Origin of the sequence: Amycolatopsis speibonae, assembly GCF_042647925.1 — a bacterium.
Taxonomy (GTDB): Bacteria; Actinomycetota; Actinomycetes; order Mycobacteriales; family Pseudonocardiaceae; genus Amycolatopsis; species Amycolatopsis speibonae.
On sequence record NZ_JBHRWK010000017.1, the window covers coordinates 113,066 to 228,408 of the forward strand.

Below are 115,343 nucleotides of genomic sequence, written 5' to 3' on the forward strand. Positions count from 1 at the left end.
AGATCGTCGCGATGATCGCGGCCGCCGCGGTGACGTTCGGCGGTTCGACGGCCGGGATCGCGCCGGCGCAGATCGCCACCCGCATGACCGTCCAGATGATCTTCCGGCAGCTGATGCAAAAGCTCGCGCAGGAAGGCTTCAAGAAGGTCGCGAAGGAACTCCTCGAGAAACTCCTCAAGGAGGGCCTGAAGAAGATCGGCAAGGAGGTCCTGCAGAACACGGCGATGAACCTCGCCATGGACGCGGGCATCCAGGGCCTCCAGATGGCCAAGGGCGACCGCGACAGCTGGGACCTCGGCAAGACCAAGGATTCCGCGATCAGCGGCGCCGTCGACGGGGTCGTCGGCGCGGGCAGCAGCAGTATCGGCAAGGGCGCCACCAAGGGACTTTCCGACAGCGTGGGCGGCCAGATCGCCGACAGCGCGGCGCGGGGTGCCGTGCGCGGCGCGGCCGAAGGTGTCGCCAGCACCGTCGGACAGGCCGCCGTCACCGGTGACCTGGACAAGCTTTCGGCCAAGGACGTCCTGATGGGCGCTTCCGGCGGGGCCGTCGGCGGTGGGGTCGACGGGGCGAAGAGCCAGATCGGCGACATCCGCACCGCGAACACGCCGGACGTCGATGGCCCTCCGACGCCGGATGGGGACTCCGGGGATTCCGGGACGCCTTCGGGTTCTTCGGACTCGGGTTCTTCTTCGGATTCCGGTTCTTCTTCCAGCCGCGATTCGTCCTCTGATGGCGATTCCTCGGCGCGGGGTTCGTCCGGGTCACAGCCGCGTTCGGAGGGTGGGGGCCAGGCTCCTCAACAGGCTTCCCAGCAGCACACACCGAGCTCTGACGACGGGCCGCCGCAGCGGGCGGCGGACAGCGACCGGGTCAGTCAGTCCTCGGCGCAGGCTCCGGAACGTCCGGCGGACGCCCCGGCGAACACCGGCGACGGTCAGCGCGCGGCGCAGACCCACCACAACGCTCCGGCGGCGGCCGCGGACAACGGCGCCGGTTCCGGCCAGCAACAGCAGGCCAGTCAGCAGGCACCCGCGGCGGCCAATCAGCAGCAGGCACCCGCCGCGGCGGCACCGGCACCGGCGGCGAGCTCCGCCCAGGCACCCGCGGCGAGCCCTGCCCAGACACCGGCGGCGAGTCCGGCGCAAGGGCCCGTGTCGAGCCCGTCGCAGGGACCCTCGTCGAGCCCTTCGCCTGGTCCGTCGCAGTCCAGCGGGATGCCGCCCGCCGCCTCCTCCGGCGCGCCTTCCTCGTCGGGTGGCGCGCCCGCCTCGACCGGCTCGGGCGGGTACGGCATGGCGCCGAACTCGGGTTCGGGCACGCCCGGCTCGTCGGGCGGCTATGGCATGGGGCCCGGCGGCAACCCGCCCGCACCTGGTGGTTTTCCCCCGGGCGGGCACGATCCGTCGCGGCCGGGACGGCCGAACGACAGCGTCCAGGCCGCCGGGCTGTCCGGCAACGGCGGACCACAGCAGCCGCGTTTCGACCAGCAGCCCGCCCAGATGCCGTTCCAGGGCCAGCCGATGCAGCAGGGCCCGCAGGGTGGTTTCGCGCCTCCTCCGCCGCCTCCCGGTGGTGGCGGTGGCCCGATGCCGCCCCGGGGACCGCAGGGTCCGATGGGCCCGCGTCCCGCCGGACCGCAGCCGCCCCCGCCCCAGCACCCGGGTCAGGGCGGATATCCGCAGGATCGCGGGCCGCGTCAGCGTCCCCAGCAGCCGCCGCCGGGCCCGCCGCCCCAAGGCCCGCCGCCGCATGGCCAGCCGCGGCCTCAGCAGGGACCGCCCCAGGGTTATCAGGGAAGGCCGCCGCAGGGTCCCGGTCCGCACGGCGGTGTCCCGCCGCGTCCGCAGACGCCTCCGCCGCCCGGGCAGCACCCTGGCCAGCAGCGCGGCCCGGCGGGCTATCCGCCGCCTCCGCCGCGTCCTCAGCATCCGGGCAACGGCCCGTTCCCCGGCAACCGCGGTCCCGTGCCGCCGCCTCCGCCCGGCCACCACCCCGGGCAGCCGGGTCAGCCTCGGCACCCGGGTCAGCAGCCCGGCCGTCCGATGCCGCCCGGTGCCGAGCCGCCGCGTTTCGGTGGCCCGCAGCCGCAACGTCCGCCGCAGGTCCCGGCTCCGCGCCCTGGCCAGGACGGGCACGCGGGCCCGCCGGACCGCACGCCTCAGGACCGGACGCAGCAGCCTGCCCCGACGCGGCCTGCGGAGCAGGCACCGCAGCAGGCACCCCAGGACCACGGCGGCAGCCTGCCCAAGGACACCGAGCTCCCCAAGGACACCGACGCTCCGCACGACACCGAGGCGCCCCAGGACGTCACGCCCGACGACAAGTCCACCGACGACATCCGTTCGACGGTCGACGAGCCTTACCTGACGGATCCGGACTTCCACACGGACGATCCCGCGGCCTACCGCGCGCTCGCCGAAACGCAGATCGACAAGCGCGGTTTCGACGCCTCGACCGGGGAGTCCCGGAGCGAACAGGTCCGTCGCGAAGGTCTGGCCAAGCGTGACGCGCACGAAGACCAGCGCGTCAAGGACATGTCGGATCAGGGCGCGTACGCGGTGCACAGCTACACGCGGACCGACATGGCCGAGCGGATCACGCACGCCCAGCGCCACGGTGGCCCGGAGCTGGAGGCGCTCCGGCCGCATATCGAGGCGATCACCTCCGGCCTCAACGAGATCCCCGCGTACGAGGGTGTCGTCTCGCGTCGGGTGGACTTCCACGGCAACGAGAGCGCGCTCCAGGGCTTCCTCGCGGCGCACGCCGAGGGGCGGATCATCGTCGACCCGCAGATGCTGAGCGCGTCGCGGGTCACCGCCGAGCATCCGCGCAGCACCTTCGCCGGTGAAGTCGAGATGCGCATCCAGTCGAAGACCGGACGCCACATCGAGGACCTCGCTTCCCGGAAAGACGAGCGCGAAGTGCTGATGAAGTCGGCGACGCAGCTGCGCGTCACCGGCGTCGACAAGGGGCCTGGACATCCCGATCACCCCGATTACGCGGCGCGGGTCGCGGACGGCTCGGCGAGCAGGCTGCCGAAGTGGGTCGTCGAATGCGAAGAGGTCGTCGCCGGCGACGATGGCCACCTGACCTCGGAGCAGGTCCAGGAGAAGGTCGCCGAACGGCGCGAACACAACAACGCCGAGCGGGACAGGCTGGCCCAAGAAGAGGCCGACCGCGACGCCCAGCTGCGCCGCGATCACCCGGAACTGTTCCAGAACAAGGGCCTCGACGGCTTCGGCACCAAGATCTCCGACGGCAAGGGCGGCTGGATCGACGCCGCCGACGCTCCGGTCCGGGAGGTCGTCAAGCCGAGGGAACACACTCCCGACGGCGGCTGGTCCGAGCTGGCGAAGCCGCTCGACGAAGGCGGGCCGCCGGTCATCCACGCCGGTTCGGCCGAGACGCCGCATCAGCAGGTCCGGCTGGTCATGGACGAGCTTCCCGCGATCGGCGAGGCCAACACCCGCAACTACTACGCGCCCGAGTCGTGGAAGGACGGCTTCCAGACCAACTCGGCCGAGGCCCTGGTCGCTTTCGAGAACCGGATGGACGGTGGCGACGCCGTCGCCGGGCCGTCGACCAGCGGCTCTCCGCTGCAGCACGTCAGCGACCAGCTCGGCGGGCAGTGGTCTGATCGGAACGGCTTCGGCGACATCGCCCGTGAGCTGGGCGAACGTCCGGTCGGCGCGCGGACCGCGGTGGCTTTCGAGCATCACGCCGCCGCCGAACCGAACGCGCCGACGGGCTCGCCAAGGTCCATGGACCGGATCGAGACCCGGATCGTCGCCGCGGTGAACACGCCGCACGGCGTGGTGTTCGCCGACCCGATGACCGGGCGGCTCGCGACGCTGCCCGACAATCCGACGTCGATCAAGGCGATGCCGATGGGCGGCGGCGACGCACCTCACGCCCACACCCCGGAAGCGCCGGAAGCACCTCAACGGGCGCACACCGAAACCCACACCGAGACCCACGCCGAGGCACCGCCCCAGCCGGCGGCCGACCGGCTGCGCGGCGACGACGAGCCGCCACCGGTGGACCGGTCCGACGAGCAGCAGGCGCCCCGGACCGAAACCGACATCAGCGAGCGGCTCAAGGGCACCGACGAGGCACCCGCGCGGCACGACGAAAGTTACGTCGACGACGAGAACTTCCGTGGTTCGCCGGAGGATCACAAGAGCCTTCGTGACCGCTACGACGACGCCGATCAGGCCGAGCAGGCCCGCGACAAGGCCCAAAGGCGGCTCGAAGCCAGCCCGCTGAAGGACTGCGTCTCGCCCGAAGCCGCGGAAGCGATCTACTCGTACTCGCGCGAACACGCCTTCGCGATCAACGAGGCGAACCGCCGGGGTGAGGCGCACCCCGACTTCGAGAACGCCCAGCGCAGCACCCGGGCGATCGTCGGCGCGCTGAACGAGCTGCCGGACTTCCACGGCGAGGCCATCCGCGGCATCGACACCAAGGGCGACATGCGCGCCGCCGGGATGATGGCCGCGCACTACGAGCCCGGCCAGACCGTCCCCGAACCGACGATGACCAGCTCCACCATCAAGACGTCGTCGGACACGAAGTCGAAGTTCGGCCAAGACGTCGAGATCCACATCGTCTCGAAGACGGGCAAGGACGTTTCGTCGCTCGCCGAGAACCCGGGCGAGAACGAAGCGATCAACAAGCCGAAGACCCAGCTTTACGTGCACAGCAAGGAGTTCAAGACTCCGCCGCTGGTCGACCGGCCGAAGTGGGTCATCCACGCCGAAGAGGTCACCCCCGGCGACCCGCGCTACCTCGACCCCGAGACCGCCAAGCAGAAGATGGACGAGCGGCGGGCCCGGCACGCCGCGGAGGCGCCCGAACTCGCCCGCCTCGCCCAGGAACGGTCGATGGCGCGCCTCGGCGGCTTCGACGAGCCGCAGACCCCGCACCTCACCACGGAGAACCCGGCCGACCACGGGGTCGCGGACGCCGACAAGGGACCCGAGTACGGCGAGCAGCCAGCTCAGGACCACTCCGCCACCGACGACACGGCGGAACTGCCGGTCCCCGAGCGGGACTACTCGTCGATGGCGGTCGCGACGAACCCGCCGAGCGAACCGGCCATCCACGCCGGTTCGGCGAGCCCCGCGCAGCAGGCCGCGTACCTCGCCGACAGGCATCCGAGGCTCGGCGAGGTCAACCCGCACTTCAACGACCCCGACGCGCTCGCGAACGGCTACCGGTCCAACTGCACCCGCACCCCGGGCGCCTACATGGACCGGATGAACGGCATCGATTCGACGGCCGACCCGCTGCTCGTGCACGAGATGGACAGCCGGGGCACGCTGGAGCACGTCGAGGAGCGGTTCGGCGGCCAGTTCTCCGACCGCGCCGACTACGACACCGTCATCCGCGAGATGCGGGACATGCCGACCGATCACCACGCGGTCGTGGCGGTGAAGTACCTCGACGAGAACGGCGTCGAACGCGGCCACGTCGCGATGGTGGCGAACACGCGGGACGGCGTCGCGTTCATCGACCCGCAGTCGGGCGCGCTGATGAACCTGCCGCATCCGCCGCTGGGGGTGAGGCTGATGCACGTCGGCGTCCCGGAGGGCCCGGCCGCGCAGCACACCGACGGGCACACGACGCGGACGGAAGCGGCCGCGACGCGGCCTGTCGACCCCCGGATCGCGTTCGCGCGGCCGGATCAGCCGGTGGACCCGCGCATCGCGTTCGCCAGGGAAGACACGCCCGAGGTGCAGCCGTCACGGATCGGCCCGGACGGCCGTCCGATCGTGACACCGCCGCGCGACGCGGGCTACGGCATGGCGCACGACGAGCCGTCTCACCACGGGGACCGGGCCGAGGCCGACCGGTTCCTGAACGATCCCGAGGTCGCGGCCGCGGTGGACGGACTGGACCCGGACCTCAAACGGGCCGTTCACGAGGACGAGAACGGGGTCAAGCACGACGTCGGGCCGATGCGGGACTTCATCCGCGAGCATCTGCCCGCGCATCCGGAACTCGTCCGGCTGATGGAGCATCCGGACAACGCGTACCTGCGAGCCTCGCTGCTGAACAACCCGATGACCATCGGCAGCCTGCTGCTGCATCCGGAAGCCATCCCGATCCTCGAAGACGCCTTGCGCGACGTCGAGGAACGCGGCTACCGGATGATCGACGACGTCCACCAGGAAGGACCCGGCGACACTCCGCTGACCCAGGAGCAGCGGGACATCGCGAACGAGGCGGCGGGCATCGCCGCCGAGGTGGAACCAGGCGATCAGTACCACGCCGGATTCGATCGCGCGGACAAGGGCGATCCCGTGAAGATCCAGGAGTTCCTGGACGCCGAGCGGCAGGCGTGGCCGCGGAACCAGGGCGACCTCAACCGGATCGCCGAACGGATCGCGGCGGAGAACAACGGTGACTCGTCAGGCCGCCCGGGCCCGAAGGACGACGACCGCGCGAAGGCGAAGATCGCGGGCTACGACGGCGACGCGTCGAAACTCACCGACCTGGCCGGGGTGAAGATCCAGTTCGACACGCTGGTCGACGTCTACAACGCGCTGAACGCGGTGATGGCCGATCCGGATCTCGAGATCGTCAGCTTCGACGACCGGTTCGCCAATCCGCAGGACAGCGGGTACCGCGATCTGCAGATGAACGTCCGGCTGCCGAACGGGCACGTCGCCGAACTGCGGCTGCACCTGAGGCACATCGACACCGTCTCCGCCTACGAACACGCCCTGTACGAGGTCCGGCGCGACTTCCCGACGTACAACCGGACACTGGACGAGAACAACAAGAAGAAGTTGTCCCCGGAACAGGCTCTGCTGGAAGCCGCCTTGATGGACCGGGTCCGGGAGAAGTTCATGGCCGGTCTCCGCAAGGGCCTGCCGCCTGAGGAGAACACGTGATCCAGACACCGTCCTTCTACACCTACTTCGCGAAGACCTACCGCATCGAGTCGACACCCGACGGAGGGTTGACCGGTTATCTCCTCAACCCGCGCACCGGCGAGTTCGACGAGAAGCCGGAACACGTGCGTGAGGTCATGTGGGCGATGGCGAGTTCGGACATCAGCAAGGTGACCGAAGAGAAGTTCGTCCAGGAGACCGAGCGTGCCCGTGCGTACGAACTCAAAGGTGCCGGGCCGATCTTCGCGCTCTACGAGACCATCGACGGCCTGTACGCGCAGGCCAAGCGCGAAGACCGCCGCCTGCAGCCGCAGGAATCCGCCTTGATCCAGTCGCTGCGCAAACGCACCTTCAAGATGTGGGAGGACGAGCTGGCCCGCCGCGCCGCCGGTGAGCCGCCGTCGTTCCGGGCGGAGCCGCGTTTCCCCGAATACGAACCGCCGGAGGAAGGGGTCTCGGAATGAGCCTGTTCAGCCGGCCGGACCGGGCGCGATGATTCACGTGGAACAACTCACTTCCGAAGAACAGCGCGGGCTGCTGGTCCGGATCGGCAGGCTCATCCTGGCGGGGATCACCGACCCCGCCCACGCCGCGGCCGCCGATTTCCGGCAGGCCGGGGAGCACTCCGAACTCGAGGGCCACAACCTCACGCCCGCCCCTGAGCTGAACGAGCTCTTCGGCAGGCTTCGCACCGGCATGTACGCCGTCGGCCGGGGGACCTGGCTGCAGTCGCGGTTCACGCTCAAATCCGACGGCACCTTCGACTTCGACTTCACCCTGGACGACGAGCCGTCGTGGACCGGGGCGCCGGCGACTTCGGCGTACCCGGACGAGCTGGCCGCTTTCCCGCGCGAGGACGAGCACATCCCGGACTGGTGGCGGCTGCGCGCGCAGCTGCCGTTGCGCGTCGAGTTCCGGCACGCCCGGATCGTCGACGCCTACACCGAGGGCAAGCCACCGGTGGTGGACAGACCGGAGCTCGACGAGTCCGAAGCGCCGCTGGTCGCGCAGTACCTGGAGCGTGAACCGGCGATCCTCTCCGGCAGCGGTCTCGGCAAGGACATCTTCACCCCGGAGGCCGACGAAGACGTCCCGGAGAGCTACCACACCGACGGCACCTGGATCTGGCACGCGTCCGTCCCGCACTACCTGCGGAAGTACGGGATCCCGCCGGAGCCGGAGCTGGTCGAGCACATCCGCGGCCAGCGGTTCCAGCCGCCGTACGTCGAGCACCTCGTGCGGCGGACGGCGGAAGCGGATCTGCTCGGCAAGCCGAGGCCGAAGCCGGGCCGCTCCGACGTCAAGAAGACCGAAGGCGACATCGCCGCGGACCTGGAGACGTCGCCGAATCCGTCGTTGACCGACGAAGAGCTCCTGGTCGTGCTGGTCAGCAGGCTCGGCGAGCACGCCGTGTGGCCGGAGGCGTACCGCATCGGCGACCGCTCGGACGGCGCCTGGTGCCTCAACTTCACCGAGAAGGGCTGGGAGGTCGCGGCCTACTCGGGCGGCTCCCCGACCTCGCCGAAGTACTTCGACAAGCTCGAAGACGCCGCGCATCAGCTCCTCGGCGCCCTCCTGCTGCATCCGGCGAGGATGACCGCCGGACACGAGACGCCGCTGGAGACCGCGAAGGAACTCGCCGACTGGCCGGTGCGGTCGGCGCCGGGTGAGCCTCCCCTCACCTTGCTCCGCAACAAGCGCGTCAGCCGGATGGTCGCCGGTACGGTCGTACTGCGGTTCGGCGAGGAAACCGGCAATCTGGTTCACCACGGAGGGGTACGGTTCGCCACGACGTCCCTGCCGCTGGAACGGGAGCGTGTCGGTGGGACCTACCGGCTGCGACGCCCGCTCCACGTGATCATCGGTGTCACCGTCCCTTGGGCGAACATGCCCGGCGGGGCGGTGGCCTACGTGCTCCCGAGGACCATCGCCGAGCACGTGTCCGACGGCAGCCTGGAGAGGATCGAGTAGGTGGAATCGGCGGAAGCGGTAGCCAAGGTCGAAGAGTGGCTGCGCGCGGTCCACGGTCCGGACGTGTCCGAACCGGGCGGCGCCGGCCTGCGCGTCGACCACGAAAAGGTCCTTCGCATCCCCGAGGGCTGGTCGGTCCCGTACAACACGATCGCCTTCCTCGACGAGGGTCATGCCGAGAAGGAGATCTTCCCGCCGCCGTCGGTGATCGTCCGCGAGCCGGACGGCGAACTGCGCCAGGCGCATCCGCAGCCCGGCGGGCTCAGCGTCCCGGTCGCGTTCCCCGGCCAGGAGGCGTGGCGCGAGGTCGTCGACCCCGAGTACGCGAAGGCCGGGCTCGGTGACCTCGGTGTCCCGCCGCCGGTCGTCGCGGGCTGGGTCAAGGTCAACGCGGAAGGCGTGCAGACCGGGGAAGAGCGGGAGAACCCCGAGTACCGGGCCGGACCGGTCCGCCGCGGCTATCCGAAGCCGGAGAACAAGCTCGAAACGCTGCTGTCGTTCGCCAGCGTCGGCTGGCTGACCAGGGAGCAGCTGCTCATCGGACTGCTGCGCTGCGAGGTCTACGTCCCGCTCGACCTGGCGTCGGGCAAGACGGAGCGGTTCTACTTCAACGAGGAACGCGCCGAGCTGCGGGTGTTCAGCTCGACCAGGAACCTCCCGTCCCGCGAGCACGGGTACTGGAAGGTCGACATCGCCACCCTGGCCGGGTACGAGAGCCCGCCGAACCTCGTGATCAACGGCGGGCCCGCGACGTTCGAGGACGTCAGCGGCGCCGAACTCGCCAGGACCGCGGCGAAGTTCCCGCGCCGGGACGCCTCCGTCGACGTCAACGAACGCTGCCCCGAGGCGGATCCGGAACTGGAGACCCTCGCCGCCGACACCGCCGCGAAGATGGGCCTGTCCGATCCGGTGAAGGCGCCGCTGGCCGCCGCCGAACGGGCCCGCCGCCGCGGCTTCGAACTGACGGCCGAGGAATGCCAGAAGACAGTCCTCGGTCAGTCGTGGCTGGCCCGGCTCAAGCGGCCGGAGCCGCATCGAAGCCGCCCGAACGACCTGCGGGCGAACGGGCTGGCGCCGGGCTACGACGACGACGGACAGATCGAGCCGCGCTTGGACACCTTCGGCAAGTACTTCGACCGGGATCGCTCCAGCTCGCGCTACGGCTGGCAGCGCGTCACGGGCGCCTTCGTGGGCTTCGCGCTCGGAGAGGCGCTCGGGGCGGCCGTCGACCGGATGCGGCTCGACGAGATCCACAACACCTACGGCCCCGACGGGGTCACCGACCTGCCTGTCGCGTTCGACCTGCCCGGCCGGATCGGGCCGCTCACCCAGCGGCTGCTGTTCTACACCGAGGCCGTGATCCGCAGCCCGCATCGCGAGCAGCCGGAGAACCGCGACGCCGAAAAGGCGCTCGGCACGGTCGCCCGCAACTCGCTGATGCGCTGGCTGCACACCCAGGGCGCACCGCTGGACAACGCCGACGGCTGGCTCGTGAAGGTGCCGGAACTCCGCGTCCGCCGCACCCCCGACGACGCCGAACTGAACGCCTTCCACGCGCTGGCCACAGTCTCGCCGACGGCGATGCCGATGAGTGGGCCCGACGCGCTGGTCGCGGCGCTGCCGGCGGCGATGACCGCGGCGGGGCCGGGGACCGCGATGAGCGGCGGCGTCCGCCAGGCGGTGCGCGACCTCGTCTCGGTCACCCATCCCGGGGAGATCGACGTCGAAGCGGCGACGTATCTGACCTGGCTGTTCGAACCCGCGCTGACCTCGGAAGCGTTCAGCTACCCGGTCTGGAACATCTCCCGGGAGATCTTCAGCGAGCAGAACCCGCACCAGCGGGGACCGGTCTGGGCCGATCTCAAGGCGATGGTCGCGGAATCGGTGCCGTTCTTCGGCAAGCACGGCCTGCCGGATCTGCGGGTGCCGGAGCTGATCGGCGACGGCAAGGGCACGCTTTCGGTGCTGGGCCGCGCGTTCGCGGCGCTGTCCGGCTTCGAGAACTACCCGGAGCAGGCACTGCTGCGGGCGGTCAACCACTCGGGCCGCAGCGCGATCACCGGCGCCGTCGCCGGTGCCCTGCTCGGCGCCCGCACCGGCATCCCCGGTCTGCCGCAGAAGTGGGTCGACCAGCTGGAACTGCGCTACCTGGTGGAGAACATCGCCACCGACGCCTTCTGGCACTTCGACCGCCATTCGGCGCTGCACGAGGTCGACGGCTGGGACCGGCGGTATCCCCGCTGGTGACTGAAATGGGGACGATGAACGAAGAGGAAGCCGTCAGCCGCGTCGAGGAATGGCTGGCGGACAAGGGCGGGGAGGGGACCGGCGCGCTGCGGGTCCGCCGCGAGTACGTCGCGCGCGCGACCGACGGCTGGAACGTCACCTACAACACCGTCGGCTGGCTCGACGGGACCGATCCCGGCGCGGGCCTGTTCCCCAGCCCGGTCGCCTTCGTCCCGGACGACGGCGGTGAGATCCGGCTCGACCTGGAGCTGATGGCGGTCTCGGCGGCAGGCGGGGACAGCGACGACGCGTTCACCCGGTGGACCGAGGTCGCCGATCCCGAATTCGATCCGGCCGCGGTCCCCGGACTGCCCGTGCCGAAGGCGGCGATCCTGCGCTGGGAGCAGCACACGCTCTACGGCGAGCCGACCGGCGCGGTCCGCGTGAACCCGGATCACCGGCCGGGGCCGCGGTTCTCCGGCCGCCCGGCGCCGGAAAGCGCGGTCGAGACGCTTCTGGGCTACCTCCGCGTCGAGTGGATCACGCCGGAGGAGTTCGTCCACTGGATGCTGGACCTCGATGTCCTGGCCCCGGCGAAGGACGGCCACCTGCAGGTGCGTCTGCTCGGCGACGCGGGCGCGCGGTTCGTCGTCTACACGTCCGAAGCGCAGATCCCGTCCGAGTACACGTTGTGGCAGCGGATCCAGCCCCGGGTGCTCCTGCGACGGCCCGAAGACAACCGCGGCGTCGGCCTGCTGGTCAACCCCGGCCGTCCGGAGACCTTCAACGTCTACCCGGAGACGCTGCGGCAGGTCGCCGACCTCGACCTCCCCGCGGGTACCGAACGCCCCGAGTCCGTCGGGCGGCCCGCGTACTTCGACGAGGGCTACGCGGAAGCGTTCAAAGCCCTTCAGGAGGAGTACGGCCCGGATCTCGGCTCGGCCATCGCGAACCTGTCGGATCTCGTCGGCCAGGCCAGGGACAACGGCTACCCCCTGAGCACCGACGAGCTCGTCCGCTACACCCGGAGCGCGACGCTGGCGTTCAAACGCTCCCGGGCGAAGTACAGCGGCCGTCCGCTGCCGGAACTGCCCGAAGACCTCTTCGCCACCGGCCTGGTGACGCACTTCTACGACGACGGCGAACCGCGCCCGGCCGCCTGGACGTTCGGAAAGTTCTACAACCCGACGATCCCTGTCGGCAGCTTCGCGTATCCGCGGCTTCTCGGCGCGTACGTCGGCTTCGCGCTCGGAGACGCGCTCGGCTCGGGCGCGGATCCCGCCGACGGCCTGCCGATGGGCGGGCTGACCCGGCAACTGCTGTTCCACACCGAGTCGGTGATCCGCGGGCTGGACGCGGCCCCGGACAAGGTCGAGATCCCCGCGTCGCTGCCCGCGGGCGGACGGCCGGACGGCTGGGTCGCCAAGGCCACCGCGTCCGCCGGACCGGCGCCCGCGGAGTTCTCGGCCATGCTGGCGACGGCGCTCGCCGCGACGGTGACCGGCGGGGCGCAGGCTTTCGGCGACAGCACCTTCTACGCGATGAAGGTGGTCCGTGAACTGGTCGGTTCCGCGGCGGGCCACGAGGTCGTCCACGGTGCCGAACTGCTGGTGAACCTGTTCCGCGCGCAACTCGCCGCCCGGAACGGCGAACCGGCGGTCGCGAACTTCCTCGAAGGCTTCGACGAGTACAGCGGCGAAGTCGGCGACCTGGTCAAGACCGTGCTCGACCTCAGGAACGGCATCGACGGCGACAGTGCCGCCGACGTCGAACAGTTCGACAGCATCGGGGACGGCCGGACGCCGCTTTCGGTACTGGGCAGGGCGCTGTTCGCCGCCGCCAAACGGGGCCACGACGCCGAGGCCGCGCTGGCGCTGGCCGCTCGCGGCGGCTCGGTGACAGCGGCGCTGACCGGGGCGATGGTGGGCGCCAGGCTCACCGTGCCCGGTCTGCCGGAGTCCTGGCTCGCCGCGTACCCCGGCCTCGGTGCCGTCGACGCCATGGCGGGCGACGCCTATTACTACTTCAACCGGTTCGGCCTGACCCGTGAGCCCGAGGAGCGGCGGCGCTGGGACGCGGAACGGTACCCACGAGGAGATCAGTAGAGAAATGCGCGAATGGCTTCAGGAACCGGCGACCAGGTCGCGGCTGCGCGGCAGCCTGTTCGCCGGGGCGATCGGTGACGCGCTCGGCGCGAAGACCGAGTTCGATTCGATCGCCCGCATCCGAGAGATCGCCGGACCCGACGGGATCACCGACCTCATCCCCGCGTACGGCGGGGTCGGGCGGATCACCGACGACACCCAGATGACGCTGTTCACCCTGGAAGGCCTGATCAGGGCTCATGCCAGCGGCCGGAGGCAGCAGGGGACCTTTGCTACCGCGCACGGAACCGGACCGGTCGAGCAGTCGCTCCAGCTGGCCTACCAGCGCTGGCTGCACACCCAGGGCGTCTCGTGGGAGCGGGCACGCGGCCCGGAGAACACGAGCGTGGAGCCGGACGGCTGGCTGATCACGAACCGCGAGCTGTTCAGCCGTCGCGCGCCCGGTCTCACCTGCTTCGGCGAGCTGGAGGCGTACGGCAAGACCGGCGTACGCGCCGGCATGGACAAGCCGGTGAACAACTCGAAGGGCTGCGGCGGGGTCATGCGCGCCGCGCCGGTCGCGCTGTGGTCGGACGACCTCGCCGAGGTGTTCCGGCTCGGCGCCGAGAGCGCGGCGCTGACGCACGGTCACCCGAGCGGGTATCTCTCGTCGGGTGCTTTCGCGGTGATCGTGCGCGAACTGCTGACCGGGAAACCGCTGCTCGACGCCGTCGCGACCGCCCGTGCCGAACTGGAGAAGTACCAGGGGCACGAGGAGCAGAGCGTCGCGCTGGACCAGGCGCTCGCGCTCGCCCGCGAAGGTGCCCCGACGCCGGAGAAGCTCGAAACGCTCGGCCAGGGGAACGTCGGCGAAACCGCGCTCTCCATGTCGGTTTACGTCGCCCTGACCACCACGGACGTGAACGCCGCGCTGCTCGCGTCGGTGAACCACAGCGGCGACAGCGACTCGACGGGCTCGGTGTGCGGGAACCTCGTCGGCGCGATGTACGGCGAGGAAGAGCTCAACACGGACTGGCTCGTGAAGCTGGAGCTGACCGAGGTCATCGGAGAACTGGCGGACGACGCGCTCGCGGAGTTCGGCGGGAACGCCCCGGGTGACGACCGGTGGTACGTCCGGTATCCGGCCCACTAGATTGACCCCCGGCTTGGGGAACTTGGGGAGGGGACACAAAGTGCGTTACCGGGTTCAAGCGGCGGAGCGGCCGGATGGCCTGTACGCCGTATGGGGGGAAACCGTCTTCGCGGCCCAGCGGTCGACCGAAGACGGCACGCTGCTGCTCATCGCGCCGCCGGGGGAAGCGGCGCCCGAGGGGTTCGACCGCGACTGGAACGGGCGGCCTGCCCGAGTGGTGCTGAACGGCGAGGTCGGCGCGACCTTCAGCCTGCAGTCACACGGCCGGTTCGACGACGAGCACTTCCAGATCGCGCCGCACACCGGCGGCGGCGAACTGACCTTGCGCTGGGCGGGCGAGGACGCGGCCCGCGCGGCCGAGCTGGGTCTGACGGACTTCTCGACCACGGCCTCGCCGTCGCGGCTGACGGCGTTGTGGCAGACCAGGCACGACTTCGTCGAGACGCCGGAAGCCCGGCCGGAGATCGGCACGGGCGATCAGCCCCCGCTGCTGCGCGCCATCGGCCGGACGCTGCTGCGCGTGCTGCCGGCGGGCTGGCAGCGGGTCGGCGCGCAGTTCCGGCAGGTCGGCGACTACGCCGAGCTCGAAGTCCGCTCGGTCGGCGACGAGGGCAACGGCCCGGTGTCGGTGTCCATCGCGGCCCCGCCGGAGCTCGGGTCGCTCTTCGCGCGGCTGCGCGCGGCGATGCACCAGCCCGAGACGGGCACCTGGTTCCAGGGCACCTTCACGCTGGACGCGGAATCGCATTTCGACTTCGACTTCGACGCCGATCAGGAACCGACCTGGCGGATCGCGCCGAACGAGGGCGGCAAGCCGTCGCCGCGCGCGTACGCGACCGAACTCGCGATCTTCCCGCGCGACCAGAAGCACGTCCCGGCCTGGCTCTCGGCCAAGGCGGGCCTGCCGCTGGACGTGGCGTTCCGGCACGCGAAGGTCGCCGACGCGCACAACGAGGGCGAACGACCGGTCGTCAACCGGCCGCCGGTGCCCCCGGACCAGGTCCGCGGCGTGCTGGACTACCTCTTCCGCTCGCCGGTGGCGCTGTCCCGGCCGGGTCCGCAGCCCGACATCTTCACCCCGAACGGCCCGCCGGACGTGCCGAACGCCTTCCACACCGACGGTGTCTGGATCTGGCCCGCGGCCGTCCCGCACTACCTGCGGAAGTACGGGGTGCCGCCGGAGCCGGAACTGGTCGAGCACATCCGGGCGGCCGGATTCCGCCCGCCGCTGGTCGGCGAGCTGGTGCGGGCGACCGCCGAGGCGGAGATCACCGGCAAACCCCGGCCGCCGCAGACCGCCGCGGACCTGCCGGACGAAAGCGCCCGCACCCGCGTCGAACGCGACGGCGAGCCGGCCCGCGACATCCGCGCCGCCGAGGTGCTGGAGGTCCTGTACCAGCGGCTGGCCGAGCACGGGGTGGCGCCGTCGGCGTACCGGATCGGCGCGACCGCGGTGCCCGAGCCGGGACTCTGGACGTTGCGCCGCGCCGAGAACGGCTGGGAAGTGTCGCGTCCGCCGACGGACGAGCCGGTGGCGTTCGCCAAACTCGAAGAAGCGGCGCGGTTCTTCCTCGGCACCCTGCTGCTGTACCCGGCACGGGCCGCGGTGGGCGCGAGCGAGGAGGCCGACAACCCGGCCGACTGGCCGATCCTGCCGTTGCGCGGCGAGCCGCCGCTGAACTTCTTCCGCCGCAAACGGATCGTCGTGCTGCCGGCGGGCACCACGGTGCAGCGGTTCGGGAACGAGACCGGCAACCTCGTGCACGCCGAACCGGCGCGGTTCGTCGAGACGTCGCTGGCCGCGGACCGCGAACGGGAACGCCGCCTGTACCGCGTCCTGCGGCCGCTGCGCGTGGTCACCGGCGTCACCACGCCGTGGAACGGGACGCCGGGCGGGGCCGTGGCCTACGTGCTGCCCCGGCCGATCGCTCAGCATCTCGAATCCGGCGCGCTTTCCCGCGTCCAGTAACCCGCGTTTCGTCCTCTGGACGCGGTGTCCCTACCGCATCCAGGGGACGAAACGCCGGGCGCAGGAACTCAGGACGCCGTGATGAGCACGGCCGGAGACCACCAGTAGTCCGCCAGCGGCTCGATCCGGATGCCGGTGAAACCCGCCTCCTTCAGCTGCGAAGCCCAGTCGGTGGCGGGTTGTTCCCAGTTCGTCCGATCCGCCCCCGGTTTGACCAGGCCCAGCAGGATCGGCAGCAGGAACCCCTGCGCCACCAGCGACGCCTCCTTGCCGTACTCCGAGATCCCGCGTTCGTAGCGCGTGACCAGGGAGAGCAGGTACTCGTCGGAGCTTTCGTCGTACTCGGGCACGTCGAATTCGGCCAGCACCAGGCACGACGTGCGCGGCCGGAGCGCCCGCAGGACCTCGGTGCGCTCGGCGGTCGGGATGGACTGGAGCGCGAAGGTCGACTGCGTCAGCTGCCACTGCCTGTCGTCTTCGCGGGCGAGGAACTCCTGCGCGGTGGCGTCCCAGGTGTGCAGGCCGTGGGTGCCGTCGAGGTGCTTGCGCGTTTCGGCGAGCAGCGCGCTCGACGGCTCGACCAGGTCGATCCGGCCGGGCTGCCGGTCCGCCTGTTCGAGTGCGGGGACGACGGCGAGCCCGTCGCCGCAGCCGAGGTCGAGCAGGGAACCGACGGTGCCGTAGCGCCGGGCGAGCATGACGCTGAGCTGCCGGTAGAGCTTGACGTTCCCGCCGCCGCGGATGAACGCGGTGAACGCGGCGGGCTGGTCGTAGACATCACCGCCACCGCCTTCGGTCAGGTATCGGTGAAGTTCGAGGCCGAGCGTGGATCCGGCACGCTCGGCGAGGTCCGCTGCCTTGGCCTGGTCACCGTCGCGGTACGCGATGAGCGCTTTGGCCAGGACGTCCGTTTTCTTCATGTTCTCCTGTTTACCGTCAGAAGGGCACCCAGAGGGTGACCCTGGTGCCATTGCCCGGAGCCGACTCCACCCTGGCCGTCCCGCCGACCTCGTTCAGCCGGGCGGTGATGGATTCGCTGATCCCGAAACCGGCGGGCCGGGTGTCGAGGCTGAACCCGGCGCCGTGATCGCGGGTGATCACCGCGACGCCGCCTTCCTGCTCCTCGACGCGCACGACGACCTTGTCCGTCCCGGCGTGTTTGAGGGTGTTGCGCAGGGACTCGCGGACGGCGTCGCGGATGGCGATCTGCCGGACTTCCGAGAGGGTGTCGTCGTCGAGTTCGGCGATCACGAGCTGGGCGCGTAGGCCGTCGCGCGCCATCTCGGCCGCCAGCGACGCGAGCTTCTCACCCAGCGGCCGCGACCCGGCTTCGGACCGTTCCGACGCCTCGTTCTCGATCGTCTGCCGCAGTTCCATCGATTGCGCCCGCGCCAGCCGCTGCACCTCGGCCAGCCGCGTGGCCGGATCGCCCTTGTTGGCCAGCGCGATCGCTTCGAGGGTCTGCAGCACGGAGTCGTGCAGCATCCGGTGCTGGCGGGCGCGTTCGGCGATCCGGCCGTTGCGGATGCCGTACGCGAGGGCCAGCCGGGTGCCGAGCCCGATCAGGACGAGGGCGCCGCTCGCGGTGAAGAGGACGCCGAGGATCGAGGGGAAGGTGGCCATCGCGTCGCCGGGCGCGGCGTGGCCGGTGCCGAACAGGGACGCGAGCATCCGCACCGGGAAGCTGCCGACAGCCAGCGCCGCGGCGGCGGGCATGCCCAGCGCCAGCGCCAGCAGCGCGACCTCGCCGAGCAGGTGTTTGCCGGGCACCGCCATCGCCTCGGTGAACACCGAAGCCGGCACGAGCGCGCCGATGGCCAGCGGCGCGAGCAGGGTGAACGCGAGGTCGAGGGCCAGCAGCCGGGCGGCATGCTGCGGGCGGAACGGCGCCGAGCGCAGCATCCACCGGATCCCGTACAGCGAGAGCGAGACGGACCCGAGGGCCACCAGCCCGACCGGCCCGATCCCGACCATGCCGTGTGTGGACACGTAGACGCCGAACACGCCGGGCACCGCGAAGAGCCGGTAGACCAACGGGACGAGCGCGACATAGCGGGCGGCTCTGAGCAGCAGATTGTCGCGATGGGCCGTGTCGATCGGACCTGACATCTGCTGGATCCGCCGCAACGCCCGCATCGGGGTCGGGTCGCCGACCTCGTCGGACAACTCGCTCGTCGCCGTCGCCAGCGCGGGCGCGCCACGACGCAGCAACGTCACCAGAAAACTGGGCGGCCGCTTCGCCATGGAATTTCCCCCTGCCCGGAGCACCGGCAGGAGTATCTCCGGTTACGCCACATGGATCCAGAGACCAACGGTGTTTATCTCAGCTGACGACGTGAAAATCCGTGACGAAACGGGCGACTTGACCGTTCGCCGCGTAGCCGATCCAGGTCGGATAGCTGCCGTCACCCCAGCCGGAGCCGAAGGCTGCCACGTTCAGGCCGCTGACCGGATCGCGCACGAGCGCCGCCTCCGGGCCGTCGAGTGCCTTGATCAGCGGGCCCTCCAGATCCTCGCCGACGAGACGGCACAGCGCCGGGACGGCGTCCGCGTCGACGAACGCGCCGAGCCCGGCGTCGACGCCGTACCCGTAGAACTCGTCCGGCCCCAGTTTCGCGGGATCTTCGTCTTTGACCAGCGCGAGTTCCCAGCGGAGCACCGGCTCCGGCCGGATCGTCAGCCGGGCCGCGGCGACCCGTCGATGCTCGGCACCCGCGAACCGGACCTTCGCCACGGAGACCGGGTACTCGCCCGGCGGCACCCGGACGAGGAAAGGCACCGGCGGCCGGGTGAGGTCGTTGATGGTGGTCGGATCGCCGCCGAGCAGCCGCCCGGTCGGCAGGTCGAGATCGCCGAGTTCGACGACCTCCACGACGGCGGGTTCGCTGCCCGCCCGGACCTCACGGCCGGTCCGGAAGAGTTCGTCGAACCCGTCGCGCCGCAGCGGCGGCGCGGGTTCGGACGGCTGCGCGAAGGCGACCTGCCGGATCGGCGGCGCGTCGCACGAGGCCTTCTCGGGCGCCGGTGCCGCGACCGGGCGACCGGAGAACACGGCGATCCCGGCGCAGGTCGCGACCAGGGCCGCCACCACCAGCGCGATGGCGATTTTCGCTCTTGCCCCCATGAGCGGAACGCTAGCCGCCGATGCCGTTCTCGGCGGCCCATTTCTTCAACTCGGCCACCGCGTCGTCGTGCTCCAGCGGACCGCGGTCGAGCCGCAGTTCCTTCAGGTGCTTCCACGCCTTGCCGACGTCCGGCCCCGGCTTGAGCCCGAGGATCCGCATGATCTCTTCGCCGTTGAGGTCCGGCCGGACCCGGTCGAGGTCCTCCTGCGCCTGGAGCGCTTCGATCCGCCGCTCCAGGTCGTCGTAGGTCGCCTGCAGCGCGGCCGCCTTCTTGCGGTTGCGCGTGGTGCAGTCGGCGCGCACCAGCTTGTGCAGCCGGGGCAGCAGGTCACCGGCGTCGGTGATGTAGCGCCGCACCGCCGAATCCGTCCACTCGCCCTTGCCGTACCCGTGGAACCGCAGGTGCAGGAACACGAGCTGGCTGACGTCTTCGATGATCTCCTTCGAGAACTTCAGGGCGCGCAAACGCTTGCGGGCCATCTTCGCGCCGACGACCTCGTGGTGGTGGAAGCTCACGCCGCCACCGGACTGGAACTCGCGCGTCGCGGGCTTGCCGACGTCGTGCAGGAGCGCCGCGAGCCGCAGGATCAGATCCGGCTCGGAGGTCGGTTCGTGTGACTTCTCCAGGTCGATCGCCTGCGCGAGCACGGTCAGCGAGTGCTGGTAGACGTCCTTGTGCTGGTGGTGCTCGTCGATCGCCAGCCGCATGCCGGGCACTTCGGGCAGCACGCGGTCGGCGAGGCGGGTGTCGACCAGCAGCTCGACACCGGGCCGGGGGTCGTCCGCCAGCAGCAGCTTCGACAGCTCGGCCTGGACGCGCTCGGCGGTGATCCGGTCGATCTCCTCGGCCATCGACGTCATCGCGTCGATCACCCGCGGCGCCGCGGTGAACCCGAGCTGCGCGGAGAACCGCGCGGCCCGCAGCATGCGCAGCGGGTCGTCGGCGAAGGACTCCTGCGGGGTCGCGGGCGTGTCGAGCACCTGGTCCCGCAGTGCCTGGAGCCCGTCGTACGGGTCGACGAAGGCCTGGTTCGCCAGGTCGATCGCCATCGCGTTGACCGTGAAGTCGCGACGGAGCAGATCGCCCTCGATGCTGTCGCCGAAGGTGACCTCGGGATTGCGGCCGACGCGGTCGTAGCTGTCGGCGCGGAACGTGGTGATCTCCAGGGTCATGCCCTGCTTCGTCACGCCGACCGTGCCGAACGCGATGCCGACGTCCCACACCGCGTCGCCCCAGGCGCTGACGATCTTGAGCACCTGGTCCGGCCGCGCGTCCGTGGTGAAGTCGAGATCGCTCGACAACCTGTCGAGCATCATGTCGCGGACGCTTCCGCCGACCAGGTACAGGCTGTACCCCGCCTTCGCGAACAGCTTCGCGAGCTCGTCCGCCAGCGGGGAGATGCGCATCAGCTCCGTCACAGCGTTCTGCATCGCAGTGCTCTTCCCCGCAATCGCCTGCCCGGCGACCACCTTGTTCACGACAATCCCACCACGATTTGGATGTACTTACCGAGACACTTACTACGACCCGGCCCAACACGGGCACGGAGAGCCAGCGTACCCGTACCGCCGTTTGCTCTAGCATCGCAGCATGTCTGGATCAGCCGGCGCCTCGAAGCCGGGCCGCCGGCGCAGGCGAAGGCGGGGAAGGCGGCTGACCACGGTCGACGAAACCTCGGCCGGTGGTCTCGTCGTCGACGCGGAACGGGCGAACGCCGCGCTGATCGGGCGGCTCGACCGGCACGGCAGACTGTTGTGGTCGCTGCCCAAGGGCCACATCGAGGACGGTGAGACGGTGGAGCAGACCGCGATGCGCGAGGTGAAAGAGGAGACAGGCATCTCCGCGCGCGTCCTCGAGCCCCTCGGCACCATCGACTACTGGTTCGTGGCCGAACGACGGCGAGTGCACAAGACGGTGCACCATTTCATCCTGGAAGCCACCGGTGGCGAGCTCTCGGACGAAGATGTCGAGGTGACCGAAGTCGCCTGGGTGCCGCTCGCCGATCTGGAGACCACCCTCGCCTACTCCGACGAGCGCAAGCTGGTCCGGAAGGCCAAAGAACTCTTCGCGCAACAGCACACCGCCGAGGGAGCACCTGAGTGAAGCGGCTTGCCGCCACTGTCCTGTCGATCCTGTTCCTGGCCCTGCCCGCGTTGTTCGGCGCGGTCGCGCAAGCGCAGGAACAGCCCCGGCTGCGCGTGGACCTCGACCAGCTGAACCCCCGCGTGGTCACCACGACCTCGACTTCGCTCACCGTCACCGGCCGCGTCACCAACATCGGTGACCGGCCGATCCGCAAGCTGAGCGTCCGGCTGCAACAGGGCACCCGGTTGCAGAACGAGCAGCAGATCGGCGACGTGCTCGCCGGCGGCAAGTTCAAGGACCAGTCGGCGACCGAGTTCGTCGATCTCGAACCGGACGCCCTGGAAGCGGGCCAGAGCGCGACGCTGAACCTTCTCGTCCCGCTCGGCCAGCCCTCGAAGCTCCAGTTCTCGAAGCCCGGCGTGTACCCGCTGCTGGTCAACGTCAACGGCACCCCGGAGTTCGGCGGCCCGGAACGGCTCGCGGCGGTCAGCCTGCTGATGCCGGTGCTCGGCATCCCCGGCAAGGCGCCCGCGTCGCGTCCGCCGTCGCCGCCGTCGGCGAGCCTGCTGTGGCCGATCTCGAACAGCACCGTGCACGTCGTGTCGTCACCGCTCGGCGGCCCGCTGACCCTGGCGGACGAGCGGCTGGCTGGTGAGCTGGCCGCGGGCGGGCGGCTGGACTCGCTGGTCGCGGCGGCCCGCGCGGCCGAGGCCGACACGAAGGTCTCGTCGTCGTTGTGCCTGGCCATCGACCCCGACCTGATCGCGACCGTGGACGGGATGACCCGCGGCTACCAGGTCGCCACCGGCGGCGGACCGGTGCCCGGCACGGGCGTCGAGACCGCGAAGAGCTGGCTCGGCCAGCTGAAGGCGCTGGTCGCGGGCCGGTGCGTGGTCACCCTCCCGTTCGCCGACGCCGACCTCTCCGCGCTGACGAAGGTCCGCGCGGGCGACGCCACCGACACCGCGCTCCTGGCGAGCGCGCTCGGCGGCGCGTCGACGATCAAGAACCTGCTCGGCATCCAGCCCCAGGACGGCGTGCTCTGGCCCGGCGGCATCCTCGACTCGCAGACCCTCGAAGCGATCGGCAAGGCGGGCGTCAAGACCGTGCTGACCGATTCGGGCGGGCTCCAGTCCGAAACCCCGGTCTCGGGCGGGGTCTCGCTCGACGGGACGGGCATCCGCGCGCAGCCGATCGACACGCTGATCTCGTCCGCGCTGAACGGCTCGGGGTCCACCCAGAACGGGCTCGGCGCGATCGCCTTCCGGGCCGGCCTCGGGCAGACCGAGGGGCAGGGGCGCCCACGGCTGCTGATCGCGCCGCCGCGGCACTGGACCGCGACAGGCCCCGAACTCACCACCTTCCTGGAGCGGATCGGCGACTTCTACGCCGCCGGTCTCGCCAAGTCGGCACCGCTGCCCGACCTGCTCGGCGAAAGCCCGTCCGGGACGGCGTCCATCGGCTACGACCCGCAGGACCTGACGGCCGCGACCAGCGGCGACGTCACCGCGAAGATGTCCCAGATCGACAACGAGACGCTGGGCCTGTCGTCGGCGATGACGATGGACTCCACCAAACGAGTGAACCCGGCCGACGTGATCGCCCCCGTCCGGCTCGCCCTCATCCGGGCCGCCTCGACCTCGTGGCGCGGCGCGGACGCCTCGATCGCCACCGGCAACGCCCGCGGCGACCTCGAAGCGATCCGCGGCCAGGTCACCGTGGAGCGGCCGAAGCAGACGATCGCGCTGGCGTCCGGTGCGTCGCCGCTGCCCGCGTACATCACCAACGGCCTGCCGGTCGGCATCAACGTCCGCACCGTGCTGAAGAACAACGTTGGCCTGCGCGCCACCCAAGCGGTCCCCGAGCGGACCGTCCCGGCCAACGGCGCCGTCAACCAGCTGCTCCCGGTCGAGGCGCTCCGAGCGGGCCGGTTCAGCGTCGACGTGGCCCTGACCACGCCCGACGGGACGAAACTCGGCACCGACGCGCGGTTCGAGCTGACCTCCACGGAGTACGGCGCGATCACCATCATCATCACCGTGACCGCGGCGGGCGCGCTGCTCCTGCTGTCGTCCCGCCGGATCTACCGGAGAATCAAGGATTCACGGGCCGATCGGGGATGCGAAACCACCCCGCGTGTGACCGAGGACGCACAGGTTTAAGTGTTTCCGGCCTTCGCCGATTACCCTGGGTCGAACGATGCCGCCGGGCATCACGTAGTCGAGCACCGAGGATTGGGCGCACGTTGGAAAGAGAGCCGGGTGTACCGCCCGAGCGTGCAGGCCGTCCCCGGCGCGAAGGTACTCCTCCGCCGCCCCGTCGCACCGACGGCCCGGCGCGCCGTCCGGAGCGTTCGGGACGCCCTGAGCGCCCGGAACGCCGTCAGCCGCCCCCGCAGCAGCCCCCGCCCGAACGCGGTGAGCGCCCGCGGCGGGCGGCGCCACCGCCGCCACCGCCTCCCCAGCAGCCTGCCGACGGCCGTCGGCAGCGGGCCGCGGGCCGTCCCGACGACGAGACACGGCGGCTGAGGGCGCCCCAGAAACCGCCGCCCGGCCAGGCGCCGCCGCGGCAGGGTCCGTCTCCGACGCCACCTCCGCCGACCCGGCGTCAGCCGGTTCCGCCGCCGCCGGGCCAGCAGCTGCCGCAGCCGTCGCAGAATCCGCCGCCGAACGCGCCGCCACGCCGTCCGACGGCGCCGCAGGCGCTCAACCAGACGCCGCCTCCACCGCATCGCGGGCGCCGCCAGCCGCCACCGGTCCGCCCGTGGCAGGTCGACCGGCGCGACGAACCCGACGCGACGCGGTTCATCCCGCGCACCCCCGGCGTCCCGATGGGCTCCCGCTGGCCGGTCGCCGACCCCGATGTCCTCCGCCCGTACGACCAGCTCGCCACGCAGGTCATGCCTGCGATCAAGGACGCGCCGCTGGTCAAACCGCGGCCGGGGGAGACCGGCGAACAAGAGGTCGCCGCCCCGGCACAGGCGCCGTCCATCGCGAAGTCCAGCGGCCGGATGGCGATCGCCTCGCTGATCAGCCGCATCACCGGCTTCGCCTGGAAGCTGCTGCTGGTCGCGGCCATCGGCGCCAAAGTCGAAAACGACTCGTTCAACGTCGCCAACACGATGCCGAACATCATCTTCGAACTGCTGATGGGCGGCGTGCTGTCCAGTCTCGTGGTCCCGCTGCTCGTGCGGTCGCAGGACGACAAGGACGGCGGCGAGGCCTACACCCAGCGGCTGGTGACGGTGGCGGGCACGCTGCTCATCGCCGGGACGGCGCTCGCGGTCTTCGCCGCGCCGCTGATCACCAAGCTCTACGTCGACGACAAGGGGCAGGCGAACCCCGACCTGGTCACCGCGTTCGCGTACCTGCTGCTGCCGCAGATCTTCTTCTACGGCGTGTTCGCCCTGCTCTCGGCGATCCTGAACGCGAAGCACATCTTCGGCCCGACTGCCTGGGCGCCGGTGATCAACAACCTGGTCGTCATCTTCACGATCCTCGTCGTGTGGATCATGCCGGGGGACATCGCCACGAACCCCGTGTCGATCACCGACCCGAAGGTGCTGACGCTGGGCCTCGGCGTGACAGCGGGCATCGTGGCGCAGTCGATCCTGCTGATCCCGCCGCTGCTGCGATCGGGGTTCAAGTTCAAGTGGCGCTGGGGCATCGACAAGCGCATGAAGGAGTTCGGCGGGCTCGCGCTGTGGACAGTCGGCTACGTCGCGGTCAGCCAGGTGGGCTACACGATCACGACCCGCGTCCTGACCAGCGGTTCGGAAGGCGGCGTGACCGCGTACAGCAACGCGTGGCTGCTCTTCCAGCTGCCGTACGGCGTCATCGGCGTGTCGCTGCTGACCGCGATCATGCCGAGGATGAGCCGCGCGGCCGCGGACGGCGACCACAAGAAGCTGATCGGCGACCTCTCGTACGCCTCCCGGATCTCGACGGTGACGCTCCTGCCGATCTCCGCGGTGATGACCGTGGTGGGCAGTTCGGTCGGTATCGCCCTGTTCACCCTGGGCAAGGGCAAGCCCGAGGACGCGGCCCGGCTGGGCGAGGCGCTGGCCATCTCCGCGTTCGCGCTGCTGCCGTACGCGCTGGTCATGCTGCAGATGCGGGTGTTCTACGCGATGAAGGACGCGCGGACGCCGGTGCTGATCATGATCGTGATGACCGTGGTCAAGGTGCCGCTGCTGTACCTGTGCCCCGCGCTGCTGTCGCCGGACAACATCGTGCTCGGCGTGATGATGGTCAACGGCCTCACCTTCGTCGTCGGCGCGATCCTCGGGCAGGTCTGGCTGTGGGTGACCCTCGGCAACCTCCGGAGCAAGCGGATTCTCGGAGTGATCCTCTTCACGGTCGTCGCGAGCGTGCTCGGGGTCGGCGCGGCGTGGCTCGCCGGGCAGATCGTCCCTGACTCGTTCGGGCCTACTTTCCATGCCTGGGTGAAACTTCTGCTGCAGACGATGGTCGGGATCGTGGTCTCGTTCGGCGTGCTCATGGCCCTGAAGGTCGAGGAATTGAAGCCCGCCACGACGAGGATCACCCGGTTGATCAAGCGCCGATAACGATTCACGCACGGATGGCCCGCGTTCACGCGTCGTATTCTGGGTACCCTCGGGGCGGGAGCTACGCGGGAGAGTGCGGTGGATACGAGACGGAGCGAACAGGCAGGGGAGGCGAGCCAGGTGGGCGTTCGTGCCCAAGGCGGGTCGCTGGCCCCTGGCCGGGTCGTCGGTGACGGCCGGTATCGCCTGCTCGCACAGTTCGGGGTGGACGAACGGGCGGCGGCGCATCTTTGGCGCGCCCGCGACGGGCAGCTGAAGCGGGATGTGGCGCTGACGCTGCTGGTCGGCGACCCGGCGGACGCGGAAGCCGCGAGGCTCGCGCGCCGGACGCTGGAGCGTGCCGCGCACGCCTCGAAGTTCGGCCACGGCGGGGTCGCGCGCGTCCTCGACGTGCTGAGCCTCGGCAGCGGCGTCACCTCGAGCGAAGGTCTGCTCGGTGTCGTCGTGGCGGAATGGACCAAGGGCAGCGACCTGGTCGACCTGGTGGCGCAGCGCCCGGTGGCGCCCGCCGCGGCGGCCCGGATGGTGCAGGCGCTGGCGGAAGCCGTCGACCACGCGCACCAGAACGGCCTCGTCCTCGGCCTCGACCATCCGCAGCGCCTGCGGCTCACTCCGGACGGCGCGCTGAAGCTCGCCTTCCCTGGCCCACTGCCCGAAGCGACCCTTCGCGACGATGTCAAGGCTCTCGGCGCGGTCCTGTATTTGCTGCTGACCGGCCGCTGGGCCCTTCCCGGCGGTCCGGCCGCGATCCCGGCGGCGCCGCACGCGCCGACCGGCCGTGTCATCCCGCCGCGCTCGCTGGTCCCGACCGTCCCGGTCGAGCTTTCGTCGCTCGCCGTCCGCACCATCGAGGACGGTGGTCACGGCGGCATCCGCACCAGTGCGGCCATCCTGCGCGTGCTGGACCAGGCCGCCGAAGCCGAGGAACGCACCCAGCTGATCAAGGCCGTCGGCGAGGAAGAAGCGCCCGCCGAGGCCGACGGCACCGTCTGGACGACGAAGAAGCCGGTCAAGGACGTCGCGCGGCGCAAGAAGCTGGCGTTCGGCGTGACCGTGCTGGTCGTCGCGACCGTGGTCATCCTCGCCTGGGGCGGGATGATGATGATCAACCTGTTCCAGGGCGAATCGAAGTCCAGCGGGCCGAACATGAACGTCGCCGCGTCGCCGTCTTCGCAGGCTCCGCAGCCGCCGGGCCAGCAGCCCCCGCCCTCGCAGCAGCCGCCGCCGGGTCCCACCGTGGGCGCCGCGGTGAAGCCGTCGGCCGTCGCCGTGTTCAACCCGGGCAGCAAGGGCGACAGCCCCGGCCGCGCCAAGAACGCGACGGACGGCGACGCGGGTACGGCCTGGAAGACCGACGAGTACGACAAGCAGTTCCCCGTGCTCAAGGACGGTGTCGGGCTGGTCGTGACCTTCAAGGACCCGATCAACCTCAGCCAGATCAAGATCGACGCCGGAAGCGCCGGCTCGAAGGTCGAGATCCGCTCCGCCGACAAGAAGAACCCGAAGCTCGACGAGACGAAGGTCGTCGGCGCCGGGGACCTCGCGGCGGGCGAATCGACCATCGCGTTGCAGCAGCCTCAGCAGGGTCAGTACTTCATCATCTGGATCACTCAGCTGGGTGAAGACGACGAAGGCAAGTTCATCACCGAACTCAAGGAGCTGACCTTCCTGCCTGCGGGGTGACGCCGAACACCGGGTTAGTAGGCTCACCCGGGTGACAGCTGCAGCTCCAACGGACGCGGATCTCATAGCGGCGCATGCCGCCGGTGACCCGCACGCGTTCAGTGAACTGGTCCAGCGACATCGAGACCGCATGTGGGCGGTAGCCCTGCGCACCTTGCGGGATCCGGAAGAAGCCGCGGACGCCCTGCAAGACGCCTTCATCTCCGCGTTCCGAGCAGCGGGCAATTTCAGAGCCGAATCGCAGGTCACGACGTGGTTGCACCGCATCGTCGTGAACGCGTGCCTCGACCGCATCCGGCGGGGCAAGGCCAGGCCGACCGTCCCGCTGCCCGAGACCGGGCAGTTCAACGAGCCCGCCTCACCGCGCGACTCGATGTCCGAACGCGAGACGAGCCTTGTGGTCAAGGAAGCCCTCGACCACCTTCCCGAAGATCAGCGTGCCCCGATCGTGTTGGTCGACGTCGAGGGATACTCCGTCGCCGAGACGGCGAAAATGCTCGGCATCGCCGAGGGCACGGTCAAGAGCAGGTGCGCTCGAGGTCGCGGAAAGCTCGCGAAGGTTCTCGGACATCTGCGGAACCCCGATGCGATTGCGAACGTCCCAACTCACGAAAGCAAACGCGCCACCCCGGAACGGGGTGCCAGGCGTCCTCAGGGCACGCCGGGTGACGGGGAGGGAAGATGACAGACGAGAGCAGGGGGATCGGCGGGACCGTCGGTCCGCCGTGGTCTGTCGATGTGCTCGCCGACCTGCACGCAGGTGTACTGGACGAGCGGGAGGCGGCCGAACTGTGGCCGCTGGTGAACGCCGACCCCGAAGCACTGGCGATCATCGAGGCGCTCGAAGCGACCACGGCAGACCTCGCGGGACTCGCGAACGAGCCTGTCGCACCGATGCCGGCGGAGTTCGCCGCACGGATCGACACGGCACTGGCCGCCGAGATGCGGGCGTCGCCTGCCTTTCAGGGCGCATCTGAAGGGCAGCAGGCGCAGGTCGCCCCGGTGGTGGACCTCGCGGCCGCACGGCGGAAGCGGAACCAGCGGATCGGCTGGGGCGCCGGGATAGCGACCGTGGCCGCGGCGGCCATCGCCGCCATCGCGATCGTCGTGCCCGCCACGCGGCAGCCGAGCACGGGCGACGTCGCACAGCCTCCACCCGCCCCTGTCGGACCTTCGGTCGGCGGAGACGGCCACGGCGCCGAAGCCCTTGTCGGCAAGGCGATCGGAGTACGGGACTTCGGCTCGCTGAAGACCGAGGAGAAGCTGGACGCCTGCGTCGAGGCCGCCGGACTCGACCCGGACGTGCGACCGGAAGGCATCCGGCCGGTGAACGTCGCGGGCAAGGACGGCGTGATGGTGATCTACACCACAGGCAAACTCGCCCAGTTCCGCATCGTCGCCTTCGGCGCCGACTGCGGCCCGGGCAACCCGGCGATCCTCTTCGACAAGATCATCGGCCAGAAGTAGGCGGTAGAAGCGATAGCAAAGGTCCCTTGCTCCTCTCGGCGGGAGCAAGGGACCTTTGCTATCGCCGGGGACGCAAGCCAGGAGAAGTAGCGCCGGTCACCCCGGGAACACCGGCCCTTACGATCGTGTTGAGCCTGGTGAACAGGTCACTACCGAGCGGAGGTCACGGGTGGCTGCCGAGGAGATCAGGAACCTGATCATTGTGGGATCGGGTCCTGCGGGATACACCGCCGCTGTCTACGCGGCACGAGCGCAGCTCGAACCACTGGTGTTCGAGGGCACTACGTTCGGCGGTGCGCTGATGACGACGACGGAGGTCGAGAACTTCCCCGGCTTCCGCGAAGGCATCCAGGGTCCCGACCTCATGGAAGAGATGCGCGAGCAGGCCAAGCGTTTCGGCGCCGACCTGCGCCAGGAAGACGTCGAGTCCGTCGAGCTGACCGGTGACGTGAAGTACGTCGTCGCGCACGGCAAGCGCTACGCGGCCCGCGCGGTCGTGCTCGCGATGGGTGCCGCGGCGCGCTACCTGAACGTCCCGGGTGAGCAGGAACTGCTCGGCCGCGGTGTTTCGGCCTGCGCCACTTGCGACGGCTTCTTCTTCCGCGACCACGACATCGTGGTCGCCGGCGGCGGCGACTCCGCGATGGAGGAGGCGACCTTCCTGACGAAGTTCGCCAAGTCCGTCACGATCGTCCACCGTCGCGAGGAGTTCCGCGCCTCCAGGATCATGCTGGAGCGGGCCCGCGAGAACGAGAAGATCAAGTGGGCGCTCAACAAGCAGATCACCGGCGTCGAGGGCGAGGGCAAGGTCGAAGGCCTGAAGCTCAAGGACACGGTAACCGGCGAGGAATCGCAGCTGGACGTGACCGGGTTCTTCGTCGCGATCGGTCACGACCCGCGCAGCGAACTGGTGCGCGGTCAGGTGGACCTCGACGAGGACGGCTACGTGCTCACGCAGGGCCGCACCTCATACACCAACCTTCCCGGTGTCTTCGCGGCGGGCGACCTGGTCGACCGCACCTACCGGCAGGCGATCACCGCCGCGGGTTCGGGCTGCGCCGCGGCGATCGACGCGGAACGATGGCTGGCGGAGCACGCCGGTGTCGAGACCGCCCACGAGGCACCCGAGCTGGTCGGCGGCGGCTACGGCGCCACCACCAACTGACTTCCCAGCACCCGTTCACCACCCAGGAGGAGACACCATGGCCAACACCGTGACGGTGACCGACAAGACCTTCGTCGACGACGTGCTGACGAGCGAGAAGCCCGTCCTGGTCGACTTCTGGGCGACCTGGTGCGGTCCGTGCAAGATGGTCGCCCCGGTGCTCGAGGAGATCGCGGCGGAGAACGGCGAGAAGCTGACCATCGCGAAGCTCGACATCGACGCCAACCCGAACACTGCGCGTGACTACCAGGTGATGTCGATTCCGACGCTGATCCTGTTCCAGGGTGGCAAGCCGGTGAAGCAGATCGTCGGCGCCAAGCCGAAGGCCGCGCTGCTGTCGGACCTCGCCGACGTCCTCTGATCTCGCGTTTCACCTGCCGAAACCCGGGGCCTGCCCAGGCTCCGGGTTTCGTCGTTCCGCGGAACGGGTAGATCTCACCGTTACCGGAACGCCTGGACGAGTTCCACGAACGGGGACTTGACGCACCGACCGGGCCTCCGCGCTCACCGAGAGTTCACAGGGCACAATAGGGCACCGGGGTTCGCCCCGCAGGGTTTTCAAAGTCGTGCATCGAACTCGATCGGTGCCCCAAAGGAAGAGCGAGGAGTGCATGCGGGTACTCCGCCGCGGTGACGCCGGACCGGACGTCGCCGAGATCAGGTCCACGCTGACGGCGATGGAGCTGCTCCCGCCGGTGACCGAATCCGGGGAGTACGAGGTCTACGACACGGCGATGGAACACGCCGTGCGCGCGTTCCAGCAGGGCCGTGGGCTCATCACCGACGGTCTGGTGGGTCCGGCGACCTACCAGGCGCTTCGTGGCGCGGGCTTCCACCTGGGCAGTCGCCCGCTGACCTACATGTTCTCCGCGCCCATGCAGGGTGACGACGTCTTCGCGCTCCAAGAGCGGCTGACCGAGCTCGGTTTCGACGCCGGCCGTCCGGACGGGCACTTCGGCGCCCAGACCGAACGCGCGCTCAAGACCTTCCAGCGCGACATGCGCCTGGTCGCCGACGGTATGTGCGGTCCGGCCACGATCCGCGAGCTGCACCGGCTCTCCTCGCCGCGTACCCGCGGCGGCCGCCCTGTCTTCCTGCGTGAGCAGGAGCAGGTGCGCCAGGCGGGCCCGCGGTTGCGCGGCAAGCGCATCGTGATCGACCCTGGCCACGGCGGCGAGGACCTCGGTGTCGTCGCGGGTGAACTGCGGGAAGCGGACATCGCCTGGGACCTGGCTCGTCGACTCGAAGGCCGGATGCAGGCCACGGGCATGGAAGCGCTGATCTCGCGCGGCCCGAACCAGAGCCCGAGCGAGGGCGACCGGGCGAAGTTCGCGAACGAGGCAGGCGCCGACCTGTTCCTTTCGCTGCACAACGACAAGAACCCCTCACCCAAGGCCCAAGGTGTCGCGAGCTTCCACTTCGGCACCGGCAACGGCACCACGTCGACCGTCGGTGAGCTGCTGGCGGGCTTCATCCAGCGTGAGCTGGCCGCCCGCACCGGCATGCTCGACTGCCGCACGCACTACAAGACCTGGGAGATCTTCACCCGCACCCGCTGCCCGGCGGTGCGGATCGAGATCGGGTACCTGACCAACCCGGAAGACAGCCGCAAACTGGCCGACCCGGCTTTCCGCGACGTCGTCGCCGAAGGCATCCTCGTCGCCGTGAAGCGCCTGTACCTCCTCGGCGAAGGGGACCAGCCGACCGGCACGTTCACCTTCGCGGACGTCCTGGCCCACGAACTCGCCAAAGCGGAGTAGCCAGTCCTCCATACCCGCACGCGGGCGCACATCCCTCCGCCGAGCCCCTCGGCACAACCGGTTGTGTGCCCCCTCGCCCGATCACGCCACACCTAGCTCCACGCGACGCGCAGCCCCCACCCTTCCCGGGGGGCGTCCCCAGGTCCAGCCTACCCATCCACAGTTTTTCCACCGCTCCTATCAGCGATCTGTGGATAACTCGGCGGGTTACCCACAGCTGTCCCCAGGCCGGGGGATGGCCGCTGCGCGCACCCGAAAACTCTGCTACGACGCCTCACCCAAACGCTATGAAAGGTCCTTTCCTTGCGAAATTTGCAAGGAAAGGACCTTTCATAGCAACCGGAAGGTGGTCGTCCGGAAAAGCTCAGGCGCGGCCCAGGCTCGGTTCGGCGGTCGTGATGGAGACCTGGCCGAGCAGCCGCTCGAGGGCCGCCTCCACGTCTTCCTTCCACGAGATCGCCGACCGCAGTTCCAGTCGCAGCCGCGGCCACCGCGGATGCGGCCGCACGGTCTTGAACCCGACGCTCTGCAGGAACGCGGCGGGCAGCACACAGCTGTGCCCGCCGTCCGGATCGGTCTCGTCGGGCTTGGCGTCCCCGAAGGCCTCGATCGCGCGGACCCCGCGTTTGGTCAGATCCTTCGCGACGGCCTGCACCAGCATCCGGCCGAGCCCGCCGCCCTGGAACTCGGGAAGGATCTGGAAGGCGGTCAGCAGCACCGCGTCCGGGCCGGGCGGCGAAGTCGGGAAGGCGAGCGAGCGCGGCACGGCGTTCGGCGGCGCGTAGAGCACGAAGCCGACAGGCAGGGTGTCGCTGTAGACGATCCGGCCACAGGAACCCCATTCCAGCAGCACGCTGGAGACCCAGGCTTCCTTTTCGACCTCTGTCGCGCCGTACTCCTCGGCCTGCGCCTTCATATGCGGCGCCAGCTCCCAGTACACGCAGCGGCGGCAGCTCTTGGGCAGATGCTCGAGGTTGTCCAGGGTTACGCCCACGACGCGACGCGACACAGACAAACCTCCCTGAACGACGACACCCGACGCAGCCTTGTCCCGAGCAGGGCTCGCTGAAGGGGTCCTATCCGAGGATAGGCGGATGTGATGAACACCGGAAGGCCAGGGCCCCTCAAGGGAGGGTGGTTACACTCGATGGAACTACCAGTCGGTAGCGACTATGTCCACTTCGAAGCACGGGTGAAGCGCCTGATGACCGAGAATCGCCCTGTCCGGCCGGAGCCCGGCCGCCACAACCTCGACCCTCATCTCGACCGCTACGCCGCGCGTACGGCCGGAATGACTGCTTCCGAGATCAGGGCATTGTTCGCGGTGGCCAGTCGCCCCGAGGTGGTCTCGCTCGCCGGCGGGATGCCGAACCTCGCCGCGCTCCCGCTGGACACGTTGTCCGCGCAGGTCGGCGAGCTCATCGCCGAAGAAGGCCTGGTCGCGCTCCAGTACGGCTCCGCGCACGGCGTCCCGGCGCTGCGCGAGCAGATCTGCGAGATCATGGCCCTCGAGGGCATCAAGGCCCACCCGGACGACGTCGTCGTGACGGTCGGCTCGCAGATGGGCCTCGACATGGTCACCCGGCTGTTCTGCGACCCGGGCGACGTCATCATCGCCGAAGGGCCGTCGTACGTCGGCGCGCTCGGCTCTTTCGCCGCGTACCAGGCGAACGTCGTGCACGTCGCGATGGACGACCACGGCCTGGTCCCCGAAGGGCTGCGCGCCGCGCTCGCGGAGACGCGGAAAATGGGCCGCCGGGTCAAGTTCCTCTACACGATCCCCAACTTCCACAACCCCGGCGGCGTCACGATGGCCGTCGAGCGGCGCGCGGAGATCGTGGAGATCTGCCGGGAGAACGACATCCTCATCGTCGAGGACAACCCGTACGGCCTGCTCGGCTTCAGCGGGCAGACGTACCCGGCACTCCGCTCGATCGACCCCGACAACGTCGTTTACCTGGGCTCTTTCTCGAAAACCTTCGCTTCCGGACTGCGGGTCGGCTGGGTGCTCGCGCCGCACGCCGTCCGGGAGAAACTCGTGCTCGCGGCCGAGTCCGCGACGCTGTGTCCGCCAACGCTTAACCAGTTGATCGTGTCGCGATACCTCTCGACTCATGACTGGATGGGTCAGATCAAGACCTTCCGCGAGAACTACCGGGAGCGCCGGGACGCGATCCTGTCCTCGCTCGAACAACATATGCCCACCGGCTGCAGCTGGACCAAACCCGACGGCGGTTTCTACGTCTGGATGACCGTCCCCGAAGGCGTGGACACGAAGGCGATGTTGCCGAGGGCCGTCACGGCCCGGGTCGCGTACGCCTCCGGAACCGGTTTCTACGCCGACGGTTTCGGGAGCAGACAGCTGCGTCTTTCCTACTGCTACCCGACGCCCGAACGGATCCGCGAAGGCGTCCGGCGGCTCGCCGCGGTGCTCGAGTCCGAAATGGACCTGGCGCGTACCTTCGGTAACGTGAGCCCACGCTCGATCTCGGGGCCGCAGAACCCCTCTCCGGACACGGTCTGATCGGCCGGACGTCCCCAAAGAACAAAAGGAGTCCTCGGTGGTCGACCGCACCGTCGCCGTACTCGCAGGCGGACTTTCCCACGAACGCGATGTCTCCCTCCGCTCCGGGCGCCGGCTTTCGGTGGCATTGCGGGCGGAAGGCCTGATCGTCGAGGAGTGGGACACCGACGCCGGTCTGCTCGAACGCCTTCGCACCCAGCGCCCCGACGCGGCCATCGTCGCCCTTCACGGTGGCGAAGGGGAGAACGGTGCCGTGCAGACGGTGCTGGAGATGCTCGACGTGCCCTACGTCGGCACCAGTTCGCAGGGCTGCCGCCGCGCGTGGGACAAGCCGACGGCCAAAGCGCTCGTCGCCGACGCGGGCTTCACGACGCCGGACTGGGTCGTGCTGCCGCACAGCACCTTCCGCGAACTCGGCGCGCAGGCCGTACTGGACGCGATGGTCGAGACACTGGGCCTGCCCCTGATCCTCAAGCCCGACCAGGGCGGTTCGGCGCTGGGCGCGCAGGTCGTCAAGGAGGCGTCGGAGATGCCCGGCGCGATGGTCGGCTGCTTCGCTTACGGCGACACCGTTCTCGCCGAGAAGTTCGTCTCCGGCGTTGAGGTGGCCGTGACGGTCGTCGAAGGCGAAGAAGGTCCCGAAGCCCTGCCCGCGGTCGAGATCGTGCCGGAGAGCGGCGTGTACGACTACAAGGCCCGCTACACCGCCGGCCTGACCGACTTCTTCACGCCCGCGCGGATCAGCGACGACGCCGCCAAGTCTGTCGGCGAGCTGGCCGTCGCCGTGCACCGGCAACTCGGGCTTCGCGACATCTCGCGCACCGATGCCGTGGTCGCCGAAGACGGCACGGTCTACTTCCTCGCGGTGAACCTGTCGCCTGGCCTCACCGAGACGTCGATCGTGCCCATGGCGATGGAAGCCGCCGGCGCCACCCTTGGCTCGGTCTTCGCCGACCTCGTCGGGCGGGCGATTTCCCGCAAGAGCTGAGCCGAACCCGGCGAAGGGGACTTGCCCGTCAAGGGCGAGTCCCCTTTTTCATGCCTTGGCCACGACGACGACCTGGTACTCGTCCTCGTAGATGATCCGCCCTGGGTTCGTCGACCAGACGGTCTCGCAGGGAACTTCGAGCGTCTCCAGGATCGCCAGGTAGCCGTCGACCCGGTCGATGAAGAGCCGGGCGGTCGCCTTGAACCACGCAGCGGCCCCGGGATTCACCGCGGCGTCGTAGACGCTCGGATCGGTGTGCGCCGGGTTGATGAAGTTCGCGTCGTACCAGTCGTTGTTCGCCCGGCGGAAGGCCTCCTGCTCGACGGTGAGGCGACCGGCTCGCGCGAGGTTGTTGACGAGCCCGAAGACCCCCGTGAAGTTTCCTCGCTCGTCGCGGGTCGGGCTCTGGAAGCGAACGAAGGTCATCGCCGGGACCATCCCCGCACCCACGCCAGCAGCTCCTCATCGAGCAGGGAATCGAGCACTGCGTCTGCGGGGAAGTCCTGATACTTCAGCGTGGGCACCCCGATGACGGGGACCCCTGCCGCCCGCGCCGACCGGAGCCCGGTCATCGAGTCCTCGAACGCCAGCGAGTCGGCAGGCTCGACCTTCAAGAGGCGACAGGCGGTCGAGTACATCTCCGGATCCGGCTTCGGCGCGGCCACCTCGTCGGCGGCCAGTTTCACGGGAAACATTGCCGAAAGCCCGCCGCGAGCGAGTGCGGCGTCCAGGAGAGCTCGGGGCGAGTTGCTCGCGACGGCGACCGGAACGGCGGCGGCGGCCAGTTCGACCAACTCACGCGCACCGGGCATCGCCTCCGCTTTCGCGGTGACGACCTCGGTCACCAACCTCAGCAACTCGTCCGCGATCCCGGCGCCGCCGCCGGGCTCTCCGAACGCTTCCGCCATCGCGTCGGCGGCGGCCGGAAGCGACTTGCCGATCACCAGCGCCTTCTCGTCCGGACCGAACGGCAGACCTCGCCGCGCGAACAGTTCGGTCTCGGCGACCGACCAACACGGCTCGGTGTCCATGAGCAATCCGTCGCAGTCGAAGATCACCGCGCGCGGATTTCGACCGTCGAAGAACTCCTTCACACTTGCCCCCAGTTCAAGCACCCAGCGTTACTTCGTCATCATCACGCAGCTATCGTCACCGTGACAAAACGACCCGGTGTGATCCCTAATCGGTTTCAGGTGTCAGTTTTGCCCGATTTTCGTCCATCAGTGCCACGATGCGTTCAAGATCGTCCACCGAGCCGAATTCGAGGGTGATCCGGCCCTTTCGGCGACCGAGGTCGACCTTCACGCGAGTATCGAAGCGGTCCGAAAGCCGGTTCGCCAGTTCCTGGAGACCGGGAGCCTGGATCGGCTTGCGGGGAGCGGGCTTCGGCTTGGCCGGCTTTTCGCTCTTCTTGAGCGTGACGGCTTCCTCGGTCGCACGGACCGACATGCCCTCCGCGACGATCCGCGCGGCCAGCTCTTCCTGACTGTCGGCGTCCTCGAGAGAGAGCAGCGCCCGCGCGTGGCCCGCCGAAAGCACCCCGGCGGCGACCCGTCGCTGGACCGCGAGGGGGAGTTTGAGCAAGCGGATCGTGTTCGTGATGACCGGGCGGCTGCGCCCGATCCGGCCCGCCAGCTCCTCGTGCGTGACCGCGAATTCGTCGAGCAGCTGCTGATACGCGGCCGCCTCTTCGAGCGGGTTGAGCTGAACGCGGTGGATGTTCTCGAGCAGCGCGTCGCGCAACATCGCCTCGTCGGCGGTCTGACGGACGATCGCCGGAATCGCCTTCAGCTCCGCCAGCTGAGACGCGCGCAGCCGCCGCTCACCCATGACGAGTTCGTATTCGTCATCGCCGAGTTCCCGGACCACGATGGGCTGCATGAGCCCGAACTCGCGGATCGAGTGCTCCAGCTCGTTGAGCGCGTCCTCGTCGAAGACCTGCCGTGGCTGCTTCGGGTTCGGCTTGATCTGGCCGACCGGCACCTCGCGATAGACCGCGCCGGCCACCGTGCCGCCCTGCGAACCGGCCGCGCCGTTGGCCGCGAACCAGCCCTTGTCGTCCGGTCCCGCCGGACCGGCCGGGGGAGCGGGGACCGCGGTCGAACCGTTCTCGACCGGTGCCGCGGAGCCCGGCGGCGGGCCGGTGGGGATCAGGGCGGCGAGCCCGCGCCCGAGCCCCCCTCTGCGCTCGCTCATGCCGTACCGCTCCTTTCCTTCATCTCCACCCCACGCTGGGCGATCTCCTTCGCCGCGTCCACGTAGCTCATCGCACCCCGGGAACCCGGGTCGTACGCGAGGACCGTCTGCCCGTATCCAGGCGCCTCGGAGACCTTCACACTGCGCGGGATCACCGTCTTGAGGACAGTGTCCCCGAAGTGGTTCCGCACCTCGTTCGTCACCTGGTCGGCCAGCTTCGTCCGGCCGTCGTACATGGTGAGGAGAATCGTGGAGACGCTGAGCTCGCGGTTCAGGTGCGCCTGGACGAGCTCGATATTGCTCAGCAGCTGACCCAGACCTTCGAGCGCGTAGTACTCGCACTGGATCGGGATCAGCACCTCCTGCGCGGCGACCATCGCGTTGACGGTCAGCAGACCGAGCGACGGAGGGCAGTCGATGAAGACGTAGTCGACGCCGATCTCGTCGAGGATCTCGGACGAGAGCGCCTCCTTGAGTCGCATCTCGCGGGACGCCATGGACACGAGTTCGATCTCGGCGCCGGCGAGGTCGATGGTCGCGGGCACGCAGTAGAGGTTCTCCGACTGCTCGCTCTGCGCCGCCGCCTCGGCGAGCGTGACCTCGCCGAGAAGCACCTCGTAGATCGACGGCGTGCCGGAGCGGTGGTCGATGTCGAGCGCGGTACTCGCGTTGCCTTGGGGGTCGAGGTCGATCACGAGCGTCTTGAGCCCGTGGACGGCCAGGGCCGCGGCGAGGTTCACCGTGCTCGTGGTCTTGCCGACGCCGCCCTTCTGGTTGGCGACCGTCAGCACTCGCCGACGGCTCGGCCGGGGGAGCGCCCCCTTCTTGGGGTGCAGGACGCTGGCGGCGCGGACGGCCTCTTCAGCGATCGGCGTCCAGCCGAGCTCGTGGCCGGTGCTCGCAGGGTCGGACGGTGGGGGAGTCACCGGTCTCGAGCCTCCTCTGTATTAGACGTGGGAGTCGTTCTGCGTTGTTTCACGTGGAACTGGCCTGGCTGCGCCTGCCACGCGGCGTCGGGCGCAACCGACTGATCACGACGACCGTGCTGGGGACTTCAAGTACCTTCGTGCCGCACTCGAAGACTTCCGGCTCGCCGCCGCCTGCCTTCCGGACGGCGACGCGATCGCGTTCGATTTCTTCTCCGGCGCTCGCTCCTTTGAGGGCGACCAGAGTGCCTTGCGGACGCACGAGCGGGAGGCACCAGTTCGCGAGCCGGGCCAAGGGAGCGACCGCCCGGGCGGTGACGACATCCGCGCCACCGAGCTCCTCGCGTACCTGCCGCTCTTCCGCGCGCCCGCGGACAACGGTGATGGGGAGTTCCAGCTTCTCGGCAACCTCGGCCAGCCAGTCGACCCGGCGGGCCATCGGTTCGAGCAGAACGATATCGAGGTCCGGTCGGCTGATCGCGAGCGGCACACCCGGAAGCCCCGCACCCGACCCGACATCGACCACGCGGGCGCCGTCGGGAATCCGCTCGCCGATCACGGCGGAGTTCAGGACGTGCCGTTCCCAGAGGCGGTCGACCTCACGGGGACCGATCAGCCCGCGCTCCACGCCGTGGCGCTCCAGGAGTTTGACGTAGCCGGCGGCTTGCTCGACGCGGTCTCCGAATACTTCCGACGCCGCACTCCGTACCGATGCGGCGACCCCGTCCAAGCCCACTCTCGCTCCTCAACCTCGACGCCGTTTCACGTGAAACGCGCTCCACTGATTGTCCATGACGCTGACCGCAATGCGGGGAGACAGACCGAAGTTGTGGACAACTCCACTCGCCCCGCGCGTTTCACGTGAAACGCCACGCGTGTAATTCGCCTCGGAGGCCATCCGCGGGCAACCCCCATATACAAGGAAGCGGCCCGCCGGATGACCGGCGGGCCGCTTCATTCGAGAAATCCGTCAGGCGGGGAAGATGACAACCCGGCGCTTCGGGTCCTCTCCTTCGCTCTCACTCTTGACCCCATCGACAGCGGCGACCGCGTCGTGCACGACCTTCCGCTCGAACGGGCTCATCGGCTGCAGTCGGACACGCTCGCCGGAGGAGACCACTGTCTCGGCTGTCGAGCGGCCGAGCTCGCGAAGCTCCTCGCGACGGTCCGCGCGCCAGCCCGCGATGTCCAGCATCAGCCGGCTCCGCGAACCGGTCTCCTGCTGGACCGCCAGCCGAGTCAGCTCCTGCAGCGCCTCGAGGATGGTGCCGCGGGGGCCGACGAGCTTCTCCAAGTCCTCGCCACCGTCGATGCTGACGATCGCGCGGCCCGCTTCGACATCGAGGTCGATGTCGCCGTCGTAGTCCAAAAGATCGAGCAGCCGCTCGAGGTAGTCGCCGGCGATGTCACCCTCCTTCACGAGGACGTCGTCGTCGACACCTCCCTTGCGACCGGTCTCCTCAGCGGCGCCTTCGACCTCGGCCGCGCTGTTCTCCTCGGCGTCGATCGTGTCGATCGTCTCCGCCATTGTTGGTCTCCTCTCCAGCCCGGATCGGCGTCAGCGACGCTTCCGGCCCGATTTCTTAGTCGAGTCCGAGATGAGACCGGGCGTGTCCGCGCCGTTCTCCTTCGAGCCGTTCGTCGACGACTCGGCTGATGCGTTCGTGGTGTCCGCCGTCTCCGCGGCGTCGGAAGCGGCCTGGGCGGAACCGGTCTGGGCGAAGCCGTGGGGCGAGCCCGCCTTCTTGACCTGACCACCGGAGGACGGCTTGTTCTTCTTCTGCTGGACCGGCTTCTGGCCCGGGCGCGGCGCGGTCGGCTTCTGACCCGGCTTCGGGCCGAGGTTCGCGCGCTTCTCCTTCTCGGCTTCCTTGCGGGCCTCTTCTTCCTTGTCGATCTTCGTGTAGACGAGGCGCTGCTGCATCAGGGTCCAGCCGTTGTTCGCCAGCCAGTAGAAGAGGAGGCCGAGCGGGAACAGCGCACCGAAGACGAGGACACCGAGCGGGAAGATGTACATCGTCAGCTTGTTCATCATCGCGGTCTGCGGGGTGGCCGACTCGGGGTTCTGGCGCTGGACCGAGTGACGCGCGGTGAGGTGCGTGGCGATGCTGGCGACGATCATCAGCGGGATCGCGACCGGTGCCACGTGCCAGTGGAAGCCCGACGGTGCGTTGCCACCGCTGACCACGTTGACGCCGGTGTAGATGGCCTCACCGAGGTTCGTTCCGAACAGCTTCGCGTTGACGTACGACTCGACGCCGGCCTGGTCGAAGAAGTAGTTCTCCGTCTTCGGGCCGCCGTACGGGTTGATGGTGAACATCCGCAGGACGTGGTTCAGACCGATGAAGACCGGGATCTGCAGCAGCATCGGCAGGCAGCTGCCCAGCGGGTTGACGCCGTGCTCCTTCTGGAGCTTCTGCATCTCCATCGCCTGGCGCTGCCGGTCGTTGGCGTACTTCTTCTGGACCTTCTTCATCTCCGGCGCGAAGTCCTGCATCTTCTTCATCGACCGGACCTGGTTCACGAACGGCTTGAACATGATGCCGCGGACCGTGAACGTCAAAAAGATGATCGCGAGGATCCACGAGACCGCGTTCGCCTCACCGAACACGAGCCCGAAGACCTTGTGCCAACACCACAAGATGAAGGACACGGGGTAGTAGATGAAGTCGAGCACTGAGCTACTCCTCGATCGGTGTTTCAGGTCGGCGGCGGCGCCACGAGAACGTCTCGGGTACCGGGTCGCGGCCGGGCATGGTCCACGGGCCGCAGCGCAGCAGTCGCCGAACCGCGAGATAGGTGCCGCGGCCGGCGCCGTGCCGGGTCAGTGCCTCTACGGCGTACGCGCTACAGCTCGGGTAGAACCGGCACGCCGGAGGGAGGAAAGGAGAGATCGCCTTGCGATACAGCTTGATGGGCAGGAGCAGCACCCATGCCACCGGGCCGGGGCGGGCGTCTTCGGTGGTCTCGTTCTCGGTGGCTCGCATGCCGTTACACCGCTGATCCGTTGTCGGGGGGTCGCGCCTGGCGGGACTTCCCGGTGACGGCGGTCTGCCCGGACAGCCCGAGTCGCCGCAACGACGCGTCGAGGTCCGAGCCGAGTTCCGCGCTGGACGCGTCCGCGGCCGGAGGTAGTGCCCGTACCACCAACGAGCTCCCCGGCGGCAGTGTTCCGATCCTGGCGGAAATGAGATGCCTCAACCGGCGGCTCACCCGGTGGCGCACCACCGAATTGCCGACGGCCTTGCTCACCACAAAACCCGCCCGCGCCGCTTCCGCGGCATCGGACGGGTCCGTGGTCAACGCATGGACGACGAGGCGGCGCCTGCCTGCCTTGGCCCCACGCCGCATCACGGCACGGAAATCCTCACTGCGCCGCAAACGCGCGGCGGCCGGCAGCACGACGTCCCTCGACGGCGACCGGATCAGGCGGACAGCGCGCCGCGGCCCTTGCGACGGCGAGCCGCCAGGATGGCCCGGCCGGCGCGGGTCCGCATCCGCAGCCGGAACCCGTGGACCCGGGCGCGTCGGCGGTTGTTCGGCTGGAAGGTGCGCTTACCCTTGCTCACGACTAACTTCTCCTGTTTCTCGGCCGCCGGGAACGGTTCGACCCGTTCCTGGCGTGTCGTGCTGACGCACGGCAGTCTCTGGTGTCTCCTACCAACGTGTGGCCTCGTCACGTCGAGCGACGACAACGTGGGCACGCGAAACGCCCCCGCTGTATACGGGAGACCTTACGAGGGTACGCACCCACCGCCCGGGACCGGCAGGCACCCCCTCGACCACACACCGCGACGGTACGGGGAGAGTGATCACCGGCGACGCGAGGGCATCGAATGGCCACGCGCCGGACACCGTGAAATGCTTGCGCACGAGGATGCCTTGTGGCAACGAGCGGGGCTTGTTAGCGTGCCCCTCCCAGGTTTTCGCCGAGGTGGAACGGTGCAGGCGCCAGGGTGTCCTTGGGGATGTGGAGGCGTCCTGTAGGCCTACGTCGATCCCGCAGGTGGCGTCATCGCGGGCCGCCGTACATTAGTGCACAGCTGTGGACAACTATGTGGATATTCGCTGTGCGCATGAGCCGGTCTGGCCATGATGACGCTCGACCCGGCACTTCGGCCGCTGAGTGATCTCACGCACGCACCGATGAGGGGAGGGGAGTCAGGCAGGTGTCCGATCACCAGCACAATCTTGGCGTCATCTGGGAACAGGTCGTGCGCGAGCTGTCGGATGGCACCCTCTCCCCGCAGCAGCGCGCTTGGATGCGGGTGACCCGGCCGATCGGCCTGCTCGACGGCACGGCATTGCTCGCCGCCCCCAGCGACTTCGCCAAAGAAGCGATCGAACGCGCCCTTCGCGGCGCGATCACCGAAGCCCTTTCGCGCCGGCTCGGCCGCGCGGTCTCCCTCGCGGTGAAGGTCGACAGCACCGAGACGCACACCTCGATGCCTCCCCCCGCGCCAGGCCCCCGTTATGACGCGTCACCCGGTCGGGTGGAAAACGGTTCCGGCCCGGTGCCGGGTCCCCCGCCGCTGCCCGACGGTGACGGAATGCTGTCCCCCACCAGGCCCCGGCCCGAGCCCCCGAAGCCTCGGCCGCCCAGGCAGGCGAGGCAGCAGCCGGTGGACAACAGCCTGAACGACGGCGACGACAGTGACGAAGAGGTCGACGAAGAGGGCGAGGCCCTCGCCGCCGTGACCGAGATCTGGCCGACGTTCTCCGGCCAGCCGATCGCGGGCCAGCCCTACACCGCGCCGGCGCAGCCGCAGACGTCGAAGACGAAGCTCAACGAGAAGTACACGTTCGACACCTTCGTCATCGGTGCGTCGAACCGCTTCGCGCACGCGGCCGCGGTCGCCGTCGCCGAAGCACCGGCTCGCGCGTACAACCCGTTGTTCATCTGGGGAGAGTCCGGACTCGGGAAGACCCACCTGCTGCACGCCGTCGGGCACTACGCCCAGCGGCTGTTCCCCGGCATGCGCGTGCGGTACGTGTCGACCGAAGAGTTCACCAACGACTTCATCAACTCGCTGCGAGACGACCGCAAGGTCGCGTTCCAGCGCCGCTACCGCGACATCGACATCCTGCTCGTCGACGACATCCAGTTCCTGGAAGGCAAAGAAGGTACGCAGGAAGAGTTCTTCCACACCTTCAACACCCTCCACAACGCGAACAAGCAGATCGTCGTCTCCTCCGACCGCCCGCCGAAGCGCCTCGAAACGCTGGAAGACCGGCTGCGCACGCGGTTCGAGTGGGGCCTCATCACCGACATCCAGCCGCCCGAGCTCGAAACGCGTATCGCGATCCTTCGCAAGAAGGCCGCTCAGGACAGGCTCGCGGTCCCCAACGAAGTACTGGAGTTCATCGCTTCGCGCGTCGAGGCGAACATCCGGGAACTCGAAGGCGCGCTCATCCGCGTCACCGCCTTCGCGTCGCTGAACCAGCAACCGGTCGACGTCGCTCTCGCCGAGATCGTGCTCCGGGACCTCATCCCGGATTCGCACGCGCCGGAGATCACCGCGCCGACCATCATGGGGGTCACGTCGGAGTTCTTCGACGTGACACTCGACGAGCTCTGCGGGCCCGGCAAGACGAAGGCGCTCGCGACGGCGCGCCAGATCGCGATGTACCTCTGCCGCGAGCTGACCGACATGTCGCTGCCGAAGATCGGGCAGACCTTCGGCGGCCGCGACCACACGACGGTCATGCACGCGGACAAGAAGATCCGCAAGGAGATGGCCGAACGACGGCGCATCTACGACCAGGTCCAGGAGCTCACCTCCAGGATCAAGCAGCGCGCCAGGCAGTAGTTTTTCTATCGAGCGCTGATGTAAACGTGCCGAAGGGGCGTCGTTCCGCTTACCACTCAGGTGGGCGGAGAGGCGCCCCTTCATCACGTTTACATGGGCCTTCGGCCCGAAAGAGGGCGCTCGACGGGTGAAGTCTCCGTCGGGCGCGGGGCGCCCTTGGGGAGACCCCGTGGTCAACCAAGCTCGTGTCCCGTATTCCTTGGCGTACAAGGGTTTCTGGGGCTTTCATCCGCTGGGTGGGAGCCCCTTCTTGTGTCCTAAGAGGTCTGAGGCGCGTGTAGAGCGGGTACCTCGGAGACGTCACGTATGGGTGCGGAGGGGCCGAAGTGTGCATGAGTGCATTTCAGGTTTTCCCTTGTGTACAAAGGAAATCCACATGCTGTGGGTACTTTGTGCACAACTCAGGCGGGGGCGGGACCTGCGGCGATCGGGTTTCCGTCCACATCGCACTCACAGGAAGTCCACAGCATTTCCACACCATGATCCACACGCTGTCCCCAGGTTGCCCACATCTTGTGCACAAGGGTGAACGAACCTGCTCGGGTCACTCTCCCGAGCGATTCCGGTCACGCGCCGGACCCACAGCCCCTGGGTACAAATCGCCTCACAACTGGGGATAACCGTGGGGACAACTGTGGATGACTGTGGACAGATCGAGCACCGCCCGAAACCATCCACCGACGCACCCGATTGTCCACAGTCCACGCACAGGGGGAGTCCACAGCCTCCGAGCCGTCCGGACCTGCGCGAACAAGGCTTGTCCACACAATCCACAACGCCTATTACTACTGCTGTTCTTAGTTCTTCTTAAGAAGGGAATAAAACAAAAACAGGCGAAGGACGAATCTGGGGACAGCCGGTGAACCGTGTCGTCTTGTCGACAAAAGCAAGGGGAGGCCGAGGTGACGCGGACCCCGGGGACGGCCTAACGTGGGTCCCTGCACCTGGTCTGCGTGTCGACGTGCGTTCGCGTCCTCGCTCGGACCGGACCTACCTGCGAGGCACCTGGCCATCGCGCTCTCCGGCCGCGGTGACCCGTTGAGCTTTCGAGCCGTCAGGGGCTCGGCTGTCGAAAGGAAGCGCGCATGAAGATCCGCGTCGAGCGTGACGGGCTGGCCGACGCCGTCGCGTGGGTGGCGAGAAGCCTCCCGTCGCGGCCTCCGGTCCCGGTTCTGGGCGGTGTCCTGCTCGATGCGGGATCCGACGGGACGAGTGACGCACTCACCGTCTCCGGATTCGACTACGAGGTCTCCGCCACGGTCGGCGTCCCGGCCACCATCGCCGACGGCGGCCGCCTCCTGGTCTCCGGTCGACTGCTGGCCGACATCACCAAGTCGCTGCCCGCGCAGCCGGTGGAGATCTCGGTCGACGGCGCCCGCGCGACCATCACCTGCGGCTCCGCGCGCTTCTCCCTGCCGACCATGCCGGTCGAGGACTACCCGCAGCTCCCGTCCCAGCCCGCCTTCGCCGGTGAACTCACCGGCGACGCGTTCGGCCAGGCCGTCACCCAGGTCGTCGTCGCCGCGGGCAAGGACGACACCCTCCCGATGCTGACCGGCATGCGGCTGGAGATCTCCGGCTCCGCGCTGACCCTGGTCGCCACCGACCGCTTCCGGCTCGCGATGCGCGAGTTCACCTGGGAGCCGGCCGAGGGCCTGTCCGACGCCGCCGTGCTCGTCCCGGCGCGCACGCTCGCCGAGGCCGCGAAGACGCTCGGTGCCAGCGGCGCCAAGATCCGCCTCGCGCTCGCCAGCGGTGAGGGCCTCCTCGGCCTCTCCGGCTCCGGTCGCTACACCACGACCCGCCTCCTCGACGCGGAGTTCCCGCCGTACCGGCAGCTGCTGCCCGCGCAGCACACGTCGCGCGCGGTCATCGAGGTCTCCGCGCTCGCCGAGTCGATCAAGCGTGTTTCGCTGGTCGCCGAGCGTGGCACCCAGGTGCGGCTGGAGTTCAGCGACGGTTCGCTGCGGCTTTCCGCCGGCGGCGACGACGAGGGTTCGGCCGAAGAAGAGCTTCAGGTCGACTACGAGGGTGAGCCGGTGACCATCGCGTTCAACCCGGGTTACCTCGTCGACGGGCTCGGCGCGCTGAACGCGAACCGCGCGGAACTGACGTTCACCACTCCGAACCGGCCGGCGCTGATCAAGCCCGCCGACGAAGAGGGCAACGTCGTTCCCGGCTACCTGTACCTGCTGATGCCGGTCCGCCTCCCGGGCTGACCGGTCTTTAGTTTTCTTTCGCACCAAAGGGGATCTTCATGGCTCAGCTGGGACTCATCGGGCTCGGCAAAATGGGGTTCAACATGCGTGAGCGGCTGCGCGCGGCCGGTCACGAGGTGATCGGTTACGACCGCAACCCCGACGTCACCGACTCCACCTCACTCGAGGACATGGTGTCCAAACTGGACGGTCCCCGGATCGTCTGGATCATGGTGCCGGCCGGTGAACCCACCCGGCAGACCGTCGCGGAACTCGGGAACCTGCTGTCCGAGGGCGACCTCGTGATCGACGGCGGCAACTCGAAGTACACCGACGACAAGATCAACGGCGACCTGCTCGCGGCGAAGAAGATCGGCTACCTCGACTGCGGGGTTTCCGGTGGCGTGTGGGGCAAGGACAACGGCTACGGCCTGATGGTCGGCGGAGCGGCTTCGGACGTCGAGAAGGCCATGCCGATCTTCGACGCGCTTCGCCCCGAAGGCCCGCGCGAAGAGGGCTTCTCGCACGCCGGCGCCGTGGGCTCCGGTCACTACGCGAAGATGATCCACAACGGCATCGAGTACGGCATGATGCAGGCCTTCGCCGAAGGCTTCGAGCTGCTCGAAGCCGCGAAGGTCGTCGAGAACGTGCCCGCGGTGATCAAGGGCTGGCAGCGAGGGACCGTCGTCCGCTCGTGGCTGCTCGACCTCCTCGTCCGCGCGCTCGACGAAGACCCGGAGCTGGACGACCTCGAGGGCTACGTCGAGGATTCCGGCGAAGGCCGGTGGACCCTCGAAGAGGCGATCAACAACGCCGTCCCGGCGCCGGTCATCTCGGCCGCGCTGTTCGCGCGGTTCGCCTCGCGCCAGGAGGACTCCGCCGCCATGCGGGCCGTCGCCGCGCTGCGCAACCAGTTCGGCGGCCATTCGGTCAAAAAGGTCGGCGGCTAGGTAGCGGGTTGCATCTCAGACATCTCCAGGTCACCGACTTCCGGTCCTGGCCACAAGCCGATCTCGCGCTCGAACCCGGCCCGACCGTCCTCGTCGGGCAGAACGGCCGCGGCAAGACGAACCTCCTCGAGGCGATCGGCTACATCGCGACCCTGGGTTCGCACCGCGTCGCGACCGACGCGCCGTTGGTGCGGCACGGGTGCGAACGCGCGCTGATCAGGGTCGCGGTGGTCAACGACGACCGCGAGCTGACGGTCGAACTGGAGATCACCCCCGGCAAGGCGAACCGCGCGCGGGTCAACCGCGGCGCGGTCGGCAAGCCGCGTGACGTGCTCGGGATCCTGCGCACGGTGCTGTTCTCCCCGGAGGATCTGGCACTCGTGCGCGGGGATCCCGGGGAACGCCGCCGGTTCATGGACGAGCTCCTGGTGCTGCGCGCGCCCCGGTACGCCGGGGTTCGGGCCGACTACGAGAAGGTTCTGAAGCAGCGGAACGCGCTGCTCAAGACGGCGGGCAAGCGGCGTACGGGGCGCGAAGACCCGTACGCGTTGTCGACGCTCGACGTCTGGGACGACCACTTGGCGGTGGCGGGCGCCGCGTTACTGGCGGCCCGGCTCAACCTGATCGCGGACCTCGCGCCGTACGCGGCCGCCGCGTACATGGGCGTCGCGCCGGATTCGAGACCGGCGAAGATCGCGTACAAGTCGAGCCTGGGCGAAGCGATGCCGGAGGGCTACGGCACTCCGGACGGACCTCGCGCCGACGAAGCTGTCCTCAAGGAAGTGCTGGTCGAGGCGCTGAAACGGTCGCGGAACCTGGAGCTGGAGCGCGGGGTGAGCATGGTCGGCCCGCATCGCGACGAGCTCGATCTCATCCTCGGCGAAGCGCCGGCGAAGGGCTACGCGAGCCATGGGGAGTCCTGGTCGTTCGCCCTCGCACTGCGTCTGGGAAGCTACGAGCTCCTGCGTGGCGAGGCCGGGGAACCGGTGCTTCTGCTGGATGATGTGTTCGCCGAGCTGGACCGGCGTCGCCGGGCCCGGCTGGCGGAGGTGGCGGCAGGCGCCGAGCAGGTGCTGGTGACCGCCGCCGTGGACGAGGACGTACCTGCCGAGCTCGCCGGGCATCGATTCCTCGTGGCAGATGGTGAGATCAACCGAGGATGATCCGCGCGGCGGACACCCCGGGTGATCGGCGCCACAGCAGTTGCCCACCGATCTGGGGACAAACCTGTGGACAGTGTGGATAACACCGTGAACGCGTTATCGCCCCGCGTGACCAAAGGGCCTGATAAGCGGCTTGACACCCCCCGCTCGGGCGGTAACCCGAGTGAGGGAGCCTTGTTCGACACGCAGAGTGAGCACCCCCGAGCACCAAACGGCCCAACCGATACCGAAGGCAACGGATCGACTACCGGTCGTGACCTCGCTCGTGCCGCTCTGGACGCCGCGAAGGCCAAAGCGAAGGCCCGCGGAGTTGAACCGGGCGTCCGCCGCGGCCGTATCACCGGAGGAGGGGCCGGTTCGAACGGCCAAAGCCCGAGGCGTCGCCGCTGGTCAGGGCCGGGTGCCGACACTCGCGACCCGCAACCGCTCGGCAGGCTCGCTTCCCGGATCGCGGTCGACCGCGGCTGGAACACGCGGCTGGCCAACGGTCAGGTCTTCGGCCACTGGGCCCGCCTCGTGGGTGACGAGGTCGCCGAACACGCCCAGCCGGTGGCCTTGAAGGACGGCGAACTGACAGTGCGCGCCAGCTCGACGGCGTGGGCGACGCAGCTTCGCCTGCTTCAGAGCCAGCTGCTGGCGAAGATCGCGAAAGGCGTCGGGCACGGCGTGGTCAAGAGGATGCGGATCCAGGGTCCGACGGCGCCGAGCTGGCGGAAAGGGCCGCGGCACGTCCCAGGACGTGGTCCGCGTGACACGTACGGCTGATCCGAGTTGCGCGTCGCCGCAACTGTGCTTCGAAGACCGTGCCATCAAAGCCCCGAGAAGCCGCCCAGAGTGCTTCGCGAACGTCAAGACTCTTCTTCGAACGAATTAGCGCGCCTGTGGGCAAATCAGGGGTGTCCTTGCCGCATGTCAGCGGACGCGGCCAAGTACACTGGAGACGAGCGAGCTTCCGCTCGGGGTAGACGAGGAGAATCAACGCCTGTGACCGAGAACAAGAGCGAGTACAACGCGTCGTCGATCACGGTGCTCGAAGGCCTCGAAGCAGTCCGCAAGCGTCCCGGTATGTACATCGGTTCCACCGGTGAACGCGGTCTCCACCACCTCGTCCAAGAGGTGGTCGACAACTCCGTCGACGAGGCGATGGCGGGCTACGCCACCAAGGTCGAGGTTACCCTGCTGGCCGACGGCGGGGTGCGGGTCGTCGACGACGGCCGTGGCATCCCGGTCGACATGCACCCCAAGGAGAAGAAGCCGACCCTCGAGGTCGTGCTCACCGTGCTCCACGCGGGCGGCAAGTTCGACAGCGACTCGTACGCGGTCTCCGGTGGTCTGCACGGCGTCGGCGTCTCCGTGGTGAACGCGCTCTCGACCAAGCTGCTCGCCGAGATCAAACGCGGCGGGCACAGCTGGCGCCAGGAGTACATCGACCAGGTCCCCGGTGAGCTGCAGGACCTCGGCCCGGCCGAGGACACCGGCACCGTCATCACCTTCTGGGCCGACAGCGGCATCTTCGAGACCACGACGTACAACTTCGAGACGATCTCCCGTCGTCTCCAGGAGATGGCCTTCCTCAACAAGGGCCTGACCCTTTCGCTGCGCGACGAGCGCGTCGCCGACGAAGAGACCGAAGAAGACGCTTCCGGCCAAGCGGCCAGGGTCAAGGAAAAGACCTACTGCTACCCGGGCGGCCTCGAAGACTTCGTCAAGCACATCAACGGCAGCAAGGACCCGATCCACACCAGCGTGATCTCCTTCGAGGCCAAGGGCACCGGCCTCGAGGTCGAGGTCGCCATGCAGTGGAACAACGGCTTCACGCCGTCGGTGTACACGTTCGCCAACACGATCAACACGCACGAGGGCGGCACGCACGAAGAGGGCTTCCGCGCGGCGCTCACCCGCGTCGTCAACGCGTACGCGCGCGAGAAGAAGCTGCTCAAGGAGAAGGACGCCAACCTGACCGGTGACGACGTGCGCGAGGGTCTCGCCGCGATCGTCTCGATCAAGCTGGCCGAGCCGCAGTTCGAGGGCCAGACCAAGACCAAGCTGGGCAACAGCGAGGCGAAGACGTTCGTGCAGCAGACGTCGAACGAGTGGCTGGCCGACTGGTTCGAGCGCAACCCCACCGAGGCGAAGACGGTCATCAACAAGTCGATCTCCTCGTCACAGGCGCGGATGGCCGCCCGCAAGGCGCGCGACCTGGTCCGCCGCAAGGGCGCGCTGGAGATCGGCGGGCTGCCCGGCAAGCTCAAGGACTGCCGCTCGACGAACCCGTCGGAATGCGAGCTCTACATCGTCGAGGGTGACTCGGCCGGCGGTTCGGCCAAGGAAGGCCGCGACTCGATGTACCAGGCGATCCTGCCGATCCGGGGCAAGATCATCAACGTCGAGAAGGCCCGTATCGACCGCGTCCTCAAGAACACCGAGGTCCAGTCGCTGATCACCGCGCTCGGCACCGGTATCCACGAAGAGTTCGACATCGAGAAGCTGCGCTACCACAAGGTCGTGCTGATGGCCGACGCCGACGTCGACGGCCAGCACATCACCACGCTGCTGCTCACTTTCCTGTTCCGCTTCATGACCCCGCTGATCGAGCACGGACACGTGTTCCTCTCGCGGCCGCCGCTGTACAAGATCAAGTGGCCGCGGGCCGAGGCGGAGTACGCCTACTCCGACCGGGAACGCGACGCCGTCATCCAGGCCGGTGTCGAGGGGGGCAAGCGCCTCCCCAAGGACGACGCGATCCAGCGCTACAAGGGTCTCGGCGAGATGAACGCCGAAGAGCTGTGGGAGACCACGATGGACCCGGCGAACCGGCTGCTCGGCCAGGTCACCCTGGACGACGCCGCGCAGGCCGACGACCTGTTCTCCGTCCTGATGGGCGAAGACGTCGAAGCGCGCCGCTCCTTCATCACGCGCAATGCCAAGGACGTTCGCTTCCTCGACGTTTAAGCGTCCCCGTTCTTTTGTCCCTTTAGGACTGCTCTCACGAGAAGGACCTCATGACGGAAACCTTGCCGCCCGCCCCGGGCCACGACCGGATCGAACCGGTCGACATCCAGCAGGAGATGCAGCGCTCCTACATCGACTACGCGATGAGCGTCATCGTGTCGCGGGCGCTGCCGGACGTGCGGGACGGCCTCAAGCCGGTGCACCGCCGGGTGCTGTACTCGATGTTCGACTCCGGCTTCCGCCCCGAGCGCGGGTACAACAAGTGCTCCCGCGTCGTCGGCGACGTGATGGGCAACTACCACCCGCACGGTGACTCCGCGATCTACGACGCGCTGGTGCGGCTCGCCCAGCCGTGGTCGCTGCGGTACCCGCTGATCGACGGGCAGGGCAACTTCGGCTCGCCGGGCAACGACCCCGCGGCCGCCATGCGGTACACCGAGTCCCGGCTCGCGCATCTCGCGATGCACATGCTGCAGGACATCGAAGAAGACACCGTCGACTTCTCCGACAACTACGACGGCCGCACCCAGGAACCCGACGTCCTGCCGTCGCGCTTCCCGAACCTGCTGGTCAACGGCGGTTCCGGGATCGCGGTCGGGATGGCGACGAACATCCCGCCGCACAACCTGCGCGAGGTCGCCGACGGCGTCAAGTGGGCGCTGGAGAACTTCGAGGCGACCGACGACGAACTGCTCGCCGCGCTGCTGGTCCGGATCAAGGGCCCGGACTTCCCGACCAAGGCGATGATCCTCGGCACCTCCGGTATCGAGGACGCGTACCGCACCGGCCGCGGCTCCGTGCGCATGCGCGCGGTCGTCGAGGTCGAAGAGGACGCCAAGGGCCGCACGATCCTGGTCGTCTCCGAGCTGCCGTTCCAGGTCAACCCGGACAACCTGGTCGAGAACATCGCGAACCTCGTCCGCGACGGCAAGCTCACCGGCATCTCCGACATCGCCGACGAGTCCAACAGCCGCAGCGGCATGCGGATCGTCGTCACGATCAAACGTGACGCGGTCGCGAAGGTCGTGCTGAACAACCTGTTCAAGCACACCCAGCTGCAGCAGAACTTCGGTGTCAACATGCTGGCCCTGGTCGACGGCGTGCCCCGCACGCTGCGCCTGGACCAGATGATCCGGCACTACGTGAAGCACCAGATCGAGGTCATCGTCCGCCGGACCCGCTTCCGGTTGCGGAAGGCCGAAGAGCGCGCCCACATCCTGCGCGGTCTGGTCAAGGCGCTGGACATGCTCGACGAGGTCATCGCCCTGATCCGGCGCTCGCCCTCGGCCGAAGAGGCCCGGCCCGCCCTGATGAGCCTGCTCGACGTCGACGAGATCCAGGCGACAGCGATCCTCGACATGCAGCTCCGCCGCCTCGCGGCACTGGAGCGGCAGCGGATCATCGACACCCTGGCCGAGATCGAACTCGAGATCGCCGACCTCAAGGACATCCTCGAGAAGCCCGAGCGGCAGCGCACGATCATCGCCGAGGAACTGCAGGAGATCGTCGACAAGTACGGCGACGACCGGCGCACCAAGATCATCCCGTTCGACGGCGAGGTTTCGGTCGAAGACCTCATCGCCGTCGAGGACGTCGTCGTCACCATCACCCGCACGGGTTACGCCAAGCGAACGAAAACCGACCTCTACCGCTCGCAGAAACGCGGCGGCAAGGGCGTCCAGGGCGCGACCCTCAAACAGGACGACATCGTCCAGCACTTCTTCGTCTGCTCGACCCACGACTGGATCCTGTTCTTCACGAACAAGGGCCGCGTCTATCGGGCCAAGGCCTACGACCTGCCCGAGGCCAACCGCAACGCGCGCGGCCAGCACGTCGCGAACCTGCTCGCGTTCCAGCCGGACGAGAAGATCGCCCAGGTCATCGAGATCCCGAACTACGAGGTCTCGCCGTACCTGGTGCTCGCGACCAGGCGCGGCCTGGTGAAGAAGACCAAGCTCACCGACTTCGACTCCAACCGCGCCGGCGGCCTCATCGCCGTCAACCTGCGCGAAGGCGACGAACTGGTCGGTGCGGTCCTCGCGGCCGCCGAGGACGACCTGCTCCTCGTGTCCGCGGAAGGCCAGTCGATCCGCTTCCACGCCACCGACGAAGCCCTCCGCCCCATGGGCCGCGCGACGTCCGGTGTGCTCGGCATGCGGTTCAACGACGGAGACGAACTGCTCGGCATCAACGTCGTCCAGCCGGACAGGTTCCTCCTCGTCGCCACCGGCGGCGGCTACGCCAAGCGCACCCCGACCGACGACTACCCGGTCCAGGGCCGCGGCGGCAAGGGTGTGCTCACCATTCAGTACGACCAGAAACGTGGCAGGCTGGTGGGCGCGGTCATCGTCGACGCCGAAGACGAGCTCTACGCGATCACCTCCAGCGGCGGGGTGATCCGGACTTCGGCCGGACAGGTGCGCAAGGCAGGCAGGCAGACGAAGGGGGTGCGGCTCATGAATCTCGACGAAGGAACCACTCTTCTCGCGGTCGCACGCAACGCGGACGAGCCCTCAGACGTCGCCACTGCAGATAGTTCTGAAGGAGAAGAAACCCCGGCGTCGGAGCAGTAGGCGACGCCCCAGGTATTGGGTAAGGACTGACACCTCGTGACACCATCCGAGAAGCCCGAAGCAGGCGGCGCGCAAGCGGGTTCGTCGAGCCCGCCCTGGCAGCGCGACAGCGGTGCCGGGGAACCCGAAGGCTCCAGTGAGCAGACGGTCTCGGTGTCTTCGGTCGCCACCGAAGACGTGGCCCACTCGGAACCGAAGCAGGACGCGACAACCGTGACCGACTACCACGGGGTAAGCGGCACCGCCGCGAGAAGGCTGTTCGGCGACAGCGGAGAGGGCGACCAACCCGCCCCCTCCGCCATCCCGTCCGCCTCCCGCACCCGTGCCACCCCCACCGCGCTCCGCCGCCCCGGCCGCGGACCGCGTCGCGCCAGCCTGCAGATCAAACGCTTCGACCCCTGGTCGGTGCTGAAACTGTCCCTCGTCCTCGGCGTCGCACTCTTCTTCGTGTGGCTCGTCGCCGTCGGCGTCCTCTACACCGTCCTCGACGGCATGGGCGTCTGGGACAAACTCAACGGAACCTATTCGTCGCTCGTCGGCGGAGAAGGAGCCGACGCACCGGCCGACCCGTTGATCAGCGCCGGCCGCGTCTTCGGGATCGCAGCCATCCTCGGCGCCATCAACATCGTGCTGATCTCGGCCCTCGCCACCGTCAGCGCGTTCATCTACAACGTCTCCGCCGACCTCGCCGGAGGCCTCGAAGTAACCCTTTCCGAACGAGAGTGAACCCGGTTGCGGGACGTCGAAAGACGTCCTGTAATCTTCTCCTCGTTCGGGCCCATAGCTCAGGCGGTTAGAGCGCTTCGCTGATAACGAAGAGGTCCCAGGTTCAAGTCCTGGTGGGCCCACACTACTCAGGGGCGGTTTCCCATCCAAGGGAAGCCGCCCCTGAGTGTTTGTCCGCGTGACTAAGCCGCCGACTCGGCCGCCCCAGGGTCACTTTCCCTGTTGCTCCAGCCTTCAAGCGGTGGTCAAGGTCATCTGAGCGAGGGAAGCGTCCGGGGTGCGCCGGTGTTGTGCCTGATGGGCCCTGCCGGACTTCTCTTCCCGGCGGGGCCCTTGGTTCCACGTGGAACGTCGGGCGCCAGACATCCGGGGATCGGTGTGCAGTAGCATCGGTGGGTAAGCGGAGCAACTCGGCAGGAAGAGGGGGCTTCTGATGAAGAAGCTGTTGGCACTCGCGGTCATCGCGGGCGGCGTGCTGTTCGTGATCAAGCGCAACAAGGCCGCCAAGGCCGAGGCCGACCTCTGGCGTGAGGCCACCGCGCCGACCGAGCGCCCGCTCGGTTCCGTTTCCACGAACGGAAGCGCCCCGACCAAGGCCGCGGACGCGTCCCGCAACAACTGATTTCGGCGCGGGCGGTTATCATGATCGCCTGCGACCCGGGGCTGTAGCTCAATTGGTAGAGCACCGCCTTTGCAAGGCGGGGGTCAGGGGTTCGATTCCCCTCAGCTCCACACGTGACAACGGCTTGGTCAGAGGATTCCCGCTGACCAAGCCGTTGCCATTTCAAGTGGTCTCATTCCGGAATCGGCACTCACATGGCACTACCCGAGCAGGCGAAAGCCGAACATAGGCGCGCCGCAGAGTATTTCCAGCGAAAGCTCGGTTACTGGAAAAGCGTTCAGACGGCTCCTGCCCAGATATGCGTGTTCCTGGTCGGTGTCTGAACGGCCACTGAGGACGAGAAGGACAAGCACTCGAACTCGCTGAAGGCATACGGCGTGCTGACCCGCGGCACAAGCGAAAGACTTCGACAGGATGCATGAGGTACTCGGCGAACCGCTTGCCCACGAAGAGACAGCGCCTCAGCCGACACCTCGAAAACCCGAGCAATGCCCCTATGGCGAGACGCCCCGAAACGGGAATCCATACAGCGGGGTGATCCGGCTCGGCCCACCTCGGCCACGTCGCGAACTCGAGCGGTAGAAGAGCTCCCAGTGTGGTGATGTTCGTCACTGCGCCCGGATCGCGAAGTCGTGCTCCCAGCCAAGTCAACGCTGCTTACATGGGGGTGGAATTCCGGACAGCGAGGTGAAGTGATGGTCAGTTTCGAAACCGACCTCGACGATCTCAGGATGTCGAGCAAAGAACTGGGAAAGGCCGCTGACATCGTCAGCAGCGCTCACACCGGGGTGAGAGGGCAGGACGTACCCGCTCCCGACCCGGCCATGGGCGGCCTTCTTCCCGGCATGTTCGCGCCGGACACCGCTTTCGGGAAGAGCCTGGGTATGCGCGGGGTTTCGGCGGCTTACGAGGAACACCGCGCGGCCGTCGAGAAGATGCTCGCGAAGTTGCACCAAAGCACGCAGGACGCTAGTCGGGCGCTGGCGAGCGTCGCCGACCTGTACGAGGCCGTCGAAGAAGACAACAGGCAGCGGATGAACCGCGCGGCGCACGGGGAACAGGGGTAGCGGCGACGATGGACGGATACTTCAACGCACTGGACGCGGAGACCACCGCCGAAGGTGGCGGCGACAGCGAACTTCTCGAGGGAATTTCCGACGACCTCACCAAGGGAGCCGAAAAGGCCTTCGCGGCGATCGACCTCATGTTCAAGCCGTTCTTCGGCATGGAGGACGTGGACCTCAGCGGCGGGCGGAAAGAAGAGGTCCGCGATTTCTTCCTCGAATTCTCCGAGGCGGAGCTCGTCGGGTCCGAGAACAGCCTGCAGACCATGATCGAGGCCTACGAAGGTTTCTGGAACGCCTTCCAGGACACGAAAGCGCCGCTCGACCGATCTCTGGTCCTGCTGCTCAAGTGGCGTGGTGAAGGCGCCGAGAGCGCCAAGAGTTACATCCAGGGGCTGGTGAACACCTACTCCAGGGTGGGCACCAAACTCACCGTGCTGGAAGCCGACATCGTGGCCGCGCGGGACGCCATCGCGACCGCCAGGGCCGACCTGAGCAATCTCGCCGCTTCCTTCCTGACCGCCGCGGAGAAGTACCGGGACGACCAGGAACGGCAAGACGAATCCGCCTTGATAAAGGCGTTGGCGGCGGGGTTCGCCGCCGCTGTGACGGTCATGCTCGTGGCGGCCGCCCCGCCCGCCGGCTTCGCCGCGGCGACGTTCTTCACCACCGCGAACGGGGTCCAGGTCGCCGGTGCCGCGGCCGGTGCCGGGCTCTCCACCCTGGTCGCCGAGAACGCCGCGATCGTCGGGGACAGCCCCGAAAGCATTTACAACAGCTTTCACGACGGCGTGGTCAACATCAGGGAAGGCATGTTCCGCGCGACGGAGTCGCTGATTTCGAAGATCAACGTCGAGATCAACAACCTGCCGATCGTCCCCGATCCGCCGGACGTCAGCCCGGGCGAGACCTTCGACCCCGGCAACTTCGAAACCGAAAACACCGACAAGGGAACGGAAAAGCGGGTCCGGGACAAGAACGTCGACATCTCGAACGACGGCAAGGTCGAGCAGCCGCCGATGGAGCTGTCACCGCTGCCGACCGACTGACGGAGGATCGTGGCCGACAAACCGGCGCCCAAGAAACCGCCCGCCGACCGGCAAGCGATGCTGGAGGCACTGGCCACCCTGTCGGTGGACGCCTCCTCGCCGGACGGTGCTGTCTCCGTTTCGGTCAACACCGACGGCGTGATGACGCGGCTCAGAGTGAGCGACGCCGCGTCGCGGATGTCGCCCGCCGAGATCGCGGACGCCGTCATGCGGACCTACCAGGAAGCGCAGCAGGGATCCGCGAAACGCAGTGCGGAGCTGATGGCGCCGATCGGCAACGCCGGGTACATCACCGACAGGCTCCGCTGGCGGCTCGGGTTCACCCCGTCGTTCCAGGACACGGGCGAAACGGCTTTCCCCGTGCCGCCCGTGTCACGCCGGACACCGGCGGGAACGGAGAACGTCGTGCTCAAGGACCGTTCGGAAGAACCCGCCGGGCCGGACCAGGACGAGCAGCCCGTTCAGACGGAATCCGACGACCAGTACTACGAGCAAGGCCTGCGATACAACCCTTCCTGGTAGTAGGTCCTCGCACTCGACCGCGCTTCGGTTCGCACCTTGGCCCCGGCGGCGTCAGATCGGCGCCGCCGGGACTCAGCCCGCCGATCCGCCGCCAGTGCTTTGTCGGCGCCGCAGTCGCCGTTCCCGCAGACCAGCGTACGTGCTCGCCGAGCACGTACGCCAACGTGTCTTTCAGTGCTTCTTCGACGGGAAGGATCGCCGGGTCGTACGTGCCCGGGTGATGGAAGGTCTGCGCGCGAGTGCCCGGACGGGTCGTGAAGTATCCGGCGGCCCACGGCTTCCCGGCGAACTTCGGGTCCAGCTCGGCGGGATAGAACGGTGAAGCGGCTTTGGCCTGCCCGCCGGGCCGATCGCGAGGAATGCCGCTGATGATCACGGCGTCGACGCCGCCCCGTTCGGCGGCCCGCTCCGCGACGAGCCCGCCCATCGAGTGTCCATTGAGGACGATCGTGCGGAACCGCGGCCGCAGCTGTGCGACGACCTGGTGGACGGCCTCGCCGCCGGCGGCGAAGTCGAGCGTCTCCGGGTCCGGGCGGCTGCTGCGGCCGTAGCCGAGCCTGTCGAGGTTCAACGTCGCGTAGCCCGGCCGCGTCGCACTGTCCACATAGGAGTATCGGCGCGGCTGGAACGGCCAGTCCCAGTAGGCGCGGTCGTGGAAAGGCACGCGGTGAGCAGAGCGGCTTTCGCAGTGAATTTCATGGGGAAAGCGTCGTTCGCGGGCCGGGGTCGTGCCGGCGTGGAGATCGTCGGCTACGTCAGACGCGCACCATCCCGCTCCGGTAGGCGAACACCACCAGCTGCGCGCGATCGCGGGCGTGCATCTTCGCCATCGCGCGGCTGACGTGCGTCCGGACCGTCGCCGCGCTGATCACGAACTCCCGCGCGATCTCGTCGTTCGACATCCCCTGCGCGACCCGCTGGACGACCTCGTGTTCCCGGTCGTGAACGCCGACCCGTCCGCGCGGGGCATCGGATGCGACGGCCGCGCGGTGAATTCCGCGATCAGCCGCCGTGTCACGCTCGGCGAGAGAAGCGCGTCCCCCGCGGCGACCACCCGGACGGCTTCGAGGAGATCCGCGGGCCTGGTGTGCTTGAGCAGGAATCCGCTGGCGCCCGCGCGCAAGGCGTCGAAAACGTACTCGTCGAGGTCGAACGTGGTCAGCATGAGGACACGGATGCCGGCAAGCCGTTCGTCGGCCACGATCCGGCGGGTCGCTTCGATCCCGTCGAGGACGGGCATCCGGACGTCCATCAGCACCACGTCCGGCACGGTTTCCGCGACCAGGGCCACCGCCGCCTCGCCGTCGGCCGTCGGTGGCCCTGGTGTTCACCCATTCCCCTGATCCCGGCACCGGGGACGTCCGGACCAGGTACGCGTACCTCGTTGAGCACGTCGAGCCGCAGGCCGTCCTCGGCCGCCCGCACCGTTACACCGGCGGCGGCCGCGCCGTGTTTCGCGGCGTTCGTGAGCGATTCCTGGACGATCCGGTACACCGCGCCGCCGACCGGCTGCCCGATCCCGGGAGCGTCGAGGTCCAGCGTGACGGCCAAAACCGCCTGGTTCGCCGAAGCGACCAGCGCGGGAACGTCCGCCATCCCCGGTGACGGCTGGAGCGGGGCGGCGTCTTCGCGGAGCAGCCGCACCATCGCGTTCAGCTCGTCGAGGATCGTGCCGCTGACCGCCATCGCGTGGCCGACGCTGTCGTGCAGATCCTGTGCGATGCGCAGCCGCTCGCCGAGCACTCGATCGCGTTCCGCCTGCTCCGCGGCAGAAGCCCGCTCCCGACGTCCTCGAAGCGCGTCGGCAGCGAAGACCGCTACGCCGGCCCAGCCGACGAAGACCAGATCGAGGACTCCCGCCCCGCCGGAGGTCAGGTTCGCGCCGACGACTGCCCAGCGCGAACAACGGCACGAGACCGGCGGACAACACCGGACCGTCGGGATAGCCGAACCCCAGGTAGAGCAGGAGCGCAAACGCTTCCGTCCCCGCCACCAAGGTCGGCAGGCGACCGACGACGGCGAGCGCGAGACAAGCGAGCCCGACGATGGCGAACCCGAGGACGTCGACCGGGCGTTCCCCGAGTCCGGGCTCCAGGTTCGCCGTGCCGACGATGAGCGACGCGCTCACCGTGAGCCAGGCGGCGACGGCTCCGCCGCGGATCAGCCACTTCACCGGCCCAGTCTGCCGAAACCGGCCAACGGACACGTCCGCGTTCTGTGGATCTCGCCTACGTCAGATGTGCAGCAGCCGTTCGTCGAGCTTCGCCAGGTAGTCGCGGCCGAACTCGCCGTTCTCCAGATCGCGCCACAGCACCGGCGGCAGATCCTGCGCCACCTCGGGCGACCGGGACGCGGCGGCCAGCGCGATGGTCGCCGCGGTGTCGACGTCGCCGGTGAACGCGACACAGGTGTGCAGCATCCGGGCGAGCCCGCCGCCTCCGGCGAGCACGGTCAGCGCGGCGCGGACGCTCATCCAGCCCTGGGGGCCGATCTTGCCCGTCCACGGCCGTGCCCAGCCGCCGTGCCCGACGTCCTCGGGAAGGATCCCGTCGATCCACCGCGCGACCTCGGCCACCGGGCCGAGCCGCTGGTGGCAGTAGTGGACGGCGAGTGCCGCCGCCTGCGCCGCGGCGATCCCGGCCGGGGTGTCGTGCGTGATCCTGGCCTGCAGTTTCGCGTGGTAGAGGACGTCGTCGACGGTCGGCAGGACCCCGATCGGCCCGGCGCGCATGGCCGCCCCGCTCTTGTCGCTCTGCGGTTGGAGCCGTCGCAGCAGCTCTTCACCGTCCCGGACCTCGCTGAGCAGCTGATGGAAACGCGGCGCGTAGCCGTCGTGCGGATCGCGGTGATACCCCCGGACGAACTGCTCGGCGAGCAGCGACGGTGTCCATCGTTGCCCCGACACGAGAAGTTCGGCGATCGCGATCGTCATCTGCGTGTCGTCGGTGTAGCGACCGGCCGGGACGGCGAGGTGGCCGGGATGCGGCACGTAGCCCGCCAGCGTGTTGTGCTCGGCGACGAAGCTCGGGTACGCGTGCTCGAAGGAGCCCCCGTACGCGTCGCCGATGGCCAGTTCGACCAGCATCCGGGCTCCTTCAGGCGGTGAATCGTGCCGTTTCCGAAGGGAGTCTGCCGTAGGTGTCGCGGTAAAGACCGGAAAACCGGCCGAGGTGTGTGAAGCCCCATCGCAGCGCGACGTCGGTGACGGTGCCTTCGGCGCGTCCCTGGGCGATCGCGAGCAGGTCCTGGTGCACGTGGTCGAGCCGGACGCGGCGCAGGTACTCCATCGGCGTCAGCCCGAGTTCGGTCCGGAAAGCCAGCTGCAGCGAGCGCACGCTGATCCGTGCGGCCATCGCCAGCTCGCCGATCGACACCGGTTCGGCGGCGTGCTCCTCGCAGTAGGTCATCGCGCGGCGCACCGCCGTCGACTTCGGCCTCGGCCGTTCTTCGGCCAGTTCGCCGGACAGCGAATGCGGCTGCGTGTCGAGCAGACCGTGCAGCAGCAGCTTCTCGAAATGCGAAGCGGCCAGCGGCGACCGGTCGAACAGGCCGGACGCGGCGGTCTCGCTGAAGGTGTGGAGCAGGGTGAGCCACTGGTCCATCCCCGACGTCGTGACGATCATCGGCTCGAACCGCAGGGTCGACGTCGGCAGCTCGCCGAGCCGTTCGCGCATCGTGTCCGCCACCAGCAGCTTGCCGACGCGGAGCAGCAGGATGTCGGGATGGTCGTAGGTGGTCTGGAACCGTGTGCCCGGACCGGTCACGACGTGGCGTGACGGGACGACCTCGCCGCCGATCGTGGCCTGGCTCCGGCCGGTGAGGGTCACGACCACGGTGTACGCGTCCGGAGTCTCTTCGCCCTGCAGTACGACGTCGGAGTCCAGCGTCAGCTCGTAGACCGAGAGGCCGCCGGGGTCGATCCCCGCGATTCGGAGGCCGCTGAGCTGGGATATGTCGAAGGATCCGGTGGGCGTGGCGGTGTGCAGCTTGACCGTCTCCGGCGCGAGGAACGCCTGGAAGGTGTTCTCGAGTTCGTCGAAGTCATCGCCGGTGACCACCGTCGACGCGATCGGTGACCCGTCCGAGAACCGTTTGCGCACCTGTCGATCGTGCCAGGCTGCGGGGTGTCACCGAATGCCCATACCGTGGTGACATGGCGACCGACAAGCTGCGCGCGTGGTGGGCACATCGGCAAGGTCTCGACGGATCGCTGCACGGGGCGACGGCGGCCGCCGTGCTGGAGCGGACCGGCTGGATGCGTTCGGTCGGCGGCTCGGCGCCCTACCTCGGGCTGTTCGCCAGGGCCCGGCTCGATCGGGAGACGGTCGACGCGGACGTCGCCCGGCTCGCCATCCACGAGCTGCCTTCGGCCCGCGGCTGCACCTACGTCCTGCCTTCGGCGGATTTCGAACTCGGCCTGACCGTCGGGGCCGGGGCACCGGCCGGTGAACTCGCGGCCGCGGAGAAGTACCTCGGCGTCACGCAGGCCGAAATCGAACAGTTGTGCGTCACCGTCGCCGACCTGCTCGACGCGTCCACCGAACCGCTCGCCCCGGCCGCGATCAAGGAAGCCGCCGGAGCCGCCGTGCGCAACCTCGGGGAGGCGGGCCGCAAACGCGGCACCACCACGACGTTGCCGCTCGCGCTCGGCCTGCTCCAGGTCCGCGGCGACATCCGCCGGGTCCCGGTCAACGGACGGCTCGACCAGCAGCGCTACGGCTACGTCCGCTGGACGCCGTCCCCGCGTGGCGGGCTTTCCGACATGGACACCGCGCGGACCGAACTGGCCCGGCGGTACTTCTCGTGGGCCGCCCCGGCGTCACTCAAGCATTTCCGCTGGTTCTCCGGTTTCACCGCGGCGAGTGCCAAGAAAGCCGTGGAACAGCTGGACCTCGTACCGATCGACGGCACCGACCTGCTGATGCCCAAGGAACTCGCGGACGAGTTCGCCGGGTTCACCGTCCCGTCGAAGCCGTCGTACGCGCTGCTCGCCGGGGTCGACGGCATCCACCTTCTGCACCGCGAGATGTCGCGGCTGCTCGACGACGCCGATGTCGAACGTCCGGTGCCTGGTGGCCGCGCGGGGGAGATCCTGGGCGGGCAGGCGGATCCGCCGACCCATCTGATCGTCGACCGAGGCCGCTTCGCCGGCTTGTGGGAGTTCGACACCGAGACGAACAAGATCGTCTACGAGTTCTTCGGCGACGAGGACGCCGCGTTGCGCGAGACGGTCGCGGAGACGCAGGAGTTCGTGCGTGACCGAATGGGCGACGCCCGGAGCTTCAGCTTGGATTCGCCGAAGAGCCGGGCGTCGCGAGTGGCCGATCTCAGGAACTGAGCCGGGTCAGGCCTTCGCCTCGTTGATCAGGATGTCGACGGCCTTGTCGTTGCGGGCCGTCTGCTCCGGGATCACCGAAGCGGGCGGGTAGAAGCCGTCGATCCCGCCGTCCTTCGGGTACATCTCGAAGGTGTAGCTGAGGATCTTGTGCTTGCCCCACGCCCAGTCGTTGATGTCGCCATCGGTGACGTAGAGGTCGCTGGACTGCTCGGGCGTGTAACCGTTGGTGGCGGCCATCTGCTTGCCGACGTCGGCGAAGCGCTTCGCCTCCTCCTCGCTCAGGCCCGTGTCGGTCTCGGCCTTCGTGTAGCCGTACGGCCAGAGCACCAGTTCCGAGAAGGTGTGGAAGTCGATGTGCGCCTTGATCTGCTGCGCGCCGCCGACCACCCGGGAGTTCATGAACTCCGCGACAGCCTTGGTCTCGGACTCGGAGAACGCCGAAGGACCGTGGTAGTCCTCGGCGGACGGGCTGTTGCTCGACCCGCCGCAGCAGTTCCACTTGTAGTCCCAGTTGCGGTTCGGGTCGGTGCCGACCGCGCTGCTGCCCGGCACGGGCTTCCGCGTCTTGCGCCAGCCCTGGTACTCGCCGCCGGTGATGTCGTACTCGGAGCCGTCCGGGTTGACGTTCGGGATCACGTAGATCTCGTGCTCGTCGACCATCTTCTTGATGGCCGGGTCGGTCGCGTACCCGCTGGTGAACCGGTTCACGATCCGCAGGCACATCTCGGTGGTGAGGTGCTCGCGCGCGTGCTGGTTGCAGGTGAACAGGACCTCGGGCTCGTCTTCGTCCTTGGCCGCGTTGTCGCTGATCTTCAGCACGTTGAGCTCGCGGCCCTCGTAGGACTTGCCGACGCTCGAAAGCGTGGCGATGTCGCCGTGGTCCTTCGCGGCCTTTTGCAGCTCAGCGCTCGTTTCGGCGTAGGTGTGGTACGCCTCGTCGCCCGGCGGGAAGTCACCCGCGACCGCCGAGGTGCCCGCGCGCCCGCTGCGCTGCTTGAGCATGCTGTCGAAGTCGCCGAGCGACTTCAGGCCGAACCCGTTCGCGCGCAGGTTCGCGGCCTGATCGGGCGTGGCGACGACGGTCAGCGCGCCACCGCGCGAGCCCGCGATGTCGACACCGGTGCGGGCGACGGCGGTGCGCTTGGCGGAGTCGTTCGCGCCCTCCACCGAATACAGCCCTCTCGCCGGGTCGCCGGTCTGGGCGTTCGCGACGGGCGTCGTGACGGCCAGCAGGGCGAGCCCTGTGGCGGCCAAGGCGCCCCAAATGCGACGGCGTGTGGACATTTCGCCTCCGAACGATCAGGGGACAAGGTGGCGTTCACCGTCGCCGAAGTGAATCGTCCACGACAACCCGACGATCGTCGTTCCCAGTTACCGTTTACGGCCAGAGGTGCTCTTTGAGCCAGGTCCCGCGCTCGCTCCGGTAGCGGAGCCGCCTGTGCCGCCGATCGTGGCTGGCCTGCCAAAACTCCACTTCGGACGGCGTCACCAGATAGCGGGTCCAGGTTTCCGGTGCCACGCCGGGATTCTCCTCGACCCATCGGTGCGCTTTCTCGGCCGCGCGGTCGAGATCGGCCGGATCTTCGAGCACCTGCGACTGCCTGCCGATGAACGCTTCCACCCGTGACGCCGGCGGCCGGGCGGTGAAATCGGCCGCGGACACCTCGGGGTCGGCGGGCGAGACCGGGCCGCGCAGCCGGATCTGACGGCCTCGTCCCGGCCAGAAGAACGTCAGCGCGGCGAACGGATTCTTCGCCAGCTGGACACCTTTCGGGCTTTCGGAACTCGTCGCGACCGCCCAGGTGTCCCCGTCGACGTCCTTGAGGATCACGACCCGCGCGTCCGGCATCCCCTCGGCGTCCACTGTGGACAGTGTGACGGCGTGCGGCGCCAGGACGTGTTCTCCCGCTTCTTCGAGCCATTCCAGGAAAAGCTCACGCGGGGTCGCCGGGGCGGCCTCGGTGTCGAACTCCGGCAGTTCTTCGGGGAATGACGGCCAGCCGCGCAAAGTGCGGTTCATCAGTACCCCGGCGGGCGCTGGCCGTGCTGCGGATAGCCGGGCGCCGGCGGCGGATAGTGCGGCGGATGCTGTCCCGGCGGCGGGCCCTGCGCGGGCGGCGGGCCGACCGGGTACTGCGGCGGCGGTTGCTGTGGCTGCCAGCCGGGAGGCGGCTGCTGGCCGGGCGGCGGCATCGGCGGTCCGGGCGGCATCGGCGGCTGCTGGCCCTGCGCCTGCTGCCACTGCACCTGCTGATAGACCTCGGCGGGCTGCGGGAAACAGAACGTCAGCTTCGCGTTGACGGAACCCTGAACCGCGGCGCCCCAGAGCTTCCCGCCGACGAACGCGTACATCTGCGCCGCCGAAACATCGACGGCCACCATGCGCGTCTCGCCGCCGAACTGGTTGCCGGACTTCGCCGACGCGGCCTGCGCGGCGTCCGGGTACACCCGGTCACCGATCAGACCGGCGATCACCACCGAAGCGGCCGTCCAGCCGACAGTGCCCATCACGTTCGCGCGCGCGTGCTGCGTCGCCAGCCCGGTGAAGTCGTACAACGCGGGCGCGGACACCTCCGGGATCGCCGCCGCGACCACGCAGTAGTTCATCGTCGACATCATCACGGATTCGGTGAACAGCCCCACGACGGCCGTGCTCGGACCGATCTGAACGGTGTTCAGCCTGCCGCCGCTGCGCTGGATACGCTCTGCCACCGCACCCAGGTACTGCTCCTTGGTGAGCACTGATGCCTCCTGAAGACCCGTCACGCACCGCCATCGTCGCATGAACAGGGCGGATGGTCGCACCGACGCGGTAATGATCCGCTCTGCTTCACTGGACGCCGCTCTGCTTCACTGGACCATCATGCGACGTCTTCTGATCCTGCCGCTCGTCGTGCCACTGCTGGCGGCCTGCGGGCCGGCGGAACAGCCGCCGCCCGCGGCGAGCCCCGCGCCGTCGAACACCCCGGCACCCCAGATCCCGGCCGCGCCGGAACCCACCGGCAAAGGCCCGTGCCCGTATCTGAGCACCGAGTTCATCTCGGATGCCAACGGGCAGAAGGTCTCCAAGGTCAAGACCTCGGCCGACCAGCCGCATCCGACCTGCTTCTTCTACGCGCTCAGCGGGAAACTGCAGCTCACCGTGCGCGTCTACGTCGGAGAACCCGGCGTGGCCAAAGCACTTGTCGATCAAGCGGCCCCCATCGACACCTCCAACCCGGCCGACGAACCAGCGGGCTGGAAAGGCGGCTACCAACCCTCCGGGGACGGCGCCGTCTACGCCGTCGCGAAGGGCGGGAACGCGGTAGTCGTGACCACAAACCAGAAGCAGAGCATCAAGGCACGTACGGTGGCGAAGGAGGCTATCGGTGAGCTGAAGCTCTAGGTAGTGGTATCCACACGTCAGAGTGAAGTTGATCTTGTACTACCCTGTGCCGCACGCGCGAGGTTTCGCGGGACCAGCGCGACGCCAGATCCGGCGGCGGCCGCCTTGCGGTGTGGCTCGGCGGCACACAAGATCATTTCTCCCCATAAGACAAAAGGACAGGTTTCGTGGCTGACACCCTCAAGGAAATCTTGCTCGACTCCAGCCGTCGCCCGGCGGTCGTGAGCGACTTCGAAGGTCTCGTCGACGCCGAGGTCTCCGACAAGGGCGGCGTTTCGGGTGCCGTCGTGAAGACCGGCTTCGCCGCCGTCAAGAAGATCAAGCCGGGCATCATCCCCTCCGCCGTCGACGCCCTGCTCGACGACTTCACCGGTGCCCTCGAGCCGTTCTACGGTGACTACAAGGCCAAGGGCGGCAACGACTTCGGCGCCTACCTGGTCGGCCGCGGCGACGAGGCCTCCGACGCGCTCCTGTCGGTCACCGACGCGCGCGCCGACAAGAGCAGCCGCGACAGCATCAAGAAGGTCTACGGCAAGCTGCGCCCGAACGGCAAGAAGAACGTCGAGGAGGCCCTTCCCCGCCTCGGCCAGCTGATCGACAAGCACGCTAGCTTGGTCTAATCGCGCGCTGACGTAAAAGCGCCGAAGGGGCGTCGACCCGCTTTCCACTCACGTGGGCGGGGAGGCGCCCCTTCATCGCGTTTACGTGGGCCTTCGGCCCGAAAGAGGGCGCGCGACTGGTGAAGTCTCGCCGTCGCGCTGGCGCGCTTCCGGCGAGACAGTCCGCCGGTGCTGTTGTCGGGCGCGTTGATCTTCGGCACCAAGACGTGAAAGGGCCGTCCGGTGACTTGGGGGTCACCGGACGGCCCTTCGCGACTAGCAGAAGAGAGGGTTAGGCGTAGTTCTCAGTTCTTCTTGTCGGCGGAGCTGGTCGAGGCCTGGTGCCCGTTCTTCGGGGCGCCGGGCTTCGGGGCCGCGGGCTTGGCCGCACCCGAACCCCCAGCCGGACCGGAAGCGGCGGGCTTCGCGGCAGCGGGCTTCGGAGCGGCCGCGGCCGGAGCGGCGGGCTTCGCGGGGGGAGCGGGCGGAGCCTTCGGCGGCGCGGGCGCGACCGGCGGCTCCTGCTTGGAACGCAGGGCGTAAGCGGCACCGGCACCGACGGCGGCGATACCGATGACCCACGGCCAGCGACGACGCTTGCGCGTCCCCTTGGCAGCGGTCTTCGCCTCGACGAGCGCGGCCCTGAAGTCCTTCTTCGCCGCCTTGAAGTCCTTCTTGCCCCGGCGCTTGGACTCGCCGGCCGACTTCGCGGCCAGGATGGCGGCCTTGCGTGCCTTCCTGCCCGGCTTCCGCATCTCGGAAAGCCTGGCCAGCGCCTCCTTGCGAGCCGTCTTCGAGCCGCGCTTGAGCTCCTTGCGGGTCAGTTCCGTCTTCTTCGCGAGCTTCTTGCGCGCGCGACGGCTGGACTTGACGATCTCACCGGCGCTCTCGGAGAGCTTCTGCTCGGCTACCTCGACGGCGTGGGCGGTGGCTTCCTTACCCGCCTCGACAGCACGTTTGCGCAGGCCGAGCGCGCCGGCCTTCGCCGACTCGCTCACCGAATCTGCGGCCCGGGTCATGGCCTTCACCTCATCAATCGTTTTGATTCTGCTTCGTTGCTTGTAACCTATCGTGCCCCTTTTCCCCAGATCTTGCCGCAGATGGCACGATGAAGCTCGTGACTGAAAGCAAGGGATCCCTCATTGGTGGCGGGCTGAAGGCCACTCTGCACACCAACCAGGGTGACATCAACCTGAACCTGTTCCCCGACCACGCGCCGAAGACGGTCGCGAACTTCGTCGGGCTCGCCGAGGGCAGCAAGGAGTACACCCAGCCCAACGCGAAGGGTGAGAACTCCGGACCGTTCTACGACGGGTCGGTCTTCCACCGCGTCATCGACGGGTTCATGCTCCAGGGCGGCGACCCGACCGGCACCGGCCGCGGTGGCCCCGGCTACAAGTTCGGCGACGAGTTCCACCCGGAGCTCCAGTTCTCCAAGCCGTACCTGCTGGCCATGGCCAACGCCGGACCCGGCACCAACGGCTCGCAGTTCTTCATCACCGTCGCGCCGACGACGCACCTGAACTTCAAGCACACGATCTTCGGAGAGGTCGCGGACCAGACTTCCCGCGACGTCGTCGACGCGATCGGCCGCACGGCGACCGGTCCGGCCGACCGTCCGCTGCAGGACGTCGTCATCGAGAAGGTCAGCATCAACCGCTGATCACGAAGCCGGTTACGGGGGATTTCGGTAGGTTGGTGGCATCGTGAGCCAACCACCGAATCCCCAGTACCAGCAGGCCGCCATGCCCGGCTGCTGGTGGCACCCGAACCGGCCGACAGGGCTGAGCTGTTCACGCTGCGAGCGTCCGGCCTGCCCGGATTGCCTGCGTGAAGCCTCCGTGGGCTTCCAGTGCACCGACTGCGTCCAGACGGGCCGCCAGCAGGACCGCGCCCAGCAGAAGCAGTATCGCGACGCCGGCTACGGCGCGCGCACCCTCGCCGGCGCCCAGCCGTCCCAGACGGCTGTCGTGACGCCGGTCCTCCTGGCGCTCAACGTCATCATCTTCTTCGTCACGGTCGCCCAGTCCGGCAGCATCTCGAGCAACAACTTCTCGGAGCTCTTCCAGCTCGGCGAACTGTGGAACCCGGCGACGCTGGCCGGCAACGAGTGGTGGCGGATCTTCACGTCGGGCTTCCTGCAGTTCGGCCTGCTGCACATCGCGAGCAACGCCTTCTCGCTGTGGTTCGTCGGCCGCCCGCTGGAGACCGCGCTCGGCCGCGTCCCGTTCACGGTGCTCTACTTCGTTTCGATGATCGGCGGCTCGGCCGCGAACCTGGTGTTCAGCGGCCTCGACGCCGTCCCGGTGGTCGGCGCGTCCGGCGCCATCTTCGGGCTCATCGGCGCGTACACGGTCATCGTCATCAAGCTGAGGCTCAATCCGACCTGGCTGCTGGTGATCCTGGGCCTGAACGTCTTCATCACGTTCCAGGTGCCCGGCATCTCCATCCTCGGGCACGCGGGCGGTTTCGTCGCCGGGCTCCTGGCGACCTTCGCGCTGCTGTACGCGCCGGAGAAGAACAGGCTCAAATGGCAGCTCGGCGGGATCGCGATCGTCGTCGTGGCGATGATCGGGCTCATCGTCTGGAAGGACTCACAGACGATCTCCGCGTCCTGTGAGCTCACCACCAGCCGAGGCGCGCCCAGCTACGTCTGCTACCCGGAGTAGTCCCGCTTCCCCCAAGTGGGTTAGCTGAAGGCCGGTGGGGAAGCAACATGGCTGGGTACTTTCACGTTGATCGTCGACATCGACAACGTGGGGGTTCGAGATGAAGATTCACCAGGCAATCCTGCTCACGGCCGTCGCCGCGATGACCGCGGCGCTGGCACCGTCTGTCGCGCAGGCCGGCGAAGCCGCGGAAACCTGCCAGACCTACACCAAACGCTATTTCCTCGGCTCGGGCAGCGCGATCACGCTGCGCGTCGCCTACGTCGATGCGGCGTTGAAAATCTGCTTCGGGGATCCCGGCGTCACGTCCTCGGTGGCGACGCAGACCGTCGGCACGACGGGGCCGGGCGCGGCCACCGGCTGGGAGATCACCGGCGGCCAGGCGGTGGTCCAGGACCAGCGGCCCCGGCACGTCAAGGCGAAGTTCAGCGGATCGCTGCGGACCTGCGTCGTCAAGATCAACCCGATCTGCTCGCCGGCCTCGCCGTACGAGATCTTCGGGGAGTACGCGCCGCCCGCGGTCGGCCCGGCCGTTCCGGGCTGGTCACACGGCCCGAACGGCGACGTCCACTACTACGACAACGCCTGACCCTTGAGGGCCGTGAGGACGTCCAAGACCTCCCTGGGGTCCTCGCCGAGGTCGATCCGGCCGAACACCAGCAGGAGTTCGCCGGAATCGACCTCGAGGGTCATGCTGTCCCGGCCGAGCCGGCGCGTCGTGCGCAGCCGGAGCCGGGTTTCGGTCCAGGAGCAGCGGTGCGCGCCACCGACGGTCCTGGCCAGGATTCCGTCGGGCCCGGCGGCCAGCCGGGGACGGAGCAGGGTTCCGTGCAGCGCGAGCGCGCCGACGGACAGCATCGCGACCCCGGTCAGAACGGTGCCGCCGACGTCGCCGCCGATGGCCAGCCACGTCACGCCTGCCAGCAACAACAGGGTGAGCGCCCAGGCCACTACCACAACGTTCTGCTGCGGAGCCCACGAGGTGGGGTAGTTATCCACAGGGGTTATCCACACTGGGGATGAGTCACACCGGTGTAATTAGGCGTCAAGCCGCCATCCGGGGTAATGGTCACCGCCACCGCATGGTCATGAGCAACCCGGCGATCATCAGCACGAAGCCGATCGCGAAGTTCGTGTTGCCCAGATCCGCCATGAAGGGGATCTTGTCGCCCGCGATGTAGTTGACGACCAGCCACAACAGGCCGATCAGCATGAGACCGAACATCACGATCTTGTAGAACAGGTTCGACGGGCCCGCGGCCTTGACCTTCACCGGTGTGCGGCGGTCGGTCGGCGGGGTGTACGCCGTCTTCTTACGGACCTTGGACTTCGGCATCGTGTTCCTCGCGTACTGTTCGGCTTCCCTGGTGGCGATGACCCGCTTTCGGGTGCGCAACCAGCGCCACGTGCACACGTTAACGTAAACGAGCGCCGCTGGGCACCGTCCGGGACCGGTCGATTTCCCGCACTGTGACAATGGTGTCACACACGGTTCGACACTGTGCTGGTTCGACACTGCGGCTTGGTTCGAGAATGAGGAGCTTGCGTAGTGGCTGAGCGGGAAGAGCCGGGTGGGGACCGACGGCGGTACTCCGGACGCCCACCCGGCGAGGGCCGTCCGGCCCCCCGGCGTAGGCCGGAGGAGGGAACTTCGCCGCGTCGCGCCCCGGGAGAGTCGCCGACACCTCGACGGAGGCCGCCGGAGGGCAGGTCGTACGACGGTCCGCCGCCGCGACGGCGGACCGACGCGCCCCCGCCTCGCCGTCGTCCCGCGCCGCCGGCCGGGTCGACCGAGGAGACCGTCATCTTCGAACCGGTCGGTGGTGACGTCGCCACCGAGGAACGCCCGCCGCCGCGGGAACTGGGCAAGGGTGGCGCCGCCATCCGGACCGTGGGCGAACTCCTCATCACCGCCGGTCTGGTGGTGCTGCTGTTCATGGTCTACGAGGTCTACGTGACCGACCTCTTCTCCGCGGGCAAGCAGTCCGAGGCCAGTTCGGAGCTGGACGGCGACTGGTCGAAGGACCGGCAGCTGCATCCGGAACTCGTCGACGGGAGGGCGTTCGCCAGGATCCACATCCCGGTGTTCGGCGCCGACTTCAACTTCACCATCCAGGAAGGCACGACCGAGGCCGCGCTCGAAGTCGGACCGGGCCACTACAAGGGCACCGCGCTGCCGGGTGAGCCGGGCAACTTCGCCGTCGCCGGGCACCGCGTCGGCAAGGGCGCTCCGTTCAACGACCTGGACAACCTCGGCTCCTGCGACCAGATCGTCATCGAGACGCAGACCGACTTCTACATCTACAAGGTCCTGCCGTACAAGGACGAGGTCGAGGGCTGGGCCGCCGGCAAGGGTGCCCAGCCGAAGTGCAAGAACGTCGGGACCCTGCGCGACCCGAACGCCGTCGACGGCGGCGCCTACGGTGAGACCAACGGCCGCCGCATCGTGTTCCCGACCAAGGGCGACACAGTGAACCCGGTGCCGTACAAGGACCCGGAGATCCTGCCGAAGGCCGAACAGGTCTCGCTGCTCACGCTGACCACCTGCCACCCGCAGTTCTCGGCGAAGGAACGGCTCATCATCCACTCGGTGCTCACCCAGCAGGTGCCGAAGACCCAGGTCGGCTCCTACGCCGAACTGCTGCCCAAGATCTCGGAGGCGCGCTGATGTACGGCTGGATCTGGCGCAAGCTGCCGGGCCCCTTCCCGGTGAAGCTGACGACAGCGGTCGTGCTGGCGCTCGGGATCGTGGCGCTGCTGATGTTCGTCGTCTTCCCCTGGCTGGAGCCGCGGCTTTGGTTCAACGAGGTCGCGGTCCAGTAACCGTGCGATTCGGGGTTTTTCTCGTCTCCGGGCGGTTTCCCGGACAGGAGGACGCCGACGTCCTGCGCCGGTCGGTCGACGCCGCGATCGCCGCCGAGAGGGCCGGCTTCGACGACGTCTGGTTCGCCGAGCACCACTTCATGCCCTACGGCGTCTGCCCGTCCGCGATCACCCTCGCCGCGCACGTGCTCGGCCGCACCGAGCGGATCACGGTCGGCACCGCGGTGAGCGTGCTGTCGATCGCGCATCCGGTGGCGCTCGCCGAACAGTGGTCGCTGCTCGACGCGGTTTCCGGCGGACGGTTGCGGATCGGCGTCGGCCGCGGCGGGCCGTGGCAGGACCTGGAGGTGTTCGGGACCGGGGAGTCCCGCTACGAAACGGGGTTCGAAGAGAGCCTCGATCTGCTTCTCGCGGCGATGACGTCGAAGACCGTTTCGGCCGCTGGTGACCACTTCGAGTTCCGAGAAGTGCCCATGGTGCCGCGGCCGGAGCGGGCCCCGCGCCTGGTCGTGGCCTGTGGCGACGCCCGCTCGAACGCGGTCCGGCTCGCCGCCGATCGTGGCCTGCCGATGCTGCTGGGCCTGCACACCGACGACGACGCCAAAATCGAAACCCTCACCGCGTACGGGGATTCCACCGCCGGGCACGTCTCGACGGTCATGTGCCAGGTCGGGGACGACGCGCCGGCCGTCGTGCGGTCCGCGTTGCCGGGCTCCCTCAAGGAGGGCTTCGCCGGGCACGTGTACCTCGACGGCAGGCGGGGGCTGGACAAGGATCCCGTGTCCTACACCGACCGGCTGTGCGAGATGCACCCGATCGGCGGCGTCGGACACTGCGTCGACAGGCTGGGCACGAGCATCCGGCGTACCGGGGTCTCCCACGTGATCATGATGGTGGAAGCGTCCGGTACGCCGGAGGGAACGCTCGAGAACATCGCGCGGATCGGGGAAGAGGTACTACCCGCGCTGCGCTGATGAGCCCTCAGCGGGAAAGCGTGCTTCGGGCTGCGCTGATGAGCGCCGCGGTCAGCAGTCGCGGAGTTCCGGGCTCTGGTTCAGCAGCTGCCCGCGTACCGAAACGAACGCACGGTAGCGGTCACTGTCCACTTGGGACCGTTTGAACACGGCGACGCGGTGGCAGTTCTGGAACGCCAGCTTCACGCCGAAGTGCCGTTCCAATCCGCCGCGGATGGCGTCCGAGGCCAGCGCCCGCAGCAGCTGGCCGCGTTCGGCTTCGCTCGGCGGCGGCGTCTCGTTGTCGGCGAATCCGTCGGACGCGCCCTCGGCCTCGGCGATGACACCGGTGATCACGGTCCAGGCGTAGGGCAGGGATTCCCGGACACAGGCGACGAATTCGGCGTCGGAGACCTCCCCGCGCTCGGCCTTCTCCAGCAGCGCGGGCGATACATCCAGTGACATCGGACCTCCGAGAGAGACACAGTGAACGTGGGCCGTCTTCCTGACTACCCACCCGAGGCCCGGGCCACAAGAGAAAACGATCATCATCACCACTTTGGCGGAAGCCGTCGTCACTCCCAGCGAAAGAGCTTCGCCGCCACGACACAACTGCCCACCGCGAAAGCCGCCAGCACGGCGAGTTGCAGCGGCTGGGCGCCGGCGCCGGTCCAGGCGTCCTCCATGGCCTTGACGCCCGGCGGGACGTACGCGCCGATGTCCTGGACGACTTCCGGCAGCAACGGGCGCGGCAGGTAGACGCCGCCGAGGAACATGATCGGGATATAGGCGACCATCGCGATCCCGCCCGCCGCGCGGCCGGTCTTGGCGACCGACGCGGCGATCAGCCCGAAACCGAAGATCGCCGTCGTGCCGAGCACGAACGCGAGCAGGAAGCCGAGCGGGTGCCGCGGCCCGGGGACGTCGAAGACGGCGGAGCCGAGCGCGATCAGCAGGCCGACGCCGGCGATCGTGACGGTGACGTTGATGATCAGCTGCGCCACCAGCAGTTTCGCCGGATGTACCGGCGTGGTGGCGAAGCGGCGGAGGATGCCTTGTTCGCGGTAGGCCGCGATCACGGCGGGGATCGCCTGGAGGCCCATCAACGCGATGGTGAGCACCACCAGCGACGGCACCCAGACATCGATGAACCGCATGCCCGGGGTCTTCTCGCTCTCCGTCCGGAGGGCGGGGATGGCACCGATGCCGAGCAGCAACACTGTCGGCGACAGCAGTCCCCCGAGGATCCAGGCCGGCGACCGCAGCGCGAGTTTCGTTTCGGTGAAAGTGATCTTGGCGAGCGTGTGCACTGTCGTCTCCCGTTTCAGTCGCGGCCGGTCAGGGTCACGAAGGCGTCGTCCAAAGAGGTCTTGCCGGTGCGGTCGCGAAGTTCGAGTGGGCTGCCGGTGGCGACCACGCGTCCGGCGTCGAAGACCGCGAGGCGGTCGCAGAGGCGCTCGGCCTCGTCCATGAAGTGCGTGACGAGCAGGACGGTGACGCCGGTGTCGCGCACGCCCTCGACGAGCTTCCAGGTGTCGCGGCGGGCGTGCGGGTCCAGTCCAGTGGTCAGCTCGTCGAGGACGGCGACCTCGGGGCGGCCGATCAGGGCGAGCGCGATCGAGACGCGCTGCTTCTGGCCGCCGGAAAGCTTGCCGAAGTACTTGTTCCGCTGCCCGGTGAGACCCAGCTTCGCGAGCAGGTCACCGGGGTCGGCGGGGTTGGCGTAGAAGGAGGCGTAGAGGTCGAGTGCCTCCTGGACCTTGAGCTTTTCCGGCAGGCGGCTCTCCTGGAGCTGAGAGCCGAGGCGCTGCTTCAGTGCCGCGTGGTCCGCTTTCGGGTCGAGGCCGAGGACCGAGACGCTGCCGGAGTCCGGCGTGCGCAGCCCCTGGAGGCATTCGACGGTGGTGGTCTTGCCGGCGCCGTTGGTCCCGAGGATCCCGAAGATCTCGCCTTGTTCCACGTGGAACGAAACGTCGTCGACCGCGACGTGCTCCCCGTACGTCTTGCGGAGGTTGGTGACTTCGATGAGTGGCATGCGAAAAACGTTATGGCGCAAGGTTTCGCTTTTGGATGGGGCTAGAAGCCCAACCGGGGTGGGGCTGGGCCCACCCCGGTCGTGGGGCTGCGGTCACTGCGTTCCGGCCGGTCGGTGCGCGAGACTTCTCGCATGATTCGGAAGTACCTCACCTCGGTGCGCCGCGGCCTCGTGCTCGCGGCCCTCGCCCTGGTGAGCTGGCTGGACCTGCTGCTCGAACTGGTGGGCTTCTGCATCCTGTGCGTCGGCCTGGTCTTCGCGTACACGCTGGCCCTGGAGGGGACGCGTCCGCGTGCCGCGCTTACCCGGCGGCTGGCCGGACGCTGGTGCGGCATCGAGGTCGAGTCGCCGTACCGGCCCGCTCCGCCCGCGCCGGAACGCGAGCGCGACGGCTGGTACCGCGACGGGAACAGCCTGTTCAAGCGGTCGTGGTTCCTGCGGTGGACCAAACGGTTCGAATGGATCTCCGACGACCCGGCGACCGGCCGAGACCTCGGCTGGCAGCTGTGGAACCCCTTCGCCGGTTTGGTGCTCGTGCCCGCCGTGCTGCTGACCGGACCCGTCGCGCTGCGCGTGTACGGGCGCTGGACGCGCTGGTGGCTCGGACCTCGCCCGGCTCGTTCCGGAGACGGCTGGATCAAGACGAGGTTGAAGGCGCTGGGGTTCCAACTGGGCCTGGTCGGGCTGTCGGTCGCGCAGCTCGCGATGGCGGTCCCGACACTGCTCATGCTGGTCGGCTTGGTGCCGCTGTTCCCGACGCTGGTCATCGCCGGCCGGTCGGTCACCGACACCTTGCGCCGCGAGGCCAAGAACTGGACCGGCGTCCGCATCGACCGGCCGTACCTGCCGGAGCCGCCGTTCCCCGTGCCGCGGGCGGACGGGATGTACCAGCGCAGGCGGCAGCTGTACGACACACCGTGGTGGCCGGCGCGGCTCGACCGATACCGCTGGGTGATAGGTGACCGCGCGACCTGGCGCGACATGGCGGCCGCGGTGGTCAACACGGTGGTGCTGGCGCTGTTGGCGGTGCCGACGGCGGTGCTGGTGTTCTTCGGCTTCCAGGGGCTCTTGGCGCTGTGGGTCTGGCGGCCGATCGCGCGGTGGACGGACACGGCCTGGTCGACCACGCACTGGTTCTCGATGATCGGCCTGCCCGAGGCGACCACCCACTGGCAGGCACTCTTGCTGACTCCGGTCGCCGTGGCCGCCTTCGTCGCCGGGCTGGTCGCGACGCCGCAGCTTGCCCGCCTGGGAGCTCAGTTCGCGAAGCTGCTTCTGGGGCCGACGGAGGCTTCGCGCCTGGAGCAGCGCGTCGCACGGATCAAGCAGACGCGGACGGACGCTTCGGTCGCGCAAGCCGCCGAGATGCGGCGCATCGAACGGGACCTGCACGACGGCGTCCAGTCGCGGCTGGTCGCGATGGGGATGAAGCTGGGGGCGGTCGAAGCGTTGATCGACAGCGATCCGGCCGAGGCGAAACGGCTGGCCGCCGAGCTCCGGCAGACGTCGTCCGAGACGTTGACCGAGTTGCGGCTGCTGGTGCGCGGGATTCATCCGCCGGTGTTGTCCGAGCGCGGTCTCAGTGACGCGGTGCGGGCGATGGCGCTGGACAGTCCGCTGCGGGCTTCGGTGAACGGTGTGGTGCCCCGGCTCGAACAGCCCGCGGAAGCGTGCGCGTACTTCGCGGTCAGCGAGCTGCTGGGCAACGCGGCGAAGCACGGCGAGGCGCGGCGAGTGTCGATCGAGCTGGGTTATGACGACGGTCTGCTGCGGATCGAGGTGACCGACGACGGGAAGGGCGGCGCGAACGCGGCCCGGGGGAGCGGGATTCGCGGGATCGAACGCAGACTGGGCGTCTTCGACGGTACTTTTGCTCTGACCAGCCCGCTCGGCGGGCCGACGAAGGCGATCATGGAGATCCCGTGCCAGCTCGACCCCGATGCGTCGTCGCCGAGGACCAGTACCTCCTCCGGGACGGCCTGACGCATTTGCTGACCGCGCACGGTTTCGACGTCGTCGATGCGGTCGGGACCGGGCCGGAACTGGAACGGGCGCTGCGTTCGCACCGGCCGGACGTCTCGGTCGTCGACGTCCGGATGCCGCCGACGCTCACCGACGAAGGCCTGCAGGTCTCGCTGGCGGTGCGGCGCGACATCCCCGGGCTGCCGATTTTGGTTCTCTCACAACATGTCGAGCAGCTCTACGCGCGCGAGCTGCTGGCCGATGGCACCGGCGCGATCGGATATCTGTTGAAGGACCGTGTCTTCAACGCGGACCAGTTCATCGACGCGGTGCGGCGCGTGGCGGGTGGCGGGACCGCGATGGATCCCGAGGTGATCGCGAAACTGGTGGCGGGCAACGCTTCCGACCCGCTCGCCGCGCTGACCCCGCGGGAACGCGAGGTGCTCGAACTGATGGCCGAGGGCTGTTCCAACGCGGCCATCGCCGGGCGGCTGCACTTCAGCGAGGGGGCGGTGGGGAAGCACACCGCGAACATCTTCGCGAAACTCGGCATCGTCGCTTCGGACGACACGAACCGCCGCGTCCTCGCTGTCTTGGCTTACCTGGGCTCGGGTGGGTCGTGAGTGGCGATTCGGCTTATTGGGGTGTGTTCGGTACCTACTGGATTCTGGCTGCCGTTTTGTTCGCCGGTCTGGTCCGTTCCGTGAAGGGCTCCTTCCCTACCCTGACGGTAGTAAAGGAGCCCTTCGCTACCTTCGCGATCGCCTCGGGTGCACCAGCAGTCACAGCGGTCGCGCGTGAAGGCCCCCTTCCCTCGGCTCAGCCGAGGGAACTCGACCTTCACGCCTTGCCGAGTCCCCCGTCGGCCACCGGCCAGGACATCCTCGCGACGATGCACGATTCTGGACACCGAACATCCCAATTCCTGCATCGTCGATCCCGGCACACTCCCGAATCGCCACTCGCGACCACCCCTCCCTGAACGCCAAGAAGAACCCCACACCGGTGGGGCCCTCCGTGACATTCCCGAGGTTGTCCACAACCCTTCCCGGCTGTGGACAACCCGCGCTGACCAGCCCTTTCCCCGGCCCCAGCCGGTAGACTGGGTTCGGGGCCGCCCCCTGGGACGGGTGGGGGCTGGGTAGGTGAGTTAAGAGCGGGAGATGCGGGTCATTTCGTCGCGTTCCACGACCTTGACGCGTTCCCGGCCGTGCGGGACGCCGAGGGACTTTTCGTGGGCGTCGAGTTTGCCCCAGCCGTCCCAGGTGGTGAAGGGGACGCCGCGTTCGGCGAGGAAGCCGAGGATCGCGTCGGGGTCGTCCACCGCGGGGGTCGCCAGGTTGTCGGCGTCGGCGAGCAGGCTCGCGATCGTTTCGGCCGCGTCGCCCTTGGTGTGGCCGATGAGACCGACCGGGCCGCGTTTGATCCAGCCGGTCACGTAGACGCCCGGCACCTGGTCCTCGTCGATGTCCAGCACCCGGCCCGCCTGGTTCGGCACGGTCCCCGTGGTGTGGTCGAACGGGATCTCCGGCAGGTGCGAAGACAGGTAACCGACAGCGCGGTAGACGGCCTGGACGTCCCAGTCGTGGAACTCGCCGGTGCCGCGCACGTTGCCGTCACCGGTCAGCTCGGTGCGTTCGGTCCGCAGACCGGTCACCTTGCCGTCCTCGCCGACGATCTCGCACGGCGAGTGCAGGAAGTGCAGGTGCAGCCGCTTCGGCCGGTCGCCCTGGTCGCGGATCGCCCATTCCTGCAGCGTCTTCACGACCATGTCGATCTGCTTCGACGCCCGCAGCGCGGCGATGCTGCCCTCGTCGAACTCGATGTCCTCCGGATTGACGATGACCTCGACGTTCGGCGAGTGGTCCAGCTCCCGCAGTTCCAGCGGCGTGAACTTCGCCTGAGCCGGGCCGCGGCGCCCGAACACGTGCACATCGGTGACCGGGCTGGCCTTCAAGCCCTGGTAGACGTTCTCCGGGATGTCGGTGCTGAGCAACTCGTCCGCGGTCTTCGCGAGGACACGGGCCACGTCGAGCGCCACGTTCCCGACCCCGAGGACCGCGACCGACGTAGCGTTCAGCGGCCAGGTGCGCGGCACGTCCGGGTGCCCGTCGTACCAGGAGACGAAGTCCGCGGCGCCGTAGCTGCCGTCGAGGTCGACCCCGGGGATGTCGAGCGCGCGGTCGGCCATGGCGCCGGTCGAGAAGATCACCGCGTCGTAGAACTGGCGCAGGTCGTCGAGCTTCAGGTCGGTCCCGTAGTCGACGTTGCCCAGCAGCCGGATGTTCGGCTTGTCGAGCACCTTGTGCAAGGCGGTCACGATGCCCTTGATCCGGGGGTGGTCGGGCGCGACGCCGTACCGGATCAGCCCGAACGGCGCCGGCATGCGCTCGAACAGGTCGATCGTCACGTCAGCGTCGGACTTGTCGAGGATGTCGGCGGCGTAGATGCCGGCCGGACCGGCACCCACGATGGCTACACGAAGAGAACGGCTCACCCCTACCACGGTAAGTTAGGTTGCCCTAACAATCATTGTGATCTGGCGTACGGTCCACCTGGTGGGAGCCGCTAAGCTGACTCCATGCGCGTGCTCGTCGTCGACAACTACGACAGTTTTGTCTACAACCTGGTCCAGTACCTGGCCCAGCTCGGCGCCGAGTGCACCGTCTGGCGTAACGACGTGGTGGAGATCGACAAGCTCGGCGAGTTCGACGCGGTCCTCGTCTCTCCCGGCCCCGGAACCCCGGAACGCGCTGGTCAGAGCATGGACGTCGTCCGGGCTTGCGCCGAGAAACGCATCCCGATGCTCGGCGTCTGCCTTGGCCACCAGGCCCTCGGTGTCGTCTTCGGCGCCACCGTCGACCGCGCCCCGGAACTGCTGCACGGCAAGACCAGTCAAGTCCACCATTCGGGCGAAGGGGTCCTGGCCGGACTCCCCGACGGATTCACCGCCACGCGGTACCACTCGCTGACCGTTTTGCCGGAAACCATCGACGACGCCGTGTTCGAGATCACAGGCCGCACCGAGTCCGGTGTCGTGATGGGCATGCGTCACCGCGAACTGCCGCTCGAAGGCGTCCAGTTCCACCCCGAGTCCGTGCTCACCCAGTGCGGGCACCGGATGCTGGCGAACTGGATGGCCGCGGCCGGGCACCCGGTCCCCGACGCCACGGTCAACGAGCTCGAACAGGCGACCCGCGCGCTGCAGAAGGCCGCTGCTGCGTGACCTCGCTGATCCGGCTCGAAGGAGTCGGTAAGCGCTACGGCCGAGGTGAGCCCGTGCTCGTCGACGTCGACCTCGACGTCCCGGCGGGCCGCGTGATCGGCGTCCTCGGCTCGAACGGCTCGGGGAAGTCGACGCTGCTCAGGATCCTCGCGGCACTTTCCCGCGAGACCTCGGGAACCGTCGTGGGCAGCCCGCGCGTCGGCTACCTGCCGGACCGCTTCCCGGCGGGGCAGCGGATGAGCGCCAGGGCGTACCTGCGGCACATGGCCCGCATCGACGGTCTCGCCGACCTGGCGGCCATCGACCCCCTGCTGGACAGGCTGGCGCTGGTCGGCGGCCCGGACGCGCCCCTGCGGACCCTGTCGAAGGGCAACGCCCAGAAGGTCGGCCTCGCGCAGGCCGTCCTGGCCGCGCCGGAACTGCTGATCCTCGACGAACCCTGGTCCGGCCTCGACGTCGAAGCCCACACGGTGCTCGGCGAACTCGTCGCCGAGACCAGGGAACGCGGCGCGAGCGTCGTCTTCACCGACCATCGCGCGGCCGCCGTGCACGCCCACGCCGACGACGTCCACCGGATGGACGCCGGCCTCCTGACCCGCGTCGAAGCGAGCGCCAAAACCGAAAGCGCGACAAGGATCGTCCTCCACGGCCCCGGCGGCGACTGGTCGTCGGAACCCGGCGTCAGCCAGGCCGTGGCCGACGGCGAGAAAGTCGTCCTGACGGTCGAAGCCGGGCACGCGGACGCCGTCCTGCTTCGCGCCCTCAACCGCGGCTTCTCGGTCCGGGAGGTGGCGCCGTGCTCGCCATGACCCGCTACTACCTCGCGCTGCTCGGTCATTCCCAGCGCTACCTCCCCGCGATCCTCGCCTACATCGCGGTCAACACCGTGCTCTACACGGATCCGAAGTCACCGCTGCTGCCGCAATACGGGATCAGCGCGGGTTCGCTCCTGGTGGTCTCGTGCTGGCTGACGATCGCGATGCTCGACGTCGAGGACCCGGTCCAGCGGCTGGTGACCTTCAGCCACGCCCGGCGCTGGCGATCGGTCCTCGGCGGCGCCACCCTGGCTGTCTTCGCCTGCGCCGCCGCGCTGATCCTCGTGACGGTGCTGTGGTCCGGCCTCCGGACCGGCGGTTTCACGATCGGCACCTTCGCCCTCGGCGCCGCGGCGCACGCGTTGTGCGCGCTGTTCGGGATCGCGATCGGCCTGCCCTGCTCGCGGCTGCTGGTCCCGCGCGCCGGCTGGTCCGTCCTGGCCGCGATCTTCGCCCTCGCGGCCGTGCTCCTGGTGAAATGGCTGCCGTTGGCCAACCCGCTGCTGCGGGCCCTGACCTCGCAACAACCCCTGACCGGCCCGTTCACGGTGGCCATGGTGGCGGCGGTCGCCGCCTTGCTCGTGAGCGCGACGGCCGTCGGATCCCTGCTCCGCCACAACGCCTGATGCCACGGCTCATCGCGCTCAACGGACCGCCCGCCTGCGGGAAGTCGACGCTCGCCGGGGAGACGACCGCGGAGTTCCACGAGATCGTCCTCCTCGACACCAAGGAAAACGCGCTCCGGCGGTTCGCCGAACGCACCCGAGCCCGAGCACGTCGAGGCCCCACGAGCCGCTGGGCGGTCCCGGACAGATTCGGCAAGCCTACGAAGGAATTCTCGAACGACTGACATGAGAAGGGCCCCGCACGAAACCGTGCGGGGCCCTTCTTCGAGCTGACTTACTGTCCGCCACCCGGGAGACCCGGGATCCCGGTCCGCGAACTCGACGTCGGCGTCTCATCGCCTTCGACGATGAACAGCGTGATCGCCGCGTTCTTCGCGATCTTCGCACCGGCCTGCGGGTTGGTCTTGCTGACCTTGCCCGCCAGATCCCGGTCGCCGTTCTTGTCGGCCTGCGTGTTCAGCTGACCGCTCCAGCCCAGCTGCTGCAATTGCCGCGTCGCCTGTTCCTCGGTCATGCCCTTCAGGTTCGGCATGTCGACGGTCTCCTGGCTGCCGTCCGACACCGTCACGGTGACCACACTGCCGACAGCGAGCTTGCCGCCGTTCGGGGTCTGATCGATGACGGTGTCCTTGGGCTCGCTGGAGCTTGCGGTCTTGAACGACGGCGTGAAGCCGGCCTGCCTCAGCCCGGCGTCGGCCTCGGACTTCGTCTTGCCCTTGTAGTTCGTGACCGTCTTCAGTTCCTTGGACTTGCCGACCGTGATGTCGATCTTCGAACCTTGGTCGACCTCGGCCTGCGAGCCGGGGTTCTGCGACAAGATCTTGCCCGCGTTGTTCGGGTCGTCGGTCTCGTCCTCGGTGATCGCGCCGAGCTTCAGACCGGCTTCGGTCAGCGCCGCCAGGGCTTCGGCCTGGGTCTTGCCCTTGAGGTCCGGAGCCTTGACCTTGCCCGGCTTGGAGCCGACGGTCAGCGTGACCTTGTTCGTGGTCAGCGTGACCTGTCCCGCGTTCGGGTTGATCGCGATGACCTTGTCGATGTCGTTCTCGTCGCAGGCGGGCAGTCCGTTGACGGCTTCCCCGGTGCAGGGGACCTTCTTGGTCTCCAACGAGTTGAAGCCGGCACCGCGCAGGGTGTCCGTGGCCGAGGCCTCGCTCTGGTTGAGGACGTTCGGGATCGCCTTGCTCTCCGCGCTGGTGTCCTGGAACGCGCCCAGCAGCCACATGATCAGGAGCACGATGGCGGCCAGCGAAACCACGAGACCGGTGATCAGCCAGGCCCGGCGCTTCTTCTTCGCGGCCGGGTCTTCCTCGTCTTCTTCGTACTGGTCGTAGCGCTGCGGCACCCGGCGGTCGGAGTCCATGACCTGGGTGCGCTCGTCCTCCGACATCACCATCGGCGCGGACGGCCGCTGGCCGGACAGCGTGCGGACCAGATCCGAACGCATCTCCGCCGACGACTGGTACCGGTTCGCCGGGCCCTTCGCGAGCGCCTTGAGCACGACGGCGTCGAGCTCCGGCGCCACGGCCGGGTTCACCGACGACGGCGGGTTCGGGTCCTCCCGGACGTGCTGGTACGCCACCGCGACCGGGGAGTCGCCGGTGAAAGGCGGCTCGCCGGTGATGAGTTCGTACAGCACACAGCCGGCCGCGTAGACGTCCGAACGCGCGTCGACGGACTCACCGCGGGCCTGCTCCGGCGAGAGGTACTGCGCCGTGCCGATCACCGCGGCGGTCTGCGTCATCGCGGACTGCCCGTCGTGCATGGCGCGCGCGATGCCGAAGTCCATCACCTTGACGGCGCCGTTCTTCGTGATCATCACGTTCGCCGGCTTGACGTCGCGGTGCACGATGCCGTGCCGGTGCGAGAAGTCCAGCGCCGCGCAGACGTCGGCCATGACCTCCATCGCCCGCTTCTGCGACATCGGGCCTTCGGTCTTCACGATGTCCCGCAGAGTCCGTCCTTCGACGTACTCCATGACGATGTACGGCAGCGTGCCGAACTCGGTGTTCGTCTCACCGGTGTCGTAGACGGCGACGATCGCCGGGTGGTTCAGTGCCGCCGCGTTCTGTGCCTCGCGACGGAAACGTTCTTGGAACTGGGGATCCCGCGCCAGGTCGGCGCGCAGGATCTTGATCGCCACCTCCCGGCCCAGGCGCACGTCGTGGCCGTGGTGGACCTCGGACATGCCTCCGTAGCCGAGCGTCTCGCCCAGCTCGTAGCGGTTGCTGAGCAGTCTTGGTGTGCTCATCTCTGCGTGCCGTTCCATTCCGTCCAAGGTTTGCTGCTCATCATTCCTGGATTCGCCTGTCCGGCCGACTCCTCGGTACTGCCCTCCGTCGGCGCCGCGGGATACGCGGATGTCGGCGAAGGACCCACAGGCTTCTTACCCGGAGCCGGTGCCTCTTCACTCGTTCCCACGCCACCTGGCTGCTGTCCGTTGCCCGAACCCACCAGTCTCACGACGAGGAAGGCTCCTGCCACCAGTACTGCGATCAGGATCACCGCGAGCAGCACCCACCAGCCCCATTGTGGTCTTTTGCCGGGCAGGCGGCGGACCGCCATCGGGGGTGGTCCGGTGACCGGGTGCATGGCCGGATGCGACGCCGGTCCGACCGCCGCCATCGGGTTCGGCGGCGAGTGCGGGCCGGGCGGCACCTGCTGCGGCATCACCGGCTGGCCCGCCGAGTACGCCACGTTGACCAGGCCCGACGGCGTCGGCAGTGGCAGCCCGGCGCGTACGGCGGCCACCGCGGCCGCGAACTCGCCACCGCTGTTGTACCGCTGTCTCGGATCCTTGATCAAGGTCGCTTCGATGACCGCGCGGGCGCCCGGAGGGACGTCCGGCGGCAGCGGCGGCGGGAGGTCGCGGATGTGCATCATCGCGACGGTCACCGCGTTCTCCGAAAGGAACGGCCGGTGCCCGGTGAGGCATTCGTAGCCGCACACGGCCAGCGAGTAGACGTCGCTCGCCGGTTCGGCGTTGTGCCCGAGCGCCTGCTCGGGGGCGATGTAGTGGGCGGTGCCCATGACCATGCCGGACCTGGTCACCGGGGCGGCGTCGGCGGCCTTCGCGACCCCGAAGTCGGTGATCTTCACCTGACCGGCCGGGGTCACCATGATGTTGCCGGGTTTGACGTCGCGGTGCACGAGACCGGATTCGTGCGCGGCCTGCAGCGCGTTACCGGCCTGCTCCAAGATGTCCAGGGTGCGGTCGGCGTTCAGCCGTCCTTCGCGGGTGATGATCGCGGCCAGCGGATCGCCTTCGACCAGCTCCATCACCAGATACGCGATCGACAGCTCGTCCGCGACCGTCTCGCCGTAGTCGTGCACGGCGGCGATACCGGGATGGTTCAGCGACGCCGTCATCCGCGCCTCTGTCCGGAACCGGTGCAGGAACTCCGCGTCGCCGGACAGCTCCGCCTTGAGGATCTTGACCGCGACCGTCCGGTCCAGCCGCGTGTCACTGGCCTGCCAGACCTCGCCCATCCCGCCGACGGCGATCCGGTTCGTCAGCTTGTACCGGTCGGCCAGCAGCTGACCCGAGGACAGCATCCGCTATCCACCCCCGAGCATGGCGTTGACCGCGGCGCGGCCGATCTCCGCGGCCACGGTGCCACCGGTCGCTTCGAGCCCGCGGTTGCCACCGGACTCGACGACCACCGCGACGGCGATCTTCGGGTCCATCGCCGGCGCGAACCCGGTGTACCAGGCGTGCGGCGGGGTGTTCTTCGGGTCGTTGCCGTGCTCGGCGGTGCCGGTCTTGGAGGCGATCTGGATGTCGCCGCGCTTGCCGGCGCCCTTCGTGTTCTCCTCCGACGCGAGCATCATGTCGCGCAGGATCGCGGCGTTCGCGCTGGACAGCGCGGCGTCGCCGGTCAGCTCGGTCGGGGTGTAGTCCTCGATCGTCGACAGGTTCGGCGCCAGCAGCGACTGCACGAGCTGCGGTTTCATCGCCATCCCGTTGTTCGCGACGGTCGCCGAGAGCAGGGCGTCCTGGATCGGGGTCAGGCGCACGTCGCGCTGCCCGATGGCGCTCTGGAACAGGGCCGCCTTCGAGTCGAGCGGGCCGAGGGTCGACGCGGCGACCCGCATCGGCACGGTCAGGTCCTCGCCGACACCGAAGTTCTTCGCCGTCGCGTTCAGCTTGTCCTTGCCGAGCTCACCCGCGAGTTCGGCGAAGGGCACGTTGCAGGAGTACCGCAGCGCTTCCTTCAGCGTGCTGCCCTTGCAGGCCGCGCCGCCGTAGTTCTCCAGCGTCGTCTGGGTGCCGGGCAGTTTGACGTTGGGCGCGGTGTTGACCGGCGTGTCCGCCGTCTTGCCGTTCTCGAGCGCGGACGCGGTCACCAGCAGCTTGGCCGTCGACCCCGGCGGGTAGCTCTCCGAGATCGCTCGGTTCAGCATCGGCTTCTTCGGATCGTCGCGCCACTGGCCCCACGCCGCGACCTGCTCCTTGGTGCTGTGCGCGGCGAGCTTGTTCGGGTCGTACGACGGCGTCGACACCATGGCGAGGATGCGCCCGGTCTTCGGCTCGATCGCGACCACCGAACCGGTGTAGCCCTTCTGCGTCATCAGGTCGTACGCGGCCTTCTGGACGGCGGGGTTGATCGTCAGCCGCACGTTCCCGCCCCGCGGGTCACGGCCGGTGACCATGTCCGAAAGGCGCCGCACGAACAGCCGCGGGTCGGATCCGTTGAGGACGTCGTCCTCGGACCGCTCCAGGCCGCCCGAGCCGTAGTTGATCGAGTAGTAGCCGGTGACCGGCGCGTACATCGGCCCGTCGGCGTAGGTCCGGATGAACTTGTACTTGTCGTTCGACGGCTCGACCTTCGCGAGCGCGGCGCCGTCGGGCGTCACGATCAGACCTCGCTGGCGGGAGTACTCGTCGTACAGCACGCGCACGTTGCGCGAGTCCGTGCGGTAGTCGTCGGCCTTGACCACCTGGATGTAGGTGGCGTTGGCCATCAGGAGCACCACCATGACGAGCATGGCGACGCCGACCTTGCGGAGCGGGGTGTTCACGACGCGCTCACCTCACCGTTCGCGGACGGCCGCTGGACCATCACCGTGTGCGCTTCGGCGAGCGGTGCCTGTGGCTGCTGCGGCTTCGGCCGCACCGCGGGTTTGCGGGCGGCGTCGGAGATTCGGAGCAGAAGGGCCACCAGGATGTAGTTCGCGAGCAGTGAAGAACCGCCGCGGGAGAGGAACGGGGCGGTGATCCCGGTGTTCGGGATCAGGTTCGTGACGCCGCCGACGACGACGAAGATCTGCATGACCAGGGCGAACGACAGGCCGCCACCGAGGAGTTTGCCGAAGGTGTCACGGACCGCGAGGGCGCTGCGCATCCCGCGCATCGCCAGGATCAGGTACAGCATCAGCATCGCGGTGAGGCCGATCAGGCCGAGTTCCTCGCCGATCGCGGTGGTGATGAAGTCCGTCTTGGCCTCGGGGACCATGTCCGGCCGTCCGGCGCCGAGGCCGGTGCCGCCGACCCCGCCGGTGCCGAGCCCGAACAGGCCCTGCGCGACCTGGTAGCCGCCGCCCGCGTCGTCGTAGGTGGCGAGCGGGTCGATCCAGTTCCGGACCCGCTGCTGGACGTGCGTGAACAGGTTGTAGGCGATGATGGCGCCCGCGGCGAAGAAGCCGATGCCCAGCACCACCCAGATGACCCGCTCGGTGGCGACGTACAGCATCACCAGCGTGACGCCGAAGAACAGCAGCGACGTCCCCAGGTCCTTCTCGAACACCAGCACGCCGAGGCAGGCGGCCGCCGCGATCAGGATCGGGCCGAGGTCACGGCCACGCGGCAGTTCGACGCCGGCGATCTTCTTGCCCGCGACCATGAACAGGTCCCGTTTCGTCACCAGGAACGAGGCGAAGAAGATCATCAGCAGGATCTTCGCGAACTCACCCGGCTGGATCGAGAAGAACGGCAGCTTGATCCAGACCTTCGCGCCGTTGACTTCGGAAAGGCTCGACGGCAGCACCGCGGGCAGCGCGAGCGCCACGATGCCGACCAGGCCACAGATGTAGCCGTAACGGGTCAGCGTGCGGTGGTCGCTGATCACGACCAGCACCACCACGAACAGCACGAGCGAGATCGCCGTGAACAGCACCTGCTTGGTGACGTCCGGCGTGTACTCCTTGCCCTGCTGGATCGCCCTTTCGGCGAGCGCCAGGTCGATCCGGTGGATCATCACCAGACCGAGCCCGTTCAGCAGCGCGACACACGGCAGGATCACCGGGTCCGCGTACGGCGCCCAGCGGCGGACCGCCAGATGCGCCGCCGTCAGCACCCCGAGGTAGGACAAGCCCAGCCAGATGATCGAGCTGGTGAGCTCCTGCTCCTGGTTCGCCTCCACCAGCACGAGCGCGATGGTGACGATGAACGTCGCGAACGCCAGGAGGACGAGTTCGGTCCCGCGCCGCTTGGGCAGCTCGCGCGGAGGGTTCGTGGCGAACTGGGCCGAGGCCGGATCGGCGGGCGGCGTGCTCATCAGTTACCGCCTCCCGGTGCTGCCGGTTCCGGCGTCGAGCAGTCCCTCCCCGCTGGCTGGTTCGCCGAACTCGGCGAGGCGGGGGTCGAAGGGGGAGCCGCCGACGACGACGGCGGGGGCGCCGACGCGGAAGGCGGAATGGAAGTCGAGCCGGTGGCGGGCTTGCAGTCGGCCAGCTGCTTGTGCGGCCGCAGGAAATCATCGATGTACTTGCGGGCGTCGTCGAGATTGTCCTTCTTGACGCCGTTCTTCACCGCGATACGCGCGTCCTCCTGCAGGGCGGGCACCAGCAGCTTGTCGGTGCACAGCCCGCCCGGCGGGCACGAGCCCTGCTCGTAGGCGTGCAGGTCGATGCCGAGGATGCTGCCCGGGACGCCGCGGAAGACCACGACCTCCTCGCCGGGACCTTCGCCGACGTAGTACTGGCTCAGCACGAAGTACCGCGTGGCGATCGCCGCCGCGGCCAGCACGATCAGGACGACCACCGCTCCCGCCAGCCAGCGAAATCGCCTCCGGCGCTTGACCTTGGGGTCCTCCTGTTGGGGCTGGACCTCGGGCCGCGGCTGCGGCGCGGGCTGGGTCAGCGCGCGGGCACGGGCGGCGGGGGAGTCGCCCTGGTGGAATTCGTCACTGCCGTCACCGGCGGCGCCGCCCACGATGGGCGCGTCCTCACCGAAGTCGACGTCGACGACGTCGGCGATGATCACCGTGACGTTGTCCGTGCCGCCACCCTTGAGCGCCAGCTCGATCATCCGGTCCGCGCAGGCCTGCGGATCCGGGATCTGGATCGCCTCGGCGAGCGTCTCGTCGCTGACCATGCCGGACAGGCCGTCCGAGCAGATCAGGTAGCGGTCGTGGGCGCGGGCCTCGCGCACGGTCAGGCTCGGCTCGACCTCGTGCCCGGTGAGGGCCTTCAGCAGCAGCGACCGCTGCGGGTGCACCGCGGCCTCTTCCGGCGTGATCCGGCCCTGTTCGAGAAGTTCGTTGACGAAGCTGTCGTCCCGCGTGATCTGCGAGAACTGCCCGCCGCGCATCAAGTACGCGCGCGAGTCGCCGACGTGCACGACACCCATCCGCGAACCGGCGAACAGCACGGCGGTCAGGGTCGTGCCCATCCCGTCGAGGTCCGGGTCCTGCTGGACGAGCTCGGCGATGGCCGCGTTGCCGTTCTGCACGGCCTCACGCAGCTGAGCGAGGAGATCGTCGCTGGGGTCGTCGTCGTCGAGCGGGGCGAGGGAGGCGATGACGACCTTGCTGGCCACCTCACCTGCGGCGTGACCGCCCATGCCGTCGGCGAGGGCGAGCAGGCGGGGACCGGCGTACACGGAGTCCTGGTTGCTGGAACGCACCAGGCCCCGGTCGCTGCGAGCCGCGTAGCGGAGGACGAGAGTCATGGGCGAAGCTCGATCACCGTTTTGCCGATCCGGATGGGGACTCCGAGCGGGACCCGGAGGGGTGCCGTGACCTTAGCCCGGTCGAGGTACGTCCCGTTCGTCGAGCCCAGATCTTCCACGTACCAATCCTCCCCGCGCAGGGCGATCCGGGCGTGCCGGGTCGACGCGTAGTCGTCGTCCAGCACCAGAGTCGAGTCGTCGGCACGGCCGATCAGGATCGGCCTGCCGTCCAAGGCGATCCTGGTGCCTGCCAGCGCACCATGGGTCACGAGCAGCTGCTGAGGCGACTTCCCGCCACGCGGCTTTTTGGTGCTTTCCTTCTTCTTGCGGCCGAACGTCGGGACGGCGACGCGCAACCCGGAGGCCGCGTACAGATCCGAACGGACGACACGCAACGCGGCGAACACGAAGAGCCAGAGCAGCACGAGAAAGCCCACCCTGGTGAGTTGAACGACCAGCTCTGGCACTTGTTGTGTCCGCTCCCGTTTCTCCTGTGCGCCGCGGAGAGCCCGTGCCGTCCGGGATGGTCGGCTCCGAACAGCCTTGCTCTCCGCATACGACCTGAAGTGCCGATCCACCACAGGTCCCGCACCGCAATTCTGCGGTACCCCCTCCGGACGCCGCCCGTCAGCCCTGCGTACGGAACACGAGAGACGAGTGGCCCACGCGGATCACGTCGCCGTCGGCCAGCTGCCAGGTCTGCACCGGGGTGCCGTTCACGGTGGTGCCGTTCGTCGAACCGATGTCCGCGAGCGTCGCGCTCTGGCCGTCCCAGGTGATCTCCAGATGACGACGCGAGACACCGGTGTCCGGGAGCCGGAAGTCGGCGTCCTGGCCGCGGCCCACGACGTTCCCACCCTGCTTCAGCGAGTACGAGCGGTTCGAACCGTCGTCCAGCTGAAGGCTCGCGGCGAGCTGACGGCCGGCCGCCGGCTGGCCGCCGTAGCCGCCACCCTGCGCGTACGGGTCCGCGGCGGGCTGGCCGTACTGCTGCTGCTGTGCGCCGCCGTACTGATCGTAGCCGGGCTGCTGCTGCTGGCCGTACTGGTCGTAACCGGGCTGCTGTGCGGCTCCGCCGCCGTAGCCCTGGTCGTAGCCGCCTTGCTGCTGCTGGCCGCCGTACTGGTCGTAGCCGGGCTGCTGTGCGGCTCCGCCGCCGTAGCCCTGGTCGTAGCCGCCCTGTTGCTGCTGGCCGCCGTACTGGTCGTAGCCGGGCTGCTGTGCGGCTCCGCCGTAACCCTGGTCATAGCCTGGCTGTTGCTGCTGGCCGTACTGGTCGTAACCGGGCTGCTGAGCGCCGCCATAGCCCTGGTCGTAGCCGCCCTGCTGCTGACCGCCGTAACCCTGGTCGTACCCGGGCTGCTGCTGGCCAGCCTGCTGTCCGTAGCCGTACTGGCCCTGCTGCTGGCCGTACGGGTCACCCTGGTCGTATTGGCCGTAGCCGGGGGGCTGGCTCATTGCTGGGTCTCCTGCGTTGCTGGGTCGTGCCGACCGTGACGAACCTTCGACGCCGTGGGGCTTGACGTCGGGATCGACGGACGAACGGGTCTTGAACTGTCCAGTATGCAGCGCCTCGTTGCGCTCGAGCGAAACTACGACGTCACCATAGGTGTCCCAACCGTGCTCGGCGAGGTGTTCCTTGACCGCCTCCGCCAACACCGACGTGACCCGCCGCTCGTCTCCGGCCATGCGCTCGTGATCAGCCTGCCCCAACGACACGATGTAGTGATTGGGAGCGAGCTGTCGACCACCGGCCAGCTCACGAACGTTCTCCTCGCTCTCGCGCTCAAGCGCCACCGCCACTTCCTGCGTGACGACGTTGCCACCGAACATGCGCGCGAAGGTATTGCCCACGAGGTTCTCGAGCCGTCTGTCAAACCGTTCGACGCGGCCCACCGGGCAACCTCCTCACACGTGTGCTTCCCCGTCGATCCTATCCGGGTACGGCCAGTCGGACACGGCCCCCGGTGAAACCCGTCAAAACCGCCTGCTACGCTTTGCGAGCTGTCAGAGAATGAAGCACTCGGGCGAGTGGCGGAATGGCAGACGCGCACGGTTCAGGTCCGTGTGTCCGAGAGGACGTGAGGGTTCAACTCCCTCCTCGCCCACTCTTGTTCGAGGCCCCCTTTGCTCCGCGACGGGGGCCTCTTTCGTGTGGTCGTCGCTCGTCAGTACCCGGGGGGCCGAGCCCCCGGACCCCCCACGGTGCGTGAGGGCGGCGGTTGGTCTTCAGTGCTTCCAGAGTAGCTCTAGTACACGTTTGTGCTGGTAGTTGCGAGTGCGCAGCCGGTATATTTTCTGGCATGTTTTCATACCCCATGGCCGAGGACGTGCTGCACGACCTCGGAGACAAGGTCGTCAGCGCTCTCGTCGACGCCACGAGCGCGGCCAGGGCAGACCTGGCCGAATATCGTGACGTCTTCCCTGGCTGGGTCGCGGACAGCAGCGACCGTGGGCTTTCCAACTGGATCCACGACCGTCTTTGGGCGCACTTGCGTCGCGGACTCACCGACATCGACTCGGTCGAGCTGGTGGATCAGGGCGTCACTCGCGAAGTCACCGTGGGTCTCCGGTACCGCGCTCGTGTGAAGCGGCACACGGTTCGAGATCGCATCAGGTCGTACGCCACGAAATCAGCCCTCGCCTTCTGGGCACAGTCTGAAGCTCTGGAAGGATTGGAAGAGGTTCGCCTGGGCTTCGGCTACCGCTGGGACCCCGAAGAGCGAGTGATCGGCAGCACCATCGTCTCCCTGCGCGACGGGTTGGACAAAGATGCGATCTGGGCGGTGGAGGTAGATGCTGAGGCGTCCGGAGGCATGGGTACGGAAATCACCTGGACTCCTGTCGATCCGTCCCTGCCCCAGATCGACCTGTACGAGGCCTTGGCCCGAGACGAGGAGGACGAAGCGACGTGAGTGGAATCGGCGACGTGCTGGAAACACTTCGCCGCGCCCGCGGACTGACGCAGGCGGATCTGTGCGCCAAGGCTGAGATCACTCAGGCCGCGTTGTCCCGCTACGAGAACGATCAACGCATGCCTGACGGCGATGTGGTGAACCGGCTCGCGGAGTCACTGGGTGTATCGACGCGCTTTCTGACTCGGGATCACGCTGTTCGGGGTGCGCTCGCGGTGGACGCGCACATGAGGCGTCAGCGAACGACCAAGGCGTCCGCTTGGCGAAAGCTCGAAGCGCGGCTGAACGCCCACCGGTTGCATGTCTCCGTGTTGTTCGAGGACGTGTCGATGCGGGCGGAGCAGTCGGTCCCCACGTTCGATCCCATCGACACGACTCCGGCGCAGGCGGCTCTGATGGTGCGCGCCCAATGGAGGCTGCCGGTCGGGCAGGTACGGAATCTGACCAGGTGGCTGGAGGCTGCCGGCTGCGTGATCCTGGAAGAAGACTTCGGCACCTCACGTATCGACGGACTTTCCCAGTGGATCGGCGATCACCCCGTGTTGCTGATCAACGCGGGTGCTCCGATCGATCGCAAACGGTTGACCTTGGCTCACGAACTCGGTCACCTTGTGCTCCACAATGGGGTCGCGACCGAGGATCCGGAACGGGAAGCCAACGAGTTCGCGGCTGAGTTCCTGATGCCGGAGCATGTGATCAAGCCGGATCTTCGTCCCGTGACGATCGGGCATCTACGGGACTTGAAGCGAGTCTGGGGAGTGTCGATGCAGGCGCTCTTCGAACGCGCGTACTCCCTCAAGCAGGTTTCGGCCGCGGATCGCACGAGCTTCTACAAGTCGATGAACGCTCGCGGATGGAAGACGACGGAACCGGACAGCGATCGCCTGGCTCCGGAGACCCCGCAACTGATAACGGCGATCGGCGATACGTTGCGGGCCAGGGGGCTCACCGATGGGGAGATCGCCGAACTGGCGGGTTTCTCGGAGGACTCGGCGGACAACCCGTTCGCGAAGCCGACGCGGCGGCTTCAGGCCGTGTGAATTCCCTTGCGTGACATGGGCCCCGGGGACCGGGCCCATGTCACGCGAAGTGGGTCAGTTCACGCCGACCAGGTCGACCACGAAGATCAGGGTCTCGTTCGGCTTGATGACGCCGCCGGCGCCGCGTTCGCCGTAAGCGAGGTGCGGCGGGATCACCAGCTGACGGCGGCCGCCGACCTTCATCCCGGCGACGCCCTGGTCCCAGCCGGGGATGACCTGGCCGCGGCCGAGGCCGAAGCGAAGCGGTTCGCCGCGGTCCCACGACGCGTCGAACTGGTCGCCGGTCGAGTGCGAGACACCGACGTAGTGCACCGTGACGGTGTCGCCGGTCTTCGCTTCCTGGCCGTCGCCGACGGAGATGTCGGTCTTCACCAGGTCGGCGGGCGCTGCGCCCTCCGGGCGGTCGATCTGGGGCTTCTCCAAAGGCATGTCCTGGAAGATACCTGTGCAGGTCCGGGGTCCGCAGGACGAGTGTTCGGCCGAACGGTGGCAAGAACGCGAATAGTCTTCACAAATTTGGATACCCGTGGGTAGTGTGCGCCTCGTCACTCTCCGACGACGGAGGTCTTTCATGCGACGAGGCATACGGGTCTTGACGACGCTGGCGGGGTTGACGCTGGTGGCGGGGACCGTTCCGGCACTCCAGGCGAACGCGGCGGAAGCCCCACGGAACTCCGTGGTGGCGGCCGCGCTCGACGACTACTGCGGCGGCCAGTGCGGCGACATCCTGCCGCCCGGGACCAAGGGGAACGCCACCCTCGCCGAGATCCTGGCGCACAAGGCGCTCGGCACCCGGCCCGCGCATTCCGCCGACCAGCTCGGCAAGTACGCCTCGCTCGCCGACGGCTACAAGACGCTGACCACGGACAAGATCAACCAGTTCTTCAACGACGCCTCGTACGGGGTCGCGTCCGGGCAGGTCGAGAGCACGATCAAACCGCGCTCGGACGTGACGATCACGCGAGACAAGGCGACGGGCGTCCCCCGGATCGTCGGCACGACGCGGCCGGGCACGATGTACGGCGCCGGATACGCCGCCGGGCAGGACCGCCTGTGGCTGATGGACATCATGCGCCGCGTCGGCCGCGGCCAGCTGACCTCGTACGCCGGTGGCGCGCAGGGCAACCGCGAACTCGAGCAGAGCTTCTTCGCCTCGGCGCCCTACACCGAACAGGAACTGCAGAAGCAGATCGACAACGCCGCGGCCAGTGGCCCGCGCGGCGCCCAGGGCAAGGCCGACGCCGAGGCCTACGTCCAAGGTGTCAACAAGTACATCTCCGATTCGCACAGCGGCCGCTACTTCCCCGGCGAGTACGTCCTCACCGGGCACGTCGACGCGATCACCAACGCCGGGACCATCGAGCCGTTCAAGCTGACCGACCTCGTCGTGCTCGCCGCGGTGGTCGGCGCGCAGTTCGGCGCCGGTGGTGGCGGTGAGGTGCAGAACGCCATCGCGAAGATGGCGATGCAGGAGAAGTACGGACTCGAACAGGGCGACAAGGTCTGGAAGAGCCTCCGGTCCGAGGACGACCCCGAGACCGTCAAGACCCTCCACAATGGACAGAACTTCGACTACGGCAAGGCGCCGGCGAATCCGCAGGGCGCCGCGATCCCGGACAAGGGGTCGGTCTCCGGGCAGCAGCTGGTCTTCGACCCGACGGGTTCCGCGGGCACGGCGACGCCCGCCAAGGTGGACGTTCCCGCGCCCGACGACCAGAAGGCCGCCCGCGGCATCTTCGACAACGGTGTCCTGCCCGGAAACCTGCTGTCGGAGAAACACGGCATGTCCAACGCGCTGGTCGTCTCCGGCGCCAAGACCGCGAGCGGTCACCCCGTCGCCGTCTTCGGCCCGCAGGCCGGCTACTTCGCGCCGCAACTGCTGATGCTGCAGGAACTCCAGGGCCCGGGCATCAGCGCGCGCGGCGCCTCGTTCGCGGGCATCAGCATGTACGTGCTGCTCGGCCGCGGCAAGGACTACTCGTGGAGCGCGACTTCGGCGTCGCAGGACATCACCGACACCTACGCCGTCGAACTGTGCGAGCAGAACGGCTCCGCGCCGACGAAGAACTCCAACTTCTACCGCTTCCGCGGCCAGTGCCTGCCGTTCGAGATCGTCGAGCGCAAGAACGCCTGGAAGCCCACCATCGCCGACGGGACGGCCGAAGGTTCGTACACGCTGCGAAGCTTCCGCACGAAGTACGGGCCGGTGACGAGCCGGGCGCTGGTCGGCGGCAAACCGGTCGCGTACGCGTCGCTGCGGTCGACCTTCCAGCACGAGATCGACACGATCATCGGCTTCCAGAAGTTCAACGACCCGGACGCGATCAAGTCCGCGCAGGACTTCCAGGTCGCGGCGGCCGACGTCAACCAGACCTACAACTGGTTCTACGCCGACTCCCGTGACATCGCGTACTTCAACTCCGGCTCGAACCCGGTCCGCAATCCGAACGTCGACCCGGCGATGCCGGTGAAGGCCGACGCCGGATTCGACTGGCAGGGCTGGAATCCCGACGGCAATCTCGCGAACTACACGCCGTCGTCGCAGCATCCCCAGTCGATCAACCAGGACTACTACATCAGCTGGAACAACGCGCAGACCAACGGTTACGCGGCCAGCGGCGCGGACAAGAGTTCCGTGCACCGCGCCGATCTGATCGACGCGCGGGTCAAGAAGATGGTCTCCAGCGGCACCAGGGTGACGCGGGTGAACCTCACCCAGGCCATGGAGGAAGCGGCGCTGGCCGACCTCCGCGCGGAGAAGGTGCTGCCGGAACTGCTCAAGGTGCTCGACAAGGCACCGGTGACCGGCCCGGCCGCCGACGCGGTGGCGAAGCTGAAGACCTGGCTCGGCGCGGGCGCCCTGCGCTCGGAGACCTCACCGGGCAGCAAGGCCTACACCAACGCCGACGCGATCCGGATCATGGACGCCTGGTGGCCGCTGCTGGTCAACGCCCAGTTCAAACCCGGCATGGGTGACGCCGCCTACGCCGCCATGGTGGGTGTGCTGAAGATCAACGAGTCGCCTTCCGGCTGGCAGAACGAGGTTCCCGGCAAGCACGTCGGCCAGTCGCACGCGGGTTCGTCGTACCAGGCGGGCTGGTGGGGCTACGTGCACAAGGACATCCGGTCGGTCCTCGGGCAGAACGTCGCCGGTCCGCTGCCGGTGAAGTACTGCGGTGGCGGCGACGTCGACGCCTGCCGTCAGGTGCTGCTCGACTCGCTGACGCAAGCCGCCGCGCAGCCCGCCAACACCGTGTACCCGGGTGACGGCGACTGCGGCGCGGGAGACCAGTGGTGCGCCGACACGATCATCCACCGCGCGCTCGGCGGCATCACACAGGACAAGATGAGCACCCAGAACCGGCCGACCTTCCAGCAGGTCGTGGAGTTCCCGGCGAAGCGCGGCGACAACATCGCCAACCTCGCCACCGGCCGGTCGGTGAGCGCGAGCAGCCACGAAACCGGCTGGTACAACTCGCCGCCGTCCGACGCGATCGACGTCGACCTCTCGACGCGCTGGGCGAGCGACTGGAGCGACAACCAGTCGATCACCGTCGACCTCGGCTCGGTGCGGCCCGTCTCGCGGGTCGTCCTGCACTGGGAATCCGCGTACGGCAAGGCGTACAAGGTGCAGGTCTCGTCCGACGGGACCAACTGGCGTGACGTGGCGTCCATAGTGGACGGAGATGGCGGGCAGGACAACGTCGCCTTCGACGCGACCGACGGCCGCTATGTCCGGATGGCCGGTGTCCAGCGCGGGACGAAGTACGGCTACTCCCTCTACGAGTTCGAGGTGTACGCCCACTAGCCCACTAGACGACTAGGCCTTGGCTGACGGCCCGCCTTGATGCAGTGCGTCGAGGCGGGCCAGGTCTTCGGACGTGAGCCGCAGCGTTCCGGCGGCGACGTTGTCGGCGAGGTGGCCGAGGTCGCCGGTACCCGGGATGACCAGCACGTGCGGCCCGCGCGCGAGGGTCCATGCCAGGCGGACCTGCGTGGGGGTGGCCTGGTGCGCGCGGGCGATCGCGAGCACCTCGTCCTGCTCGGCGCCACTGGCACCCGCCTCGCGCCCGGCTCCGGCGATGGCGAAGAACGGGACGAACGCCACCCCCTGCTCGCCGCACGAACGCAGCAGTTCGTCCTGCTCGGGCCGGTGGCCGAGGCCGTAGGCGTTCTGCACGCACACGACCGGCGCGATCGCCTTGGCCTGGGCCAGCTGCTCCGGGCGGACGTTGGACACGCCGAGGTGCCGGATCAGACCGGCTTCGCGCAGCTCGGCCAGCGCGCCGAAGTGGTCGGCGATCGAGCTGTCCCCTGGCAGACGCAGGTTCACCAGGTCGAGGTGGTCGCGGCCGAGTTGCCGCAGGTTCTCTTCGACCTCGCCGCGCAGCTGCTCGGGAGTGGCATCGGGCAGCCACCCGCCGGACGGATCCCGGCGTGGCCCGACCTTGGTCGCGATCACCAGGTCGTCCGCGTACGGCGACAACGCGGAGTTGATCAGCTCGTTGGCCGACCGCAGCGACGAGAAGTAGAACGCGGCGGTGTCGACGTGGTCGACACCCAGCTCGACAGCGCGGCGCAGCACCTTGATCGCCTGATCGCGGTCGCCCGGGGTGGCGTCGGGGGCGAACGCCTGGCCGCGCTGGGGCAGCCGCATGGCGCCGAACCCGACCCTGTTCACCTTCAGGTCGCCGAGTGTCCAGGTTCCCGCGTCGATCGTTCCGGAAGTCATGGCCGAAGCCTGCCACGCGATGATCGCGAAGATGCCGGTTTCCGTGATCATCCGCGACCTTTACGGTGGCGGGGTGGACACGAACGACTGGTCGCCCCGCACCCTCGCCGTCGCCGCCGGACGCCCGGAGGGCCCCGGCGAACCGCTGAACGTGCCGATCGTCGCGGCGAGCACCTTCGACGCCGGCGCCGACCGCGCGTATTCGCGGGAGAACGGCACCCCGACCTGGGAGGCCCTCGAAACCGCGATCGGCGCGCTCGAAGGCGGGCACGCCACCGCGTTCGCCTCGGGGATCGCGACGCTCAGCGCCGTCGTCGACACGCTGCCGGTGGGAGCGAAGGTCTGCGTCCCGACGTTCTCCTACGCCGGGTCCCGCGGCCTGCTCGCGCACGCACAGCGCACCGGCCGCTTGGTGGTGACCGAGATCGCGCCGGACGACACGGCCGCCTGGGTCGCCGCCGTGGACGCCGACCTGCTCTGGCTCGAATCGCCGACCAACCCGACGCTCGACGTCATCGACATCGAGACGATCGCCGCCGCCGCGAACGGCCTGGTCGCCGTCGACAACACGTTCGCCACCCCGCTCGGGCAGCGGCCGCTGGAGCTCGGCGCGGACATCGTCGTGCACAGCGCGACGAAACTCATCGGCGGCCACAGCGATCTGCTGCTCGGCCTGACGATCGCGGCCGACGAAGCCGTCGCGAAGGATCTGCGCGACGCGCGCACCAGGATGGGGGCGACGCCGGGAGCGCTCGAAGCGTGGCTGGCCCTGCGCGGGCTGCGGACGCTGCCTGTCCGCCTTGCCGAGCAGACCCGCACGGCCGCGCTGCTGGCGGCGCGACTGGTCGACCACCCCGCGATCACCCGGGTCCGGTATCCCGGCTCCGGCACGATGATCGCGTTCGAACTCCCGGACGCCCAGACCGCGGACAAGGTCATCGGGTCGCTGCGGCTGATCCGGGCCGCCACCAGTCTCGGCGGGGTGGAGAGCCTGGTCGAGCGGCGGGCCTGGCTGGCGGGCGACGCCCACGTGCCCGCCGGGCTCGTCCGGTTCAGCGTCGGGCTCGAAGACCCGGAAGATCTCTGGACGGATCTGGCTTCCGCACTCGACTAGGGCGTGGCCCTGTTCCCGGTGCTCTGATCGTGACCTTCCGGTTGCCGGGCACCGGCTTCCGGGCTCGACTGGTCAGTATTTCACCGCCAGGTACTCCGAACGTGTGAACCAGTCGGTAACAAAGGCCCGGGTAATCGCGGGAAGTCGCAGCTTCGGGCCGGAAAAGCGGCGTTTTCGCGGTGTTCGGAGGCCGCCGGAAAAATGCTTTCGCAGCACGACCGTTCCGGTCATTCGGGTGCTAACATTGCCTCGTCGTCCGGAGCTTTTCGCTCTGTTGAGCGACTTTCAGGCCCTTGTATCGGGCCGGACCACACCGGTGTTACCGGTTTTCCCAGTGGTTTTTGTCACCGTCTACCCGCTACTGAAGACCGGTGCTTTTCGGGCAAGATCGCGCTGTCACCCGAACGTGGGTTTTTCCCCCGGGTGGTCGCATGGTGGGGGTCACCGTGTGTTGCGATGCTTTTCACTGGGAGATCATTTTGAAGAAGACGTTGGGTCGCCTCGCGGGCGCGGTGCTGACCGGCGCCGTCATCTCGCTGGCCGTGACGCCTGCCGCGATGGCACAGGACGACGTGACAACGTCGACGCCCCCCGCGGCGCCGACCGAGTCCTCGCCTTCCGTTCCGCCGGGGCCGTCCTACTCGGGTGGTCCCGTGACCACGTCCCCGACCACCGATTCGAGCGCTCCGGCGTCGTCGTCGCAGCCGACGTCGACCAGCGGCAAGCCGACTTCCGACAAGCCGTCGCCGACCTCCACCTCGGAGAAGCCGACCACCACCCCGCCGAAGCCGGTGCTGAACGTCGGCGCCGGTTACGTCGAGGGCAACGAGGGCGCGCTGGCGATCCTCTGCGGTTCGGAGCCCGCCGGCGTCACCGCGCCGGACTTCACCGTCGTCGACTCGTTCCAGGACGGTGGCGACGCCTACCTGTGGATCTACATCATCGAGGCGAAGCCCGGCTTCAAGGGCACCTCGAGCACCTTCACCTGGACCTGCGACGGCAAGCCGGGCAAGGGTGACATCGAGATCGAGGGCACTGTCGGCGGCGGCGCGACCGCGCCGGGCACCAAGCCGGCGAAGCAGGTCAAGCTGAAGCCCAAGGGCGGCATCGAGACCGGTTTCGGCGCCACCGCGGCCTGATCCGATGAAACTCCTGACGCAGGGCGGCCGCCTGGTCGCGGCCGCCCTTGTCCTTTCCCTCGCGCTGACGGGATGCGGCACCGACGAACCCGCCCCGCCCGCCGCGCAGGCGGCTCCGTCGGAACCGGCTCCGCCGGTCGTCAAGCCGTTCAACGGGGTTCGCCCGACGAACGTGAAGATCCCCAAGATCGGCGCGGAATCGAATCTGGTGACGGTCGCGGTCGGCAAGGACGGCAAGATGTCCGTCCCGTCGGCGAAGAACCCGATGCAGGCCGCCTGGTACCGGCTTTCGCCGGTGCCCGGTGACGTCGGCCCGTCGATCCTGCTCGGCCACGTCGACGGCAACAAGCAGCCGGGCATCTTCTACAAGCTCAAGGACGTCGACCCGGGCGACGAGGTGCTCGTCGAACGCAGTGACGGCAAGAGCCTGAAGTTCGTGGTCGAGAAGAAGGACCAGGTTCCCAAGGACCAGTTCCCCGAGGAAGCGGTCTACGGCAACACGGACAAGCCGCAGCTGCGGTTGATCACCTGTGGCGGTGTCTTCGACAAGGAAGAGCACAGCTACAAGGACAACATCATCGTCTACGCCAATCTGGCCGCCTGACGACCAGAGCGCGCCATGAAAGGTCCTTTCCTTGCCAAATTTGCAAGGAAAGGACCTTTCATGGCATCTGGGGGTCGGCTCAGCCCACGCCCGCGGCGGGGAACGGGAACCCGTCGGGAGCGGTCGCCTCGGGATCGACCCACTTCCGCATCCCGGCGTCGCAGGCAGCGTAACCCCAGTTGATCAACCGCTCCTGCAGCACTTCCGGCAGCTTCGTCAGCCGAGTCGGGGTTTCCGCCAGCCCGTGCGTGAGATCGACAGGCGCCTTCAGTGAGTCGTCCAGCTCGAAGTTGTCGAGATCGACGTAGGACCCCCAGTAGGCGCCCGCGAAATCCTTCTCCACATACGACTTCAGCAGCGCGCCCCGCCGCAGCTCGCGGACCTGGTTGTCGATCACGTCGAGGACGCGCAGCAGCTGCCGTCCCCAGTCGCGGTTGACCTTCGGCGTGACCTGCATCCGCTTGCCCGCGTCGCTGACCAGCACCGTCGCATGCCCTTCGACCGGGTCCAGGCCGAGGTTGTCGTAGACGCCGGCGTCGCTCAGCACGATCTTGCGGCCCGCCTCGTCGGACAGCGGATCGCGGAGCACCACCGGCGACAGCATCGGCGGGAACGCCGAAGACGCGGCCACCGCGGTGGCGAGCGGGATGTTCCCGTGCGGCCCGTTCTGCCGGAAGAACCACCACAGCGCGCCGTCCTGGAGGTTCGTCGCGGTGAAGACGAACTGCGGGCCCTCTGGGTCCAGATCCTTGAGGCAGCAGTCGCCGAACAGGTGTTTCGCGTACACCCGCGCGAGTTCCTCACCGGCGCTCCGCCACGGGATCGCCATGGCGCGCAAGGTGACCGGGATGTCCAGCCGCGTGCGCGCCAGGTTCCGGATCGGCGCGACGACCTCGTCGTGGAAGTTGTCCGCGACACCGTTTTCGAACTTCAGCTTCGACCACGCGTGCGCCAGCGCGCCCGCGGCGATCGAGCCGCCCGAGACGCTGGAAAACGTCGAGATCTTCGACAGCCAGCCGATTTCGTTGAGCCGCCACAGGGCCCCGGTGTGAAACAGCATCGCGCGATAGCCGCCGCCGGAAAGCGCCAGGCCGACGCCTTGGCGGGGGTTCGAAGGCTCCATTTCATCCCCCATGTGAGCGAGTTCAGGGGGGTGAGTCGCCCGAACGCCACGAACCGTTACGACAGGAGCGGTAACAGCAGGCGGCGCTGGCCCTCCGGCACGTATTCCGCGTAGTTGTCGTAAAGCGCCCGTTTCGCCAGCCGTGACGCGCGTTCGCCGTCGGAATCCCGGATCGCTCCCAGCACTTCCTCGTGATGCGTGAGCCAGCTGCGCATCAACGCCGTCCGGTCGTCGGCGTGCTCCAGTTTGTCCTCGATGAGCTCCAGTACGACACCGCGCACGACCTCGCCACTGATCACCAGCAGCGGATTTCCCGTCGCGCGGGCGATGGCCTCGTGGAACGCGACGTCCGCGTGGGAGAACTCCGCGAATCCCTTCGCGACGCCCTCGCGCATCGCGGCAAGCGCCTTGTCCAGTTCGGCGAGATGGTCTTCGGTCCTGAGCTGTGCGGCGAGCAGATGCGCGGAACCGTCGAGGACCATGCGGAACTGCAGGAGTTCGGACAGGCCGAGGTTCTCGGCCCGCGCCAGCCGGTGCATGGACCGGTGCAGCGCGGCGGGCGAGGCGGCCAGGACCTCCGGGCCGCGCGGATCGCCGGGGCGCGAGCGGATCATTTCCGCTGCCTGCAGCACCCGCAGTGCCTCCCGCACGGTCGAGCGGCCGACGTCGAACTGGACCATCAGTTCGCGTTCGCTCGGCAGCCGGTCGCCGGGTTTGATCCGGCCGCTGAACACGGCTTCCTCGATCTGTTCGACGACGCGCTGGTACGCGCGGACAGGGGCGACCGGCTCGAATTCCATCTTGACCCTGCCGTCTCGTCTGGTTTACTGGTCAGACCAGTCTACCGGTCAGGGGGCAGGATGAAAGCCCGGATCCATGCGGCAGCGCTGGCGTTGCTGCTGGTGACGTCCGGCTGCTCGGCCGGATCGAGCGCCACGGTCGCCAAGGATCCCGGCACGCTCGCCATCGGCTACACCGCCGAACCCGCGAACTTCGACTTCACCCGCACAGACGGCGCCGCCATCCCGCAGGCCTTGCTCTACAACGTCTACGAGGGCCTGGTGAAGCTCGATGCGGACGCGAAGATCGTGCCGCTGCTGGCCGAATCGTGGACGGTTTCCCCGGATGGCAAGACCTACGACTTCAAGCTCCGGAAGGACGCGAAGTTCAGCAACGGCGCGCCGTTCACCGCCGAAGACGTCAAGTTCTCGCTGATGCGGGTCAAAACCGACTGGACGGTGTCGATCAAGTCCACAATGGACGTTGTCGACCGGGTCGACGTCGTCGCGCCCGACCACGCGCGGGTCGTGCTCACGAAACCCAGCAACGGCTGGCTGTTCAGCCTCACCAGCAGGCTCGGCGCGATGTTCAGCCCCACCGGCGTCGCGGATCTGGCGAACAAACCGGTCGGCACCGGGCCGTACACGGTGGCTTCGCGCAGGCGCGGCGATTCCATCGTGCTCAAGCAGAATCCCGCGTACTGGGGCAGGAAACCGGCGTACTCGACCGTGGTCCTCAAGTACATCAAGGATCCGACGGCGCTCAACAACGCCCTGCTCAGCAACGGGATCGACGTCATCTCCGCGATCACCGTGCCGGATTCGATCCCGCAGTTCCAGAGCGACGACCGCTTCACCGTCGTCGAAGGCACGACGAACAGTGAGGTCACGCTCGCGTTCAACAACGCGCGCCCGCCGCTGAACGACGTCCGCGTCCGGCGCGCGCTGTCGTACGCCATCGACAGGAAGGCCTTGCTGGACACGGCTTGGGCGGGGCGCGGCACGCTCATCGGCAGCATGGTCCCGCCGACGGACCCCTGGTACGAAGACCTCTCGAACGCGTACCCGTTCGACCCCGCGAAGGCGAAAACGCTGCTCGCCGAAGCAGGGCTGTTTCAATCAGGGCAAGCTACTCCTTCGCTGCGGCTGCGGATCCCGAACCTGCCGTACGCCGTCTCGGCCGCGCAGGTGGTGGCGTCGCAACTGGCGGACATCGGGGTGACCGTGACGATCGAGCCGCTGGACTTCCCGGCGGTGTGGCTCAAGCAGGTCTTCACCGACCACGACTACGACCTCTCGATCATCCAGCACGTCGAGGCCCGCGACATCGTCACCTTCGGCAAGCCGAAGTACTACTGGGGTTACGACGGCAAGGACGTCCAGCAGCAGCTGGCGAAGGCCGACGCCGGAACTCCCCAGGAGCAGATCGACGCGATGCGCCAGGTCGCGCGGCGGCTGTCCGAAGACGCGGCCGCGGACTGGCTCTTCCTTTTCCCCAACGTGATCGTGGCGAAGAACAAGGTGACCGGGTTCGTCCGCAACCAGGTCAGCGAGTCCTTCGATCTCACGGGATTGGCGCCGCGATGACGGTCAAGATCGCGCGCCGCGCGGGGATCCTGGTGGCCAGTGTGCTGGCCGCGTCGATCGTGGTGTTCCTGTTCATGGCGGTGCTGCCGGGCGATCCGGCGCAGGTCGCGCTCGGCGTCAACGCGACGCCGGAGCTGGTCGCGAAGACCCGCGCCGAATTCGGCATCGACAGGCCGCTGGTGACGCAGTACTTCGACTGGATCGGCGGTGTCCTGCACGGCGACTTCGGCCGCTCGTACGTCACCCGCGAGGAGATCGGGCCCGCCCTGGCCGACCGGCTCGGCGTGACGTTGTGGCTGGTCGGTGCCGGGATGTTGGTGGCGCTGCTGATCGCCGTCCCGGCCGGGACGTTCGCCGCGGTGCGGCACCGGAAGGCCGACGGCACCGCGGTTTCCGGACTTTCGCAGATCGGCGTCGCGATCCCGGCGTTCCTCGCCGGCATCATCCTGGTGCAGATCTTCGCGGTGCAGTTGCGCTGGCTGCCCTCCGGTGGCTGGACGCCGCCGGTGCAGGACCCCGGCGAATTCGTCCGCGGTCTCGTGCTGCCCGCCTTGTCGCTGGGGCTCGTGCAGGGCGCTGTGCTCACCCGTTATGTGCGGTCCGCGGTGCTCGACACGCTCGGGCAGGACTACCTGCGCACCGCGCGTTCCAAGGGACTTCGGCCGTTCCAAGCACTGTTCCGCCACGGCCTGCGCAACGCCGCCGTCCCGGTGGTGACGGTGCTCGGCCTGCAACTGGCGACGCTGCTGATCGGCGCCGTCGTCGTCGAGCGCGTGTTCGTGCTGCCGGGGCTGGGCAGCATGCTGCTCGACTCGGTGGCGTCGCGGGATCTGTTGTCCGTGCAGGGGATCGTGCTGGTCTTGGTGGTCGGCGTGCTGTTGGTGAACTTCGTGGTCGACCTCCTGTACACGGTGCTCGACCCGAGATTGCGGGGTTCCTGATGCGCAATCGCAGGGTGCTGATGGGTTCTCGGCGGGAAAGAGTGCCTCGAAGCCTGTTGATCGGCGGCGTCCTGGTCGCGTTGATCGTGCTCGCCGCGCTGCTTTCGTTCGTGTGGACGCCGTTCGACCCGATCCGCGTCGACGCGCCGAACCGGTTGCACGAGTTCAGCGGCTCCAACCTGCTCGGCACCGACAGCTTCGGCCGCGACGTGCTCAGCCAGCTCATGGTCGGCGCGCGGACGACGCTGTACGTCGGCGTGGTCGCGGTCGGGATCGCGGCGCTGATCGGGACCCCGCTGGGCATCCTCGCCGGGATGTCGTCGCGGTGGCTCGGCGAGTTCGTCATGCGGGTCAACGATCTCGTGCTCGCGTTCCCCGCACTGCTGCTGGCGATCATGTTCGGCGCGGTGTTCGGGGCCGACACCCTCACGGCCATGGTGGCGATCGGTATCGCGACCATCCCCTCTTTCGCGCGGATCGCGCGTTCGGGGACGCTGCAGGTGATGAGCAGCGAGTTCGTGCCGGCCGCGCGGTCGGCAGGCCGCTCGCGGCTGAACATCGCGGCGCGGCATGTGCTGCCGAACATCTCCGGCCTGCTGATCGTGCAGGCATCCGTGTCGTTCGCGATCGCCGTGCTCGCGGAAGCGGCGTTGTCGTTCCTCGGCTTCGGCACGCGGCCGCCGACGCCGTCGTGGGGCCGGATGCTGCAGGAATCCCAGGTGTTCCTGACCCTGCACCCGCGGCTCGCGCTCGTGCCCGGTGTCGCGATCGCCATCGCGGTCCTCGGCTTCAACCTGCTCGGTGACGGCCTTCGCGATCGTCTCGACCCGCGATTGGCGGCGCGGCTATGACCCTCGAAGTCCAGGATCTCGGGATCGGCGGCCTGGTCCGCGGCGTCTCGTTCGAGGTCGCCCGGGGTGAGCGCGTCGGCCTGATCGGCGAGTCGGGTTCCGGGAAGTCGCTGACGGCGCTGTCGATCATGGGGCTGCTGCCCGAAGAGCTCGTCGCGTCCGGCTCGGTGAAACTCGACGGCCGTGAACTGCTCGGCGCGCCGGAACGGGAGCTGTCGCGGCTGCGCGGCAACGACCTGTCGATGGTGTTCCAGGAACCGATGACCGCGCTGAACCCGGCGATGCGGGTCGGCGCGCAGGTGGCCGAGCCGATGCGGATCCACCGCACCGGTGGGAAACAGCGTGCCGAGGCGTTGCTGGATTCCGTCGGCCTGCCAGGGACTTTCCGTGCGTACCCGCATCAGCTGTCCGGCGGGCAGCGGCAGCGCGTGGTCCTCGCGATCGCGCTGGCCAACGATCCGAAGCTGCTGATCTGCGACGAGCCCACGACGGCGCTGGATGTCACCGTGCAGGCGCAGATCCTGGAACTGATCCTCGACGGCGTCCGCGAGCGGGAGAGCGCGCTGCTGTTCATCACGCACGACCTCGCCGTCGTGGCGTCGGTATGCGAGCGGGTGCTGGTGATGCTGGACGGCGAGATCGTCGAATCCGGCACCACACGGGATGTTCTCACCGCGCCACAACACGAATACACCAAGAAGCTTTTGGCCGCTTCGGATCTGGAGGCGAGCCGATGATGATCTCCGTTCGGGACCTGGAACGCCACTACACGCGGCGAGACGTCCATGCTTTGCGCGGAGTTTCATTCGACGTCGAGGCAGGTCAGCGCTTCGGGATCGTCGGCGAGTCGGGTTCGGGAAAGTCCACTTTGGTCAGATTGCTGGCCGCGCTGGACAAGCCGACGGCGGGCAGCGTCTCGTTCCAGGGCAAGCGCGTCGACACGCTGCCGGAGCGGAAACTCGGCTTCCTGCGGTCGGAACTCCAGATCGTCTTCCAGGACCCGATGGGCTCGCTCGATCCGCGGATGCGGGTGCGCGACATCATCTCCGAGCCCTTGGGACGACGGGATCCGGCACGGGTCGCGGAGCTGCTGGAGGCTGTCGGCCTGCCCGCCGACGCCGCCGGCCGCTATCCACACCAGTTCTCCGGCGGGCAGCGGCAACGGATTTCGATCGCGCGGGCGCTCGCGCCGAATCCGAGCGTCCTCATCGCGGACGAGCCGGTGAGCGCGCTCGACGTCTCGGTGCGGAAACAGATCCTCGATCTGCTCGCGTCGCTGGTCGAGCTGTACTCGCTGACGCTGATCTTCGTCTCGCACGACCTCGGCGTGGTGCGGCACGTGTGCGACAGGGTCGCGGTGATGCGGCGCGGGGAGATCGTCGAACTGGGCGACGTCGACCAGGTCTACGACGCGCCGGAGCACGAGTACACCAGGGAACTGCTGGCAGCCGCACCGAATCTGCGGGCCGAGCTGGCGCGGTTGAGGGGAGGGGACGATGGCTGAGCACCCGGAAGGTCTGCCGATCGGCGACGGGTGGGTGTCCACCGCTGTCGAGCCGGTGGTGTTCCCGTACGACGGGACCGAGATCGGCAGGGCGCCTGTCGGGACGCCCGAGCTGGCCACGCGCGCGATCGACGAGGCCGTCGCGGTGTTCAAGCAGGTCGCGGCCCTGCCGTCGCGTACTCGTCGTTCACTTCTGAACGACGTCGCCGCGGCTCTGGAAGCCCGCCGCGAGGACTTCGAGCGGCTGCTGGTCTTGGAGACCGGTAAGCCGTTGGTCGACTGCCGGGTCGAGGTCGCCCGCACGATCGTCACCTGGCAGGCCGCCGCCGAGGAGGTCTCGCGGCTGCACGGCGAGACCGTGCCGCTCGACCTGCTGCCGTCCGGCGACGGGCTGGTCGGGTTCTGGAAACGCAAGCCGATCGGCGTCGTCGTCGGCGTGGCCGGGTTCAACTATCCGCTGCTGCTGGCGTCGCACAAGATCGCGCCCGCCATCGCCGCCGGCTGCCCGGTGGTGGTGAAACCCGCGCCGCAAACTCCTTTGGCGACGCTGTGGCTGGTGCATCTGGTGCGCTCGCTGACCGACGTGCCCGTGATGGTCCAGCTGGTCACCGGGGACGCGGCCGTCGGCTCGGCGCTGGTCACCGACCGGCGGGTCGGCGCGGTGTCGTTCACCGGATCCGCGCTGGTCGGGCACCGGATCGCGCGCGACGCCGCGCCCACGAAGACGTTGCTGGAACTGGGTTCCAACGCCGCTTTGGTGGTCGCCGAAGACGCGGATCTCGACGCGGCCGCGGACGCCGTGCTGCGCGGCGGGTTCTACGCGTCCGGGCAGGCCTGCATCTCGGTGCAGCGCGTCCTTGTCGTCGACGCCGTCGCCGAGGAATTCACCGAACGGGTACTCGCGCGGCTCGGCGAGGTCGTCACCGGCGATCCCCGGGACGAGAAGACGCGGGTTTCGGCGCTGATCGACCCGGGATCGACCAAGCGCGTTCAAGAGTGGGTCGACAAAGCGACTTCGGCCGGTGCGCGGCTGGTCGGCGGCGGTGTGGACGGCAGCGTGATCCGGCCTGCTGTGCTGCTCGACGTGCCCGATGGCCTCGAATGCTGGGACGAGGAGATCTTCGGCCCCGTCGTCTGTATCCGTCGTGTGTCCTCTGTGGACGATGCGTTCGACGCGGTCAACGCGTCGCGCTACGGCCTGCACGCTTCGGTGTTCAGCACTTCCTTGAAGACGGCGTTCCGCGCGCTCGACGAGCTCGACGTCGGCGGTGTGGTGGTCAACGAGGTGCCCGGTTTCCGGTCCGACACCATGCCGTATGGCGGCGTGAAGGACTCCGGGATCGGGCGGGAAGGGCCGCGGTTCGCGGTCGAAGAACTGACCGTGACGAGGATGGCGGTGCTGCGACCGTGAGTTACGAGAACCTGTTCCGGCTGGATGGAAGGCGGGCCGTCGTCCTCGGCGGCGGCAGCGGAATCGGCCGCGAATCGGCGAAAGCCCTGGCCGCGCACGGTGCCGAAGTGATCGTGGCGGACCGCGACGTCGCCGCGGCCGAGGAAACCGGCGCGGGGGAGGCGTACGAGATCGACCTGCTGGCGTCCGGTGCCGCCGCGAAGGCCGCCGCCGACCTCGGCGAGATCGACATCGTCGTGCTGACCGCCGCGACCAACGTGCGCAAACGGCTGCTGGAGTACACGCGCGAGGAATTCGACCGGGTGATCGCGCTGAACCTCGGTGCGACGTTCGAGGTCGTCCGCGCGTTCGGCGCCGGGATGGTCGAGCGCGGGCGGGGGAGCATCATCGGGTTCTCGTCGATCCGCGGCACCACCGTCGAGCCGGGGCAAGGGCCGTACGCGGCGACGAAAGCCGGGCTGGTGCAGCTGTTCCGCACTGCTGCGGCGGAGTTCGGCCCGGCCGGGGTGCGGGTCAACGCGATCGCTCCCGGCGTCGTCGAAACCCCATTGACGGCACAGATCAAAGCGAATCCGGACTGGTACGACGCCTACGCGGCGAAGGGAGCGCTCGGTCGATGGGCGCGCCCGGGCGAACTCGCCGGCGCCGTCGTCTACCTGGCCTCGGACGCGTCGTCGTTCGTGACCGGCTCCGTCATGGCGGTGGACGGCGGCTGGACCGCCGTCGACGGCCGCTTCGAACCGCCCGCGACTTAAGGAGTCCCGCCGTGCCGGAGTTGCCCGATCTGACCGCCGTCGAACTGGCCGCGCGGTACCGCGCAGGGACGCTGTCGCCGGTCGAGGTCACCGAAGCGGTCCTCGCCCGTGTCGAAGCGCGCGAACCCGAACTGCACGCCCTCTACGCGTATGACCCGAGCGGCGCGCGCGAAGACGCGAAGGCGTCCGAAAGCCGTTGGCACGCCGGGGAACCGCTCGGCCCGATCGACGGCGTTCCCTTGACCCTCAAGGAGAACATCGCGACCCGCGGCACGCCGGTCCCGCTCGGCACGGCCGCCACCTCGCTGGAACCCGCTTTGGCCGACGCGCCTGCCGCTGCTCGCGTGCGTGAGTCCGGCGGGGTCCTGCTGGGCAAGACGACCATGCCGGACTACGGGATGCTGACGTCCGGGCTGTCGAGTTTCCACCCCGCGGCGCGGAATCCGTGGGACACCGCGCGCACGCCCGGCGGCTCCAGCGCGGGCGCCGGTTCGGCGGCCTCCGCCGGTTACGGCCCGCTGCACGTCGGCACCGACATCGGCGGCTCGATCCGGCTGCCCGCCGGCTGGTGCGGCCTCGTCGGGCTGAAGCCGAGTTTCGGCCGGGTGCCGGTGGATCCGCCGTTCCTCGGCCGCGTCGCCGGTCCGATGACGCGGACCGTCGCCGACACCGCGCTGCTGATGAGCGTTCTGTCCGGTGTGGACGGTCGCGACCACCTTTCGCTGCCGCCGTCGGCGCTCGACTGGACTTCGTTGTCCGGCGAGGTCAAGGGACTGCGGATCGGACTGCACCTCGACCCGGGCGTCGGGCTCCCGGTCTCGCCCGAGACGATCGGTGCTGTTACCGAAGCCGCGCGGCTGTTCGAGGCCGCAGGTGCGGTGGTGGAGCCGGTTTCGTCTTTCCTGCGCCGCGAGATGCTCGACGGCCTCGACACCTTCTGGCGCGTCCGCGCCTGGTCGGACATGTCGGTGCTGCCCGAAGAGCGCCGCGCGAAAGTGCTGCCGTACATCGCCGGCTGGGCCGCCGGCGGCGCCGACGTCACCGGTGTCGATGCCTACCGCGGCTTCGCGCAGATCGACGCCATCGCCGTCGCGACCCTGCGTGAGACCGAACGCTTCGACGTCGTCCTGTCGCCGACCTGCCCTGTCCCGGCCCCACCCGCCGACTGGCCCTCGCCGACCAACGACCCGCGCCGCCCGTTCGAGCACATCGCGTTCACCGTGCCGTACAACATGTCCGGCCAGCCCGCGGTCTCGATCAACTGCGGCTACACGAGCGACGACCAGCCCATCGGCCTCCAGATCAGCGGCCGCCGCTTCGCCGACCTCGACGTCCTTCGCGTCGCTGCCGCCTACGAAACCCTTCGCCCCACACCGCGCCCCTGGCCCTGCTAGCTCAGGCGAGCATCTAGATGCGTGAGCCAGGAGTCCAGGTGGGGGCAACGCGCACGGAGTGCGTCGATGCCCAGATCAGCTATGACCAAGGGGCCGTCACTCGTTTTCGAGTAGCTGGCGCAGTAACGAGCGAGACGTTTCGAAGGTGCTGTACCCAGGCCATCGTTCACCAGCTCGGGGCCGCCCGCGTCTTCCACGTCCTTCAGAACTCGTCGCGTGAGGTCGTTGCCGGAAAACAGCCAGCCAAGCTGCTCCGCCCGGGGCTGTCGGCGGGAAACCCGTAGTAGTCGAACAAGGTGGTGAGGGTGTGGATGTCGGTGTTCCGCAGCAATAACCTGATTTCACGGTCAAGCTTGGCCCAGCTGCTCACGCCGCCGTGACTGGCAGGTCCAGTGGTGGACCTCTTGGTGGTCACGATCGACTTCGTGATCGTCCAGCCCCGGTCCTGCAGATACGGTTCCAGGACATTGTTGACCACTGTTTCTTCGGTCTGCCCTTCGAGCAGCAGGTGCAGATGTCGATATTCGGTCGTCATCCGCGGTTGCTTTCCTCCCGGACAGGGCGTCCGCCGAGCAGGTTCTTCTCCCAAAGCTCGCCGAGTGAATATTCGGCAAGCCAGCCTTCCAACGTGGAGAGATCGGGCCGAGCGAATTCGGAGGCGCCTGCCTTGCGCTCGACCACTATCAGGTCGCCGACCTCGAACTGGTTCATGAGGGTCACGGACTGGGTGGCAATGAGTACTTGGCTGCGTCGCGATGCTTGGCTCAGTAGGTCGGCGAGCTGAACGATCGCGTAGGGATGGAGTCCGAGTTCGGGTTCATCCAGTACGACAAGGCCCGGTAGTTCTGGTTGCAGCAGCAGTGTCGCCAGGCAGACGAATCGAAGCGTTCCGTCCGACATTTGATTGGCCGAAAAGACCGCGTCCGATTCTTGCTGTTGCCAGCGCAAGATGATTCGGTCGTTTTGATCGGGCTTGAGGACGAAATCCCGAAAAAAGGGTGCCACAAGTCGGATTGCACCAGTTATCCGTCGGTATGCGGAGCGTTCGGCCGAATTATCGCTTCTCTGTAAGCGGTAGAGGTAAGCGGCGAGGTTTCCGGCGTCGTTCCGCAAACTCAAGTCGTCTACCGTCGGGACCATGCGCTTGACCGGCGCGTCGGCACTGGTGTCGTGAAAGTGGTAGACCTTGCAGCCTCGAAGGAGGTCGATGAAACGGGACGCGCTCCGGCCCGGCTTCCTGTCGGTCGCATCCGGTAGCCGCGTTTCCCGATGGCCACGCCCGAGCGACTGGCCGTAGGGCTGGTGGTCCTCCCCTGATCGGGAGTACATGGTCTCTGATTCGAAGACCAGTTCGTCACGGGTTGCCGGGACCAGACTGGCTTCGTAGGAGTAGGCCTCAGCTTCCAGCTCAAGGTGTATCCGGGGCTGTGAGTCGCCTACGGTGAGAAGTGCTGACGCGCCGCCGTTGAGGCCGACGAACAACCCTAGTTCGCCTTCGACGATTCGCCCCAGCAACTCGAGCGCATGGACGAAGTTGCTCTTGCCTGCGCCGTTCGCGCCGATCAGTACGTTCATCGCGCCCAGCTCGACGCGCGCCGAACGGATCGAGGTGAAACCCTCGATCTCGATCGACGTCAGCCGCTGTTGGGTCATGGGTACAGCTTAGGCAAGTGTCCATATGAGTTGACAGCTTGCGGTCGTTCGTGTCGCCAACTACCGCATCCAGAGGACGAAATGCGTCAGCCGGCGATCGCGTCGGCCAGCGCCAGGATCCGCTGCGCGTTCTCCACGTGCAGGTTCTCGATCATCCGCCCGTCCACGGTCACGACGCCCTGCCCGGCCGCCTGCGCCTCCTCGAACGCCGAGATGATCTTGCGCGACCGCGCGATCTCCTCCTCCGACGGCGCGAAGATCCGGTTGCACGGCTCCAGCTGCGCCGGGTGGATCAGGGTCTTGCCGTCGAACCCGAACTGGCGTCCCTGCAGGCACTCCGCCTCGAAGCCTTCGAGGTCCTTCACGTCGTTGTAGACGCCGTCGAGGATCGCCTTGCCGGTCGCCCGCGCGGCCAGCAGCGCCAGGGAAAGCCCGCCCAGCAGCGGCGCGCGGCCGGGGACGAACTCGGCGTGCAGTTCCTTCGCCAGGTCGTTCGTGCCCATGACCAGCACGGTCAGCCGCTCGGACGCCGCGGCGATCTCTTCGGCGTGCAGCATCGCGACCGGGGTTTCGACCATCGCCCAGATCTTCGTGTGGTCGGGCGCGCCGCCGAGTTCCAGGGCGCGTTCGATGTTGTGCACCTCGGCGGCGGAGTTCACCTTCGGGACCACGATCGCGGCCGGACCTGCCTGCGCGGCGGCCCGGAGATCCGCGTCGTGCCATTCGGTGTCGAGGCCGTTGACGCGGATGGTCACCTCGCGCGAGCCGTACTCCTTCGACGAAGCGGCGGCGCAAACGCGTTCACGTGCGGCTTCCTTCGCATCGGGCGCGACGGCGTCTTCGAGGTCGAGGATGAGCGCGTCCGCGTCGAGCGTCTTCGCCTTTTCCAGCGCTCTTTCGTTGGCGCCGGGCATGTAGAGGACGGAACGTCGGGGGTTCATGCGGAAGCCTCCTTGGTCGCTGCGTCGTAGGCAGCGGCGAGTTCGGGGTCGTCGGCGGCCAGGGCGTCGGCGAGTTCGGCGACCACCCGGCACTGCTTCACCGAAGCGTCGTCCTGCATC

The 115,343-nt window shown here is 68.5% G+C and carries 104 protein-coding genes, 3 tRNA genes and 1 pseudogene (2 of these 108 running past the window's edge); 62 read left to right on the forward strand and 46 right to left on the reverse strand.

Annotation, left to right across the window (positions count from 1 at the left end; genetic code table 11):
* The 7 genes in view from ACFOSH_RS12895 to ACFOSH_RS12925 are tightly spaced (at most 40 nt apart) and all read left to right on the forward strand, a layout consistent with a single transcriptional unit that may run on beyond the window.
* A protein-coding gene (locus ACFOSH_RS12895; protein WP_378239042.1) for a WXG100-like domain-containing protein crosses the window boundary here: on the forward strand, positions 1-6,902 show its 3' portion. It extends 358 nt beyond the left edge of the window; the window shows 6,902 of its 7,260 coding nt (coding positions 359-7,260); the start codon falls outside the window, past its left edge; its stop codon occupies positions 6,900-6,902.
* Positions 6,899-7,366 carry a hypothetical protein gene (locus ACFOSH_RS12900; protein WP_378239043.1) on the forward strand — a complete coding sequence of 156 codons (468 nt, stop codon included), beginning with the start codon at positions 6,899-6,901 and terminating at the stop codon, positions 7,364-7,366. Before ACFOSH_RS12895 ends, ACFOSH_RS12900 begins: the two co-directional genes overlap by 4 nt.
* Before the next feature lie 37 nt (positions 7,367-7,403).
* Entirely contained in the window at positions 7,404-8,873 is a 1,470-nt protein-coding gene (locus ACFOSH_RS12905; RefSeq protein ID WP_378239044.1) for a TNT domain-containing protein, read from the forward strand.
* Positions 8,874-11,120 (forward strand): ADP-ribosylglycohydrolase family protein, encoded by a 2,247-nt coding sequence (locus ACFOSH_RS12910; protein ID WP_378239045.1) that lies wholly within the window; start codon positions 8,874-8,876, stop codon positions 11,118-11,120.
* Between the two features lie 14 nt (positions 11,121-11,134).
* The gene (locus ACFOSH_RS12915; RefSeq protein ID WP_378239046.1) at positions 11,135-13,204 is read left to right on the forward strand and encodes a YrhB domain-containing protein; all 2,070 of its coding nucleotides are present in this window, start codon (positions 11,135-11,137) and stop codon (positions 13,202-13,204) included.
* Positions 13,205-13,208: 4 nt separating this feature from the next.
* Positions 13,209-14,336: an ADP-ribosylglycohydrolase family protein gene (locus ACFOSH_RS12920; RefSeq protein WP_378239047.1), complete on the forward strand. Its 1,128-nt coding sequence runs from the start codon at positions 13,209-13,211 to the stop codon at positions 14,334-14,336.
* A gap of 40 nt (positions 14,337-14,376) precedes the next feature.
* The gene (locus tag ACFOSH_RS12925) at positions 14,377-16,305 is read left to right on the forward strand and encodes a TNT domain-containing protein (protein WP_378239048.1); all 1,929 of its coding nucleotides are present in this window, start codon (positions 14,377-14,379) and stop codon (positions 16,303-16,305) included.
* Positions 16,306-16,373: 68 nt separating this feature from the next.
* On the opposite strand, the gene ACFOSH_RS12930 is transcribed toward ACFOSH_RS12925, so the two are convergent.
* The 4 genes from ACFOSH_RS12930 to ACFOSH_RS12945 form a co-directional block, all read right to left on the reverse strand.
* Entirely contained in the window at positions 16,374-17,225 is an 852-nt protein-coding gene (locus tag ACFOSH_RS12930) for a class I SAM-dependent methyltransferase (protein ID WP_378239049.1), read from the reverse strand.
* 16 nt (positions 17,226-17,241) lie between these two features.
* Positions 17,242-18,549 carry a sensor histidine kinase gene (locus ACFOSH_RS12935; protein WP_378239050.1) on the reverse strand — a complete coding sequence of 436 codons (1,308 nt, stop codon included), beginning with the start codon at positions 18,547-18,549 and terminating at the stop codon, positions 17,242-17,244.
* Between the two features lie 79 nt (positions 18,550-18,628).
* Positions 18,629-19,429 (reverse strand): DUF4241 domain-containing protein, encoded by an 801-nt coding sequence (locus ACFOSH_RS12940; protein ID WP_378239051.1) that lies wholly within the window; start codon positions 19,427-19,429, stop codon positions 18,629-18,631.
* Between the two features lie 10 nt (positions 19,430-19,439).
* On the reverse strand, positions 19,440-20,861 hold the full coding sequence (locus ACFOSH_RS12945; RefSeq protein WP_378239052.1) for a CCA tRNA nucleotidyltransferase: 1,422 nt from the start codon (positions 20,859-20,861) through the stop codon (positions 19,440-19,442).
* A 160-nt stretch (positions 20,862-21,021) separates the two neighbouring features.
* Here ACFOSH_RS12945 and ACFOSH_RS12950 point away from each other — a divergent pair, with 160 nt between their 5' ends.
* The 9 genes from ACFOSH_RS12950 (at position 21,022) to ACFOSH_RS12990 (ending at position 32,158) form a co-directional block, all read left to right on the forward strand.
* Complete coding sequence (locus tag ACFOSH_RS12950) at positions 21,022-21,534, forward strand: NUDIX hydrolase (protein WP_378239053.1); 513 nt, start codon at positions 21,022-21,024, stop codon at positions 21,532-21,534.
* Entirely contained in the window at positions 21,531-23,678 is a 2,148-nt protein-coding gene (locus tag ACFOSH_RS12955) for a DUF6049 family protein (RefSeq protein WP_378239054.1), read from the forward strand. Before ACFOSH_RS12950 ends, ACFOSH_RS12955 begins: the two co-directional genes overlap by 4 nt.
* 668 nt (positions 23,679-24,346) lie before the next feature.
* On the forward strand, positions 24,347-26,083 hold the full coding sequence (murJ, locus tag ACFOSH_RS12960) for a murein biosynthesis integral membrane protein MurJ (RefSeq protein ID WP_378239176.1): 1,737 nt from the start codon (positions 24,347-24,349) through the stop codon (positions 26,081-26,083).
* A 120-nt stretch (positions 26,084-26,203) separates the two neighbouring features.
* Positions 26,204-27,766, forward strand: coding sequence for a protein kinase family protein (locus ACFOSH_RS12965; protein WP_378239177.1), 1,563 nt, complete (start codon positions 26,204-26,206; stop codon positions 27,764-27,766).
* A gap of 31 nt (positions 27,767-27,797) precedes the next feature.
* A complete protein-coding gene (sigM, locus tag ACFOSH_RS12970) occupies positions 27,798-28,451 on the forward strand; it encodes an RNA polymerase sigma factor SigM (protein WP_378239055.1) in 654 nt (217 codons plus the stop codon).
* Positions 28,448-29,233: a hypothetical protein gene (locus ACFOSH_RS12975; RefSeq protein ID WP_378239056.1), complete on the forward strand. Its 786-nt coding sequence runs from the start codon at positions 28,448-28,450 to the stop codon at positions 29,231-29,233. The genes sigM and ACFOSH_RS12975 overlap by 4 nt, the downstream gene beginning before the upstream one ends.
* 169 nt (positions 29,234-29,402) lie before the next feature.
* Positions 29,403-30,398, forward strand: a complete 996-nt coding sequence (gene trxB, locus ACFOSH_RS12980; protein WP_378239058.1) for a thioredoxin-disulfide reductase — start codon at positions 29,403-29,405, stop codon at positions 30,396-30,398.
* Positions 30,399-30,435: 37 nt separating this feature from the next.
* Positions 30,436-30,759, forward strand: a complete 324-nt coding sequence (gene trxA, locus ACFOSH_RS12985) for a thioredoxin (protein WP_007032253.1) — start codon at positions 30,436-30,438, stop codon at positions 30,757-30,759.
* 250 nt (positions 30,760-31,009) lie between these two features.
* Positions 31,010-32,158, forward strand: coding sequence for an N-acetylmuramoyl-L-alanine amidase (locus ACFOSH_RS12990; protein ID WP_378239059.1), 1,149 nt, complete (start codon positions 31,010-31,012; stop codon positions 32,156-32,158).
* A 364-nt stretch (positions 32,159-32,522) separates the two neighbouring features.
* Here the strand turns inward: ACFOSH_RS12990 and ACFOSH_RS12995 are convergent, their stop codons facing one another.
* Complete coding sequence (locus ACFOSH_RS12995; protein WP_181775548.1) at positions 32,523-33,167, reverse strand: GNAT family N-acetyltransferase; 645 nt, start codon at positions 33,165-33,167, stop codon at positions 32,523-32,525.
* 195 nt (positions 33,168-33,362) lie between these two features.
* Between ACFOSH_RS12995 and ACFOSH_RS13000 the strand changes: the two genes are divergently transcribed.
* Both ACFOSH_RS13000 and ACFOSH_RS13005 read left to right on the forward strand, forming a co-directional pair.
* A complete protein-coding gene (locus ACFOSH_RS13000) occupies positions 33,363-34,682 on the forward strand; it encodes an aminotransferase-like domain-containing protein (RefSeq protein ID WP_378239060.1) in 1,320 nt (439 codons plus the stop codon).
* Positions 34,683-34,719: 37 nt separating this feature from the next.
* Entirely contained in the window at positions 34,720-35,670 is a 951-nt protein-coding gene (locus ACFOSH_RS13005; protein WP_378239061.1) for a D-alanine--D-alanine ligase family protein, read from the forward strand.
* A gap of 48 nt (positions 35,671-35,718) precedes the next feature.
* On the opposite strand, the gene ACFOSH_RS13010 is transcribed toward ACFOSH_RS13005, so the two are convergent.
* From ACFOSH_RS13010 to rpmH, 10 genes are all read right to left on the reverse strand, one after another.
* Positions 35,719-36,096 carry a hypothetical protein gene (locus ACFOSH_RS13010; protein ID WP_378239062.1) on the reverse strand — a complete coding sequence of 126 codons (378 nt, stop codon included), beginning with the start codon at positions 36,094-36,096 and terminating at the stop codon, positions 35,719-35,721.
* Entirely contained in the window at positions 36,093-36,785 is a 693-nt protein-coding gene (locus ACFOSH_RS13015; RefSeq protein WP_378239063.1) for an HAD family hydrolase, read from the reverse strand. Before ACFOSH_RS13015 ends, ACFOSH_RS13010 begins: the two co-directional genes overlap by 4 nt.
* Before the next feature lie 64 nt (positions 36,786-36,849).
* Positions 36,850-37,866, reverse strand: coding sequence for a ParB/RepB/Spo0J family partition protein (locus tag ACFOSH_RS13020; RefSeq protein ID WP_378239064.1), 1,017 nt, complete (start codon positions 37,864-37,866; stop codon positions 36,850-36,852).
* The gene (locus ACFOSH_RS13025) at positions 37,863-38,792 is read right to left on the reverse strand and encodes a ParA family protein (RefSeq protein ID WP_378239065.1); all 930 of its coding nucleotides are present in this window, start codon (positions 38,790-38,792) and stop codon (positions 37,863-37,865) included. Before ACFOSH_RS13025 ends, ACFOSH_RS13020 begins: the two co-directional genes overlap by 4 nt.
* A gap of 49 nt (positions 38,793-38,841) precedes the next feature.
* Positions 38,842-39,528 (reverse strand): 16S rRNA (guanine(527)-N(7))-methyltransferase RsmG, encoded by a 687-nt coding sequence (gene rsmG, locus ACFOSH_RS13030; protein WP_378239066.1) that lies wholly within the window; start codon positions 39,526-39,528, stop codon positions 38,842-38,844.
* A 234-nt stretch (positions 39,529-39,762) separates the two neighbouring features.
* Positions 39,763-40,320, reverse strand: coding sequence for a Jag family protein (locus ACFOSH_RS13035; protein ID WP_101611577.1), 558 nt, complete (start codon positions 40,318-40,320; stop codon positions 39,763-39,765).
* 30 nt (positions 40,321-40,350) lie between these two features.
* On the reverse strand, positions 40,351-41,469 hold the full coding sequence (yidC, locus tag ACFOSH_RS13040; protein WP_378239067.1) for a membrane protein insertase YidC: 1,119 nt from the start codon (positions 41,467-41,469) through the stop codon (positions 40,351-40,353).
* A 4-nt stretch (positions 41,470-41,473) separates the two neighbouring features.
* The gene (yidD, locus tag ACFOSH_RS13045) at positions 41,474-41,779 is read right to left on the reverse strand and encodes a membrane protein insertion efficiency factor YidD (RefSeq protein ID WP_378239068.1); all 306 of its coding nucleotides are present in this window, start codon (positions 41,777-41,779) and stop codon (positions 41,474-41,476) included.
* A 4-nt stretch (positions 41,780-41,783) separates the two neighbouring features.
* Entirely contained in the window at positions 41,784-42,194 is a 411-nt protein-coding gene (gene rnpA, locus ACFOSH_RS13050) for a ribonuclease P protein component (RefSeq protein WP_378239069.1), read from the reverse strand.
* A 23-nt stretch (positions 42,195-42,217) separates the two neighbouring features.
* A complete protein-coding gene (gene rpmH, locus ACFOSH_RS13055; RefSeq protein WP_005154511.1) occupies positions 42,218-42,361 on the reverse strand; it encodes a 50S ribosomal protein L34 in 144 nt (47 codons plus the stop codon).
* 600 nt (positions 42,362-42,961) lie between these two features.
* On the opposite strand from rpmH, the gene dnaA reads away from it, so the two are divergent.
* The 14 genes from dnaA (at position 42,962) to ACFOSH_RS13125 (ending at position 58,421) form a co-directional block, all read left to right on the forward strand.
* On the forward strand, positions 42,962-44,602 hold the full coding sequence (gene dnaA, locus ACFOSH_RS13060) for a chromosomal replication initiator protein DnaA (protein WP_378239071.1): 1,641 nt from the start codon (positions 42,962-42,964) through the stop codon (positions 44,600-44,602).
* Positions 44,603-45,687: 1,085 nt separating this feature from the next.
* A complete protein-coding gene (dnaN, locus tag ACFOSH_RS13065; RefSeq protein ID WP_378239072.1) occupies positions 45,688-46,821 on the forward strand; it encodes a DNA polymerase III subunit beta in 1,134 nt (377 codons plus the stop codon).
* Positions 46,822-46,859: 38 nt separating this feature from the next.
* Positions 46,860-47,750 (forward strand): phosphogluconate dehydrogenase (NAD(+)-dependent, decarboxylating), encoded by an 891-nt coding sequence (gnd, locus tag ACFOSH_RS13070; protein ID WP_378239074.1) that lies wholly within the window; start codon positions 46,860-46,862, stop codon positions 47,748-47,750.
* A gap of 8 nt (positions 47,751-47,758) precedes the next feature.
* Complete coding sequence (gene recF, locus ACFOSH_RS13075) at positions 47,759-48,913, forward strand: DNA replication/repair protein RecF (RefSeq protein WP_378239075.1); 1,155 nt, start codon at positions 47,759-47,761, stop codon at positions 48,911-48,913.
* A 273-nt stretch (positions 48,914-49,186) separates the two neighbouring features.
* Positions 49,187-49,678 (forward strand): DciA family protein, encoded by a 492-nt coding sequence (locus ACFOSH_RS13080; RefSeq protein ID WP_378239178.1) that lies wholly within the window; start codon positions 49,187-49,189, stop codon positions 49,676-49,678.
* 219 nt (positions 49,679-49,897) lie between these two features.
* Positions 49,898-51,865, forward strand: a complete 1,968-nt coding sequence (gyrB, locus tag ACFOSH_RS13085) for a DNA topoisomerase (ATP-hydrolyzing) subunit B (RefSeq protein ID WP_378239076.1) — start codon at positions 49,898-49,900, stop codon at positions 51,863-51,865.
* A 50-nt stretch (positions 51,866-51,915) separates the two neighbouring features.
* The gene (gyrA, locus tag ACFOSH_RS13090) at positions 51,916-54,438 is read left to right on the forward strand and encodes a DNA gyrase subunit A (protein ID WP_378239077.1); all 2,523 of its coding nucleotides are present in this window, start codon (positions 51,916-51,918) and stop codon (positions 54,436-54,438) included.
* Positions 54,439-54,474: 36 nt separating this feature from the next.
* Positions 54,475-55,164 (forward strand): DUF3566 domain-containing protein, encoded by a 690-nt coding sequence (locus tag ACFOSH_RS13095; protein ID WP_378239078.1) that lies wholly within the window; start codon positions 54,475-54,477, stop codon positions 55,162-55,164.
* 48 nt (positions 55,165-55,212) lie between these two features.
* Positions 55,213-55,286, forward strand: a tRNA-Ile gene (locus ACFOSH_RS13100).
* 311 nt (positions 55,287-55,597) lie between these two features.
* Complete coding sequence (locus ACFOSH_RS13105) at positions 55,598-55,786, forward strand: DLW-39 family protein (RefSeq protein WP_020632660.1); 189 nt, start codon at positions 55,598-55,600, stop codon at positions 55,784-55,786.
* Positions 55,787-55,823: 37 nt separating this feature from the next.
* Positions 55,824-55,896 (forward strand) — tRNA-Ala (locus ACFOSH_RS13110).
* Positions 55,897-56,481: 585 nt separating this feature from the next.
* Positions 56,482-56,853, forward strand: a complete 372-nt coding sequence (locus ACFOSH_RS13115) for a hypothetical protein (RefSeq protein ID WP_378239079.1) — start codon at positions 56,482-56,484, stop codon at positions 56,851-56,853.
* A gap of 8 nt (positions 56,854-56,861) precedes the next feature.
* Complete coding sequence (locus ACFOSH_RS13120) at positions 56,862-57,899, forward strand: hypothetical protein (protein WP_378239081.1); 1,038 nt, start codon at positions 56,862-56,864, stop codon at positions 57,897-57,899.
* Between the two features lie 9 nt (positions 57,900-57,908).
* Positions 57,909-58,421 (forward strand): YbaB/EbfC family nucleoid-associated protein, encoded by a 513-nt coding sequence (locus ACFOSH_RS13125; protein ID WP_378239083.1) that lies wholly within the window; start codon positions 57,909-57,911, stop codon positions 58,419-58,421.
* On the opposite strand, the gene ACFOSH_RS13130 is transcribed toward ACFOSH_RS13125, so the two are convergent.
* From ACFOSH_RS13130 to ACFOSH_RS13150, 5 genes and pseudogenes are all read right to left on the reverse strand, one after another.
* Positions 58,309-59,085: an alpha/beta hydrolase gene (locus ACFOSH_RS13130; protein WP_378239084.1), complete on the reverse strand. Its 777-nt coding sequence runs from the start codon at positions 59,083-59,085 to the stop codon at positions 58,309-58,311. The two genes, ACFOSH_RS13125 and ACFOSH_RS13130, sit on opposite strands and share 113 nt — an antisense overlap.
* A gap of 91 nt (positions 59,086-59,176) precedes the next feature.
* Positions 59,177-59,727 (reverse strand): annotated as a pseudogene (locus tag ACFOSH_RS13135) (response regulator); the annotation flags it as partial.
* On the reverse strand, positions 59,673-60,164 hold the full coding sequence (locus ACFOSH_RS13140; RefSeq protein ID WP_378239179.1) for a histidine kinase: 492 nt from the start codon (positions 60,162-60,164) through the stop codon (positions 59,673-59,675). The pseudogene ACFOSH_RS13135 and the gene ACFOSH_RS13140, both read right to left, overlap by 55 nt.
* Before the next feature lie 490 nt (positions 60,165-60,654).
* Positions 60,655-61,506 carry an ADP-ribosylglycohydrolase family protein gene (locus ACFOSH_RS13145; protein WP_378239085.1) on the reverse strand — a complete coding sequence of 284 codons (852 nt, stop codon included), beginning with the start codon at positions 61,504-61,506 and terminating at the stop codon, positions 60,655-60,657.
* 10 nt (positions 61,507-61,516) lie between these two features.
* Positions 61,517-62,521 (reverse strand): AraC family transcriptional regulator, encoded by a 1,005-nt coding sequence (locus tag ACFOSH_RS13150; protein ID WP_378239086.1) that lies wholly within the window; start codon positions 62,519-62,521, stop codon positions 61,517-61,519.
* A 53-nt stretch (positions 62,522-62,574) separates the two neighbouring features.
* Here ACFOSH_RS13150 and ACFOSH_RS13155 point away from each other — a divergent pair, with 53 nt between their 5' ends.
* Positions 62,575-63,759: a DNA glycosylase AlkZ-like family protein gene (locus ACFOSH_RS13155; protein ID WP_378239087.1), complete on the forward strand. Its 1,185-nt coding sequence runs from the start codon at positions 62,575-62,577 to the stop codon at positions 63,757-63,759.
* A 6-nt stretch (positions 63,760-63,765) separates the two neighbouring features.
* Here ACFOSH_RS13155 and ACFOSH_RS13160 read toward each other — a convergent pair whose 3' ends face one another.
* The 3 genes from ACFOSH_RS13160 to ACFOSH_RS13170 form a co-directional block, all read right to left on the reverse strand.
* Positions 63,766-65,043: a M14 family metallopeptidase gene (locus ACFOSH_RS13160; RefSeq protein ID WP_378239088.1), complete on the reverse strand. Its 1,278-nt coding sequence runs from the start codon at positions 65,041-65,043 to the stop codon at positions 63,766-63,768.
* Between the two features lie 94 nt (positions 65,044-65,137).
* On the reverse strand, positions 65,138-65,779 hold the full coding sequence (locus tag ACFOSH_RS13165) for a pyridoxine/pyridoxamine 5'-phosphate oxidase (protein WP_378239089.1): 642 nt from the start codon (positions 65,777-65,779) through the stop codon (positions 65,138-65,140).
* Complete coding sequence (locus ACFOSH_RS13170; RefSeq protein WP_378239180.1) at positions 65,779-66,501, reverse strand: hypothetical protein; 723 nt, start codon at positions 66,499-66,501, stop codon at positions 65,779-65,781. Before ACFOSH_RS13170 ends, ACFOSH_RS13165 begins: the two co-directional genes overlap by 1 nt.
* A gap of 121 nt (positions 66,502-66,622) precedes the next feature.
* On the opposite strand from ACFOSH_RS13170, the gene ACFOSH_RS13175 reads away from it, so the two are divergent.
* Positions 66,623-67,144: a DUF2020 domain-containing protein gene (locus ACFOSH_RS13175; protein ID WP_378239091.1), complete on the forward strand. Its 522-nt coding sequence runs from the start codon at positions 66,623-66,625 to the stop codon at positions 67,142-67,144.
* Between the two features lie 167 nt (positions 67,145-67,311).
* Positions 67,312-67,764, forward strand: coding sequence for a DUF6918 family protein (locus ACFOSH_RS13180; RefSeq protein ID WP_378239092.1), 453 nt, complete (start codon positions 67,312-67,314; stop codon positions 67,762-67,764).
* A gap of 284 nt (positions 67,765-68,048) precedes the next feature.
* Here ACFOSH_RS13180 and ACFOSH_RS13185 read toward each other — a convergent pair whose 3' ends face one another.
* Positions 68,049-68,762 carry a hypothetical protein gene (locus ACFOSH_RS13185; protein ID WP_378239093.1) on the reverse strand — a complete coding sequence of 238 codons (714 nt, stop codon included), beginning with the start codon at positions 68,760-68,762 and terminating at the stop codon, positions 68,049-68,051.
* Between the two features lie 89 nt (positions 68,763-68,851).
* Here ACFOSH_RS13185 and ACFOSH_RS13190 point away from each other — a divergent pair, with 89 nt between their 5' ends.
* The 3 genes from ACFOSH_RS13190 (at position 68,852) to ACFOSH_RS13200 (ending at position 71,001) form a co-directional block, all read left to right on the forward strand.
* Entirely contained in the window at positions 68,852-69,406 is a 555-nt protein-coding gene (locus ACFOSH_RS13190; RefSeq protein WP_378239094.1) for a peptidylprolyl isomerase, read from the forward strand.
* 43 nt (positions 69,407-69,449) lie between these two features.
* Positions 69,450-70,412, forward strand: a complete 963-nt coding sequence (locus ACFOSH_RS13195) for a rhomboid family intramembrane serine protease (protein ID WP_378239095.1) — start codon at positions 69,450-69,452, stop codon at positions 70,410-70,412.
* A gap of 100 nt (positions 70,413-70,512) precedes the next feature.
* Positions 70,513-71,001 carry a hypothetical protein gene (locus tag ACFOSH_RS13200; protein ID WP_378239096.1) on the forward strand — a complete coding sequence of 163 codons (489 nt, stop codon included), beginning with the start codon at positions 70,513-70,515 and terminating at the stop codon, positions 70,999-71,001.
* Here the strand turns inward: ACFOSH_RS13200 and ACFOSH_RS13205 are convergent.
* Together ACFOSH_RS13205 and crgA are read right to left on the reverse strand one after the other, a co-directional pair.
* Positions 70,986-71,363 (reverse strand): PH domain-containing protein, encoded by a 378-nt coding sequence (locus tag ACFOSH_RS13205; RefSeq protein WP_378239181.1) that lies wholly within the window; start codon positions 71,361-71,363, stop codon positions 70,986-70,988. The two genes, ACFOSH_RS13200 and ACFOSH_RS13205, sit on opposite strands and share 16 nt — an antisense overlap.
* 118 nt (positions 71,364-71,481) lie before the next feature.
* Positions 71,482-71,748 carry a cell division protein CrgA gene (gene crgA, locus ACFOSH_RS13210; protein WP_005161856.1) on the reverse strand — a complete coding sequence of 89 codons (267 nt, stop codon included), beginning with the start codon at positions 71,746-71,748 and terminating at the stop codon, positions 71,482-71,484.
* Between the two features lie 213 nt (positions 71,749-71,961).
* Here crgA and ACFOSH_RS13215 point away from each other — a divergent pair, with 213 nt between their 5' ends.
* The 3 genes from ACFOSH_RS13215 to ACFOSH_RS13225 are packed head-to-tail and all read left to right on the forward strand — an operon-like array spanning position 71,962 to position 74,209.
* Positions 71,962-73,080, forward strand: a complete 1,119-nt coding sequence (locus ACFOSH_RS13215) for a class E sortase (protein WP_378239097.1) — start codon at positions 71,962-71,964, stop codon at positions 73,078-73,080.
* Entirely contained in the window at positions 73,080-73,235 is a 156-nt protein-coding gene (locus tag ACFOSH_RS13220) for a hypothetical protein (protein WP_378239098.1), read from the forward strand. Before ACFOSH_RS13215 ends, ACFOSH_RS13220 begins: the two co-directional genes overlap by 1 nt.
* A gap of 2 nt (positions 73,236-73,237) precedes the next feature.
* Positions 73,238-74,209 carry an LLM class flavin-dependent oxidoreductase gene (locus tag ACFOSH_RS13225; protein WP_378239099.1) on the forward strand — a complete coding sequence of 324 codons (972 nt, stop codon included), beginning with the start codon at positions 73,238-73,240 and terminating at the stop codon, positions 74,207-74,209.
* Between the two features lie 51 nt (positions 74,210-74,260).
* On the opposite strand, the gene ACFOSH_RS13230 is transcribed toward ACFOSH_RS13225, so the two are convergent.
* The 3 genes from ACFOSH_RS13230 to ACFOSH_RS13240 all read right to left on the reverse strand — a co-directional run bounded on the left by ACFOSH_RS13230 (position 74,261) and on the right by ACFOSH_RS13240 (position 76,223).
* Positions 74,261-74,653 carry an SCO5389 family protein gene (locus ACFOSH_RS13230; protein ID WP_020632687.1) on the reverse strand — a complete coding sequence of 131 codons (393 nt, stop codon included), beginning with the start codon at positions 74,651-74,653 and terminating at the stop codon, positions 74,261-74,263.
* Between the two features lie 110 nt (positions 74,654-74,763).
* Positions 74,764-75,498, reverse strand: a complete 735-nt coding sequence (locus tag ACFOSH_RS13235; protein ID WP_378239100.1) for an ABC transporter permease — start codon at positions 75,496-75,498, stop codon at positions 74,764-74,766.
* A 14-nt stretch (positions 75,499-75,512) separates the two neighbouring features.
* Positions 75,513-76,223: an ABC transporter ATP-binding protein gene (locus ACFOSH_RS13240; RefSeq protein ID WP_378239101.1), complete on the reverse strand. Its 711-nt coding sequence runs from the start codon at positions 76,221-76,223 to the stop codon at positions 75,513-75,515.
* A 132-nt stretch (positions 76,224-76,355) separates the two neighbouring features.
* Between ACFOSH_RS13240 and ACFOSH_RS13245 the strand changes: the two genes are divergently transcribed.
* On the forward strand, positions 76,356-78,206 hold the full coding sequence (locus ACFOSH_RS13245) for a sensor histidine kinase (protein WP_378239102.1): 1,851 nt from the start codon (positions 76,356-76,358) through the stop codon (positions 78,204-78,206).
* Positions 78,146-78,808 (forward strand): response regulator, encoded by a 663-nt coding sequence (locus ACFOSH_RS13250; protein ID WP_378239103.1) that lies wholly within the window; start codon positions 78,146-78,148, stop codon positions 78,806-78,808. The genes ACFOSH_RS13245 and ACFOSH_RS13250 overlap by 61 nt, the downstream gene beginning before the upstream one ends.
* Positions 78,809-79,335: 527 nt before the next feature.
* Here the strand turns inward: ACFOSH_RS13250 and ACFOSH_RS13255 are convergent.
* Positions 79,336-80,655, reverse strand: coding sequence for an FAD-dependent oxidoreductase (locus ACFOSH_RS13255; RefSeq protein ID WP_378239182.1), 1,320 nt, complete (start codon positions 80,653-80,655; stop codon positions 79,336-79,338).
* Positions 80,656-80,766: 111 nt separating this feature from the next.
* Between ACFOSH_RS13255 and ACFOSH_RS13260 the strand changes: the two genes are divergently transcribed.
* The 4 genes from ACFOSH_RS13260 to ACFOSH_RS13275 are packed head-to-tail and all read left to right on the forward strand — an operon-like array spanning position 80,767 to position 83,076.
* Positions 80,767-81,411: an aminodeoxychorismate/anthranilate synthase component II gene (locus ACFOSH_RS13260; protein WP_378239104.1), complete on the forward strand. Its 645-nt coding sequence runs from the start codon at positions 80,767-80,769 to the stop codon at positions 81,409-81,411.
* Positions 81,408-82,220 carry an ATP-binding cassette domain-containing protein gene (locus ACFOSH_RS13265; RefSeq protein ID WP_378239105.1) on the forward strand — a complete coding sequence of 271 codons (813 nt, stop codon included), beginning with the start codon at positions 81,408-81,410 and terminating at the stop codon, positions 82,218-82,220. The genes ACFOSH_RS13260 and ACFOSH_RS13265 overlap by 4 nt, the downstream gene beginning before the upstream one ends.
* A complete protein-coding gene (locus tag ACFOSH_RS13270; protein WP_378239106.1) occupies positions 82,208-82,852 on the forward strand; it encodes a hypothetical protein in 645 nt (214 codons plus the stop codon). Before ACFOSH_RS13265 ends, ACFOSH_RS13270 begins: the two co-directional genes overlap by 13 nt.
* Positions 82,852-83,076 (forward strand): hypothetical protein, encoded by a 225-nt coding sequence (locus tag ACFOSH_RS13275; protein ID WP_378239107.1) that lies wholly within the window; start codon positions 82,852-82,854, stop codon positions 83,074-83,076. The genes ACFOSH_RS13270 and ACFOSH_RS13275 overlap by 1 nt, the downstream gene beginning before the upstream one ends.
* 50 nt (positions 83,077-83,126) lie before the next feature.
* On the opposite strand, the gene pknB is transcribed toward ACFOSH_RS13275, so the two are convergent.
* From pknB to ACFOSH_RS13310, 7 genes are all read right to left on the reverse strand, one after another.
* Positions 83,127-85,100: a Stk1 family PASTA domain-containing Ser/Thr kinase gene (gene pknB / locus ACFOSH_RS13280; RefSeq protein ID WP_378239183.1), complete on the reverse strand. Its 1,974-nt coding sequence runs from the start codon at positions 85,098-85,100 to the stop codon at positions 83,127-83,129.
* Positions 85,097-86,404: a protein kinase domain-containing protein gene (locus ACFOSH_RS13285; RefSeq protein ID WP_378239108.1), complete on the reverse strand. Its 1,308-nt coding sequence runs from the start codon at positions 86,402-86,404 to the stop codon at positions 85,097-85,099. Before ACFOSH_RS13285 ends, pknB begins: the two co-directional genes overlap by 4 nt.
* Positions 86,405-86,407: 3 nt before the next feature.
* Positions 86,408-87,871: a peptidoglycan D,D-transpeptidase FtsI family protein gene (locus ACFOSH_RS13290; RefSeq protein WP_378239109.1), complete on the reverse strand. Its 1,464-nt coding sequence runs from the start codon at positions 87,869-87,871 to the stop codon at positions 86,408-86,410.
* Positions 87,868-89,346 (reverse strand): FtsW/RodA/SpoVE family cell cycle protein, encoded by a 1,479-nt coding sequence (locus tag ACFOSH_RS13295; RefSeq protein ID WP_378239110.1) that lies wholly within the window; start codon positions 89,344-89,346, stop codon positions 87,868-87,870. Before ACFOSH_RS13295 ends, ACFOSH_RS13290 begins: the two co-directional genes overlap by 4 nt.
* Positions 89,346-90,740, reverse strand: coding sequence for a PP2C family protein-serine/threonine phosphatase (locus tag ACFOSH_RS13300; RefSeq protein ID WP_378239111.1), 1,395 nt, complete (start codon positions 90,738-90,740; stop codon positions 89,346-89,348). Before ACFOSH_RS13300 ends, ACFOSH_RS13295 begins: the two co-directional genes overlap by 1 nt.
* A complete protein-coding gene (locus tag ACFOSH_RS13305; RefSeq protein ID WP_378239112.1) occupies positions 90,737-91,207 on the reverse strand; it encodes an FHA domain-containing protein FhaB/FipA in 471 nt (156 codons plus the stop codon). The genes ACFOSH_RS13300 and ACFOSH_RS13305 overlap by 4 nt, the downstream gene beginning before the upstream one ends.
* A 160-nt stretch (positions 91,208-91,367) precedes the next feature.
* A complete protein-coding gene (locus ACFOSH_RS13310) occupies positions 91,368-92,636 on the reverse strand; it encodes a DUF3662 and FHA domain-containing protein (RefSeq protein ID WP_378239113.1) in 1,269 nt (422 codons plus the stop codon).
* A gap of 129 nt (positions 92,637-92,765) precedes the next feature.
* Between ACFOSH_RS13310 and ACFOSH_RS13315 the strand changes: the two genes are divergently transcribed.
* From ACFOSH_RS13315 to ACFOSH_RS13325, 3 genes are all read left to right on the forward strand, one after another.
* Positions 92,766-92,848 (forward strand) — tRNA-Leu (locus ACFOSH_RS13315).
* Between the two features lie 210 nt (positions 92,849-93,058).
* On the forward strand, positions 93,059-93,655 hold the full coding sequence (locus tag ACFOSH_RS13320; RefSeq protein ID WP_378239114.1) for a hypothetical protein: 597 nt from the start codon (positions 93,059-93,061) through the stop codon (positions 93,653-93,655).
* Positions 93,652-94,695, forward strand: a complete 1,044-nt coding sequence (locus tag ACFOSH_RS13325; RefSeq protein WP_378239115.1) for a helix-turn-helix domain-containing protein — start codon at positions 93,652-93,654, stop codon at positions 94,693-94,695. Before ACFOSH_RS13320 ends, ACFOSH_RS13325 begins: the two co-directional genes overlap by 4 nt.
* A gap of 54 nt (positions 94,696-94,749) precedes the next feature.
* Here the strand turns inward: ACFOSH_RS13325 and ACFOSH_RS13330 are convergent, their stop codons facing one another.
* Entirely contained in the window at positions 94,750-95,124 is a 375-nt protein-coding gene (locus ACFOSH_RS13330) for an FKBP-type peptidyl-prolyl cis-trans isomerase (RefSeq protein ID WP_378239116.1), read from the reverse strand.
* 142 nt (positions 95,125-95,266) lie between these two features.
* Here ACFOSH_RS13330 and ACFOSH_RS13335 point away from each other — a divergent pair, with 142 nt between their 5' ends.
* Positions 95,267-98,503 carry a penicillin acylase family protein gene (locus ACFOSH_RS13335; protein WP_378239117.1) on the forward strand — a complete coding sequence of 1,079 codons (3,237 nt, stop codon included), beginning with the start codon at positions 95,267-95,269 and terminating at the stop codon, positions 98,501-98,503.
* A gap of 12 nt (positions 98,504-98,515) precedes the next feature.
* On the opposite strand, the gene ACFOSH_RS13340 is transcribed toward ACFOSH_RS13335, so the two are convergent.
* Positions 98,516-99,427, reverse strand: coding sequence for an oxidoreductase (locus ACFOSH_RS13340; RefSeq protein ID WP_378239184.1), 912 nt, complete (start codon positions 99,425-99,427; stop codon positions 98,516-98,518).
* A gap of 31 nt (positions 99,428-99,458) precedes the next feature.
* Here ACFOSH_RS13340 and ACFOSH_RS13345 point away from each other — a divergent pair, with 31 nt between their 5' ends.
* From ACFOSH_RS13345 to ACFOSH_RS13355, 3 genes are all read left to right on the forward strand, one after another.
* Complete coding sequence (locus tag ACFOSH_RS13345) at positions 99,459-100,541, forward strand: trans-sulfuration enzyme family protein (RefSeq protein ID WP_378239118.1); 1,083 nt, start codon at positions 99,459-99,461, stop codon at positions 100,539-100,541.
* A gap of 479 nt (positions 100,542-101,020) precedes the next feature.
* On the forward strand, positions 101,021-101,680 hold the full coding sequence (locus ACFOSH_RS13350; RefSeq protein ID WP_378239119.1) for a hypothetical protein: 660 nt from the start codon (positions 101,021-101,023) through the stop codon (positions 101,678-101,680).
* 4 nt (positions 101,681-101,684) lie between these two features.
* Positions 101,685-102,284, forward strand: coding sequence for a class F sortase (locus ACFOSH_RS13355; RefSeq protein WP_378239120.1), 600 nt, complete (start codon positions 101,685-101,687; stop codon positions 102,282-102,284).
* Between the two features lie 79 nt (positions 102,285-102,363).
* Here ACFOSH_RS13355 and ACFOSH_RS13360 read toward each other — a convergent pair whose 3' ends face one another.
* On the reverse strand, positions 102,364-103,407 hold the full coding sequence (locus ACFOSH_RS13360) for a patatin-like phospholipase family protein (protein WP_378239121.1): 1,044 nt from the start codon (positions 103,405-103,407) through the stop codon (positions 102,364-102,366).
* Positions 103,408-103,463: 56 nt separating this feature from the next.
* Positions 103,464-104,207, reverse strand: coding sequence for a FadR/GntR family transcriptional regulator (locus ACFOSH_RS13365; RefSeq protein ID WP_378239122.1), 744 nt, complete (start codon positions 104,205-104,207; stop codon positions 103,464-103,466).
* A gap of 60 nt (positions 104,208-104,267) precedes the next feature.
* On the opposite strand from ACFOSH_RS13365, the gene ACFOSH_RS13370 reads away from it, so the two are divergent.
* From ACFOSH_RS13370 to ACFOSH_RS13405, 8 genes are read left to right on the forward strand one after another with little or no spacing between them, the layout of a single operon-like run.
* Positions 104,268-105,773, forward strand: a complete 1,506-nt coding sequence (locus ACFOSH_RS13370; protein WP_378239123.1) for an ABC transporter substrate-binding protein — start codon at positions 104,268-104,270, stop codon at positions 105,771-105,773.
* A complete protein-coding gene (locus ACFOSH_RS13375; protein ID WP_378239124.1) occupies positions 105,770-106,714 on the forward strand; it encodes an ABC transporter permease in 945 nt (314 codons plus the stop codon). Before ACFOSH_RS13370 ends, ACFOSH_RS13375 begins: the two co-directional genes overlap by 4 nt.
* Positions 106,714-107,565, forward strand: a complete 852-nt coding sequence (locus ACFOSH_RS13380; RefSeq protein WP_378239125.1) for an ABC transporter permease — start codon at positions 106,714-106,716, stop codon at positions 107,563-107,565. Before ACFOSH_RS13375 ends, ACFOSH_RS13380 begins: the two co-directional genes overlap by 1 nt.
* On the forward strand, positions 107,562-108,302 hold the full coding sequence (locus ACFOSH_RS13385; RefSeq protein WP_378239126.1) for an ABC transporter ATP-binding protein: 741 nt from the start codon (positions 107,562-107,564) through the stop codon (positions 108,300-108,302). The genes ACFOSH_RS13380 and ACFOSH_RS13385 overlap by 4 nt, the downstream gene beginning before the upstream one ends.
* The gene (locus tag ACFOSH_RS13390; protein ID WP_378239127.1) at positions 108,299-109,069 is read left to right on the forward strand and encodes an ABC transporter ATP-binding protein; all 771 of its coding nucleotides are present in this window, start codon (positions 108,299-108,301) and stop codon (positions 109,067-109,069) included. The genes ACFOSH_RS13385 and ACFOSH_RS13390 overlap by 4 nt, the downstream gene beginning before the upstream one ends.
* On the forward strand, positions 109,062-110,480 hold the full coding sequence (locus ACFOSH_RS13395) for an aldehyde dehydrogenase family protein (RefSeq protein WP_378239128.1): 1,419 nt from the start codon (positions 109,062-109,064) through the stop codon (positions 110,478-110,480). Before ACFOSH_RS13390 ends, ACFOSH_RS13395 begins: the two co-directional genes overlap by 8 nt.
* Positions 110,477-111,235: an SDR family NAD(P)-dependent oxidoreductase gene (locus ACFOSH_RS13400; RefSeq protein WP_378239129.1), complete on the forward strand. Its 759-nt coding sequence runs from the start codon at positions 110,477-110,479 to the stop codon at positions 111,233-111,235. Before ACFOSH_RS13395 ends, ACFOSH_RS13400 begins: the two co-directional genes overlap by 4 nt.
* A gap of 11 nt (positions 111,236-111,246) precedes the next feature.
* Complete coding sequence (locus ACFOSH_RS13405; protein WP_378239130.1) at positions 111,247-112,629, forward strand: amidase; 1,383 nt, start codon at positions 111,247-111,249, stop codon at positions 112,627-112,629.
* Here the strand turns inward: ACFOSH_RS13405 and ACFOSH_RS13410 are convergent.
* The 5 genes from ACFOSH_RS13410 to ACFOSH_RS13430 all read right to left on the reverse strand — a co-directional run.
* Positions 112,626-112,826 (reverse strand): DUF4276 family protein, encoded by a 201-nt coding sequence (locus ACFOSH_RS13410; RefSeq protein WP_378239131.1) that lies wholly within the window; start codon positions 112,824-112,826, stop codon positions 112,626-112,628. The genes ACFOSH_RS13405 and ACFOSH_RS13410 overlap by 4 nt on opposite strands.
* 5 nt (positions 112,827-112,831) lie before the next feature.
* Positions 112,832-113,164: a DUF4276 family protein gene (locus ACFOSH_RS13415; protein WP_378239132.1), complete on the reverse strand. Its 333-nt coding sequence runs from the start codon at positions 113,162-113,164 to the stop codon at positions 112,832-112,834.
* A complete protein-coding gene (locus ACFOSH_RS13420) occupies positions 113,161-114,282 on the reverse strand; it encodes an AAA family ATPase (protein ID WP_378239133.1) in 1,122 nt (373 codons plus the stop codon). The genes ACFOSH_RS13415 and ACFOSH_RS13420 overlap by 4 nt, the downstream gene beginning before the upstream one ends.
* Before the next feature lie 86 nt (positions 114,283-114,368).
* Positions 114,369-115,223 carry an HpcH/HpaI aldolase/citrate lyase family protein gene (locus tag ACFOSH_RS13425; RefSeq protein WP_378239134.1) on the reverse strand — a complete coding sequence of 285 codons (855 nt, stop codon included), beginning with the start codon at positions 115,221-115,223 and terminating at the stop codon, positions 114,369-114,371.
* Positions 115,220-115,343, reverse strand: partial view of an HpcH/HpaI aldolase/citrate lyase family protein gene (locus ACFOSH_RS13430; protein ID WP_378239135.1) — the 3' end only. It continues 947 nt past the right edge of the window; the window shows 124 of its 1,071 coding nt (coding positions 948-1,071); its start codon lies beyond the right edge, outside the window — the gene reads right to left on this strand; it ends in the stop codon at positions 115,220-115,222. Before ACFOSH_RS13430 ends, ACFOSH_RS13425 begins: the two co-directional genes overlap by 4 nt.

Coding starts and splice junctions, on each gene's coding strand:
- ACFOSH_RS12915 (WP_378239046.1), top strand. CDS start 11,135: ATGAACGAAGAGGAAGCCGTCAGCCGCGTCGAGGAATGGCTGGCGGAC.
- dnaN (WP_378239072.1), top strand. CDS start 45,688: ATGAAGATCCGCGTCGAGCGTGACGGGCTGGCCGACGCCGTCGCGTGG.
- ACFOSH_RS13220 (WP_378239098.1), top strand. CDS start 73,080: ATGTACGGCTGGATCTGGCGCAAGCTGCCGGGCCCCTTCCCGGTGAAG.
- ACFOSH_RS13345 (WP_378239118.1), top strand. CDS start 99,459: ATGCCGGTTTCCGTGATCATCCGCGACCTTTACGGTGGCGGGGTGGAC.
- ACFOSH_RS13420 (WP_378239133.1), bottom strand. CDS start 114,282: ATGACCCAACAGCGGCTGACGTCGATCGAGATCGAGGGTTTCACCTCG.
- ACFOSH_RS13390 (WP_378239127.1), top strand. CDS start 108,299: ATGATGATCTCCGTTCGGGACCTGGAACGCCACTACACGCGGCGAGAC.
- ACFOSH_RS13145 (WP_378239085.1), bottom strand. CDS start 61,506: ATGCTGGTCGAACTGGCCATCGGCGACGCGTACGGGGGCTCCTTCGAG.
- ACFOSH_RS12940 (WP_378239051.1), bottom strand. CDS start 19,429: ATGGGGGCAAGAGCGAAAATCGCCATCGCGCTGGTGGTGGCGGCCCTG.
- ACFOSH_RS13380 (WP_378239125.1), top strand. CDS start 106,714: ATGCGCAATCGCAGGGTGCTGATGGGTTCTCGGCGGGAAAGAGTGCCT.
- ACFOSH_RS13375 (WP_378239124.1), top strand. CDS start 105,770: ATGACGGTCAAGATCGCGCGCCGCGCGGGGATCCTGGTGGCCAGTGTG.
- ACFOSH_RS13320 (WP_378239114.1), top strand. CDS start 93,059: ATGGCCGAGGACGTGCTGCACGACCTCGGAGACAAGGTCGTCAGCGCT.
- ACFOSH_RS13285 (WP_378239108.1), bottom strand. CDS start 86,404: ATGCTGTCCTCGGGTCAGCTGCTGGCCGACCGGTACAAGCTGACGAAC.
- murJ (WP_378239176.1), top strand. CDS start 24,347: ATGGGCTCCCGCTGGCCGGTCGCCGACCCCGATGTCCTCCGCCCGTAC.
- ACFOSH_RS13425 (WP_378239134.1), bottom strand. CDS start 115,223: ATGAACCCCCGACGTTCCGTCCTCTACATGCCCGGCGCCAACGAAAGA.
- ACFOSH_RS13160 (WP_378239088.1), bottom strand. CDS start 65,043: ATGTCCACACGCCGTCGCATTTGGGGCGCCTTGGCCGCCACAGGGCTC.
- ACFOSH_RS12935 (WP_378239050.1), bottom strand. CDS start 18,549: ATGGCGAAGCGGCCGCCCAGTTTTCTGGTGACGTTGCTGCGTCGTGGC.
- ACFOSH_RS13200 (WP_378239096.1), top strand. CDS start 70,513: ATGAAGATTCACCAGGCAATCCTGCTCACGGCCGTCGCCGCGATGACC.
- ACFOSH_RS13190 (WP_378239094.1), top strand. CDS start 68,852: ATGAAGCTCGTGACTGAAAGCAAGGGATCCCTCATTGGTGGCGGGCTG.
- ACFOSH_RS12975 (WP_378239056.1), top strand. CDS start 28,448: ATGACAGACGAGAGCAGGGGGATCGGCGGGACCGTCGGTCCGCCGTGG.
- ACFOSH_RS13000 (WP_378239060.1), top strand. CDS start 33,363: ATGACCGAGAATCGCCCTGTCCGGCCGGAGCCCGGCCGCCACAACCTC.
- gnd (WP_378239074.1), top strand. CDS start 46,860: ATGGCTCAGCTGGGACTCATCGGGCTCGGCAAAATGGGGTTCAACATG.
- ACFOSH_RS13300 (WP_378239111.1), bottom strand. CDS start 90,740: ATGACTCTCGTCCTCCGCTACGCGGCTCGCAGCGACCGGGGCCTGGTG.
- trxA (WP_007032253.1), top strand. CDS start 30,436: ATGGCCAACACCGTGACGGTGACCGACAAGACCTTCGTCGACGACGTG.
- ACFOSH_RS13330 (WP_378239116.1), bottom strand. CDS start 95,124: ATGCCTTTGGAGAAGCCCCAGATCGACCGCCCGGAGGGCGCAGCGCCC.
- ACFOSH_RS13370 (WP_378239123.1), top strand. CDS start 104,268: ATGAAAGCCCGGATCCATGCGGCAGCGCTGGCGTTGCTGCTGGTGACG.
- crgA (WP_005161856.1), bottom strand. CDS start 71,748: ATGCCGAAGTCCAAGGTCCGTAAGAAGACGGCGTACACCCCGCCGACC.
- ACFOSH_RS13385 (WP_378239126.1), top strand. CDS start 107,562: ATGACCCTCGAAGTCCAGGATCTCGGGATCGGCGGCCTGGTCCGCGGC.
- ACFOSH_RS13020 (WP_378239064.1), bottom strand. CDS start 37,866: ATGAGCGAGCGCAGAGGGGGGCTCGGGCGCGGGCTCGCCGCCCTGATC.
- ACFOSH_RS13295 (WP_378239110.1), bottom strand. CDS start 89,346: ATGAGCACGCCGCCCGCCGATCCGGCCTCGGCCCAGTTCGCCACGAAC.
- ACFOSH_RS13010 (WP_378239062.1), bottom strand. CDS start 36,096: ATGACCTTCGTTCGCTTCCAGAGCCCGACCCGCGACGAGCGAGGAAAC.
- ACFOSH_RS12945 (WP_378239052.1), bottom strand. CDS start 20,861: ATGCAGAACGCTGTGACGGAGCTGATGCGCATCTCCCCGCTGGCGGAC.
- ACFOSH_RS13240 (WP_378239101.1), bottom strand. CDS start 76,223: ATGCCACTCATCGAAGTCACCAACCTCCGCAAGACGTACGGGGAGCAC.
- ACFOSH_RS12930 (WP_378239049.1), bottom strand. CDS start 17,225: ATGAAGAAAACGGACGTCCTGGCCAAAGCGCTCATCGCGTACCGCGAC.
- ACFOSH_RS13105 (WP_020632660.1), top strand. CDS start 55,598: ATGAAGAAGCTGTTGGCACTCGCGGTCATCGCGGGCGGCGTGCTGTTC.
- ACFOSH_RS13365 (WP_378239122.1), bottom strand. CDS start 104,207: ATGGAATTCGAGCCGGTCGCCCCTGTCCGCGCGTACCAGCGCGTCGTC.
- ACFOSH_RS13230 (WP_020632687.1), bottom strand. CDS start 74,653: ATGTCACTGGATGTATCGCCCGCGCTGCTGGAGAAGGCCGAGCGCGGG.
- ACFOSH_RS12920 (WP_378239047.1), top strand. CDS start 13,209: ATGCGCGAATGGCTTCAGGAACCGGCGACCAGGTCGCGGCTGCGCGGC.
- ACFOSH_RS12990 (WP_378239059.1), top strand. CDS start 31,010: ATGCGGGTACTCCGCCGCGGTGACGCCGGACCGGACGTCGCCGAGATC.
- ACFOSH_RS13120 (WP_378239081.1), top strand. CDS start 56,862: ATGGACGGATACTTCAACGCACTGGACGCGGAGACCACCGCCGAAGGT.
- ACFOSH_RS13165 (WP_378239089.1), bottom strand. CDS start 65,779: ATGAACCGCACTTTGCGCGGCTGGCCGTCATTCCCCGAAGAACTGCCG.
- ACFOSH_RS13115 (WP_378239079.1), top strand. CDS start 56,482: ATGGTCAGTTTCGAAACCGACCTCGACGATCTCAGGATGTCGAGCAAA.
- ACFOSH_RS13175 (WP_378239091.1), top strand. CDS start 66,623: ATGCGACGTCTTCTGATCCTGCCGCTCGTCGTGCCACTGCTGGCGGCC.
- ACFOSH_RS13335 (WP_378239117.1), top strand. CDS start 95,267: ATGCGACGAGGCATACGGGTCTTGACGACGCTGGCGGGGTTGACGCTG.
- ACFOSH_RS12950 (WP_378239053.1), top strand. CDS start 21,022: ATGTCTGGATCAGCCGGCGCCTCGAAGCCGGGCCGCCGGCGCAGGCGA.
- ACFOSH_RS13355 (WP_378239120.1), top strand. CDS start 101,685: ATGAAACTCCTGACGCAGGGCGGCCGCCTGGTCGCGGCCGCCCTTGTC.
- ACFOSH_RS13395 (WP_378239128.1), top strand. CDS start 109,062: ATGGCTGAGCACCCGGAAGGTCTGCCGATCGGCGACGGGTGGGTGTCC.
- ACFOSH_RS13185 (WP_378239093.1), bottom strand. CDS start 68,762: ATGACCCGGGCCGCAGATTCGGTGAGCGAGTCGGCGAAGGCCGGCGCG.
- pknB (WP_378239183.1), bottom strand. CDS start 85,100: ATGAGCACACCAAGACTGCTCAGCAACCGCTACGAGCTGGGCGAGACG.
- ACFOSH_RS13275 (WP_378239107.1), top strand. CDS start 82,852: ATGCCACGGCTCATCGCGCTCAACGGACCGCCCGCCTGCGGGAAGTCG.
- yidD (WP_378239068.1), bottom strand. CDS start 41,779: ATGCGAGCCACCGAGAACGAGACCACCGAAGACGCCCGCCCCGGCCCG.
- ACFOSH_RS13245 (WP_378239102.1), top strand. CDS start 76,356: ATGATTCGGAAGTACCTCACCTCGGTGCGCCGCGGCCTCGTGCTCGCG.
- ACFOSH_RS13260 (WP_378239104.1), top strand. CDS start 80,767: ATGCGCGTGCTCGTCGTCGACAACTACGACAGTTTTGTCTACAACCTG.
- gyrA (WP_378239077.1), top strand. CDS start 51,916: ATGACGGAAACCTTGCCGCCCGCCCCGGGCCACGACCGGATCGAACCG.
- ACFOSH_RS13035 (WP_101611577.1), bottom strand. CDS start 40,320: ATGGCGGAGACGATCGACACGATCGACGCCGAGGAGAACAGCGCGGCC.
- ACFOSH_RS13415 (WP_378239132.1), bottom strand. CDS start 113,164: ATGACGACCGAATATCGACATCTGCACCTGCTGCTCGAAGGGCAGACC.
- ACFOSH_RS13155 (WP_378239087.1), top strand. CDS start 62,575: ATGGCGACCGACAAGCTGCGCGCGTGGTGGGCACATCGGCAAGGTCTC.
- ACFOSH_RS13340 (WP_378239184.1), bottom strand. CDS start 99,427: ATGACTTCCGGAACGATCGACGCGGGAACCTGGACACTCGGCGACCTG.
- ACFOSH_RS13360 (WP_378239121.1), bottom strand. CDS start 103,407: ATGGAGCCTTCGAACCCCCGCCAAGGCGTCGGCCTGGCGCTTTCCGGC.